The 82,292-nt window shown below is 58.2% G+C and carries 71 protein-coding genes, 2 tRNA genes and 1 other RNA gene; 33 read left to right on the top strand and 41 right to left on the bottom strand.

Annotated elements, in window-relative coordinates; genetic code table 11:
• Positions 1–135: 135 nt before the first annotated feature.
• From msrQ to JSY17_RS22535, 6 genes are all read right to left on the bottom strand, one after another.
• Positions 136–756 (bottom strand): protein-methionine-sulfoxide reductase heme-binding subunit MsrQ, encoded by a 621-nt coding sequence (gene msrQ / locus JSY17_RS22560; protein ID WP_206403092.1) that lies wholly within the window; start codon positions 754–756, stop codon positions 136–138.
• Positions 756–1,769, bottom strand: coding sequence for a protein-methionine-sulfoxide reductase catalytic subunit MsrP (gene msrP, locus JSY17_RS22555; RefSeq protein WP_206403091.1), 1,014 nt, complete (start codon positions 1,767–1,769; stop codon positions 756–758). The genes msrQ and msrP overlap by 1 nt, the downstream gene beginning before the upstream one ends.
• Before the next feature lie 63 nt (positions 1,770–1,832).
• Complete coding sequence (pssA, locus tag JSY17_RS22550; protein ID WP_117166407.1) at positions 1,833–2,690, bottom strand: CDP-diacylglycerol--serine O-phosphatidyltransferase; 858 nt, start codon at positions 2,688–2,690, stop codon at positions 1,833–1,835.
• A gap of 146 nt (positions 2,691–2,836) precedes the next feature.
• The gene (ilvC, locus tag JSY17_RS22545) at positions 2,837–3,853 is read right to left on the bottom strand and encodes a ketol-acid reductoisomerase (protein WP_117166276.1); all 1,017 of its coding nucleotides are present in this window, start codon (positions 3,851–3,853) and stop codon (positions 2,837–2,839) included.
• A gap of 53 nt (positions 3,854–3,906) precedes the next feature.
• The gene (ilvN, locus tag JSY17_RS22540) at positions 3,907–4,398 is read right to left on the bottom strand and encodes an acetolactate synthase small subunit (protein WP_025258538.1); all 492 of its coding nucleotides are present in this window, start codon (positions 4,396–4,398) and stop codon (positions 3,907–3,909) included.
• A 2-nt stretch (positions 4,399–4,400) separates the two neighbouring features.
• On the bottom strand, positions 4,401–6,125 hold the full coding sequence (locus JSY17_RS22535) for an acetolactate synthase 3 large subunit (RefSeq protein WP_117184090.1): 1,725 nt from the start codon (positions 6,123–6,125) through the stop codon (positions 4,401–4,403).
• A gap of 401 nt (positions 6,126–6,526) precedes the next feature.
• On the opposite strand from JSY17_RS22535, the gene JSY17_RS22530 reads away from it, so the two are divergent.
• Entirely contained in the window at positions 6,527–6,946 is a 420-nt protein-coding gene (locus tag JSY17_RS22530) for a DUF4124 domain-containing protein (protein WP_206403090.1), read from the top strand.
• Here the strand turns inward: JSY17_RS22530 and JSY17_RS22525 are convergent.
• The 3 genes from JSY17_RS22525 to mrcB are packed head-to-tail and all read right to left on the bottom strand — an operon-like array spanning position 6,943 to position 10,338.
• Complete coding sequence (locus tag JSY17_RS22525; protein ID WP_117166278.1) at positions 6,943–7,269, bottom strand: YqcC family protein; 327 nt, start codon at positions 7,267–7,269, stop codon at positions 6,943–6,945. The two genes, JSY17_RS22530 and JSY17_RS22525, sit on opposite strands and share 4 nt — an antisense overlap.
• The gene (locus tag JSY17_RS22520; RefSeq protein ID WP_206403089.1) at positions 7,269–7,997 is read right to left on the bottom strand and encodes a tetratricopeptide repeat protein; all 729 of its coding nucleotides are present in this window, start codon (positions 7,995–7,997) and stop codon (positions 7,269–7,271) included. The genes JSY17_RS22525 and JSY17_RS22520 overlap by 1 nt, the downstream gene beginning before the upstream one ends.
• 16 nt (positions 7,998–8,013) lie before the next feature.
• Positions 8,014–10,338, bottom strand: a complete 2,325-nt coding sequence (gene mrcB / locus JSY17_RS22515) for a penicillin-binding protein 1B (protein WP_117184024.1) — start codon at positions 10,336–10,338, stop codon at positions 8,014–8,016.
• Positions 10,339–10,468: 130 nt separating this feature from the next.
• Between mrcB and JSY17_RS22510 the strand changes: the two genes are divergently transcribed.
• Entirely contained in the window at positions 10,469–12,004 is a 1,536-nt protein-coding gene (locus JSY17_RS22510) for a bifunctional aminoglycoside phosphotransferase/ATP-binding protein (RefSeq protein WP_201016079.1), read from the top strand.
• A 95-nt stretch (positions 12,005–12,099) separates the two neighbouring features.
• The gene (locus JSY17_RS22505) at positions 12,100–12,444 is read left to right on the top strand and encodes a pentapeptide repeat-containing protein (RefSeq protein ID WP_117166282.1); all 345 of its coding nucleotides are present in this window, start codon (positions 12,100–12,102) and stop codon (positions 12,442–12,444) included.
• Positions 12,445–12,793: 349 nt separating this feature from the next.
• On the opposite strand, the gene deoC is transcribed toward JSY17_RS22505, so the two are convergent.
• Together deoC and JSY17_RS22495 are read right to left on the bottom strand one after the other, a co-directional pair.
• Positions 12,794–13,573 carry a deoxyribose-phosphate aldolase gene (gene deoC / locus JSY17_RS22500; RefSeq protein ID WP_117184026.1) on the bottom strand — a complete coding sequence of 260 codons (780 nt, stop codon included), beginning with the start codon at positions 13,571–13,573 and terminating at the stop codon, positions 12,794–12,796.
• Between the two features lie 119 nt (positions 13,574–13,692).
• Positions 13,693–14,334, bottom strand: a complete 642-nt coding sequence (locus tag JSY17_RS22495; RefSeq protein ID WP_206403088.1) for a ChaN family lipoprotein — start codon at positions 14,332–14,334, stop codon at positions 13,693–13,695.
• A 389-nt stretch (positions 14,335–14,723) separates the two neighbouring features.
• On the opposite strand from JSY17_RS22495, the gene JSY17_RS22490 reads away from it, so the two are divergent.
• Positions 14,724–15,065: a Rieske (2Fe-2S) protein gene (locus JSY17_RS22490; protein ID WP_200979305.1), complete on the top strand. Its 342-nt coding sequence runs from the start codon at positions 14,724–14,726 to the stop codon at positions 15,063–15,065.
• Here the strand turns inward: JSY17_RS22490 and sfsA are convergent.
• Entirely contained in the window at positions 15,058–15,771 is a 714-nt protein-coding gene (gene sfsA / locus JSY17_RS22485; RefSeq protein ID WP_206403087.1) for a DNA/RNA nuclease SfsA, read from the bottom strand. The genes JSY17_RS22490 and sfsA overlap by 8 nt on opposite strands.
• Positions 15,771–16,943 (bottom strand): pyridoxal phosphate-dependent aminotransferase, encoded by a 1,173-nt coding sequence (locus JSY17_RS22480; protein WP_201016075.1) that lies wholly within the window; start codon positions 16,941–16,943, stop codon positions 15,771–15,773. Before JSY17_RS22480 ends, sfsA begins: the two co-directional genes overlap by 1 nt.
• A gap of 340 nt (positions 16,944–17,283) precedes the next feature.
• On the opposite strand from JSY17_RS22480, the gene dksA reads away from it, so the two are divergent.
• The 17 genes from dksA (at position 17,284) to JSY17_RS22395 (ending at position 38,898) form a co-directional block, all read left to right on the top strand.
• The gene (dksA, locus tag JSY17_RS22475; RefSeq protein ID WP_117166288.1) at positions 17,284–17,724 is read left to right on the top strand and encodes an RNA polymerase-binding protein DksA; all 441 of its coding nucleotides are present in this window, start codon (positions 17,284–17,286) and stop codon (positions 17,722–17,724) included.
• Positions 17,725–17,886: 162 nt separating this feature from the next.
• Positions 17,887–18,774, top strand: a complete 888-nt coding sequence (gene gluQRS, locus JSY17_RS22470) for a tRNA glutamyl-Q(34) synthetase GluQRS (RefSeq protein WP_206403086.1) — start codon at positions 17,887–17,889, stop codon at positions 18,772–18,774.
• Between the two features lie 102 nt (positions 18,775–18,876).
• Positions 18,877–19,053: a hypothetical protein gene (locus JSY17_RS22465; protein WP_002552060.1), complete on the top strand. Its 177-nt coding sequence runs from the start codon at positions 18,877–18,879 to the stop codon at positions 19,051–19,053.
• On the top strand, positions 19,037–21,991 hold the full coding sequence (locus tag JSY17_RS22460; protein ID WP_117184031.1) for a sensor histidine kinase: 2,955 nt from the start codon (positions 19,037–19,039) through the stop codon (positions 21,989–21,991). The genes JSY17_RS22465 and JSY17_RS22460 overlap by 17 nt, the downstream gene beginning before the upstream one ends.
• A gap of 22 nt (positions 21,992–22,013) precedes the next feature.
• The gene (locus JSY17_RS22455) at positions 22,014–23,441 is read left to right on the top strand and encodes a sigma-54-dependent transcriptional regulator (RefSeq protein ID WP_206403085.1); all 1,428 of its coding nucleotides are present in this window, start codon (positions 22,014–22,016) and stop codon (positions 23,439–23,441) included.
• Between the two features lie 690 nt (positions 23,442–24,131).
• Complete coding sequence (locus tag JSY17_RS22450) at positions 24,132–25,532, top strand: polynucleotide adenylyltransferase PcnB (protein ID WP_206403084.1); 1,401 nt, start codon at positions 24,132–24,134, stop codon at positions 25,530–25,532.
• Positions 25,525–26,028 (top strand): 2-amino-4-hydroxy-6-hydroxymethyldihydropteridine diphosphokinase, encoded by a 504-nt coding sequence (gene folK / locus JSY17_RS22445; protein ID WP_318293783.1) that lies wholly within the window; start codon positions 25,525–25,527, stop codon positions 26,026–26,028. Before JSY17_RS22450 ends, folK begins: the two co-directional genes overlap by 8 nt.
• A gap of 223 nt (positions 26,029–26,251) precedes the next feature.
• Positions 26,252–27,052 (top strand): 3-methyl-2-oxobutanoate hydroxymethyltransferase, encoded by an 801-nt coding sequence (gene panB / locus JSY17_RS22440; RefSeq protein ID WP_117166293.1) that lies wholly within the window; start codon positions 26,252–26,254, stop codon positions 27,050–27,052.
• Entirely contained in the window at positions 27,049–27,897 is an 849-nt protein-coding gene (gene panC, locus JSY17_RS22435; protein ID WP_206403082.1) for a pantoate--beta-alanine ligase, read from the top strand. Before panB ends, panC begins: the two co-directional genes overlap by 4 nt.
• 7 nt (positions 27,898–27,904) lie before the next feature.
• Positions 27,905–28,285 carry an aspartate 1-decarboxylase gene (gene panD, locus JSY17_RS22430; RefSeq protein WP_117185909.1) on the top strand — a complete coding sequence of 127 codons (381 nt, stop codon included), beginning with the start codon at positions 27,905–27,907 and terminating at the stop codon, positions 28,283–28,285.
• 177 nt (positions 28,286–28,462) lie between these two features.
• Positions 28,463–30,127, top strand: coding sequence for a glucose-6-phosphate isomerase (gene pgi, locus JSY17_RS22425; protein WP_117166295.1), 1,665 nt, complete (start codon positions 28,463–28,465; stop codon positions 30,125–30,127).
• 110 nt (positions 30,128–30,237) lie between these two features.
• Entirely contained in the window at positions 30,238–32,175 is a 1,938-nt protein-coding gene (gene acs / locus JSY17_RS22420; RefSeq protein ID WP_206403081.1) for an acetate--CoA ligase, read from the top strand.
• Between the two features lie 49 nt (positions 32,176–32,224).
• Positions 32,225–33,094 (top strand): oxygenase MpaB family protein, encoded by an 870-nt coding sequence (locus JSY17_RS22415; protein WP_206403079.1) that lies wholly within the window; start codon positions 32,225–32,227, stop codon positions 33,092–33,094.
• A gap of 113 nt (positions 33,095–33,207) precedes the next feature.
• Positions 33,208–34,386: an acetyl-CoA C-acetyltransferase gene (locus JSY17_RS22410; RefSeq protein WP_117185912.1), complete on the top strand. Its 1,179-nt coding sequence runs from the start codon at positions 33,208–33,210 to the stop codon at positions 34,384–34,386.
• A 103-nt stretch (positions 34,387–34,489) separates the two neighbouring features.
• On the top strand, positions 34,490–35,506 hold the full coding sequence (locus JSY17_RS22405; RefSeq protein WP_206403078.1) for a class I SAM-dependent rRNA methyltransferase: 1,017 nt from the start codon (positions 34,490–34,492) through the stop codon (positions 35,504–35,506).
• Positions 35,507–35,617: 111 nt separating this feature from the next.
• Positions 35,618–38,569, top strand: coding sequence for a DUF748 domain-containing protein (locus tag JSY17_RS22400; protein ID WP_206403077.1), 2,952 nt, complete (start codon positions 35,618–35,620; stop codon positions 38,567–38,569).
• A gap of 20 nt (positions 38,570–38,589) precedes the next feature.
• Entirely contained in the window at positions 38,590–38,898 is a 309-nt protein-coding gene (locus JSY17_RS22395; protein WP_404823138.1) for a DUF2845 domain-containing protein, read from the top strand.
• A gap of 145 nt (positions 38,899–39,043) precedes the next feature.
• Here JSY17_RS22395 and JSY17_RS22390 read toward each other — a convergent pair whose 3' ends face one another.
• The 16 genes from JSY17_RS22390 to rlmE all read right to left on the bottom strand — a co-directional run bounded on the left by JSY17_RS22390 (position 39,044) and on the right by rlmE (position 55,065).
• Positions 39,044–39,394, bottom strand: a complete 351-nt coding sequence (locus JSY17_RS22390) for a BON domain-containing protein (protein ID WP_117166302.1) — start codon at positions 39,392–39,394, stop codon at positions 39,044–39,046.
• 295 nt (positions 39,395–39,689) lie between these two features.
• Positions 39,690–41,795, bottom strand: coding sequence for a polyribonucleotide nucleotidyltransferase (gene pnp / locus JSY17_RS22385; RefSeq protein ID WP_117184041.1), 2,106 nt, complete (start codon positions 41,793–41,795; stop codon positions 39,690–39,692).
• A gap of 173 nt (positions 41,796–41,968) precedes the next feature.
• Entirely contained in the window at positions 41,969–42,238 is a 270-nt protein-coding gene (gene rpsO / locus JSY17_RS22380) for a 30S ribosomal protein S15 (RefSeq protein WP_024684882.1), read from the bottom strand.
• 152 nt (positions 42,239–42,390) lie between these two features.
• Complete coding sequence (gene truB / locus JSY17_RS22375; protein WP_117166304.1) at positions 42,391–43,308, bottom strand: tRNA pseudouridine(55) synthase TruB; 918 nt, start codon at positions 43,306–43,308, stop codon at positions 42,391–42,393.
• A 3-nt stretch (positions 43,309–43,311) separates the two neighbouring features.
• Positions 43,312–43,728 (bottom strand): 30S ribosome-binding factor RbfA, encoded by a 417-nt coding sequence (gene rbfA, locus JSY17_RS22370; RefSeq protein ID WP_117184042.1) that lies wholly within the window; start codon positions 43,726–43,728, stop codon positions 43,312–43,314.
• 158 nt (positions 43,729–43,886) lie between these two features.
• Positions 43,887–46,430 (bottom strand): translation initiation factor IF-2, encoded by a 2,544-nt coding sequence (gene infB / locus JSY17_RS22365; protein ID WP_117184043.1) that lies wholly within the window; start codon positions 46,428–46,430, stop codon positions 43,887–43,889.
• Positions 46,431–46,456: 26 nt separating this feature from the next.
• The gene (gene nusA, locus JSY17_RS22360) at positions 46,457–47,938 is read right to left on the bottom strand and encodes a transcription termination factor NusA (RefSeq protein WP_117166307.1); all 1,482 of its coding nucleotides are present in this window, start codon (positions 47,936–47,938) and stop codon (positions 46,457–46,459) included.
• A 59-nt stretch (positions 47,939–47,997) separates the two neighbouring features.
• The gene (gene rimP, locus JSY17_RS22355) at positions 47,998–48,456 is read right to left on the bottom strand and encodes a ribosome maturation factor RimP (RefSeq protein WP_183134070.1); all 459 of its coding nucleotides are present in this window, start codon (positions 48,454–48,456) and stop codon (positions 47,998–48,000) included.
• A gap of 129 nt (positions 48,457–48,585) precedes the next feature.
• A tRNA-Met gene (locus JSY17_RS22350) sits at positions 48,586–48,662 on the bottom strand.
• A gap of 96 nt (positions 48,663–48,758) precedes the next feature.
• A tRNA-Leu gene (locus JSY17_RS22345) sits at positions 48,759–48,844 on the bottom strand.
• Positions 48,845–48,891: 47 nt separating this feature from the next.
• A complete protein-coding gene (gene secG, locus JSY17_RS22340) occupies positions 48,892–49,272 on the bottom strand; it encodes a preprotein translocase subunit SecG (protein ID WP_117166309.1) in 381 nt (126 codons plus the stop codon).
• Between the two features lie 4 nt (positions 49,273–49,276).
• Positions 49,277–50,032 carry a triose-phosphate isomerase gene (gene tpiA, locus JSY17_RS22335; protein ID WP_117166310.1) on the bottom strand — a complete coding sequence of 252 codons (756 nt, stop codon included), beginning with the start codon at positions 50,030–50,032 and terminating at the stop codon, positions 49,277–49,279.
• Positions 50,033–50,098: 66 nt separating this feature from the next.
• Positions 50,099–51,439, bottom strand: a complete 1,341-nt coding sequence (glmM, locus tag JSY17_RS22330) for a phosphoglucosamine mutase (RefSeq protein ID WP_117166311.1) — start codon at positions 51,437–51,439, stop codon at positions 50,099–50,101.
• Between the two features lie 20 nt (positions 51,440–51,459).
• Complete coding sequence (folP, locus tag JSY17_RS22325) at positions 51,460–52,311, bottom strand: dihydropteroate synthase (RefSeq protein WP_206403076.1); 852 nt, start codon at positions 52,309–52,311, stop codon at positions 51,460–51,462.
• Positions 52,312–52,319: 8 nt separating this feature from the next.
• Positions 52,320–54,221 (bottom strand): ATP-dependent zinc metalloprotease FtsH, encoded by a 1,902-nt coding sequence (ftsH, locus tag JSY17_RS22320; RefSeq protein ID WP_117166313.1) that lies wholly within the window; start codon positions 54,219–54,221, stop codon positions 52,320–52,322.
• Between the two features lie 193 nt (positions 54,222–54,414).
• Positions 54,415–55,065: a 23S rRNA (uridine(2552)-2'-O)-methyltransferase RlmE gene (rlmE, locus tag JSY17_RS22315; protein WP_117184045.1), complete on the bottom strand. Its 651-nt coding sequence runs from the start codon at positions 55,063–55,065 to the stop codon at positions 54,415–54,417.
• A 107-nt stretch (positions 55,066–55,172) separates the two neighbouring features.
• On the opposite strand from rlmE, the gene JSY17_RS22310 reads away from it, so the two are divergent.
• A complete protein-coding gene (locus JSY17_RS22310) occupies positions 55,173–55,481 on the top strand; it encodes a YhbY family RNA-binding protein (protein ID WP_025258493.1) in 309 nt (102 codons plus the stop codon).
• Positions 55,482–55,502: 21 nt separating this feature from the next.
• Here the strand turns inward: JSY17_RS22310 and JSY17_RS22305 are convergent, their stop codons facing one another.
• The 8 genes from JSY17_RS22305 to grpE all read right to left on the bottom strand — a co-directional run bounded on the left by JSY17_RS22305 (position 55,503) and on the right by grpE (position 65,974).
• Complete coding sequence (locus JSY17_RS22305; protein WP_232849599.1) at positions 55,503–55,919, bottom strand: MFS transporter; 417 nt, start codon at positions 55,917–55,919, stop codon at positions 55,503–55,505.
• Positions 55,920–55,923: 4 nt separating this feature from the next.
• The gene (gene greA, locus JSY17_RS22300) at positions 55,924–56,400 is read right to left on the bottom strand and encodes a transcription elongation factor GreA (RefSeq protein WP_117166315.1); all 477 of its coding nucleotides are present in this window, start codon (positions 56,398–56,400) and stop codon (positions 55,924–55,926) included.
• On the bottom strand, positions 56,397–59,618 hold the full coding sequence (gene carB / locus JSY17_RS22295) for a carbamoyl-phosphate synthase large subunit (RefSeq protein WP_206403075.1): 3,222 nt from the start codon (positions 59,616–59,618) through the stop codon (positions 56,397–56,399). The genes greA and carB overlap by 4 nt, the downstream gene beginning before the upstream one ends.
• A 136-nt stretch (positions 59,619–59,754) precedes the next feature.
• On the bottom strand, positions 59,755–60,891 hold the full coding sequence (carA, locus tag JSY17_RS22290) for a glutamine-hydrolyzing carbamoyl-phosphate synthase small subunit (RefSeq protein ID WP_117166317.1): 1,137 nt from the start codon (positions 60,889–60,891) through the stop codon (positions 59,755–59,757).
• A gap of 213 nt (positions 60,892–61,104) precedes the next feature.
• The gene (dapB, locus tag JSY17_RS22285) at positions 61,105–61,908 is read right to left on the bottom strand and encodes a 4-hydroxy-tetrahydrodipicolinate reductase (RefSeq protein WP_117166318.1); all 804 of its coding nucleotides are present in this window, start codon (positions 61,906–61,908) and stop codon (positions 61,105–61,107) included.
• 24 nt (positions 61,909–61,932) lie between these two features.
• The gene (gene dnaJ, locus JSY17_RS22280; RefSeq protein WP_117166319.1) at positions 61,933–63,066 is read right to left on the bottom strand and encodes a molecular chaperone DnaJ; all 1,134 of its coding nucleotides are present in this window, start codon (positions 63,064–63,066) and stop codon (positions 61,933–61,935) included.
• 324 nt (positions 63,067–63,390) lie between these two features.
• The gene (dnaK, locus tag JSY17_RS22275) at positions 63,391–65,307 is read right to left on the bottom strand and encodes a molecular chaperone DnaK (protein WP_117185917.1); all 1,917 of its coding nucleotides are present in this window, start codon (positions 65,305–65,307) and stop codon (positions 63,391–63,393) included.
• Positions 65,308–65,410: 103 nt separating this feature from the next.
• Positions 65,411–65,974 (bottom strand): nucleotide exchange factor GrpE, encoded by a 564-nt coding sequence (gene grpE / locus JSY17_RS22270; RefSeq protein WP_117166321.1) that lies wholly within the window; start codon positions 65,972–65,974, stop codon positions 65,411–65,413.
• 271 nt (positions 65,975–66,245) lie between these two features.
• Between grpE and recN the strand changes: the two genes are divergently transcribed.
• Positions 66,246–67,919: a DNA repair protein RecN gene (gene recN / locus JSY17_RS22265; protein ID WP_117166322.1), complete on the top strand. Its 1,674-nt coding sequence runs from the start codon at positions 66,246–66,248 to the stop codon at positions 67,917–67,919.
• Positions 67,920–67,970: 51 nt separating this feature from the next.
• On the opposite strand, the gene fur is transcribed toward recN, so the two are convergent.
• On the bottom strand, positions 67,971–68,378 hold the full coding sequence (fur, locus tag JSY17_RS22260; protein WP_025258484.1) for a ferric iron uptake transcriptional regulator: 408 nt from the start codon (positions 68,376–68,378) through the stop codon (positions 67,971–67,973).
• A 98-nt stretch (positions 68,379–68,476) separates the two neighbouring features.
• On the opposite strand from fur, the gene JSY17_RS22255 reads away from it, so the two are divergent.
• A complete protein-coding gene (locus JSY17_RS22255; RefSeq protein WP_117166323.1) occupies positions 68,477–68,998 on the top strand; it encodes an outer membrane protein assembly factor BamE in 522 nt (173 codons plus the stop codon).
• A gap of 66 nt (positions 68,999–69,064) precedes the next feature.
• On the opposite strand, the gene JSY17_RS22250 is transcribed toward JSY17_RS22255, so the two are convergent.
• Both JSY17_RS22250 and JSY17_RS22245 read right to left on the bottom strand, forming a co-directional pair.
• Positions 69,065–69,379 carry an RnfH family protein gene (locus JSY17_RS22250; protein ID WP_117184048.1) on the bottom strand — a complete coding sequence of 105 codons (315 nt, stop codon included), beginning with the start codon at positions 69,377–69,379 and terminating at the stop codon, positions 69,065–69,067.
• Complete coding sequence (locus tag JSY17_RS22245; RefSeq protein WP_117166325.1) at positions 69,372–69,806, bottom strand: type II toxin-antitoxin system RatA family toxin; 435 nt, start codon at positions 69,804–69,806, stop codon at positions 69,372–69,374. The genes JSY17_RS22250 and JSY17_RS22245 overlap by 8 nt, the downstream gene beginning before the upstream one ends.
• Positions 69,807–70,033: 227 nt before the next feature.
• Here JSY17_RS22245 and smpB point away from each other — a divergent pair, with 227 nt between their 5' ends.
• Positions 70,034–70,516, top strand: coding sequence for an SsrA-binding protein SmpB (smpB, locus tag JSY17_RS22240; RefSeq protein WP_025258480.1), 483 nt, complete (start codon positions 70,034–70,036; stop codon positions 70,514–70,516).
• Positions 70,517–70,619: 103 nt separating this feature from the next.
• Here the strand turns inward: smpB and JSY17_RS22235 are convergent, their stop codons facing one another.
• Positions 70,620–71,387: a GntR family transcriptional regulator gene (locus JSY17_RS22235; protein WP_117184050.1), complete on the bottom strand. Its 768-nt coding sequence runs from the start codon at positions 71,385–71,387 to the stop codon at positions 70,620–70,622.
• A gap of 356 nt (positions 71,388–71,743) precedes the next feature.
• Here JSY17_RS22235 and JSY17_RS22230 point away from each other — a divergent pair, with 356 nt between their 5' ends.
• The 8 genes from JSY17_RS22230 (at position 71,744) to JSY17_RS22195 (ending at position 82,219) form a co-directional block, all read left to right on the top strand.
• Positions 71,744–73,435: a lactate permease LctP family transporter gene (locus tag JSY17_RS22230; RefSeq protein ID WP_117184051.1), complete on the top strand. Its 1,692-nt coding sequence runs from the start codon at positions 71,744–71,746 to the stop codon at positions 73,433–73,435.
• Positions 73,436–73,530: 95 nt separating this feature from the next.
• A complete protein-coding gene (locus JSY17_RS22225) occupies positions 73,531–74,355 on the top strand; it encodes a (Fe-S)-binding protein (protein WP_117184052.1) in 825 nt (274 codons plus the stop codon).
• Positions 74,352–75,809 carry a LutB/LldF family L-lactate oxidation iron-sulfur protein gene (locus JSY17_RS22220; RefSeq protein WP_206403070.1) on the top strand — a complete coding sequence of 486 codons (1,458 nt, stop codon included), beginning with the start codon at positions 74,352–74,354 and terminating at the stop codon, positions 75,807–75,809. The genes JSY17_RS22225 and JSY17_RS22220 overlap by 4 nt, the downstream gene beginning before the upstream one ends.
• Positions 75,809–76,480 carry a LutC/YkgG family protein gene (locus tag JSY17_RS22215; protein ID WP_206403069.1) on the top strand — a complete coding sequence of 224 codons (672 nt, stop codon included), beginning with the start codon at positions 75,809–75,811 and terminating at the stop codon, positions 76,478–76,480. The genes JSY17_RS22220 and JSY17_RS22215 overlap by 1 nt, the downstream gene beginning before the upstream one ends.
• Positions 76,477–79,287, top strand: a complete 2,811-nt coding sequence (locus tag JSY17_RS22210) for an FAD-binding and (Fe-S)-binding domain-containing protein (protein WP_206403067.1) — start codon at positions 76,477–76,479, stop codon at positions 79,285–79,287. The genes JSY17_RS22215 and JSY17_RS22210 overlap by 4 nt, the downstream gene beginning before the upstream one ends.
• Before the next feature lie 123 nt (positions 79,288–79,410).
• Positions 79,411–79,698: a hypothetical protein gene (locus JSY17_RS22205; RefSeq protein WP_117184056.1), complete on the top strand. Its 288-nt coding sequence runs from the start codon at positions 79,411–79,413 to the stop codon at positions 79,696–79,698.
• A 115-nt stretch (positions 79,699–79,813) separates the two neighbouring features.
• Positions 79,814–80,205, top strand: a transfer-messenger RNA (tmRNA) gene (gene ssrA, locus JSY17_RS22200).
• A 1,003-nt stretch (positions 80,206–81,208) separates the two neighbouring features.
• A complete protein-coding gene (locus tag JSY17_RS22195) occupies positions 81,209–82,219 on the top strand; it encodes a DUF5677 domain-containing protein (RefSeq protein WP_206403380.1) in 1,011 nt (336 codons plus the stop codon).
• Positions 82,220–82,292 lie beyond the last annotated feature (73 nt).

Below are 82,292 nucleotides of genomic sequence, written 5' to 3'. Positions count from 1 at the left end.
CCGAAGCCCTTCCAGACTGACCGAGCGAACCGTTAAACACTTGCAAACTATTGATTTACAAGGCTTTTTCAGTTCCGTCTGCGCCGGAAGTGGGGCGAATTATAGAGAGATTAAATCGCCCGTCAACCGTTAATTTCAGCTTTTTACAGAACCACTGGCCTTGCGAGCGTTAAATCGGGGGATTCGCCTCGCAATCATTGGGATTCGCAGGATAAGCAGCACCGAACCGATTGCCGCATATAAAGCCCACTCCTTCAGATCAGCCCTGACAATCCAGAGCATATGCAGCAGGCCCAACCCGAGAATCACATAAACCAGCCGATGCAGCTTCTTCCAGCGCGCGCCCAATCGGCGCTGACTGTATCGATTGGAGGTCACCGCCAGAGCCAGCAACCCAAGAAACCCGAGACTACCGACAATGATGTAGGGCCGCTTGACCAGCTCGACACCCAACTGCCCCCAATCCAGCCCAAGGATAAACAGCGCATACATCGTCATATGCAGGCTCACATAGGCAAAACACCACAACCCCAGTTGCCTGCGAACGGCGATCCACCCAGCCCAACCTGTCATTCGCTGCAAAGGCGTCATCGCCAGGGTAATCAACAGCAGGATCAGCGCACCCAACCCCAACCGATCAACCAGTACCTTCCCCGGGTCCGGCCCCAGGGCAAATATCCAGGCTTGATAGAGCCAGAGGACAGGCGCAACGCAAGCAGCCAGAAAAACGCCAATACGCCACCACGGATACCGCATCAGTAATCTTTCCTCAAATCCATACCCGCATATAAAGAGGCAACCTCCTCCCCATACCCATTGAACATTTGGGTTTCGCGAACATTGGGGCTGAACAGCCCGCTCGGTAAACGCCGTTCTCGCGCCTGGCTCCAGCGCGGGTGATCGACCGCAGGGTTTACGTTGGCATAGAAGCCATACTCATTGGCGGCGATGCTTTGCCAGGTGGTTTTCGGCTGCTCGGCGACCAGACTGATACGCACGATGGATTTCACGCTCTTGAAACCATACTTCCAGGGCACGACCAGTCGCAGCGGCGCGCCGTTCTGATTAGGCAGCTCTCGCCCGTACATGCCGACCGCCAGAATGGCCAGTGGATTCATGGCCTCATCCAGTCGCAGCCCTTCCACATATGGCCAGTCGATCAAGGCAAAATCGGAGCGCTGCCCCGGCATGGACTGAGGGTCCTGCAGTGTTTCAAAACGGATGTATCTGGCCTTTGAAGTCGGCTCCACCTGCTTGAGCAATGCCGCAACAGGGAAGCCAATCCAGGGAATCACCATCGACCAGGCCTCTACGCAGCGAAGTCGGTAGATCCGCTCTTCCAACTGGTAGGGCTTCATGAAGTCTTCCAGAGCATAGCGACCCGGCTTGGCCACCTCGCCATCAATGACCACACTCCATGGCTCGGTCTTCAATGAACCGGCATTGCGAGCCGGATCGCCTTTATCGGTCCCGAATTCATAGAAGTTGTTGTAGTGGGTCGCATCCTTGAAGGGGGTTATCGCCTCATCCTTGACGTTGACGGCCTGCCATTGGGTACCCGGCAACTTTTCGGCAAACCAGGTCGGCGCCTTCCCCGCCTCGACATCGGCATATCGCGATGCATCCTGCGCACTCACCAGACGCGGCATGGCCGTAACCGCCAGACCGGCAAGGGAACCGGCCAACAGCGTGCGACGTGACAGATAGATTTTTTCAGGCGTGACGTCCGACTCTTTTGAGTCGGACGTCGAAGGTAGCTTGATCAGCATGATGACTCCGTAAACCCGGTGAGCTTATGCACCTACAGTCTACGAAGTATGAGGCATATCCGATCAGTCGGCGGACTTGTGGCGACGAAGATGCAACAGATATTGAACCGGTCCCGATAGCGCATAACCGAGGAAAATCAGCAGCAAAATGCGCGGCGGATCGCTGAAGACCACAGCGAATACCAATACAACCACCAGAATCGCAACAAACGGGACGCGGCCCCTCAGGTCCAGCTCCTTGAAGCTGTTGTACTTGATATTACTGACCATCAACATGCCGGCCGCTGCGACCAGCAAGGCCACCAGAAAAGACAGTTTCGACCCCTGGATACCGAAGTCACTGAAAGCCCAGACCGTACCGGCAACCACACCCGCCGCAGCCGGGCTGGCAAGACCGATGAAGTAGCGTTTGTCGGCCTTGCCCACCTGGGTATTGAAACGGGCGAGTCGCAATGCCGCGCCGGCGACATAGATGAAGGCGACCATCCAGCCGACCTTGCCCATATCGCCCAACGCCCAGCCGAATGCCAGCAGTGCTGGCGCGACACCAAAGGCGACCATGTCGGACAACGAGTCATACTCGGCCCCAAAGGCACTTTGAGTATTGGTCATGCGCGCTACACGACCATCCAGGCCATCGAGCACCATGGCAACGAAGATGGCGATGGCCGCGAAGGCGAAATACTTGCTCGCAGCAACCGAATCACCTGCGCTCAAGGCACTCTGGGCGCTCATGGAGCTGATGATGGAGTAGAAACCTGCAAACAGGTTCGCAGTGGTGAACAGGTTAGGCAGGAGATAAATCCCGCGGTGACGGACCTTGCGCCCTTCGGCGTCATGGCCTTCTTCAACATGCTCATCGATAGGTAGCAGACTTTCGGCGTCAGAGGCCTTGTTCGGCTCTTCAGGACGTTCGCTCATGGACATTACCTTGCAGCGGTTTTGAAAAGGTTCGACAGGTGTCTGCGACGAGGATTCGTCGACAAACGATGCAGCTTTATACCAGACACTGGTCCCATAACGAAAAAACGCGGCCAATTGGCCGCGTCCTTTCTGAACGGAAGAACTCAGTTCTTGTTCTTGTCGACGATCTTGTTCGCCGCGATCCAAGGCATCATGGAGCGCAGTTGTTCGCCGATGATTTCGATACCGTGCGCAGCGTTGTTACGACGCTTGGCGGTCATCGATGGGTAGCCGGTAGCACCTTCGCTGATGAACATCTTCGCGTACTCGCCATCCTGGATGCGCTTCAGAGCGTTGCGCATGGCCTGACGGGATTCGGCGTTGATGACTTCAGGACCGGTCACGTACTCGCCGTATTCGGCGTTGTTGGAGATCGAGTAGTTCATGTTGGCGATACCGCCTTCGTACATGAGGTCAACGATCAGTTTCAGTTCGTGCAGGCACTCGAAGTAAGCCATTTCCGGAGCGTAACCGGCTTCAACCAGAGTTTCGAAGCCAGCCTTGACCAGCTCGACGGTACCACCGCACAGAACGGCTTGTTCGCCGAACAGGTCGGTTTCGGTCTCGTCCTTGAACGTGGTTTCGATGATACCGGTGCGGCCACCGCCAACGCCCGAAGCGTAGGACAGAGCAACGTTCTTGGCGTTGCCCGAAGCATCCTGATAAACAGCGATCAGGTCAGGGATACCGCCGCCTTTGACGAATTCGGTACGAACGGTGTGGCCTGGAGCCTTTGGCGCGATCATGATCACGTCCAGGTCAGCGCGTGGCACAACCTGATTGTAGTGAATCGCGAAGCCGTGGGAGAAAGCCAGGGTTGCGCCCTTCTTCAGGTTCGGCTCGATTTCATTCTTGTACAGTTGGGCCTGGAATTCGTCCGGGGTCAGGATCATGACCAGGTCGGCAGCAGCAACGGCAGAAGCAACGTCAGTCACTTTCAGGCCATGAGCTTCAGCTTTGGCGACAGTAGCCGAACCTTTACGCAGGCCAACAGTGACATCAACGCCGGAGTCTTTCAGGTTGCACGCCTGAGCGTGGCCCTGGGAGCCGTAACCGATGATGGCGACTTTCTTGCCCTGGATGATCGAAAGGTCACAGTCTTTGTCGTAGAAAACTTTCATGGAAATCCCCTGTTATCTATCTAGGCCTTCAGGCCATTTGCTAATTGAGTTAATTAAATGCTCAGCACTTTGTCGCCACGGGCAATACCCGTTACGCCACTGCGTACTGTTTCCAGGATAGCGGCAGTGCCGATGGCCTGAATGAAACTGTCCAGTTTGTCGCTTGTGCCACTCAACTGCACGGTATAAACGCTGGCAGTTACGTCAACGATCTGCCCACGGAAGATATCCGTGGTGCGTTTGATCTCGGCACGCTGCGCGCCGGTGGCCTTGACCTTGACCAGCATCAGTTCACGCTCGATGTGAGCGCTCTCGGACAGATCGACCAGCTTGACCACTTCGACCAGCTTGTTGAGGTTCTTGGTGATCTGCTCGATCACTTCATCGTGCCCCACAGTGGTCAGCGTCAGACGCGACAGGGTCGGGTCTTCGGTTGGTGCCACGGTCAGGCTTTCGATGTTGTAGTTACGCTGCGAGAAAAGCCCGACGACACGAGACAACGCACCCGGTTCGTTTTCCAGCAAAAGGGAAATGATGTGCCGCATGATTATGTACGCTCCGTCTTGCTCAACCACATATCGCGCATGGAGCCGTCCTTGATCTGCATCGGATAGACGTGCTCGGTGACATCGACCTGGATATCGAGGAACACCAGACGATCCTTCATGGCAAATGCCTCTTCCATTTTCGGCTTCAAATCTTTCAGGTCAGTGACCCGAATGCCGACATGGCCATAGGCTTCGACCAGCTTCACGAAGTCAGGCAGCGACTCCATGTAGGAGTGGGAATGGCGAGCACCGTAGCTCATGTCCTGCCACTGGCGGACCATGCCAAGCACACCGTTGTTGAGCAGAATGATCTTCACAGGAAGGCCGTACTGCAGGCAGGTCGACAGCTCCTGGATGTTCATCTGGATACTGCCTTCGCCGGTCACACAGGCCACATCGGCATCCGGGAAGCTCAGCTTGACGCCCATGGCTGCCGGGAAACCGAAGCCCATGGTGCCCAGGCCGCCGGAGTTGATCCAGCGATTGGGCTTGTTGAAGCGGTAGTACTGAGCCGCGAACATCTGGTGCTGACCCACGTCGGAGGAAACGTAGGCTTCGCCCTTGGTGACTTCGCACAGGGTTTCGATGACCGTCTGCGGCTTGATGACACTGCCATCGCCACGGTTGTACGGGAACAGGTCGCCACCGGCACGCCATTCGTCGATCTGTTTCCACCAGGCTGCAACGGACTCCTTGTTCGGAGTCTCGCCGATGTCCTTGAGGGTCGCGACCATTTCGGTCAGTACGCTCTCCACCGGCCCAACGATAGGCACGTCGGCCTTGATGGTCTTGGAGATCGAAGCCGGGTCGATATCGATGTGAATGATCTTGGCGTTCGGGCTGAACTTGCTCGCGCCGTTGATCACGCGGTCATCGAAGCGTGCGCCCACAGCCAGGATCACATCGGTGTGGTGCATGGCCAGGTTGGCGGTGTAGCTGCCATGCATGCCGAGCATGCCGACGAACTGGCGGTCGGTGCCAGGATAGCTGCCAAGCCCCATCAGGGTGTTGGTGACCGGTGCATTGAGCATCCTGGCCAGCTCGGTCAGTTGCTCGGAACCGTTGCCCATGACCACGCCGCCACCGGCATAGATGATCGGACGCTTGGCAGCCAGGAGCATTTCGACAGCCTTGCGGATCTGGCCCGAGTGACCGCGAACGGCCGGACTGTAGGAACGCAGCTTGGCTTTTTTCGGGAAAACGTATTCGTATTTCTCGGCCGGGTTGGTCATGTCTTTCGGAATATCGACGACTACAGGACCCGGACGACCGGACTGCGCCAGATAGAAGGCCTTCTTCAGGACTTCCGGAATTTCCGAAGGATGCTTGATCATGAAGCTGTGTTTCACGATCGGACGGGAGATACCGATCATGTCGGTCTCCTGGAACGCATCGGTCCCCACCAGAGTGCTGGCAACCTGACCGGACAACACCACCATTGGAATGGAGTCCATGTAGGCAGTGGCGATACCGGTGATGGCGTTGGTTGCACCCGGACCGGATGTCACCAGCACCACGCCGGCCTTGCCGGTGGCACGAGCATAACCGTCAGCCATATGGGTGGCAGCCTGTTCATGACGAACAAGAATATGGTTTACGGCAGGTTCTTTGAACAGTGCGTCGTAGACATGCAGAAGGGCGCCACCCGGGTACCCGTAAATGTACTTAACGCCTTCGTCACGCAGGAAGCGGACGACCATTTCAGCGCCAGATAAAAGCTCCACGTTGTTCACCTCTAAAACGCCAGAATACCGTTCACTGCGGAACGGGTCTTATTAGGTTTTACTGCCAAGCAGAGCATGAGCGACGGTGGTCGCCGACTACGTCAGCACTGACTGAGCAAGTATTGGGATGTCCCTGAGTGTTGCGGAACATTCCCACCCAGCGCGAGGTAACGCGTTGCGGGTGTTACAGGTCGGCGCGGGTGTGCGCCTCATGATCTACCGAGACGGCCTGCTTCTGGCAGTCCTTCTACAGCGAACTTTGAATTGTTGTGATTCGCCCCCCTCAAGTCAAGCAATCCGTGAGCTTTCTTCCGGGCAGCGCCTTATAAGGGGGACAGACCCGGACTCGAAGCCGCTGTATATGGTAGCTTTGCGACGCACAGAATTTTCAAGGAAGTACCATGCGCTGGATGATCCTCGCGGCTGCACTCTCGATGGCGGTAAGTACAACCAGCCAGGCCGCCCAAATCTACAAATGGGTCGATGCCCAGGGGGTCACGCATTTCGATGCACAACCACCGGCAGGCCAGCAGGTAGAAGAAATCAATGTGCAAAAGCCGCCACCCGCCCCTACCGCCTCAACGGCCAGCGAGCCAGATCCTCAGCAGCAGGAGATCGATGCCAGGGTCAGAAAGCAGGTAAGGGCTCAGGAAGCCAAAATGGCCGACAACTGCGAAGTGCTGCGCACCAACCTCGCGCAACTGCAGAACAATCCGCGCGTGCGCGAGCAGACCGAAGGGGGGACAAAGCGCCTTACGGATGATGAACGCAAGGCGCGTGTTGCCGAAACGCAGAGAACTATCGCCGAGTACTGCCGTTAAGACTGGCTGATCAGCTGATCGAACTGGGCCAGAAGCTCCTGCAGCCTGCGGGCTTCACCTTGGCGGCTGGCGTAGACCATCTCGGCCATTTCCAGAATCCCCGACGAGTTGGGCAATGGAAGATCCCGCTCCAGGATGATTTTCATCCGTGGCAGGAAAATCCATTGCAGCCACTGCTCGAACTCCAGGGTATCGACGCTGAACGGCTCGGTGCTGGAAAGCGCCTCCTCGCTGGGCGACGTCTCGCTCCACCAACCCAGCACCCTCAACTCACGTTCGATAAGCAGCAGTTGCTCGGCCACTTCAGGCAGACGCCGATCCATCAGAGATTGACCCGCGCTTTCTGGCGAGCCAGCGCAGCGCCAGCCGCGTCACCCTGTTTTTCACGAGACTGGGCAATCAACTCCCAGAGACTCGCCTGCAGGCTTGCACGACCGTTGGCATAGGTCAGGGCACGACGGGCCAGTTGTTCTGCCTGGGCTGGATCGCCCTGGGCCAGACGCACCTGAGCCAGACGATAGAGCACTTGCGGCTCGCGCGGTGCCACACGCTGGGCACGCTCAAGGCTGGACGAAGCACCATTGAGGTCGCCGCTGCCTTGCTGCTGCTGAGCAGTGGTCAACAGAGCCAGTACCGGGCCATCCAGTTGCTCGTCAGCCGACAGGCCGGATGAACCGGACGGAATACCGGTTGGTGCCGGGTTGGACGGCATGCTGTAGTTGCTCACCGGAGCCGGGTCGACTGGCTGCTGAGCCACCGGAGGGGTATCGATGGTGAACGATGACTGGGAAGAAGGCGCAGAGAAAGTCTGGCCAGCACCGGCACCACCGCCAGGAACCATCACGACCACGCCGGAATCCTGCGGCACGGCCTGCGCCTGAGGAGCCTGGACGGTATTGGCTCGATAAGCTGTATTGCGCGAAGCCGAAACACGCTCGCTGTTAGACACTTTGGAGCCCGAATCCACGACCGGAATCGAGCCACGCTGCACGCTGGCACAACCATTGAGCAACGCCAGAGCCGTTACAGCCGGAATCCACCATTTATTCACGTCACACCCTCATTGCTTAATTCAACCAACCCTTGACCCAGTCCAGCACTTCGGCGGCGGGTGCCGGGCTACCGCTACAGGTAGCTCCGGGCTGAGGTTCACTGCCGCGAATATACGGCATCTGTACGGCATTCGGGCAATTGGCATCCGACCCCTGACCGGTCTGGGCATTGACCCAGGACTGGACCACGTTATCCGGCATTGCCATATCCAGCGGCAGCGGGTCGGCCTTGCGCATGAAACTGGTCCAGACCTGCAGGGCACCACTGGCACCGGTGAACGGCGTCTTGCCGTTATCGTCACGCCCCATCCACACCACCGCCAGCAGGTCCTGACTGAAACCTGCGAACCAGCTGTCGCGCGAATCGTTACTGGTGCCGGTCTTGCCTGCCAGATTCAGGGTCGAGGGCAAGACGTTATAGACCGACTTGGCGGTCCCCTCGCGCATCACCCGCTGCATTGCGTTCTGCACCAGATAAATGGCACCGGGATCGAAGCGCTGTTCGATCTGGAACGGATAACGCTTGAGCGGTTCACCCTCGGCCGTCAGCACACTACGGATACCGCGCATCGGCGTATTGAAGCCGCCGCTGGCAATCGTCTGATACATGGTGGCGACTTCCATCGGACTCAAGCCGCCAGCCCCCAGCAGCATGGACGGATACGTCGGCCACTCGCGTGTCACACCCAGCTTGGCGAGGGTCTTGAAGACGTTGGGGACGCCCAGCTCAAGACCCAGCTTGGCCGTGGAAAGGTTGTAGGAGTGCGCCAGCCCCTGGTACAGGAAAATATTCCCGTGGGCTTTGCGATCATAATTCTGAGGCTTCCAGATCTGGCCATCCGCGCCCTTGACCTGAAACGGCTCGTCGGCCACCCAACTGGTCAGGGTGTACTGACTGGGACGCTCAAGCGCGGTGAGATAGATCGCCGGCTTGACCAGAGAACCAATCGGCCGAACGGCATCGATGGCGCGGTTGAAGCCTGCAAACCCGGCCTGACGACTGCCCAGCAAGGCCTGCACTTCACCGGTTTCGGGATTGGTCACGACCATGGCCGCTTCCACTTCGTCCGAACCCTTGCGCCCGGCCAGCCGCTTGAACGTATCGTCCATGGCCGCCTGGGATTTCATCTGCAGGATCGGATCGAAACTGGTGAAAATCCGCAACCCTTCTTCGGTCAGGTCTTCATCGCGATAGTCTTCACGCAACTGTCGCTTGACCAGATCCAGAAACGCCGGGAACGAACTGTCCGCAAGGCTGCCGGTCTTGGTCACGCCCAACGGCATCTTCTTGGCCGCCTCGACCACCTGCGCCGTGGCCACGCCCTGTTGCTCCAGCAGGTCGAGAACCAGGTTGCGGCGCTCCAGCGCACGCTCCGGATTGCGACGCGGATTGTAATAGGAAGGCCCCTTGACCAGACCGACCAGCAACGCCACTTGATGAATCTTCAGTTCGGACAACGGCTGGCTGAAGAAATACTGACTGGCCAGACCGAAACCATGCACCGCACGCTGACCGTCCTGACCGACGAATACCTCATTGAGGTAAGCCTCGAGGATTTCCTGCTTGCTGTAATGCAGCTCCAGCAGCACGGACATCATGGCTTCGGTCAGTTTCCGCGTGAGGCTGCGCTCGTTGGTCAGGTAGAAGTTCTTGACCAGTTGCTGGGTCAGCGTACTGCCGCCCTGACGCATCTGCCCCTGCGAGGTATTGACCCAGATCGCCCGGGCAATGGATTTTGGGGATACCCCCATATGGCTGTAGAAATCACGGTCCTCGACTGCAACCAGGGCATCGAGCAGATAGGGCGGTGCCTGATCGAGCTTGATCAGGATCCGGTCTTCCAGATTCTTGGGATACAGACCGCCGATCATCAGCGGTTCGAGACGGGCCACCGCCAGCTTTGCACCACTGCTGCCGGAAGTCAGGTCCGCCACATAGTCGCCGGAGAAACGCACGCGGACCTGCTGCGCAGGATCGGTGCCTTCGTAGAACTGAAAGCCGCGGGTGTTGAGGTCGACGGTATTGCCATTGACTGCCGCCGCGCCCGGGCCGTTGGCCACGCTTTCGCGACGATAGCCCAGAGCGTCGAGTTCGATGAGAAAGTCATCGCGGCTCAGTTTCTGGCCGACGAATAGCTCCAGAGGCCGTGCATAGACCTTGGCCGGGATGGTCCAGCGCTTGCCGGAAAATTTCTCCTGGACCACCGCGTCCAGGTAAACGGCAACGCAAGCCAGCGCCACAAAACCGACGATACTGAGCTTCAGCACCCAGCCCAACCACTTGGGAAGGCCACGGGGAGCTGGTTTCTTGGAAGTACGAGAAGTGCGAGATCGAGTCATGGCCGCGGATTATACGCACTTTGCCAACGACCGACAGACACCTGCACCAGCGGTTTGCAGCCTCGCGCCGAGCGGCCATAATGGCGGCCATCAGCACTTACATTTCGAATCAACTCTTGAAGGATCGCCCGTGAGCCAGTCATTGATTGCAGCCCTGCAGAATCCCGCTCTCTTTCCCCATCCGGTTGAGAACTTCCGGGTTATAGAGACGCACATTTCATGGGTCCTGCTCACCGGCACCTATGCTTACAAATTCAAGAAACCGGTCAATTTCGGCTTTCTGGACTTCACCACACTTGCCGCTCGCAAACACTTCTGCAATGAAGAGCTGCGCCTCAACCAGCGCCTGACCGAAGGCGTCTATCTTGAAGTCGTCCCGGTCACCGGTTCAGCAGACGCGCCGCAACTGGGCGGCAGCGGTGAAGCCATCGAGTATGCCCTCAAGATGCGCCAGTTCTCGCAGGAAGGTTTGCTCAGTTCCCTGCAAGCCAAAGGCGAACTGACGGTCGAGCATATCGACGAGTTGGCCAGGCAGATTGCCGACGCCCACCTCAGTGTGCCGAAAGTCACCACCGAGAATGACCTGGGCTCTCCTGACAACGTCATGGCACCGGTCCTGCAGAACTTCGAGCAGATTCGTCCGTTCCTCAGCGAAAAAGCCGATCTGTTACAGGTTGATTCCCTGCAAGCCTGGGCCGAGTCCAGCTTCGAGCGCCTCAAGCCCCTGCTTGCCCAGCGCAAGGCAGACGGTTTCATCCGCGAATGCCATGGCGACATCCACCTGGGCAATGCCACGGTCATCGACGGTAAAGTGGTGATTTTCGACTGTATCGAATTCAACGAACCATTCCGCATGACCGACGTCTACGCAGACATCGGCTTCCTGGCCATGGACCTTGAAGACCGCGGCCTGAAATCCCTGTCGCGTCGCCTCATCAGTCAGTACCTGGAACAGACCGGCGACTATGCGGGCCTGGAACTGCTCAATTTCTACAAAGCCTATCGCGCTCTGGTGCGTGCCAAGGTGGCGCTGTTCAGCCAGCCTGCCGACGCCGATGATATCCAGCGTGCCGCCGCGTTGAACAGATATCGCAACTACGCCAACCTGGCCGAAAGCTACAGCGCCATTCCATCCAGTTTCCTGGCCATTACCCATGGCGTCTCTGCAGTGGGCAAAAGCCATGTGGCGATGCGTCTGGTCGAAGCCCTGGGTGCCATACGCCTGCGTTCGGATGTCGAGCGCAAGCGCCTGTTCGCAGAAAGCGCCGAGCTTTATGGTGCCGAAACCAGCAAGGCGACCTATGACCGTCTGCACACTCTGGCAGAAACTATTCTGCGCGCCGGCTTCCCGGCAGTCATCGATGCCACTTATCTCAAGCACGAACAACGTAATGCTGCGGCCAAAGTTGCCGAAACAACGGGTGTGCCTTTTCTGATTCTGGATTGCGAAGCCCCCAAGGCAGTCATTGCCGAATGGCTCAAACAACGCCAGGAACAGGGCAGCGATCCTTCGGACGCAACCCTGGAGGTGATCGAAGCGCAACTGGCCAGTCGCGAGCCACTTGATGCGGACGAAATCCTGCGCAGCAAGCACATTGAAACCAGCAAGAGCAGTGACCTGGAAGAACTGGTCGAAAACCTTCGTCAGCGCTTGCCAGGCCTGTGAAATGAACGTCGAGCCGTTGGGCGGCTAGCGCTTCACGGCTCGACAATGATGGCGATATAATGGCGTCATAATTCCAACGAACCACAGAGGCACCCATGAGCCAGCCCAAGCAGCTCGATTCGCCGCTTTACATGCTGTTGCGTAGAGATGATGTCGAAGGCTTCAATCAGGAAAAACCCAAGACAGGCACGATCGATATGGTCGGCGGGGATTTCCGGGGCCTGGACTTGCGTGCCCTTGATACGCGAGGCATCGATTTTACCGACGCCTATTTCCGCTCTGCCGACCTTCGTGGCCTGGATTTGCGACATACGCCGATGGAAGGCGCAAGCATCGCCCACGCACAGATATCGGGAGCGTTCTTCCCGCCGGAACTGTCGGCGGACGAGATCCGCATGTCGGTGACCTTCGGAACCCGCATGCGCTACCACACGCGCTAGGGAACACCTCTTCAAGCCTGCGTGCGCAATGCATGCGGGCTTTGTGTTGCGTTGACTTTCTGTAATGCCCTCCATTTCTCTTTCTGTACAGAACGAGAGCCCGGTCGTCAGCAAACTGCCCTCCCTCCATCACCACACTGACTGGCAATACGTGGCACAGACAGAGCGAATCCGTTCATGAAAAAAGAACTGTTGACTTAGAAATGAGAATCGTTATGATTATCACAACCGGTCGCGAGACTGGCCGATAACCTGAAAGACCTTGGTTCGGATTTTCAGGATTATCTCCTCATCAGGCTAATCACGGTTTTTGACCCGGCTTTTTGCCGGGTCTTTTTTTGCCTGTCTTTCAGCTTTTCCCGAGACCGGACTCCAGCACGCCCAGGCGCACCAGCAAGTCGTCCAAGAGCGTCGAAGACCCAAAACGTACCCTGTCGACATTGATCCAGTGCGGCCCGAAACGGGAACGCGCCATGTCCATGAAGCCTCGGGCATCAGTGAAGGTACGAACGCCTCCGGCGACCTTGAAACCCACCTGCCCGCCCACCTCGGCAATGGACTCAAGCACGATGCGCACCGCTTGCGGCGTGGTGCCGGCAAGCCCCCTGCCGGTGCTGGTCTTGAGAAAGTCGGCACCGCACAAAATGGCACTGCGACAAGCCTGGAGGATGATCTGCGGGTCGCGCAGATCACCGGTTTCGAGAGTGACAGTCAAGGCCACGCGACTGCCGCACGCCGCCTTGCAGGCCGTGATCATATCCATACCGGTCTGCTGGTCCCCGGATAGAAGGGTGCGAAACGGATAGACCACATCGATCTCGTCAGCACCCGACATCACGGCTGCACGCACTTCGGCTACCACAGGCTCGATACCCGGGCCGCCATAGGGGAAATTCGCCAGCGCCACCACCCGGACATCAGGAGCCTGCAGACGATCAAGGGTCGTACGCGCCAGACACACGAAACGTGGCGACACACACACTGCCGCTATCGCCCCCAAAGGCGTAACCGCACGTTGACACAGGGCGACAATCCGCTGCTCGGTGTCATCGCTGCTGAAGGCGAACAGATCAAGCAGGCTCAACGCCTGGAGAGCCAGTCGTTCATCATCTGCTGTCATTTCTTGCATGGCATCCCGCTCCGAAAAACATGAGCCGGACAATATAGGAGCACTCCCTGCAAGACATGATCACAGCCAAGTCAGAGAAAAGGACTACGCAAAGAAGAGAAAAAACCTAAGCAGTGGCGTCAGGCTCCAGGTGGGGGCTGGCGAAATTGAGCGCCGTGATCCTTTTCCGGAGTGGCTGCCGTATACCAGACGTAATCGACGCTCTGCGGCTCGACCTCTTCGCCGGCCCGGACCAGAAGCAGCACCACGACCGGATCGGTAACGCCAAGGTCGGTCAGATGCAAAGGCACTCCCACATCCTTGCGCACATGCCAGGCACAGGCAAACAACACACTCGGCACAGGAGCAGCCAAGAGGCTTTGCGCCATTCGCCGGGAAATCGGCATGACTTCATCGGCATACAGATTGGCGGACAACACCGGATAAGGCTGGGCCAGCACGTAGCGCATCAGTGGACCATACAACGACCAGTCCCAGGATTTTTGCCAGTTCAACGCTGCTGGCAGATCGGTCGGGTATTTCCCATCGGCCAGATCAGACTGAACCGCGTCTACCCTGTCCTGCTGGTCGGGATTCAGCATCTCCAATAACAGGCTGCCTTGCGGGCGCCGGGCAGCCAGTACCTGCAAGAGCCATAACTCTAATGCGTGATGATCGGGATTGTCGTGTTGCTCGCCAACCAGAACACGTGGAGCAACTGCCAGACGCTCGGCCAGTTGTTGCGCGCTCAGCGCCTGGCCATTCTTGTTGTCACGAATCATGCCTGAGTCCAAATGCCCATGCCCAACCGGGCTTTGCCTTGAGAATCAATTTGGCAAATGAGGCCGTATTTGGCAAGCATTGAGCCATACCAGACTCACTACCCGAAAATACCCTTTCATGTGCTTGCCTTCTCGGCGAGCCATGATCAATCGGGATCTTCTGGCGGTTATCCAGAAGGTCGATGCCGGGCAGAACGCCTCAACGCGACGAGCGATCCTCGCGAGGCATTCGCAAAAAAAGGAGAAATGATCCGCAAACGTGCAAAATCGGCAGATCAGGATTGCATCAAGAAGCAATGCATCATTTCTCTCTTGCAGTCATCAACTCGATAATCGGAGCTATTTGACAAAGTGTTTTCATTTAAAGCTCAAGCGGGCAGGTATGCTTCATGAAACACCTATGCACCACAGCCGACCTCCCCGAAGCCGAGAGCCGCGGGTTTGAACGTGAGGGGCTCAAGCTGCTGGCAGTGCGTCGTCAGGGTCAGGTGTTCGTCTACCGCAATCGCTGCCCCCATCGCGGCATTGCACTGGAGTGGGAGCCGGACCGGTTTCTGGATGACAGCGCCAGCCTGATCCAGTGCGCCAGCCATGGCGCACTGTTTCTGGTCGAGAATGGCGAATGTGTTGCGGGACCTTGCGAAGGCCAGTCGCTGACGGCCATCCCCTGCCGGGAAGACGCTGAAGGCATCTGGGTCCAGTTGCCTGACGAGAACGAGTCGTTCAGATAAGACCCTGAACCTGCAGACGTCTGTCGATACGAATCTCTTCAGGCGTCAGTTGCACGCCATAGGCCAGCACCTCGACACCCGCCGTCACCGCCTCACGCAAAGCCGCAGCATAGGCAGGGTCGATTTCCTCTGCCGGCCGCACTGCATCAATCCCGGTGATATTCACGCAATACAGCAGGACGGCACGCACGCCCTCGCGAGCCAGTGCTGCCAGTTCTCGCAAATGGCGGGCACCGCGCAGGGTGACGGCATCGGGAAAGGCCGCAACGTTCGACTCATCGAACCCCAGGGTGACGCTTTTGACCTCCACGTAGACATAGCCTTCGGGGTACTCAAGGCGAAAATCCACCCGGCTCTTTTCCTGTCCGTAAGCCACTTCGCGCTTGAGCGCCGTAAAACCGTTGAGTTCGCTGATAACACCGGCACGCAGTGCTTCCTCGACCAAAGTATTGGCACGTCCGGTATTGATGCAGGCAAAGCGTCCCTGAGGCGTTTCGCTGATTTCCCAGGTCCCCGGTAATTTGCGCTTGGGATCATTGGAGCGGCTGAACCAGACTCGTCCTCCCGGCAGCATGCAATTGAGCATCGAACCGGTATTGGGACAGTGGATGGTCAGCCGCTCGCCGCTATCGGTTTCAATGTCGGCCAGGAAGCGTTTGTAGCGAAGCAGCAGACGACCTTGCTCGAGTTCAGGAGAAAAACGCATCAGCCTTTCCAGCTCCGCAAGCCACGGGCAATTCGCTCGACCGCTTCTTCGAGCCTTGGCAGGCTTTGAGTGTAAGCAAAGCGCACATGATGCCCCGCCTGATAGCGCCCGAAATCCAGACCCGGCGTAAACGCAATGTGCTCGGTTTCCAGGAAGTGACGACAGAACTCAAAGGCATCGCCGCCAAAGGCGCTGATATCGGCATACAGATAGAAAGCCCCTTCAGGCTCCACCGCAATACCAAAACCCAGCTCGCGCAGGGCTGGCAAAAGGAAGTCGCGGCGGCGTCCGAACTCGGCGCGACGCTGCTCGAAAATCTCGATGGTTTGCGGCTCGAAGCAGGCCAGCGCGGCATATTGAGCCATGCTCGGAGCGCTGATATAGAGGTTCTGCGCCAGCTTCTCCAGATCGGCAACCGCCTCGGGAGGTGCCACCAGCCAGCCCAGACGCCAGCCCGTCATTCCGAAATACTTTGAAAAACTATTAAGGACAAACGCATCGTTATCGACCTCCAGCACGCTGCTCGCGTCGACGCCATACGTCAGACCATGATAGATCTCGTCCACCACCAGATGGCCGTTACGCGCCTTGAGCGTGCTGGACAACGCCGCCAGCTCATCCACATGCAGAAGCGTGCCTGTGGGGTTGGCGGGAGAAGCGACCAGGGCACCGACGCTGTCCTGATTCCAGTGCTGTGCCACCGACTCGGGTGTCAGTTGATAACGCTCCTGCGGCCCGACCGGCACCAGTTGTGCAGCGCCTTCGACCAGGCGCAGAAAGTGCCGGTTGCACGGGTAACCCGGATCGGCCAGCAGCCAGTGCTTGCCGGGGTCCACCAGAAGACTGCTGGCCAGCAGCAGCGCACCGGAGCCGCCGGGCGTGACGAGAATTCGTTCCGGGTCGATATCCAGCCGATAACGCTGCGCATAGAAACCGGCAATGGCCTGACGCAACTCCGGCAGGCCACGGGCTGCGGTGTAACGGGTCTTGCCGGCTGCCAGTGCCGCCTGACCGGCGGCAACGATGGGCGCTGCCGTGGTGAAATCGGGCTCGCCGATTTCCAGATGAATGACATCGTGACCCGCCGCCTGCAACTCATTGGCCCGCGCCAACAGCGCCATGACATGAAAAGGTTCGATGGCGCGACTACGCTCACTGTAAGGCTGGGCCATTTTTCTTCCTTAAATGAAACACGGATCAGAAACATAACGGTCATGAACAATCGGCTGGATTCTAACCAACCGTTTGCAATGCACTACTTTAAATCATCAAACGTCAGGACTTGTTGAAAGAAAACAAAAAGACGGGGACAGCCGCTACACGCCTTGATGACAGCGAGTTTCCGTTACAGGCGTCCCGTTCGGTGAACAAGCGAGACGATGCTCGACAACCGGGAGTAGCGCACCACGATTTGATCTGGTAAGTTCGCCCGCTTGCAGTTGCAGGGCCGACAGGGGTCGGTGATGGAACAATCCTGCGCAATAGATTAGAAGAGTGAGAGGCGGTCCCTACATGCCCACCCCAGAAAAGCAACAGAATCATCTAATCAGTGGCTTTGAACCCTACGTGGAAAAAGCGGGTGAAGAGTACATGGGCGAGCCGATGCGCGCGCATTTCACCAAGATCCTGAACAAGTGGAAACAGGATCTGATGCAAGAGGTCGACCGCACGGTAGACCACATGAAGGACGAAGCTGCAAACTTTCCCGATCCAGCAGACCGGGCCAGCCAGGAAGAGGAATTCAGCCTGGAACTGCGTGCACGTGACCGTGAGCGCAAGCTGATCAAGAAGATCGACAAGACGCTGCAACTGATCCTGGACGAAGAATACGGCTGGTGTGAGTCCTGCGGTGTGGAAATCGGCCTTCGTCGCCTTGAAGCACGCCCGACTGCCGACCTTTGCATCGACTGCAAGACGCTGGCAGAAATCAAGGAAAAACAGGTCGGCAAGTGACCTGCAGACCGCCTTGAACAAAAAGACGCTTCGGCGTCTTTTTTGGTTTCAAGGCATTGAGGTTTTTCGCGAATGAACTGGCTCCTGCAGAGCACTGGGCAGGAGCCAATTCATTCGCGAGAAACAGTCAGACGAAAAAGCTCTTCTGGTTTGGATACAGCCATGAAAAACCCGGCCTATATCGGACGCTTTGCGCCAACCCCCAGCGGTTACCTGCACTTCGGCTCACTGGTCGCAGCGCTCGCCTCCTATCTCGACGCCCGCGCCGCAGGTGGCAAATGGCTGATGCGCATGGAAGATCTGGACCCGCCTCGGGAGGTTGCCGGGGCGCAGGCCGCGATTCTGGAAACCCTTGAGCGCTATGGTTTCGAATGGGACGGCGAAGTCGTGCGTCAAAGCCTGCGCCACGATGCCTATGCCGAAGTCCTGAATCGCTGGTTCAGTCATGGCCTGGCCTATGCCTGCACCTGCTCGCGCAAACAACTGGAAGGCTTTCAAGGTATCTATCCCGGATTCTGCCGCAATGCAGGTCATGCCACCGAAGACGCCGCGATCCGTATCCGCGTGCCGGAACTGGAATACCGCTTCATCGACCGGGTACAGGGAGCCTTTCAACAACACCTGGGGCGCGAGTCCGGGGATTTTGTCATTCAGCGGCGCGATGGGCTGTATGCCTATCAACTGGCGGTCGTGATCGACGATGCCTGGCAGGGCGTTACCGATATCGTGCGCGGTGCAGACCTGCTGGACTCGACACCTCGTCAGCTCTATCTCCAGGAACTGCTCGGGCTTCCTCAACCGCGCTATCTGCATGTACCGCTGATTACCCAGCCGGACGGCCACAAGCTCGGCAAATCCTATCGCTCGCCACCGTTGCCTGCCGATCAGGCGACGCCCTTGCTACTCAGGGCTCTGCGAGCCCTCGGCCAGCCCACGACACCCGAACTGTCGTACGCCAACGCACGGGAAGTGCTCGATTGGGGCATCGCGCACTGGGATGCAGCGGCCATACCACGCACGAGCACAATTGAAGAAGCCCGAATAGACTGAGCTAGAGCGGTCGCGTAAAACTCGTACATAAGTACACTTGCAGGTTGTACGGCATCCGTTACCATGCCGCACCTCATCACCCTCAGGAACGAAGGAGACCGTATGTATATTTACCGCCTGGTCTTGCTTCTGGTGGTAGGCATCTACCTCTTCTCCCCGGCCATCATGGACTGGTGGATCGATGCAACAGGTGCCTGGTATCGCCCTTATATGCTGTGGCTGATCCTGATCGTGGTGACCTTCATTCTTCAGAGCCAGCGAGATGCCGATGAGCTTTAGCCTGACGCAGATGCTGCTGGTCAGCGCCGGGTATCTGCTGTTCCTGTTCGGCGTTGCGTGGATCAGTGAACGTGGAGTCATTCCACGCTGGATCATTCGTCACCCACTGACCTATACCCTGTCGCTGGGCGTGTATGCCAGTGCCTGGGCCTTCTATGGCTCGGTCGGCCTGGCCTATCAGTATGGTTATGGCTTCCTGTCCAGTTATCTCGGGGTTTCCGGGGCTTTTCTGCTGGCGCCGGTACTGCTTTATCCCATTCTCAAGATCACCCGCACCTACCAGCTTTCATCCCTGGCCGACCTGTTTGCCTTCCGTTTCAGAAGTACCTGGGCGGGCGCGCTGACCACGGTTTTCATGCTCATTGGCGTGCTGCCGCTCTTGGCGTTGCAGATTCAGGCCGTGGCCGACTCCATCAGCATCCTGACCCGCGAACCGGTACAGGACCGGGTCGCCGTAGCCTTCTGCGCGCTGATCACACTCTTCACCATCTTCTTTGGCTCACGGCATATCGCGACCCGGGAAAAGCATGAAGGTCTGGTATTCGCCGTCGCGTTCGAATCGCTGATCAAACTGATCGCCCTGGGCGGCATCGGCCTGTATGCCCTGTATGGCGTATTCGACGGTCCACAGCATCTGGAACTCTGGCTGCTGCAGAACCAGACCGCTCTGGCCTCGCTGCATACGCCCTTGCAGGAAGGCCCATGGCGCACCTTGCTGCTGGTGTTTTTCGCCTCGGCCATCGTGATGCCGCACATGTATCACATGACCTTTACCGAAAACCTCAATCCGCGTGCGCTGGTCAGCGCCAGTTGGGGCCTGCCGCTGTTCCTGCTGCTGATCAGCCTCGCAGTGCCTCTTATTCTGTGGGCGGGCCTCAAGCTGGGCGCCACCACCAGCCCTGAATATTTCACCCTGGGGATCGGCATCGCCGCCAACAGCAAACCGCTGGCGCTGATGGCTTATGTGGGCGGGCTCGCAGCTTCCAGCGGGCTGATCATCGTCACCACTCTGGCGCTGTCGGGCATGGCCCTCAACCATCTGGTGCTGCCGCTCTATCAGCCACCGGCAGAGGGCAATATCTATCGCTGGCTGAAATGGACACGTCGCGGCCTGATCGTGGCAATCATCACAGCGGGCTACTGCTTCTACCTGATGCTCGGCGCACAGCAGGATCTGGCCAACCTGGGCATCGTTGCCTTCGTCGCAACCCTGCAATTCCTGCCCGGCGTACTGTCGGTGCTGTATTGGCCGACCGCCAACCGACGCGGCTTCATTGCCGGCCTGCTGGCCGGGACCGTGGTCTGGATCGTGGGCATGCTGTTACCGCTGATCGGCAACCTGCAGGGTTTCTATATTCCGCTGCTGAACATGATCTACGTGCTGGACGACACCAGTTGGCACATGGCGGCTATCGCGTCGCTGGCCGCCAACGTGCTGTTGTTCACCCTGATCTCGCTGTTCACCAATGCAAGCCCGGAGGAGGTCAGTGCCGCCGAGGCCTGTGCCGTCGACAATGTGCGTCGCCCGCAGCGCCGCGAACTCTATGCAGTGTCGCCCCAGGAATTTGCCACGCAACTGGCCAAGCCGCTGGGTGCCAAGGCTGCGCAGAAGGAAGTCGAACAGGCGCTGCGCGATCTGTATCTGCCGTTCGACGAGCGCCGCCCTTATGCCCTGCGCCGCCTGCGTGACCGGATCGAAGCCAACCTGTCCGGCCTGATGGGCCCCAGCGTCGCCCAGGACATGGTGGAAACCTTCCTGCCCTACAAGTCCGGCAGCGAGAAATACGTCACCGAAGACATTCACTTCATCGAGAGCCGTCTCGAAGACTATCACTCGCGCCTGACCGGCCTTGCCGCCGAACTCGACGCCTTGCGCCGTTACCACCGCCAGACTCTTCAGGAGCTGCCCATGGGGGTATGCTCGCTGGCCAAGGATCAGGAAATCCTGATGTGGAACCGGGCCATGGAAGAACTGACCGGTATCGTCGCCCAGCGGGTAGTCGGCTCGCGCCTGGAAACCATCAGCGAACCCTGGAAAGGCCTGCTGACGGGTTTCATCAATGTGCCGGACGAGCACTTGCACAAACAGAAGCTCGCCCTGGACGGACAGACCCGTTGGCTCAACCTGCACAAGGCCGCCATCGATGAACCGCTGGCCCCCGGCAGCAGCGGTCTGGTGGTGCTGGTCGAAGACCTGACCGAAACCCAGATGCTGGAAGACAAGCTGGTCCATTCGGAACGGCTGGCCAGTATCGGTCGTCTGGCGGCCGGTGTGGCTCATGAAATCGGCAACCCCATCACCGGTATCGCCTGCCTTGCACAGAACCTGCGCGAAGAGCGCGAGGAAGATGGCGAGATCAGGGAGATCAGCAGCCAGATCCTCGAACAGACCAAACGCGTCTCGCGCATCGTGCAATCCTTGATGAGCTTCGCCCACGCCGGCGCTCACCAGCATAACGACGAAGCCGTCTGTCTGGCCGAAGTCGCTCAGGATGCCATTGGTCTGCTGGCGCTCAACCGTCGCAACTTCGAAGTGCATTTCTATAATCTGTGCAATCCGCAGCACAAGGTCGATGGCGATCCTCAGCGGCTGGCGCAGGTCTTGATCAATCTGCTCTCCAACGCCCGTGATGCCTCGCCGTCCGGCAGCGCGGTGAGGGTCAAGAGCGAAGCATCCGAACATACTGTGGATCTGATCGTCGAAGACGAAGGCAGTGGAATTTCGAAGGCAATCATGGACCGATTGTTTGAACCATTCTTCACGACCAAGGAGCCGGGAGAAGGAACCGGGCTAGGTCTCGCGCTGGTCTATTCCATCGTTGAAGAGCATTATGGACAAATCACCATCGACAGCCCGGCTGACCCCGAGCAGCAGCGAGGAACCCGTATCAGGATAACCTTGCCGCGCCATGTCGAAGCGACGTCCGCCGTGAACTGAGACCGTCGAGAGAACTGAATCGATGCCGCATATTTTGATCGTCGAAGACGAAACCATTATCCGCTCTGCCCTGCGCCGACTGCTTGAGCGTAACCAGTACGAAGTCAGCGAGGCAGGTTCGGTACCCGAGGCTCAGGAGCGTTTCAACATCCCCTCGTTCGACCTGATCGTCAGCGACCTGCGACTGCCTGGCGCTCCTGGCACCGAACTGATCAAGCTCGGCGAAGGCAAGCCCGTACTGATCATGACCAGCTATGCCAGCCTGCGCTCGGCCGTCGACTCCATGAAAATGGGCGCGGTGGATTACATCGCCAAGCCCTTTGACCACGACGAGATGTTACAGGCCGTTGCGCGCATCCTGCGTGATCGCCAGACCAGTACAAGCCAGCAGGCCGAACGCAGCGCCCCCGCCAAAGCCAACACCGCCGACAAGGGCGCTGCGCAGAACGGCGAGATCGGCATCATCGGCTCCTGTCCGCCGATGCTCGATCTGTACAGCAAGATCCGCAAGGTCGCGCCCACAGACTCCAACGTTCTGGTCCAGGGCGAGTCCGGGACCGGCAAGGAACTGGTCGCCCGTGCCCTGCACAATCTTTCGCGTCGCGCCAAGGCACCGATGATTTCCGTGAACTGCGCAGCGATTCCCGAATCCCTGATCGAATCCGAGCTCTTCGGCCATGAAAAAGGTGCCTTTACCGGCGCCAGCGCAGGTCGCGCAGGGCTGGTGGAAGCAGCCGATGGCGGCACCCTGTTTCTCGACGAGATCGGCGAACTGCCTCTGGAAGCACAGGCCCGGCTCCTGCGAGTCCTGCAGGAAGGCGAGATTCGTCGTGTCGGCTCCGTGCAGTCACAGAAAGTCGATGTACGCCTGATCGCCGCGACCCACCGGGATCTCAAGACCCTGGCCAAGAACGGAGAGTTTCGCGAAGACCTTTATTACCGCCTGCACGTGATCGCCCTGAAACTGCCGGCATTGCGCGAGCGCGGTAACGATGTACTCGAAATCGCTCGCGCCTTTCTGACGCGCCAAAGCGCCAGGGCCGGCCGCAACGACCTGAAGTTTGCTCCAGACGCCGAACAGGCCATCCGTCACTACAGCTGGCCGGGTAACGTGCGGGAACTGGAAAACGCCGTGGAACGCTCGGTGATTCTGTGCGAAAGCCCGGAAATCTCTGCCGACCTGCTGGGTATCGACATCGAACTGGACGGGCTGAATGACGACGAGTACATGGGCCTGGCTCCCCTGCCCGTTTCGACGAACTCGACCAACAGCGAACCCAGCGAAGACCTGTCTCTGGAAGACTACTTCCAGCATTTCGTCCTGGAGCATCAGGATCACATGACCGAGACCGAACTGGCGCGCAAGCTGGGCGTCAGCCGCAAGTGCCTGTGGGAACGCCGCCAGCGCCTGGGCATTCCACGCCGCAAAGGGGTCGCCAACGAAACCTGAGAAGGCTCTGCGTCGGGGTGCGCAGGTCAGTTAACAAAACTGTTACCTTCGAACATCAGCCGTAACAAAAGCCGGGTCTTACGGTAACGAAGCCCGGCTTTTTTGTGCCCGACCAAAAAGCCGGATGCCCGAAAAGCCCCGGTTTTACTGGGTTCTGAAAAGTTGGCACACCTTCTGCTATATGCTTAGTACAAGAAGAACAACAAGCAGTACGACACCCATAATAAAAATAAGACGAATCGACTCACGCATAACAAGAACAAGACGGCGGAGGCGCAGCTAACTGATTCTTTTGGAGAGGAGTTGTATTTGGGGCTTGCCCCGCAACCAGGCCGAGAATAATAAAAACTACCCTTAGGTAGCGCCTGAACTGGTTGGATCGAATGATCATTGCAACGCAGCGACCAAAGCAATCCGTTTGCTCTTGACTCCCGATTGGGAGATTTCACAGGCGAAACCCTGTGAATGGGCACTCAACAAAAACAAGAAGCCCGACAAGACAATAAAAATAAAGAGCACGCACTTTGGGGGAGCTTCGGCTCCCCCAGTAGCTTCCAGAGCTTTTACACCCCTTCCTTTCATGCCCGATGCGCAGCGTCCTACACCATCCCCCGACTAAATGCTAGAATCCCCGCCCATCGTGCGGCCATTCTTCATTTTGGCCGAATATTCCTTCAAACAGTGCATCCCATGCTGAAGAAGCTGTTCCAGTCATTCCGTTCCCCACTGCGTAAACCGCAGCAACACACGCGCACCACGCCTGAAGTGCTCAACAGCAGCCAGCATTCGCTGCAGCGCAGCCAGTTCAGCCGTCATGCGGTCAATATCGTCGAGCGCCTGCAAAATGCTGGCTACCAGGCCTATCTGGTCGGCGGTTGTGTACGCGACCTGCTGCTCAATATCGAGCCCAAGGATTTCGACGTAGCAACCAGCGCCACACCTGAACAGGTGCGTGCCGAATTCCGTAACGCCCGGATCATTGGCCGCCGCTTCAAGCTGGTTCATATCCACTTTGGCCGGGAAATCATCGAGGTCGCGACCTTCCGCGCCAATCATCCTCAGGACGAGGAAGAAGAGGACAGCAACCAGTCCTCGCGCAATGAAAACGGCCGCATTCTGCGTGACAACGTCTATGGCACGCTGGAAGAAGATGCCCAGCGCCGGGACTTCACCATCAACGCGCTGTATTACGATCCGGTCAGCGAGCGGATTCTCGATTACGCCAATGGCGTACATGACATTCGCAACCGCCTGATCCGTCTGATTGGCGACCCCGAGCAGCGCTACAAGGAAGACCCGGTGCGCATGCTGCGTGCCGTGCGTTTCGCAGCCAAGCTGGATTTCGGTATCGAGAAGCACAGTACCCTGCCGATTCGCCCGCTGGCTCCGATGCTGCGCGATATTCCGTCGGCCCGCCTGTTTGAAGAAACACTCAAGCTGTTCCTGTCAGGCCACGCCGAACTCACCTTCGAAATGCTGGTGGATCTGGAACTGTTCGAACCACTGTTCCCGGCCAGCTCCAAGGCTCTGGAATACAACCCGACCTATACCCACACCCTGATCAGCCAGGCCTTGATCAATACCGACCTGCGTATCAAGCAGAACAAGCCGGTAACACCGGCGTTCCTGTTCGCGGCCCTGCTCTGGCCAGCCTTGCCTGCCAAGGTACTGCGTCTGCAGGAGCGCGGCATGCCGCCGATTGCGGCCATGCAGGAAGCCGCTCACGAACTGATCATCGAACAATGCCAGCGCATCGCGATCCCCAAGCGTTTCACCATGCCGATCCGCGAGATCTGGGACATGCAGGAGCGTCTGCCGCGCCGTTCCGGCAAGCGCGCCGACCTGCTGCTCGACAACCCGCGCTTCCGTGCCGGTTACGACTTCCTGCTGCTGCGTGAAACCGCTGGCGAGCAGACCGACGGTCTGGGCGAGTGGTGGACCGATTACCAGGACAGTAACGACAGCCAGCGCCGCGACATGATTCGCGATTTGAGCAACAAGCCCGAAGCCACGGGTACTGGCCCTCGCAAGCGTCGTCGCAGCAGCGGCGCCAAGCGCAAGCGAGATGCCGAGGCGGCTGGCGGTGAGTGAGGTGTCGGGCCGCGAACGCGTCTACATAGGCCTGGGCAGCAACCTTGCCGACCCGGCAGAGCAGTTGCGTCATGCTCTGGATGCGTTGGCGCAACTGCCGCAGAGCCAGCTGTCAGGTGTTTCATCCTTTTATGTCAGCGACTCCCTGCTGCCCGGCCAGCCCCGCTATACCAATGCTGTTGCAGCGCTGGACACTGCGCTGGCTCCGCTGGAACTGCTCGATGCCTTGCAAGGCATCGAACAGGATCAGGGCCGCGAGCGTCATGAACGCTGGGGCCCGCGCACTCTGGACCTGGATATTCTGTTGTTCGGCGAGCGCCTGATCGACGAGCCACGCCTGAAAGTGCCGCACTACCATATGCAGGCGCGCCCTTTCGTCCTCTACCCTCTGGCAGAGCTCGCTCCTCGCCTGGATCTGGCAGACGGGCGCACGCTGGAGCAGTTACTGGCCGCTTGCCCATTCGAAGGTCTGGAGCGTTTGTCCGCTCAGGCGTAACCCTGACGTGTCACCCGTTACTACGCATCTGTAACCGATGATGAAAACGGGTAACACCTGCAATTGACTTCATGCCCCCTCCTCACGAAGATAGGCCTCCCGCCGCCAACCCGTTGGTGAATGGGCGCGAAACAGGCCTTTGCGAAACACCGCGATACGACGGTGTGCCTGCTTTTCCAAGATGAATCGCCGCAGTGTGCACAGCGCCTGATGGAGACTTTAGATGCCTGATATAACTGTTACGTCGCTGCTGGCCCTCAAGCACAAAGGTGAGAAGATCACCATGCTGACCTGCTACGACGCGACTTTCGCTCATACCGCCAGTCAGGCGGGTGTCGAAGTGTTGCTGGTCGGTGACTCGCTGGGCATGGTTCTTCAAGGCCATGACAGCACCTTGCCAGTGACGACCGCCGAGATGGCCTATCACGTTGCCTGCGTCAAACGCGGCAATCAGGGCGCGCTGATTCTGGCCGACCTGCCTTTCATGGCCAACGCCACTCTCGAACAGACCTTCACCAACAGCACCACGCTGATGCAGGCGGGTGCGCACATGGTCAAGGTCGAAGGTGCCGCCTGGCTGGCCGAGTCGATACGACTGCTCGCCGACCGCGGCATTCCAGTCTGCGCCCATATGGGCCTGACGCCACAATCGGTGAACGTGCTGGGTGGCTACAAGGTTCAGGGCCGTCTGGAAGCACAGGCCCGCCAGATGCGTGCCGACGCCATTACTCTGGAACAGGCCGGCGCCGCCATGATCCTGCTGGAATGTGTCCCGAGCGAGCTGGCCGAGGAAATCACCCAGGCGGTGAAAGTCCCGGTCATCGGTATCGGTGCCGGCAGCGCCACCGACGGTCAGGTGCTGGTGCTGCATGACATGCTCGGCCTCTCCATCAGCGGGCGCGTACCCAAGTTCGTCAAGAACTTCATGGTCGGCCAGCCTGATATTCAGTCGGCCATCCAGGCCTACGTCAGCGCAGTCAAAAACGTCAGCTTCCCGGCAACTGAACACGGATTCTCGGCATGAACACAGTAAAAACCGTACTGGACCTGCGCGCCGCCGTCGCTCGCGCCCGTAGCGAAGGTAAACGGATTGCCCTGACGCCCACGATGGGCAACCTGCACAGCGGCCATGCCGCACTGGTTACCCGGGCGAGCCAGCGGGCGGACTTCGTGGTCGCCACCATTTTCGTCAACCCGCTGCAGTTCGGCCCCAACGAAGACCTGGCGAGCTACCCGCGTACCCTGGATGCCGACAAGGAAAAACTGCTCGAAGCCGGTTGCAACCTGCTATTCACGCCCAGCGTGGAAGAAATGTACCCACACGGCATGGCCGACCAGACACTGGTCAGCGTTCCACACCTGTCCGAAGGGCTGTGCGGTGCCAGCCGTCCCGGCCATTTCGATGGCGTTGCCACCGTGGTCAGCAAGCTGTTCAACATGGTGCAGCCCGATCTGGCCGTGTTTGGCGAAAAAGACTTTCAGCAACTGGCAGTGATCCGGGCACTGGTCCGGGATCTGAACATGCCGATCCAGATCATTGGCGAACCGACCGTTCGCGCCGCCGATGGCCTGGCCCTGTCGTCGCGCAATGGCTACCTGAGCACAGAAGAGCGCGCCAAGGCACCTGTTCTGTATCGTGTGCTCAGTACCGTGGCCGATGGCATTCGCTGCAACGAAGCGATCAACAGCCTGATCGACATCGGCAAGAGAACCCTGGAAGCCGAAGGATTCCGTATCGACTATCTGGAAGTGCGCGAAGCCACCAGCCTGCGACCTGCGACCGAAGAAGACCGTGATCTGGTCATTCTGGTTGCCGCCTTTCTGGGCAAGACCCGCCTGATCGACAATCTGCACCTGACCAAGGAATAACAACAAGATGCACACCGTGATGCTCAAAGCCAAACTGCACCGTGCAGAAGTCACTCACGCCGTGCTCGACTACGAAGGCTCATGCGCCATCGATGGCGAGTGGCTGGACCTGTCCGGCATCCGCGAGTACGAGCAGATCCAGATCTACAACATCGATAACGGCGAGCGCTTCACCACCTACGCCATCCGGGGTGAAGAAGGCTCGCGCATGATTTCGGTCAACGGCGCTGCGGCTCACAAAGCGAAAGTCGGCGACCGTGTGATCATCTGCGCCTATGCTCAGTACTCCGACGCCGAGCTGGTCGATTTCAAGCCACGCATGCTTTATATGGCATCGGGCAATGAACTTAGCCATACCAGTAATGCCATACCGGTACAGGTTGCCTAGGTAATCCCATACAGGGCACAGCACTCAGCCTGTGTGAAATAGTACCGGCCTCATGTAAGACAGAGCGCAGACAAACAGGCATGCGGGGGGTAGTCTCCGTTGAGTTGCCGAGCATTCAAGTTTGCGATCTGGCTTTTCAACCTCCAAGGCAGTTCAAGTTAAAGGAAACCCGCAGCGATGGCGTACTACCGCAATCCTTCTGATGTGACCGCCCTGCCCGCCTGGCAGGCGCTGAGTCAACACCGCCAAGCCATGCAGGATTTCAGCATGCGCGATGCGTTCAATGCAGACCCGCAACGCTTCAGCCAATTCACCCTCAGCAGTTGCGGCCTGTTTCTCGACTACTCGAAGAACCTGATTACCGGCGAAACCCAGGACCTGCTGGTCAACCTGGCCAATGAAGTCGGTCTCAAGGAAGCGATCAAGGCACAATACGACGGCGAACTGGTCAACTCTTCCGAAGGCCGTCCGGCACTGCACACCGCACTGCGCCGCCCGGTTGGCGACAAGCTGCTGGTCAACGGCGTCAACGTGATGCCAGAAGTTCACAAGGTTCTTAACCAGATCACCGAGCTGGTCGGTCGTATTCACGACGGTCTGTGGCGCGGCTACACCGAGAAGCCCATCACCGACGTGGTGAACATCGGCATCGGTGGTTCGTTCCTGGGCCCGGAGCTGGTTTCCGAAGCGCTGCTGTCGTACACCCACAAAGGCGTGCGCTGCCATTACCTGGCGAATATCGACGGCAGTGAATTCCATGAACTGTCGATGAAGATCCGCGCCGAAACCACGCTGTTCATCGTTTCGTCGAAATCCTTCAACACCCTGGAAACCCTGAAGAACGCCCAGGCTGCACGCTCGTGGTATCTGGCTCAGGGTGGCTCCGAGGCAGAGCTGTATCGCCACTTCATTGCCGTGTCGAGCAACAATGCTGCTGCCGTGGCTTTCGGTATTCGCGAAGAGAACATCTTCCCGATGTGGGACTGGGTCGGCGGGCGTTACTCGCTGTGGTCGGCCATCGGCCTGCCTATCGCACTGGCCATCGGCATGTCCAACTTCAAGGAACTGCTGTCCGGTGCCTACACCATGGACCAGCACTTCCAGAGCGCTCCCTTCGAGAAGAACATGCCGGTGCTGCTGGGCCTGCTGGGCGTGTGGTATGGCAACTTCTGGGGCTCTCAGAGCCACGCGATCCTGCCTTACGACCACTACCTGCGTAACATCACCAAGCACTTGCAGCAACTGGACATGGAATCCAACGGCAAGAGCGTACGCCAGGACGGCACACCGGTTTCCACCGATACCGGCCCGGTCATCTGGGGCGGCGTAGGCTGCAACGGTCAGCATGCCTATCACCAGTTGCTGCATCAGGGCACCCAACTGATCCCGGCTGACTTCATTGTGCCGATCGTCAGCTTCAACCCGGTTGCCGACCATCATCAGTGGCTGTATGCCAACTGCCTGTCGCAGAGCCAGGCGCTGATGCTGGGCAAGACTCGCGCCGAAGCCGAAGCCGAGCTGCGTGAAAAAGGCATGCCGGAAGAACAGGTGCAGCAGATTGCACCGCACAAGGTCATTCCGGGCAACCGTCCGAGCAACACTCTGGTGGTGGAACGCATCAGCCCGCGCCGTCTGGGAGCACTGGTGGCGATGTACGAACACAAGGTTTTCGTACAGAGCGTGATCTGGGGCATCAACGCCTTCGATCAATGGGGTGTCGAGCTGGGCAAGGAGCTGGGCAAAGGTGTTTACCAGCGCCTGACAGGCGGTATCGAAGAGCCTGCCGAAGATGCTTCGACCCAAGGTCTGATCAACTACTTCCGCGGACGTCATCGCGGCTGATTGAAAGCCCCTCTTCGCGAATGAATTCGCTCCTACGGTGTAGGCGAATTCATTCGCGATCCCCCACCGGCTTCTATCCTTGTATCCACACAAGCACAAGGAAGCCGATCATGTTCGATATCCGCGCATTCCCCAAAGCCTATGCCACAAGCCTGGCCGCTCAACTGAGCCCGGCCGACTATAAGCGTCTTTATCGCCAGTCTGTGGATAACCCCGAGCAATTCTGGGCCGAACAGGCCACCGCCTTTCTCGACTGGTCAGCGCCCTGGGACGAGGTCCATAGTTCGGACTTCAGCACCGGACAGGCAAGCTGGTTCAAGGGTGGCAAACTCAATGTCAGTTACAACTGTATCGACCGCCATCTGCAAGAGCATGGCGACCGGATCGCGTTGATCTGGGAAGGCGACAACCCGACCGAATCGGCCGAAATAACCTACAGAAAGCTGCATCACAACGTTTCCCGGCTGGCCAACGTCCTGAAGATTCGCGGCGTTCGCAAAGGCGACCGGGTGTGTATCTACATGCCGATGATTCCCGAGGCCGCCTACGCCATGCTCGCCTGTAGTCGCATAGGTGCCGTGCATTCGGTGGTGTTTGGCGGCTTTTCTCCGGATGCCCTGCGCGACCGGATTCTGGACTCGGACTGCCACACGGTCATCACCGCCGATGAAGGCATCCGGGGCGGCAAATACATCCCGCTGAAACACAACGTCGACAAGGCCCTGCAAAGCTGCCCGAACGTGAGCACGGTGCTGGTAGTGGAGCGAACCCAGGGAGAAATCGACTGGGTCAAGGGCCGTGACCTCTGGTATCACGAAGCGCTTCATGGCATCAGCGATGACTGCCCGCCAGAGCCCATGGACGCCGAAGACCCGTTGTTCATTCTCTATACCTCCGGCAGCACCGGCAAACCCAAGGGCGTGCTGCATACCACCGGCGGCTATCTGCTGCAGGCAGCCATGACCTACAAGCATGTGTTCGATTATCGCGAGGGCGAGATTTTCTGGTGTACGGCGGACGTCGGCTGGGTCACCGGCCACAGCTATATCGTCTATGGCCCGCTTGCCAATGGCGCAACGACGCTGATGTTCGAGGGCGTGCCCAACTACCCGGATGCCTCACGCTTCTGGAAGGTGATCGACAAGCATCAGGTCAATATCTTCTACACCGCCCCCACCGCCCTGCGAGCCCTGATGCGTGAAGGCCCCGCGCCCCTGCAAGACACATCCCGGGAAAGCCTGCGGCTGCTGGGCAGTGTCGGTGAACCGATCAACCCTCAGGCCTGGGAATGGTATTTCCATCAGGTGGGCAAAGAGCGCTGCCCTATTGTCGACACCTGGTGGCAGACCGAAACCGGCGGCATCATGCTCACGCCGCTGATCGGTGCCAGCCAGTTCAAACCCGGCTGCGCGACACAACCGATGTTTGGCGTACAGCCCGTCCTGCTCGATGAACAAGGCCAGGAAATCCAGGGCCCCGGCAGCGGCCTGCTGGCAATCAAAGCCAGTTGGCCGGGACAGATCCGCAGTGTCTACGGCAACCCGCAGCGCATGATCGATACCTATTTCAAGCCCTGCGCCGGGTATTACTTCACCGGCGATGGAGCACGTCGCGACGAAGAAGGCGATTACTGGATCACCGGTCGCGTGGACGATGTGCTCAATGTGTCGGGCCACCGGATCGGTACGGCCGAAGTAGAAAGCGCTCTGGTGCTGCATGACAAGATCGCCGAAGCCGCAGTGGTAGGTTATCCCCACGATGTGAAAGGCATGGGCATCTATGCCTTTGTCACCCTCATCAACGGCATCGAACCCACCGATGACCTGAAAAGCGAGTTGCTGGCCCATGTCAGCAAGGAGATCGGCAAATTCGCACGGCCCGACCTGATCCAGTGGGCACCCGCCCTGCCCAAGACCCGATCGGGCAAGATCATGCGCCGTATCCTGCGCAAGATCGCCTGCAACGAACTCGATAACCTGGGCGATACCTCGACCCTGGCCGATCCGGGAGTTGTGGATAACCTGATCGACAAACGCTTGAATCGGTAAGGCAGGCGAGGCATGGTCTGTACCTTGCCGCAGCTGTCCCCGAGAGCACATGGAATTCATTCGTCGTCGTATCGAAACCCAGGTCATGAGCCTGACCGGACTGTCATTGGGCCAACTGGATCTGGAGAATCCCAAGGGCGACCCCGGCCTGTTCGGGCCACAGGCCATTTGCTGGCGCGTACATGGCGATTTCACCAGCATGCTGATCGGCGGCATCAGCGCCTTGATGCTTCAGGCGCTGCATCCACTGGCATTGGCCGGGGTCTGGGATCACTCCAGTTTCCGCGAGGACATGCTGGGCCGCTTGCGACGCACCGGTCAGTTCCTTTCCGGCACCACGTTCGGCGCAACCCGCGATGCGAACTGGCTGATCGAGAAGGTCCGCACCATTCATCTGCAGGTCACTGGCACTGCGCCAGACGGCCGGCCTTATGCCGCCAGCGATCCTGAGCTGCTGACCTGGGTGCATGTGGCGGAAGTCAGCAGCTTTCTTGCAGCGCATCTGCGCTATCTCGATCCCGACCTGTCACTGGCCGAGCAGGACGCCTACTACGCGGAAACCGCTCTCATTGCCGAACGCCTGGGTGCCCGTGATGTGCCACGCTCACGCCAGCAGATTGCCGATTACCTGGAGGGTATCCGCGGGCAACTGCTATGCGACGACCGCAGCCGCGAAGTGATGCGCCTGCTGCTCAACGAGCCCGCCCCCAACAGGCTGGTCAAACCTTTTGGCGCGCTGATGATGCAGGCCGGGATTGATCTGCTGCCACCCTGGGCCTGCGAAATGCTCGATGTCGAACAAGGTCTGTTGCGGCGCAGGATGATTCGCGCGGGGGTCCATTGCTGCGCCCCGATACTGCGCTGGGCCGTGCGCAACGGCTCCATTCATCGGGCACAGCGAAGAATGGCTCCAGGATAGGATGACCGCCGGGTTCCCGGTTGGAATCCGGCTTTGCATATGTGCCAACATGAGTCCATTGATCACGCCGAGCCTTCACCCGGCTCAGCCCAATAACAATGAGGATCAGCACCATGCAAGACGTCGTTATCGTTGCCGCCACCCGGACTGCCGTAGGCAGCTTCCAGGGCTCACTGGCCACAGTGCCCGCCGTGGAGCTGGGCGCAGCCGTTATCCGCCAACTGCTCAGCCAGACCGGTGTGGACGGCGGGCAGATCGATGAAGTCATCATGGGCCAGGTACTGACCGCAGGTGCTGGGCAAAACCCGGCGCGTCAGGCCGCAATCAAGGCCGGGCTGCCGTTTGCGGTCCCCGCCATGACCCTGAACAAGGTCTGCGGCTCGGGCCTCAAGGCGCTGCATCTGGCCACCCAGGCGATTCGCTGCGGCGATGCCGAGATCATCATTGCCGGTGGCCAGGAGAACATGAGCCTGGCCAACTATGTGATGCCCGGCGCACGCACCGGTCTGCGCATGGGCCACGCCTCTCTGGTGGATACCATGATCAGCGACGGCCTGTGGGACGCCTTCAACGACTATCACATGGGCATTACCGCAGAAAACCTCGTCGACAAGTACGACATCAGCCGTCAGGCACAGGACGAATTCGCTGCCACCTCCCAGCAGCGCGCCATTGCGGCCATCGAGGCCGGGCGTTTCGTGGATGAAATCACCCCGATCCTGATCCCTCAGCGCAAAGGCGACCCGCTGCGCTTCGATACCGATGAACAGCCACGTGCAGGGACGACTGCCGAATCCCTGGGCAAGCTCAAGGCCGCCTTCAAGAAAGACGGCACGGTCACTGCTGGCAATGCATCATCCATCAACGATGGCGCAGCGGCCGTCATGCTGATGAGCGCCGCCAAGGCCGAGCAACTGGGCTTGCCGGTACTGGCGCGTATCGCTGGCTATGCCAATGCGGGCGTAGACCCGGCCATCATGGGCATCGGCCCGGTCAGCGCGACACGTCGTTGCCTCGACAAGGCCGGCTGGTCACTGGAAGAACTGGACCTGATCGAAGCCAACGAGGCGTTTGCCGCTCAGTCGCTGTCGGTCGCCAAGGAGTTGGGCCTGAATCTGGAAAAGGTCAACGTCAACGGCGGTGCCATCGCGTTGGGTCATCCCATCGGCGCATCCGGCTGCCGCGTGCTGGTGACCCTGCTGCATGAAATGATCAAGCGCGACGCCAGAAAAGGCCTGGCCACCCTCTGCATCGGAGGCGGCCAGGGTGTAGCGCTGGCGCTGGCCCGCTGACCCACCGAGTCTGGCTGATCGTTCTCGCAGGAACGATCAGCCATCTATGCGGGTCTTGTAACTGATAAACTTCCGCGCCTAATTCCAGCCCAAGGCGCTCAGCATGTCTTCCCTGAACCAGGCGCTCAGCGTCGCCCTCGATAACCGTCAAAACCTGCTTGCCGAACTGCATCGGCAAGGCACGGACTGCTATCGGCTGTTTCACGGCAGCCAGGAGGGCGCCAGCGGCCTGACCATCGACCGCTATGGCCCGCAACTGCTGGTGCAGAGCTTTCATGACACGCTGGATCGGGACTCGCTGTTGGGGCTGCATGCGCTGGTCAATGCGCGGCTGGGCCTGGAAACCCTGCTGGTCTACAACGACCGCTCCCAGGGCAACTCCCGTATCGACCGCCAGGACCCGGTCTACAAGGCTCAAGAAGCTGCATTGCAAGACCTGATCGGGCATGAGTGGGGCCTGAACTACCGGGTGCGTGGCCGTCATACCGGGCAGGATCCGTTGCTGTTTCTCGACCTGCGCAACACTCGCGGCTGGGTCAAGGCCCACAGCAAGGGCAAGAGCGTGCTCAACCTGTTTTCCTACACCTGCGGCGTCGGCCTGAGCGCTGCTGCCGGTGGCGCCAGTGAAGTCTGCAACCTGGACTTCGCCGAGAGCAACCTGGCCGTAGGACGCGAGAACGGCGCACTCAACCCGCAACTGCCACCGATGCAGTTCATCCAGTCGGACTACTTCCCGGCAATCCGGCAACTGGCAGGCCTGCCCGTCAGCTCGCGACGCGGGCAGAAGCTCCCGGCCTACATCAAACTGCAGCAACGCCAATACGATTTGGTGCTGCTCGACCCGCCTGCCTGGGCCAAGAGCGCTTTCGGCACGGTGGATCTGCTGCGTGATTACCAAAGCCTGCTCAAACCGGCACTCTTGAGCACTGCCGAAGATGGCGTACTGATCTGCTGCAATAACCTGGCAAAAGTCGGCATGGACGACTGGCGTGAGCAGGTTCTGCGTTGCGCCAGCAAGGCTGGCCGACCGGTACGTGATTGCCAGGTCATGAAGCCTGCCGAAGACTTTCCTTCAAAGGACGATCGGCCTCCACTCAAGACGCTGATTCTGCAGTTCTGATATCGGCCCGTATTTAAAGGAAATTTCCTACAGCATTGGGCGGCTTGGCCTTTTGAACCCAATGGGCATGCCATACTCCAAGGAGCTCCGAAAGAGAGAGACAAAGCCCCGATGTCCAAAGGATTGAAGCGTACTCTTGGCACTTTGCTGGCTGTATTCGTGCTCTACAGCCTGCTGGGCTTTTTCATTCTGCCCGGTATTGCCCTGCGTATCGCCAACCAGCAGTTGAGCAACTACTCCACCGTACCGGCAAGGCTCGAACGCCTTGAGCTCAATCCCTACAGTCTGGAGCTGACACTCTGGGGCCTGAACATCGGCGTCCCCGGTAAAGAGCAGATTGCCTTCGAGAAGCTGTATGCCAACCTGCAGATCGACAGCCTCTGGAGCGGTGCCCTGCATCTGCAGAAGGTGGAACTGAGCAATCCCAGAACCGAGGTGCTGTTCGACAAGACAGGCACACTGAATCTGGCGCAATTGTTCAAGCTGCCAGCCAGTGAGCCGAGCACCAATGAACCTGCCGGCAAACCCTTTCCGCTGCGTATCGATGACCTCAAACTGGCTGACGGCTATGTCCACTTTCAGGACATGCGCCCCGGCGAGCCCATCGAATTCCTTTACGACAAACTGAACCTGGAGCTGAAGAACCTCAGCACGCTCCCGGAAGACAACGCCGACATGACCATGGTCGCCATCGGCCCCGACGGCGGTCAGATCGACTGGGTGGGACGCATCAGTCTGGTACCGATCACGTCCGAAGGCACCCTCAAGGTCACCGACAGCAAGATGAAGCTCTGGTGGCCTTATGTACGCGATGCCCTGCCACTGGCCCTGAAAGACGGCATCCTGAACTTCAGCACCCGTTACACCCTCGATCTGAGCAAGGAAACCGAACTCAAGCTCAGCAATGCTGCGGCCAGCATTTCACCGTTCGCGCTCGATGCGCCTGATGGACGCCCCTTGGTGCGCCTGCAACGCCTGGAGGTCAGCGAAACGTCGGTGGATCTGGCCAGACAGCTTGTCAGCGTCGGCAAGATCCGCAGCAACAAGCTGGAAACCTGGGCTGCCCGGGAGGCCGATGGCCAGCTGGACTGGCAGAAACTCTTTGCCAGCCAGCCGACAAGACCGGCACCGAAAAAACCGGAAATCGATGCCAAGGCCGCCGAGCCGGCTTCCGATGCCAGTGCCCAGACTGCCGCTCGCCCGGCGTCCCCAGCCAAACCCTGGCAAGTCCTGCTACAGGATGTGCAACTGCGCGACTATAAGGTCCACTTGGCTGATCGAGTGCCCAAAGAAGCCGTCACTCTGGATGTCGGCCCCCTGAATCTGGACCTGCAGAACTTCGACAGCCTGAACAAATCGCCCTTCACCCTCAAGCTCGACACCGGGCTGGGCAAACAGGGCAAGCTGACAGCCGCGGGTGACGTCAATCTCAGCCCGGTCAGTGCGCGTTTGAATGTCACGACACGGGATATCGACCTGCGTATCGCCCAGGCCTATATCAGCCCGTTCATTCGCCTGGAAATGCGCAGCGGGATGCTCGACAGCGACCTGGCCGTGGACCTGAAAAACACCGCACCTCTGGCTCTGGCCGTCACGGGCAAGGCTCAGGTCAACCAGTTGCATACCCTCGACACTCTCAAGCAACGCGACTTCATGAAGTGGCAGCGGCTGGAGGTTGAAGGCCTGAATTATCAGCATGGCGACAACCTGTCGATTACCCAGGTCAATCTGGAGCAGCCTTATGCCCGCTTCATGATCAATGACGACCGCACCACCAATATCGATGACCTGCTGATTCCGCAGCCTGCCGACAAACAGGCCGCATCGACCGCACCCAAGACCGCTGGCAATGAAAAACCGCTGGGCATTCATATCGGAGAAATCAACATCAAGGACGGCTCGGCCAACTTCGCCGACCTGACCCTGACGCCCAATTTCATTACCGCCGTGCAGCAGCTCAACGGTCGTATCGGCACCATCGACAACCGCCAGCCTGTACCGGCACCGGTAAATGTCGAGGGCAAGGTGGACCGTTATGCGCCGGTTACCATCAAGGGCAGCCTCAACCCGTTCAACCCGATGGCCAGCCTCGATATCGCCACCAGCTTCAGACGTGTCGAGCTGACCACGCTGACGCCCTACTCCGGCAAGTTCGCCGGGTTCCGGATTCGCAAAGGCCGACTCAATCTCGATCTGCATTACCTGATCACCCAGGGCAAGCTGAAGGCCCAGAACAAGGTACTCGTCGAGCAGTTGCAACTAGGTGAGAAAGTCGACAGTCCCGACGCTGTGGACTTGCCGATTCGTCTGGCAGTCGCTTTGCTCAAGGACACTCAGGGCAGAATTGCCATTGAACTGCCGGTCGAAGGGGATCTGAACAACCCGCAATTCAGCGTCATGCCGATTGTCTGGCAGACCTTGCGCAACCTCGTCCTGCGCGCAGCACAGGCACCTTTCAAGATGCTCGGCGGTCTGGTCAGCGGTGGCGGTTCGGAAGATCTGGGCAATGTCAGTTTCGCGCCCGGCTCCAGCGAGCTGAGCAATGAAGCCCGCAAGGCTCTCGATACGCTGGCCGCCGGCCTCAAGGAGCGTCCGGCCTTACGCCTGGAAATCGAAGGCACCAGCGCAGCCAGCAGCGATGGTCCACTGCTCGCCCAGCAGCGACTGGAACGCGAATACCAGTCCACCTACTACAAGATCATGCAGCGCCGTGGCGACAAGGTTCCGGCCAGAGCCGCTCTGCTGCAGGTCCCCGAGGACGAGAAAGGCCCGATGCTCGAAGGCATCTACCGCGCCCGTCTCAAGCAGCAGCCACCGGCTGAATGGACCGACCTTGGCAAGGAAGAGCGCCTGAACAGGATGCGTGCCGCCGTGCTCAAGTTCTGGAGCAGCAACGAAGTCCTGTTGCGTGAGCTGGGTCAGGATCGGGCTGGCAGTATCAAGGACTATCTGGTACAGAAAGGGCAACTGGAAGACGAACGTATCTACTTCGTCGATGCGCACCTGGGTCAGGCACAAGCGGATGGCCGGGTGATCAGCCCACTTCATCTGGATAGCGAGTAAACGACTTGAATAGAACCCCGATCAGGCTTGCCGGTTTCATCGTGCTCACGCTCTCTGGAGCGCTGGCGGCGACAGCACAGGCGTCGACCTTGCGTTGCGGCAGCCAGTTGATCAGTACGGGGGACAGGATTTTCGAGGTTCAGCAGAAATGCGGAGAGCCTGTGAGCCAGGAGGTCTTGGGCAGCAAGGAAACCTACAGCAGCAACTATCGCAGGTCAGAGGAAGTGCGGATCGAAGAGTGGGTTTACGGGCCGTATAACGGCATGTACCAATACCTGCGCTTCGAGGGCGGTCGTCTGGTCAGGATCGACAGCAAGCGCGGCCAATGAACAAGCCTCGCCTGAAATAGAACAGGCCCCAGTGCGAACACCGGGGCCTGTAATGGCCACATCCTTGTGGCCTCTCGCATGAACTTCCTGTCTGCCGACAACCTGCAAGGCTGTCGACCAGACGTCAGATGCTCAATACAAAGGATTACTCGGCTTTCAGGCCATCAGCCGAAACAGCCTGGACGCCTTTGATTTTCTTGGCGATAGCCACAGCAGTGGTCTTCTGGGCTTCGGTCACGGCAACAGTGGAGGACAGGGAAACCACGCCTTTGTTGGTTTCAACCTTGATGTCCGAGCCAGGAATGCCTTTTTCAGTCAGCAGATCGGCTTTAACCTTGGTGGTGATCCAGGTATCGCCAGTCTCTTCCTTGACTTTAGCCACTTCGCCGGCAGCCAGCATCATTGGAGCCTGGGTGTTGGTCTGAGCGAATGCAGCGTTAGCCATGGTCAGTGTCAGGGCAGTTGCGGTGGCAGCAGCGATAGCGAACTTCTTCATACGATAACTCCTGTTTTTCTCAGAAACTGCACCAACCATCGTTGGTTGCAGGGTTACTGGTTATATCGCAAGGGGTGTGCCAATCTGCCACAAACCATAAAACCCTTTAAATTCAATAGCTTATTATTTTTCCTATTTTGCACGATCGTGCAGATTGCCCGTTCGCCCAAAAACTTCACTTGCAAGATGCATGTTCTCTTCGGGCGTTTTGAGAGACTTTGCATAAGCCGTTATTTACGCTCATAAAAAAAGGATCCCGAAGGATCCTTTCTTTTTGGCAAAGCCTGACGAGCTATCAGACGCCCGATGCTTTTGCAGCGGCTACGTCCTTGATCGACAGCTTGATGCGACCACGGTTGTCGACGTCCAGTACCAGAACTTCGACTTCCTGGCCTTCTTTCAGGATGTCGGTCACTTTCTCTACGCGAGCATCGCTCAGCATGGAGATGTGCACCAGACCGTCCTTGCCAGGCAGGATGTTGACGAATGCGCCGAAGTCGACGATACGCTCAACCTTGCCGACGTAGATCTTGCCGATTTCCGCTTCTGCGGTGATACCCAGAACGCGCTGACGTGCTGCTTCAGCCGCGTCCTTGGTTTCGCCGAAGATCTTGATCGAGCCGTCGTCTTCGATGTCGATCGAAGCCTTGGTCTCTTCACAGATTGCACGGATGGTCGCGCCGCCTTTACCGATGACGTCACGGATCTTGTCGGTGTCGATCTTCATCGCGATCATGGTCGGAGCGTTGGCCGACAGCTCGGTACGCGACTGGCCAATGATCTGGTTCATCTGACCGAGGATGTTCAGGCGAGCTTCCAGGGCCTGGCCCAGGGCGATCTCCATGATTTCTTCGGTGATGCCTTTGATCTTGATGTCCATCTGCAGCGCGGTAACACCTTTGGAGGTACCGGCTACCTTGAAGTCCATGTCGCCCAGGTGGTCTTCGTCACCCAGGATGTCGGTCAGAACCGCGAATTTCTCGCCTTCCTTGACCAGACCCATGGCGATACCGGCAACCGGCGCCTTCATCGGTACACCGGCGTCCATCAGAGCCAGGGAAGCACCGCAGACCGAAGCCATGGAGCTGGAACCGTTGGATTCGGTGATTTCCGATACCACGCGGATGGTGTAAGGGAACACGTCGGTTTCAGGCAGCATGGCCTGAACGCTGCGACGAGCCAGACGGCCGTGACCGATCTCACGACGACCGGCGCCACCCATGCGGCCACACTCGCCTACCGAGAACGGTGGGAAGTTGTAGTGCAGCATGAACGGGTCTTTCTTCTCGCCTTCGAGGGTGTCCAGCAGTTGTGCGTCACGGGCAGTACCCAGAGTCGCGACAACCAGAGCCTGGGTTTCGCCACGGGTGAACAGTGCCGAACCGTGAGTCTTTGGCAGAACGCCAACTTCGATGTTCAGAGGACGAACGGTGCGGGTGTCACGGCCATCGATACGTGGCTTGCCGTTGACGATGTTCTCACGCACGGTGCGGTATTCGATTTCACCGAAAGCCGCTTTGACTTCGCTGGCAGACGGGCTGCCTTCTTCAACAGCCAGTTTGGCAACGACCTGATCACGCAGCTCGCCCAGACGCGCATAGCGGTCGGCCTTGACGGTGATGGTGTAAGCCTGGGAGATCGCGTCGCCGAACTCGGAACGGATCGCGCCCAGCAGCGCAGTGGCTTCCGGCTTTGGCTGCCAGTCCCAGACAGGCTTGGCGGCTTCTGCGGCCAGTTCCTTGACCGCGTTGATCACGGCCTGGAATTCGTCGTGGGCGAACAGGACAGCGCCCAGCATCTGGTCTTCGGTCAGTTCCTTGGCTTCGGATTCAACCATCAGAACGGCTTCGGAAGTACCGGCTACGACCATGTCCAGGCTCGAAGCCTGCAGTTGCTCGTAAGTCGGGTTCAGCAGGTAGCCGGTGCTTTCATGGAAAGCAACGCGGGCAGCGCCGACAGGGCCGTCGAACGGAATGCCGGAGATGGCCAGGGCAGCCGAAGTACCGATCATGGCAGCGATGTCCGGATCGGTTTTCTTGCTGGTGGAAACCACGGTGCAGACAACCTGCACTTCGTTCATGAAGCCTTCTGGAAACAACGGACGGATCGGACGGTCGATCAGACGCGAAGTCAGGGTTTCTTTCTCGGAAGGACGGCCTTCACGCTTGAAGAAACCACCAGGGATCTTGCCGGCAGCGTAGGTTTTTTCCTGGTAGTGCACAGACAGAGGGAAAAAGCCCTTGCTGGCATCGGCCTGTTTGGCACCGACCACTGTCACCAATACGCTGACGTCGTCGTCAACGGTGACCAGTACTGCGCCGGAAGCCTGACGGGCGATGCGGCCAGTCTCCAGGGTTACGGTCGATTGACCGAACTGAAATTTCTTGATTACCGGGTTCACGGTTTCCTACCTTTTCTGTGGCTCTTGGGGAACTGGTTTCTTGCGAATTCTTGGGCAGCGAGGGGAATCGGACCCTTCGACAGTCCAGATAAAACTAGAGGCTGGAAGCCTGCCAGGAGCCATCGGTATACCGATGAATCGTGACAGACAACCAACCTCTCGCAACGTCGTTATTAGCGACGCAGACCCAGACGACCGATCAGGGTGCTGTAACGGCTAACGTCCTTACCTTTCAGGTAATCCAGCAGCTTGCGACGCTGGTTTACCATACGGATCAGGCCACGACGCGAGTGGTGGTCCTTACCGTTGGCCTTGAAGTGGCCTTGCAGTTTGTTGATGTTGGCGGTCAGCAGTGCAACTTGCACTTCTGGCGAACCAGTGTCACCAACAGCTTGCTGGTAGTCGGTTACGATCTGAGCTTTTTCTTCAACGCTGAGTGCCATGTGGGCAATCCTTCATTTCAGGGAAACCGCTTCCGAAGAAGAGTTTCCAACAGGCCAGGGACAGATCCCTGTATTAAAAAATGAGATGTGACCGTGCCTGTTGACAGCCACCCTCGTTCCAGACCACCTGCATGCAGACAGCCTGGTTCCGGTCATTCTGACCGAATCAGACGACGCGGCGCTATACGCCCGTCTTCGCTTACTTCACCGATCCCGATGAAGCGACCTTCGTGATCCTGCACCCGGACCATGCCGAACTTCGGCGCATCCGGTGCTCTTACCGGCTGACCATGCAGCCAGTAGAAAGAACTGTGTTCCGAAAACTGCAGCAATGGCCAATGTAGCAGACCGCTGTCAGATGGCATCAGGAAACGGTCGACCGCTTCGTTGCCACCTTCGGCGTGTACCTGCTCAAGCTCTTCCAGCGTGACCGTCTGGCTCAGGCTGAAAGGCCCGGCCTGGGTACGACGCAGCTCTGCGACATAGGCTCCACAGCCCAGTTTTTCACCAATATCCTCGACCAGGGTCCGAATATAGGTGCCTTTGCTGCAATCGACCGAAAGACGCGCAGTCTCGGACTCGCAAGCCAGCAATTCCAGGCGCGCAATAGTAACAGAACGAGGCTCACGCTCCACTACTTCACCTGCACGGGCCAGCTTGTAAAGAGGCTGTCCATCACGCTTGAGGGCCGAGTACATCGGAGGTATCTGGCTGATTTCACCGCGAAAAGCCGGCAGAACCGCTTCGATATCTTCACGACCAACGGTCACCGGGCGAGTCTGCAACACTTCGCCTTCGGAGTCTGCAGTGGTGGTGGTCTTGCCCAGTTGCATCAGTGTCTCGTAGGACTTGTCCGAATCGAGCAGGTACTGAGAGAACTTGGTGGCCTCACCGAAACACAGCGGCAACACACCTGTAGCCAGTGGATCGAGACTACCGGTATGCCCGGCCTTTTCGGCGTTGAGCAACCAGCGCACCTTTTGCAGGGCCGCATTGGACGTGAAACCCAGAGGCTTGTCGAGCAGGATGATTCCGCTGACGTTGCGGCGTATACGCTTGACCTGAGCCACGCCTTACTCCTCGGTACTGTCCGGTTTCGTGCCTTGTGGCGCGGAACCTTCCTGATGTTGTCCGTCTTCGGCCACTGCACGCTCGATCAATGCCGAGAGATGTGCGCCACGAGCCACGCTTTCGTCGTAATGGAAATGCAACTGCGGCACGCTGCGCAGTTTCATTTCGCGGGCCAGCTGCATGCGCAGGAAGCCGGCGGCGGAGTTGAGCACCTTGATGCTCTGCGCGATGTCCTCGGCGCTGTCCTGCCCCATTACGGTCATGAAGATCTTGGCATGCCCCACATCACGGCTGACATCGACCGCAGTGATGGTGACCAGACCCACACGTGGGTCCTTGATTTCGCGGCGGATCAACTGCGCCAGTTCGCGCTGCATCTGATCGCCGATTCGTTGGGTACGGCTATATTCTTTTGCCATGGCTTGTTACCTGTTACTGACTCGGGAGCAAACCCTGACAGTCTGAAAGCGGCAAACGCCCGGCCTGACAATTGCCAGACCGGGCGTTGCGTTGAGAGCCCATGACAGCTCCGTGCATTTGCATGCATGACTCTGCCATGGCTCCTGTAGCTCGCGATTTAGAGGCTGCGAGCAACCTGGACCTTCTCGAAGACTTCGATCTTGTCACCGACCTTGACGTCGTTGTAGCTCTTGACGCCGATACCGCATTCCATGCCGGCACGAACTTCGGAAGCATCGTCCTTGAAGCGGCGCAGGGATTCCAGCTCGCCTTCAAAGATAACGATGTCGTCACGCAGAACGCGGATCGGACGGTTACGGTGAACGACACCTTCAACGACCATACAGCCTGCGATCGCGCCGAATTTCGGCGAGCGGAACACGTCACGCACTTCGGCGATACCGAGGATGTTCTCGCGAACATCGCTGCCCAGCATACCGGTCAGCGCTTTCTTGACGTCTTCGATGATGTCGTAGATCACGTTGTAGTAACGCATATCCAGACCTTCCTGCTCGACGATCTTGCGCGCGCCAGCGTCGGCACGCACGTTGAAACCGAACAGTACAGCGTTGGAGGCCAGTGCCAGGTTGGCGTCGCTCTCGGTGATACCACCGACACCGCCACCGACGACACGCACTTGCACTTCATCGTTACCCAGGCCGCCCAGGGCGCCCTGCAGTGCTTCCAGCGAACCACGGACGTCGGATTTGAGGACGATGTTAAGCGTCTTCTTCTCTTCCTGGCCCATGCTTTCGAAGATGTTTTCCAGCTTGCCGGCATGTGCGCGAGCCAGTTTGACTTCACGGAACTTGCCTTGACGGAACAGAGCGACTTCACGGGCTTTCTTCTCGTCAGCCAGTACGCTCATCTCGTCGCCAGCATCCGGCGTGCCATCCAGACCGAGGATCTCGACCGGAATCGACGGGCCAGCCTCTTTTACAGGCTTGCCGTTTTCGTCGAGCATGGCGCGGATACGACCGAAGTTCGAACCGACCAGAACCATGTCGCCCTGACGCAGCGTACCGTCCTGAACCAGAACCGTGGCAACCGGGCCGCGGCCCTTGTCCAGACGGGACTCGACGACAACACCACGACCAGGAGCCGATGGAGTGGCCTTGAGTTCCAGAACCTCGGCCTGCAGCAGGACTGCTTCGAGCAGTTCGTCGACACCGGTACCCATTTTTGCGGAAACCGGAACGAAAGGCGTATCACCGCCCCACTCTTCGGAAGTCACGCCATGGACCGACAGTTCGCTACGGATGCGATCGAGGTCTGCGCCCGGCTTGTCGATCTTGTTCACTGCAACGACCAGCGGTACGCCAGCTGCCATGGCATGCTGAACGGCTTCGATGGTCTGCGGCATCACGCCGTCGTCCGCTGCAACAACCAGGATGACGATATCGGTTGCCTTGGCACCACGGGCACGCATTGCGGTAAACGCGGCGTGACCCGGGGTGTCGAGGAAGGTGACCATGCCGCGTTCGGTTTCGACGTGGTAGGCACCGATGTGCTGGGTGATACCACCGGCTTCGCCAGCAGCAACCTTGGCACGACGGATATAGTCGAGCAGGGAAGTCTTACCGTGGTCAACGTGGCCCATTACGGTCACGACCGGAGCACGAGCGAAGGTTTCACCCACGAACTTCAGGGATTCCGCCAGGGAGTCTTCCAGGGCGTTGTCGCTGATCAGCGTGACCTTGTGGCCCAGCTCTTCGGCGATCAACTGGGCAGTTTCCTGATCCAGTACCTGGTTGATGGTCACCGGAGTACCCAGCTTGAACATGAACTTGATGACTTCGGCTGCCTTGACGGACATCTGTGCCGCCAGTTCGCCGACAGTGATGGTCTCGCCGATGGCAACGTCACGAATAACCGGACCGGTAGGGTTCTGGAAACCGTGGGCATTGCGTTTCTTCAGCTTGGACTTGCCGCGACCACCACGACGGAAACCATCGCTTTCTTCGTCGGTAGTACGAGGAGCAACGCGAACAGCAGGCGCCTTCTCTTTTACCGAAGCGCGGTGCGGAGCGTTCTTGCGCTCGCCGTCGCCACCACGCGAGTTGCGGTCATCGCCACGGGTCTTGTCCGGACGACGCTGATCGTCACGCTTGCGAACTTCGACAACAGGCGCAGCAGGTGCGGGTGTTGGCGCAGGTGCCGCCGGAGCGGCAGGCGCTTCACGCACAGGCTCGGCAGCCGCCACAGGGGCTGGCGCAGGAGCAGCAGGTGCCTCGACCGGCTCGGCAACAGGCTGACGACGCGCTTCTTCTTCGGCGCGACGCTTGGCTTCTTCTTCAGCCTTTTGACGGGCGGCATTTTCTACCGCACGGCGTTCGTCCAGCTCACGCTTGCGCTCGGCCTCGATTTCTTCCGGGCTGCGTTGCACGAAAACTTTCTTCTTGCGCACTTCAACGCTGATACTTTTGCTGCCGGCAACGCGCAGGGTGCTGGTGGTCTTGCGCTGCAAGGTAATCTTGCGCGGCTCTTCCACTTTAGCCTTGTGGCTGCTTTTCAAGTGAGTCAGCAACGATTGCTTTTCACTGTCGGACACATGTTCCTCGGCGGCGGTGTGCGGCAGACCTGCCTCACGCATCTGCTGCAGCAGGCGCTCTACCGGTGTTTTGACCTCATCGGCCAGTTGTTTCACCGTGACTTGCGTCATGCACTTCTCTCCTCAGGCCGCGCCTGTTACTCGAACCAATGGGCTCGGGCGGCCATGATCAACTTGCCGGCACGATCATCGTCAATGCCGTCGATGTCGAGCAGGTCATCTATAGACTGCTCGGCCAGGTCTTCGCGGGTAATTACGCCGCGCACCGCCAGTTCCATCGCCAAATCCTTGTCCATACCCTCAAGCGAGAGCAGGTCTTCGGCCGGATGGGCGTCTGCCAGCTTTTCCTCAGTAGCGATGGCTTTAGTCAACAAGCGATCCTTGGCACGAGCGCGAAGCTCGTTGACGGTTTCTTCGTCAAAGCCGTCGATGTTGAGCATTTCTTCCAGCGGTACGTAGGCAATCTCTTCCAGGCTGGTGAAGCCTTCATCGACCAGCACCTGCGCCAGATCTTCGTCGACTTCCAGCTCGTCGATGAAGTTGCGCAGAATGTCGCCAGTCTCTGCCTGCTGCTTGGCCTGGATGTCCGACTCGGTCATCACGTTCAGGGTCCAGCCAGTCAACTGACTTGCCAGACGCACGTTCTGACCGCCACGACCAATGGCCTGAGCCAGATTGTCCGCACCAACAGCGATATCCATTGCATGGGCATCTTCATCGACGATGATTGCAGCCACTTCAGCAGGGGACATTGCGTTGATCACGAACTGTGCCGGGTTATCGTCCCAGAGCACGATATCCACACGCTCGCCACCCAGCTCGCCGGATACGGCCTGAACACGCGAACCGCGCATGCCGATGCAGGCGCCTTGCGGATCGATTCGTTTGTCCTTGGAGCGAACAGCGATCTTGGCACGCGAACCCGGGTCACGGGAGGCAGCCATCACCTCGATCAGACCTTCGGCAATTTCCGGTACTTCGATACGGAAAAGCTCGATCAGCATCTCTGGCGCAGTACGCGACAGAATCAGCTGCGGGCCACGGTTTTCAGTGCGGATTTCTTTCAGCAGAGCCCGCAGACGCACACCTACCCGGAAAGTCTCACGGGAGATGATGTCTTCACGAGCCAGCAGTGCTTCGGCATTGTTACCCAGGTCAACGATGACATTGTCACGCGTAACCTTTTTGACAGTACCGGAAATGATTTCACCCAGACGCTCGCGATAGGCATCGACCACCTGAGCGCGCTCGGCTTCACGAACCTTCTGCACAATGACTTGCTTGGCGGTCTGCGCAGCAATACGACCGAACTCGATGGACTCGATCTTTTCTTCGATCAGATCGCCAGCGACAGCACCCGGCTTTCTGGCCTGGGCCTGGTCTACAGCCAGCTCATAAGCCGGATCGTCCAGATCTTCGTCCTCGACCACAGTCCAGCGACGGAAAGTCTCGTAGTTTCCGGTGTGGCGGTTGATTTCCACACGCAGTTCAACCTCATCTTCAAAACGCTTCTTGGTAGCAGTGGCAAGAGCCAGCTCCAACGCTTCAAAAATCACTCCTGCCGGAACGCCCTTTTCATTGGACACCGACTCAACAACCAGCAGTACTTCTTTGCTCATCGTACGCCTCGCCTTTCGCAAGCCATTGGATCCGCGGGATCCGCTGTATCTGGCACGTCTCAGTCAAACGTGGGAATAATGTTGGCTTTGTCGATCAAGTCGATCGGCAACAGGTATTCGTGATCGTCTACATGCACCACGACGTCCTGCTCCTCCACCCCGCGGAGAAGGCCTTGAAAGTTGCGTCGACCATCAAATGGCGAGCGCAGCTTTATTTTCACTTGTTCCCCAGCGTGCAAAGCAAACTGTTCAAGAGTGAACAGCGGGCGATCCATGCCAGGAGAAGACACTTCAAGCGTGTATTCAGCACTGATGGGATCTTCAACATCCAGAACACCGCTGACCTGGCGACTGACTATTTCGCAGTCTTCCACCAGAACGCCGCCTTCTTTGTCGATATAAATGCGCAGCAGTGAATGTCGGCCCTGGGAAAGAAACTCAATTCCCCAGCATTGATAGCCAAGAGCCTCGACCACAGGGGCCAACAAGGCCTGCAACTGTTCTAGCTTGCTCGACACCTGAACCCCCTCGTGCATGCTTTAGAAATAAAAAAATGGGCAAAAGCCCATCACGAAAACGCCGCTGAACATCGGCGTCATGTACTGTCCAGCTAACAAAAAGCCCCTGAAACAGGGGCTTCGCGAAACTGGTTGCGGGGGCTGGATTTGAACCAACGACCTTCGGGTTATGAGCCCGACGAGCTACCAGACTGCTCCACCCCGCGACAAAGCTGGGGCGAAAGTATACGACCGTTCCCCTTGGGGGTCAATCGAACATCCACCTGCAAGAAAGCCCGCTAGTGCGGGCTCTCCTGCTTAATTGGTACCGAGAAGGGGACTCGAACCCCTACACCCTATGGGCACAACCACCTCAAGGTTGCGTGTCTACCAATTCCACCACCTCGGCATTACAACTCTTTTTGGCGATCTCAACAAACATCGCCGAATTCTTTTTTACTTCTGCTCTGGCGCTTGAGGTACGTCAGCTGGAACAGCAGCTGGCTTTTGCGCTTCGAGCACCGGAACATCATCTGCTGCCGGTTTCTGTTTCGATTCCAAAACCGTTGGATCTGGCAAACCTGCTTGATTCAGCCCTTGAGCTTTCTCTTTAGCAAAGTAACCTAACCCCAAGCTGGTTATGAAAAAAGCTGCGGCGAGTATAGCAGTAAACTTACTAAGAAAGGTAGAGGTTCCTTGCCCTCCGAACACAGTATTTGATGCACCTGCTCCGAAAGACGCACCGGCGTCCGCACCCTTACCCTGCTGCAGCAATACCAGGACAACAACGCCCAGAGCGCCCAGCAGATGAAAAACGACTACGACTGTTTCCAGCATTTTTTCAGTTTCCCGCGGCGCGACAGATCGCACCGAACTCATCTGCATTCAGGGAAGCTCCACCAATGAGCCCCCCATCGATATCCGGCATGCTGAACAACTCGACCGCATTGGCCGCCTTCACGCTGCCGCCATAAAGAAGACGCACGCCTTGTGCGACTTCGGAATTCTCTTTCGCCAGTTGCGCGCGAATAGCTGCGTGCACTTCCTGCGCCTGCTGAGGCGAGGCTGTCAGCCCGGTGCCTATGGCCCAGACCGGCTCGTAAGCGATTACTGCATCAACAAATGCACCGATGCCGAATTCGGCGATGATGCTATCAAGCTGCTGCCCGACAACTTCCAGCGTCTGACCCGCTTCGCGCTGCTCAAGGGTTTCCCCTATGCACAACACCGGTATCAGACCGCTCGCCTGAATCGCCGCAAACTTGCGGTTGAGGACATCATCCTGCTCACCAATTAATTGGCGGCGCTCGGAGTGCCCAACCAGTACAAACCTGCAACCTGCATCAGCCAGCTGACTCGACGCTATCTCGCCTGTCAGTGCACCTTGTGCCGCCTGAATCGCAGCATCCTGGGCACCAACGGCGATTGACTGACCTTTCAGCCCTTCGATCGCCTGGGCGATGTAGAGACTTGGAGGCATAACCGCGACATCAACATCGCTTGGCAGAACCTGCCCGGCAAGCCCGTCGATCAGCTCAGCGACGCTGGCGCGGGTACCGTGCATCTTCCAGTTACCAGCTACCATAGGGCGACGCATGCTACACCTCGTCGGTCAAAGTGGGCGCAGATGTTACCCAACACTTTCAACACTGGCAAGCCAAAATCAGGCGCAAACTTCAGCAACCAGTTTTGCCAGCTCATCGGCGTAGTTTCTGACCTGGGTTTCATCCTCACCCTCGACCATGACCCGCACCAATGGCTCGGTGCCAGACTTGCGCAGCAGGACACGACCACGCCCCGCCATTTCCTCGGTAACACGGGCACAGGCCTCCTGCACCGACGGGTGAGTGACCGGATCCACGCCACCGCCAAAACGGACATTGACCAGTACCTGAGGGCACTTGCGCAGCTTCTGGCGGATCTCGCACAGACTGACGCCACGACGACGCAAGGCAAGCAGCACCTGCAGGGCCGCGATGATTGCATCACCCGTGGTGGTGTGCTGGAAGCAGACGATATGACCGGAGTTTTCACCGCCGATCTGCCAGTCACGCTCCAGAAGCTCGGCGATCACATAACGGTCACCGACATTGGCACGCACGAACGGAATATTCAGCTCGGCCAGCGCCAACTCCAGACCCAGGTTGCTCATCAGAGTACCGACCACACCGCCCTGCAGACGACCGCGCTCCTGCAGATCGCTGGCAATGATGTACAGAAGCTCGTCGCCATCGACGACCGCCCCCGTATGATCGACCATCAGGACCCTGTCGCCATCGCCATCAAAGGCAATACCCAGATCCGCCTTTTCGGCCACGACAGCAGCCTGCAGCGCTTCCGTATGAGTGGAGCCGCAATCCTTGTTGATATTGAGGCCGTCAGGCTGTGCCGACAGCACGACAACCTGGGCACCCAATTCACGGAAAACGCTCGGAGCCACTTTATAGGTAGCACCGTGGGCGCAGTCGATCACCACTTTCAGACCGGCGAAGCTGGTACTGGTCGGCACGCTGCTTTTACAGAATTCGATGTAACGACCGGCGGCATCGTTGATACGGGAAACCTTGCCGAGCTTTTCGGATTCGGCGACGGTCATCGGCGTATCCAGCAGCTCTTCGATCATCTGCTCGATCTCGTCGGGCAGCTTGGTGCCCTTGCCCGAGAAGAATTTGATGCCGTTGTCGTAATGTGGATTGTGGGAAGCACTGATCACGATACCCGCTTCGGCATGAAAGGTACGGGTCAGGTACGCGATAGCCGGCGTCGGCATCGGGCCAAGCAGCATGACATCGGCACCGGCAGCCGAAATACCGGCCTCCAGCGCAGATTCGAACATATAGCCGGAAATACGGGTGTCCTTGCCGACAAGGATCCTGCAGGCGCCCATACGACGGAAGGCCATGCCGGCAGCCCAGCCAAGCTTGAGCATGAACTCAGGCGTGATTGGAAACTGCCCTACCCGGCCACGAATGCCGTCAGTTCCGAAATACTTTCTTGTAGTCATAAATGCTGCTCCACAGTTTCTTACTCAGCCGATTCGACAGCTGCAATCATGCGCACCACATCAGCCGTTTCGGCGACATCGTGCACACGTAGAATTCGAGCCCCTTTGGCCATCGCCAGAGCAGCCAACGCCAGGCCTCCGTACAGACGTTCCCCGACGGGACGCCCCAGCACGGCACCGATCATGCTTTTGCGCGATACCCCGACCAGCAACGGACGCCCAAGCGAATGCAGGACCTCCATATGCTTGAACAGGCTCAGGTTGTGATCCAGCGTCTTGGCAAAACCGAAACCCGGATCGAGGATGATCCGCTCACGAACGATACCCGCCGCCGCACACTGATTCATTCGCTCAAGCAGAAAGGCACTGACCTCAGCCACCAGATCGGTGTAACGCGGGTCATCCTGCATATTGCCCGGCTCGCCAAGCATGTGCATCAGGCACACCGGCAAACCTGTCCGGGCGGCAGCCTCAAGGGCACCGGGACGCCCCAGCGAGCGCACATCATTGATAAGCCCCGCGCCGAGACGAGCCGTTTCGAGCATGACCTCAGGCGTAGAAGTATCAACCGAGACAATGACGTCGAGTTCGCGGCAGATAGCTTCTACCACCGGAGCGACCCGTTCAAGCTCTTGCTCAGGAGAAACAGGAGGCGCACCAGGGCGAGTTGACTCGCCACCGACATCGATCAGGGTTGCACCAGCCAGCACCATGGCCTCGGCATGACGCAAGGCAGCATCGAGCTGACTGTAGCGACCGCCATCCGAGAATGAGTCTGGAGTTGCGTTGAGAATGCCCATCACGTGCGTATGGGCCAAATCAAGAACCCGGTTGCCGCAAGGCAACCGGGTCGGGTACAGCGTAGAAGTCATGTCAGACCTTAATGTTCAGCAGCAGGACCGCCGATTGGAGCTTCCGGGCGGGCATCCGGCACAGGCGTGCCTTTGGTACCCGAACCACCTTCCCAGTCTCGCGGCTCACGCGGAGGTCGGCCCGCCATGATGTCATCGATCTGATCCGAGTCGATGGTCTCATATTTCATGAGCGCCTCGGCCATCGCATCCAGCTTGTCACGGTTGTCGGTGAGAAGCTGCTTGGCGGTGTTATAGCTGTGATCGATGATGCTGCGCACTTCCAGATCGATCAGCTTGGCGGTGTCGCCAGAGAAGTTCGAGTTCTGGCTGCCGCCACGACCCAGGAAGCCTGAATCCTCATCTTCGGAATACATCAACGGACCGAGTTTTTCCGACAACCCCCACTTGGTCACCATGTTCCGGGCAATCTGACTTGCCCGCATGATGTCGTTGGAAGCACCGGTGGTAACACCATCGAAGCCCAGCGTCATTTCCTCGGCGATACGACCGCCGTACAGGGAGCAGATCTGGCTGACCAGAGCACGCTTGGACAGGCTGTAGCGATCTTCTTCCGGCAGGAACATGGTCACACCCAGCGCACGACCGCGCGGGATGATCGACACCTTGTAGACCGGATCATGCTCAGGCACCAGACGACCGACGATAGCGTGACCGGCTTCGTGGTAGGCCGTGTTCTGCTTTTCCTTCTCGGACATGACCATGCTCTTGCGCTCTGCGCCCATCATGATCTTGTCCTTGGCCAGCTCGAATTCCTTCATCTCGACGATGCGCTTGCTGGCACGGGCCGCGAACAGGGAAGCCTCGTTGACCAGGTTGGCCAGGTCGGCACCCGAGAAACCCGGAGTACCGCGAGCGATGACCGCAGCATTCACGTCTTCGCCCATCGGGACTTTGCGCATATGAACCTTGAGAATCTGCTCACGACCACGAATGTCCGGCAGACCTACGACCACCTGACGGTCGAAACGGCCTGGACGCAGCAGAGCCGGGTCCAGTACGTCAGGACGGTTGGTAGCGGCGATGACAATGATGCCATCGTTCATTTCAAAGCCGTCCATCTCTACCAGCAACTGGTTGAGGGTTTGCTCGCGCTCGTCATGACCGCCACCCATGCCAGCGCCACGATGGCGACCCACGGCATCGATTTCGTCGATGAAGATGATGCACGGAGCGTGTTTCTTGGCCTGTTCGAACATGTCACGGACACGGCTTGCACCGACACCCACGAACATTTCGACGAAGTCGGAACCGGAAATGGTGAAGAACGGCACTTTTGCTTCGCCGGCAATTGCCTTGGCAAGCAGTGTCTTACCGGTACCCGGAGGACCGACCATCAGCACGCCGCGCGGAATGCGACCACCCAGACGCTGGAACTTGCCCGGATCACGAAGAAACTCGACGAGCTCGCCTACTTCTTCCTTGGCCTCATCACACCCGGCCACATCGGCCAGGGTCGTTTTCACCTGATCTTCGGAAAGCAGACGCGCCTTGCTCTTGCCAAAGCTCATCGGGCCGCCCTTGCCGCCCGCGCCACCTTGCATCTGGCGCATGAAGAACATGAACACCGCAATGATGACCAGAATCGGGAAGCTGGCGACCAGCAACTGGGTCCAGATGCTCTGCTGCTCAGGCTGCTTGCCTTCGACAACCACATTGTTATCGACCAGATCGCCGATCAGACCGTTGTCTGCAATGGCAGGACGAATGGTCTTGAAGGTGTCGCCATCAGTGCGCTTGCCTGTGATGACGGCGCCGTCCACGGAAACCTTCTCGACCTTGCCATCCTTGACCTGCTGGATGAACTCGGAGTAGTTGAGGGTCTGCGGCTCGTTCGGGCTGGAGAAGTTGTTCATCACCGTCACCAGGACTGCCGCGATGATCAACCACAGGATCAAATTCTTTGCCATATCGTTCAATTAGCTACCCTCTGAAGCAAGCTCCACGCAGGAAGCGTGCCTCGCATGATATTCACCGGCCTAACTTACTACAGAACCTACAGATGTGGCAGGCACCGTCTGTAACCCTTTGTGAAACTTTCACTACATGATGGTCGTACATGCGCCATCAGCATAGCCATTTGAAAAAAGCTATCGGCTGCCTTCAAAGGCGCTCATCGCTGGCAGCACCTTCTATTGCGCGAAACCCGCGAGCCAGCAGATATTGCTCGCGGGACCTGTCACGCGACGACAATGGCTTGCGCATCTGCACCTTGTCGAAGAGCTTGCGAATTTCCTTGTGATACACATCGAAGCCTTCACCCTGGAAGACCTTGATCAGAAAATCGCCACCCGGACGCAAGACACGGCCTGCCAGATCCAGAGCCAACTCACAGAGAAACATTGCACGCGGCATGTCCACTGCGCTCAATCCACTCATATTGGGGGCCATATCGGAAATCACAAGGTCTACCTGCGTATTACCGACAGCTTCCAGGATCTGAGCGAGAACGGCGTCCTCGGTGAAGTCACCCTGAATGAAGGTCACATCGGGAATGCTGTCCATCTCCAGGATATCGGACGCAATCAGCCGACCCTGACCACCAATCAGACGACTGGTCACTTGCGACCACCCGCCCGGTGCTGCACCCAGGTCGATAACCGTCATGCCTGGACGGATGATTTTGTCTTTCTCCTGGATCTCCAGAAGCTTGTAGCTGGCACGAGAACGGTAACCGTCCTTCTGCGCCATTTTGACGTATTTGTCATCAAAGTGTTCTTTGAGCCAGTTATGGCTTGACTTGGAACGGGCCACGGGGCACCTCGAAAATAAAACGAGTCGTGATTAAGTGGGCGGTCCCGGATTCGCTCGGGTAAACTGGCCGCCGCTTTTTTTACAAGATCAGACGCAGGGGTCAGATTATGCCGCTCACTCAAGAGCAGAAGAAACAATACAAATCCATTGGCCACCATCTGAAACCAGTATTGATAGTGGCTGACAATGGTTTGACTGAAGGTGTGCTCGCCGAACTCGAGCGTGCACTGAGCGATCACGAGCTGATCAAGATCAAACTCAACATCCTCGATCGCGAAAGCCGCCTTCAGACCATTGCAGAACTCTGCAAGGCCGGTTCAGCGGACCTCGTACAGGTCATCGGCAAAATGGCGCTGATCTATCGCAAGAACCCAAAGGTAAACAAGCAACTGTCCAACGTCCACCGCGCAAGCTGATTTTCAAAAGCCAGGGCGCCTTCAGCGCGCCCTGCTGCTCCTTCCCGGCACCGGCTGCAAGACCAGTAACAAGCCGCTCAACGCCAGCACCAGATAACTCAGCAATTGCCAGTGCAGAGCACCGGCAAACCAGTGTCGCAGCACGTAATAGACGGCTGACGACAGCAAGGCAATTGAAAGCAATTGCCCGCGAAAATCCCGCCAGACACTTGCCAGCCGCTCGAAACGGACCAGCAACGCCAGTTGCAGCACCACACAGGCTGCCGCAAAAGCGACCAGCAAAGCACTCGCACGACTGGCGAACTGATCGATGAACAGCGGCGCAAGGCCTGTCTGATCGAGCACCGCCAATGTCGCCAGATGCAAGAGGACCAGCCCGCCCACCCATAAGGTCTGGACAAGCTGCCAGACAATTGCGCCCGCTGGAAACGGGCGCAACCCATCAAACGTGACGGACTTCAATGATCTCGTACTCGATGAGACCGCTTGGCGTTTTCACCGCCACCACATCACCCTCTTCCTTGGCAATCAAGGCACGAGCGATAGGCGAACCGACGGAGATCTTGCCCAGTTTGATGTCGGCCTCGTCTTCTCCAACGATCTGATAGGTCACGGACTCATCGGTTTCAACGTTGGCGATCTGGACAGTCGTACCGAAAATCACCTTCCCCGTATGGGGAATGGTGGTGACGTCGATGATGACCGCATTCTGCATGCGGCCTTCGATATCACGGATACGTGCCTCGACCATACCCTGCTGCTCGCGGGCAGCATGGTATTCGGCGTTTTCCTTGAGGTCGCCCAGCTCACGCGCAGTACCGATGTCCTGGCTGAGTTTTGGACGAACAACCTTGGTCAGATGCGTCAATTCTTCTTCCAGGGCGCGAGCGCCCTGGACAGTCATTGGGTATTTGATCATGCCTTCAATCCTGCATGTAGATCCTGCAAGCGGCGCACGGTCTTTTCAGGGCCGAACTTGAGCGCTTCGCAGATGGCTTCGCCAGCAGCAATAGTAGTGGTGCAGTAAATCTTGTGCTGCAAGGCGTTACGACGAATGGAGTAAGAGTCGGCGATGGACTGACGACCTTCGGTGGTGTTGATGATCAGCGTGACTTCGTCATTCTTGATCATATCGACCACATGCGGACGGCCTTCGGTCACCTTGTTGACGCGACGGACCTTCAAACCGGCAGCTTCGATCAGCTTCGCCGTACCGGCAGTCGCCACGATCTCGAAACCGAGGTTGATCAGGTCACGAGCGACGCCAGCCACCAGAGGCTTATCGTCATTGCGCACGCTGATGAACGCAGTGCCGCCTGTCGGCAGAATCTCGCTGGCACCAACCTGAGCCTTGGCAAAAGCTTCACCGAAGGTGTCGCCCACACCCATCACTTCACCGGTCGACTTCATCTCCGGGCCGAGGATCGGGTCAACGCCAGGGAACTTGGCGAACGGGAAGACCGCTTCTTTAACGCTGTAGAAGTTCGGAATGATTTCCTTGGTGAAACCCAGCTCTTTCAGAGTCTTACCCGCCATGACGCGAGCAGCAATCATCGCCAGGGAAACACCGATGCACTTGGACACGAAAGGTACGGTACGGGATGCACGCGGGTTCACTTCGATGACGTAGATGTCTTCGCCTTGCAGCGCCAACTGAACGTTCATCAGACCGACAACGCCCAGCTCCAGGGCCATTTTCTTGACCTGTTCGCGCATCTCGTCCTGGATATGGGCCGGCAGCGAGTAAGGCGGCAGCGAACATGCGGAGTCACCGGAGTGAACACCCGCCTGCTCGATATGCTGCATGATCGCGCCGATCACGACATCGGTACCGTCGCAGACAGCATCGACGTCCACTTCGATTGCACAGTTCAGGAAGTGGTCCAGCAACACCGGGCTGTCGTTGGAAACCTGAACGGCTTCGCGCAGGTAGCGCTTGAGTTCTTCTTCCTGGTAGACGATTTCCATCGCCCGGCCGCCGAGTACGTAGGAAGGACGCACAACCAGTGGATAACCGATTTTTGCGGCTGCACGAATGGCTTCGTCTTCGCTGCGAACGGTGGCGTTTGGCGGCTGACGCAGGTTCAGGCGCTCAACCATCTGCTGGAAGCGCTCACGGTCTTCTGCACGGTCGATGGCGTCAGGGCTGGTGCCGATGATTGGCACACCAGCAGCTTCCAGGGCACGAGCCAGTTTCAGAGGAGTCTGGCCGCCGTATTGGACGATCACGCCTTTAGGCTTCTCGACGCGCACGATTTCCAGAACGTCTTCCAGAGTAACCGGCTCGAAGTACAGACGGTCGGAAGTATCGTAGTCGGTAGAGACGGTTTCCGGGTTGCAGTTGACCATGATGGTCTCGTAACCGTCTTCGCGCAGCGCCAGGGCCGCGTGTACACAGCAGTAGTCGAACTCGATGCCCTGACCGATACGGTTGGGACCGCCGCCCAGGATCATGATCTTGTCACGAGTCGACGGGCTGGCTTCACACTCTTCTTCGTACGTCGAGTACAGGTAAGCGGTGTCGGTCGCGAACTCGGCAGCGCAGGTATCGACGCGCTTGTAGACCGGGAACACTTCCAGCTTCTGACGGTGAGTACGCAGGTTCTTCTCGGTAACACCCAGCAGCTTGGCCAGGCGCGCATCGGAGAAGCCCTTGCGCTTGAGGCGGAACATCAGGTCACGATCGATGGCCGAAAGACCCAGGGTCTTGACCTTCTCTTCTTCCTTGATCAGATCTTCGATCTGCACCAGGAACCAAGGGTCGATCATGTTCATTTCGAAGATTTCTTCGACAGTCAGACCGGCACGGAACGCATCGGCAACGTACCAGATGCGCTCGGCACCCGGAACGGTCAGTTCGCGCTTGAGGGTGCTCATGCTTTCCGGGTGGCTCAGGTCCAGCTTCGGATCGAGGCCGCAGACACCGACTTCCAGACCGCGCAGGGCTTTCTGCAGGGATTCCTGGAAGGTACGGCCGATGGCCATGACTTCACCGACCGACTTCATCTGAGTGGTCAGGCGGGCGTCGGCCTTGGAGAACTTCTCGAAGGCAAAGCGTGGCAGCTTGGTGACGACGTAGTCGATGGACGGTTCGAAGGACGCCGGGGTCTTGCCGTCGGTGATGTCGTTCTGCAGTTCGTCGAGGGTGTAGCCGACTGCCAGCTTGGCAGCGACCTTGGCAATCGGGAAACCGGTGGCCTTGGAAGCCAGCGCAGAGGAACGGGAAACGCGCGGGTTCATCTCGATCACGACCATGCGGCCAGTGTTCGGGCAGATACCGAACTGCACGTTGGAACCGCCGGTTTCAACGCCGATCTCGCGCAGAACAGCCAGAGAGGCGTTACGCAGGATCTGGTATTCCTTGTCGGTCAGGGTCTGTGCCGGGGCAACAGTGATCGAGTCACCGGTGTGTACGCCCATCGGGTCGAAGTTTTCGATGGAGCAGACGATGATGCAGTTGTCCTTCTTGTCGCGGACAACTTCCATTTCATACTCTTTCCAGCCGATCAGCGACTCGTCGATCAGCAGTTCCTTGGTCGGCGACAGGTCCAGACCACGGGCGCAGATTTCTTCGAACTCTTCACGGTTGTACGCGATACCGCCACCCGTACCACCCATGGTGAACGATGGGCGGATGATGCAAGGGAAGCCCAGCTTTTCGAGAACTGCGTTGGCTTCTTCCATGGAATGGGCAATGCCGGAGCGCGGGCATTCCAGACCGATGGATTTCATGGCCTTATCGAAGCGCGAACGGTCTTCGGCCTTGTCGATGGTGTCGGCATTGGCGCCGATCATTTCAACACCGAACTTCTCCAGAACGCCTTCGCGCTCCAGATCCAGTGCGCAGTTGAGTGCAGTCTGGCCGCCCATGGTTGGCAGCACGGCATCCGGACGCTCTTTTTCGATGATCTTGGCAACGGTCTGCCACTTGATCGGCTCGATGTAGGTCGCGTCGGCCATGGCCGGGTCGGTCATGATGGTCGCCGGGTTGGAGTTCACCAGGATGACGCGGTAACCCTCTTCGCGCAGAGCCTTGCAGGCCTGGGCGCCGGAGTAGTCGAATTCACAGGCCTGGCCGATCACGATGGGGCCGGCGCCGAGAATCAGGATGCTTTTAATATCTGTACGTTTTGGCATGGGTTGTCACTCAAATCCGTAGGTCAGTCGGCAAGCCGTCTTGAACATTTCTTTGCGGTACCAGGGGTGGCGACAACCGGACTCATCGTCCGGGGCCACCCTGGGCACGTGCTTATTACATTCTCAAGGCAACCGCTCAGCGACGCTTGGCCATGGCTTCGATAAAGCGATCAAACAGTGGGGCAACGTCATTCGGGCCCGGGCTTGCTTCAGGGTGACCCTGGAAGCTGAACGCGCTCTTGTCGGTACGCTCGATACCCTGCAGGGTACCGTCGAACAGCGACTTGTGGATGGCGCGCACGTTACCCGGGAGGGTCGACTCGTCAACCGCAAAACCGTGGTTCTGGCTGGTGATCATGACGACGCCGGTGTCCAGATCCTGGACCGGGTGGTTGGCACCGTGATGGCCGTGACCCATTTTTACCGTCTTGGCACCGGAAGCCAGAGCCAGCAACTGGTGACCCAGGCAGATACCGAAAACCGGAATCTCGGTTTCCAGGACTTCCTTGATGGCCTTGATGGCGTAGTCGCATGGCTCGGGGTCGCCAGGGCCGTTGGACAGGAAGACACCGTCCGGGCTGTAGGCCAGTACATCGCTGGCCGGCGTTTGCGCCGGAACCACGGTCACGCGGCAACCGCGCTCGACCAGCATGCGCAGGATGTTGACCTTGACGCCGTAGTCGTAGGCCACGACGTGGTATGGCAACTCGGCGGCAGGGATTTCAGGATGGCTGTCGGTCTTCAGGCTCCAGACACTGGAACGCCACTCGTAGCTGTCCTTGGTGCTGACCACCTTGGCCAGATCCATGCCCTTGAGGCCCGGGAAGCCGCGAGCGGCTGCGATTGCGGCCTCTTCGGAAATGTTGTCACCGGCAACGATGCAGCCGTTCTGTGCGCCTTTCTCACGCAGGATGCGGGTCAGGCGACGGGTATCGATGCCTGCGATGGCCACAACGTTGTTGGCCTTGAGGTACTCGTCCAGTGGCTGCTTGTTGCGCCAGTTGCTGGAAACCAGTGGCAGGTCACGGATCACCAGGCCTGCGGACCATACGCGATTCGATTCGGCGTCTTCAGGCGTGGTGCCTGTGTTGCCGATGTGCGGGTAAGTCAGAGTAACGATTTGCTGGGCATAGGAAGGATCGGTAAGGATTTCCTGATAGCCGGTCATTGCGGTGTTGAACACCACCTCACCAACGGTTTGCCCGTCGGCTCCAATGGCTTGGCCACGAAAAATGCTGCCATCAGCAAGGGCGAGTATGGCTGGCTTAGTCAAGAAGACCTCCCGTAAATAAAGCCTGAAAGGGCGATCGCAGGTTGCAAAAAAGCGGAATGACGTAGATACGTCACCCCGCTTTCTTATAGATTCATCTGCGCGCTTTTAGTGGACACACTAAAGCTGTAGCTTACAGAAAAACCCTTTTTGGGTCTACCACCAATGAGCCCGAAAACCCACGGAATGCGACAAGGCTGAATCCGGCACTTGCAATCAGCGCAGCTCCAGCACGTCCTGCATGTCATAAAGACCAGGAGCCTTGCCATCGAGCCACATCGCAGCCCGAACGGCCCCCTTGGCAAATGTCATGCGGCTGGAAGCCTTGTGGGTGATCTCGACACGCTCGCCATCGGCAGCGAACAGAACGGTATGGTCACCCACGACATCGCCAGCCCTGATGGTCGCAAAACCGATCGACTGACGATCGCGGGCACCGGTCTGACCTTCACGGCCATAGACGGCAACCTTCTGCAGATCACGCCCCAGCGCCTCGGCAACCACTTCACCCATGCGCAACGCCGTACCCGAAGGCGCGTCGACCTTGTGACGGTGGTGAGCTTCGGTGATTTCGATATCGACGTCGTCACCCAGCACGCGAGCAGCCGTATCCAGCAGCTTCAGGCAGAGGTTCACACCGACACTGAAGTTGGCAGCAAAAACGATGGGAATCTCTTTCGCCGCCTCAGCCAGTTGCAGTTTCTCTTCAGCACTGAAACCCGTGGTGCCGATGATCATGGCCTTGCCCGCCTTGCGGCAGAAAGCCAGATTCTTGAGCGTGACCGTAGGGTGCGTGAAGTCGATCAACACATCGAACTCGTCGGCAACCCGGGCAACATCACCCGACAACGGCACGCCGATACGACCCAACGCCGCCAGTTCTCCGGCATCGGCACCGACCAGCGTGCTGTCCGGACGATCGATGGCAGCCGTCAGCCCGGCACCCGGCGCCGACAGAACCGCCTCGATCAAAGTCTTACCCATGCGCCCGGCGGCGCCTACCACAGCAATACGTCGCATAACCTTCTCCTGCCCAGTCAGCCCTTACAAGTCACCGAAGAAACGCTTCACACCCTCGAACCAGCCACTGGCTTTCGGGGAGTGGGAGTCGTCGCCTTCAAGGGAGGTACGGAACTCTTCGAGCAGCTCACGCTGACGCTTGCCGAGATTGACCGGCGTTTCAACCGCTACCCGGCACATCAGGTCGCCAGCACCGCCGCCACGCACCGGAGCCACACCCTTGCCACGCAAGCGGAACTGCTTGCCGGTCTGGGTACCTTCAGGAATCTTCAACTTGACCCGACCATCCAGCGTCGGCACTTCAAGCTCACCACCCAGCGCCGCGTCAGTGAAACTGATCGGCACTTCGCAATACAGATGCTTGCCGTCGCGCTGGAAAATGGCGTGCTCACGCACATTGATCACAACGTACAGGTCGCCGGTCGGCCCGCCCTGGGAGCCCACTTCACCTTCACCGGACAGACGGATACGGTCACCGGTATCGACACCCGGCGGAACCTTGACCGACAGGGTCTTGGATTCTTCGACACGGCCTTCGCCATGGCAGGAATCGCACGGATCGGAAATGATCTTGCCGTGACCATGGCAACGAGGGCAGGTCTGCTGCACGGAGAAGAACCCCTGCTGCATGCGCACCTGGCCAATACCGCCACATGTCGGGCAAGTAACTGGCGAAGAACCCTTCTTCGCGCCGCTGCCATCGCAAGGCTTGCAATTGACCAGCGTCGGAACACGGATATTGACGGTAGTACCGCGAACCGCCTCTTCGAGATCCAGCTCAAGCGTGTAGCGCAGATCGCTGCCGCGCTGTGCGCCGCCACGACCGCCACCCCCACGGCCACCGCCGAAGAAGTCACTGAACACGTCACCGAAGATATCGGAGAAGTTCGCACCGCCAGCACCGCCACCGAAACCGCCGCCACCCATGCTCGGATCTATGCCGGCATGACCGTACTGATCGTATGCCGCACGCTTGCTGGCATCGGACAGAACTTCATAGGCCTCGTTGGCCTCTTTGAACGCCTCTTCCGCAGCCTTGTCATCAGGGTTGCGGTCAGGGTGATGCTTCATCGCAAGGCGGCGGTAAGCCTTTTTCAGCTCAGCCTCGCTGGCGCCCCGCTCCACCCCCAACACTTCGTAATAATCACGCTTTGCCATAATTCTTCCGCACTCTTGAGGACGTCCGGCAAAACCCTCCTGAGCCTTGCCAAACTCGTTGAGCCCCATACAGGCCCGGACCCAACTCACGTCAATTCAACGATCCTGGTCTTGTTTAGACAGCCAGTTGCCTGACCGAGAAAGCGGCAGAACGAGCCGCCACGCAGGAGCATGACAGCCTTGCCACAGGGCGCACGGACCAAAATCCGCACGCCGGAATTTTGCCTGTTCCAGACACGCCAACGCGGGAGCAAGCTCCCGCGCGGCGACATCCTACCAGCCACCGCTCGGAACGGGTCAACTGGCTTTCAAGCAAGCCTGCGCTTACTTGTGGTCTTTCACTTCTTCAAACTCGGCATCGACGACGTCGTCGGCCTTGGCTTTTTCTTCAGCTGGCTTGGCGGCCGCTTCCGGGTTTTCGGCCTGCTCAGCGTACATTTTCTGAGCGATTGGCGCGGAAACCTTGGACAGCTCTTCGATCTTGGCTTCGATAGCAGCCTTGTCGTCGCCCTTGACGGCAGCTTCCAGAGCAACCACAGCAGCCTCGACAGCGGTCTTCTCTTCTGCGGTCACCTTGTCGCCAGCATCGCTGACCATCTTGCGAGTCGAGTGAACCAGTGCATCGCCCTGGTTACGGGCAGATGCCAGCTCTTCGAACTTGCGGTCTTCTTCGCTGTTGGCTTCAGCGTCGCGGATCATCTGCTGGATTTCTTCATCCGACAGACCCGAGTTGGCCTTGATCACGATGGACTGCTGCTTGCCGGTCGCCTTGTCTTTCGCGCCTACGTGCAGGATGCCGTTGGCGTCGATGTCGAAGGTTACTTCGATCTGTGGAACGCCACGTGGAGCTGGTGGAATCTCGGCCAGATCGAACTTGCCCAGAGACTTGTTCTGACCGGCTTGCTTACGCTCACCTTGCAGCACGTGAATGGTTACAGCGCTCTGGTTGTCATCGGCAGTCGAGAAAACCTGCGATTTCTTGGTAGGAATCGTGGTGTTTTTCTCGATCAGCGCAGTCATCACGCCGCCCATGGTTTCGATACCCAGAGTCAGCGGGCTCACGTCCAGCAGCAGAACGTCCTTGACGTCACCAGCCAGTACCGCGCCCTGGATGGCAGCACCCATTGCAACAGCTTCGTCAGGGTTGACGTCTTTACGAGCTTCCTTGCCGAAGAACTCGGTAACCAGCTTCTGAACCAGCGGCATACGAGTCTGACCACCGACCAGGATCACGTCGTTGATCGAACCGATGTCGATACCGGCATCTTTCAGAGCGATACGGCAAGGCTCGATGGTGCGCTGAACCAGATCTTCAACCAGCGATTCCAGCTTGGAACGCGAGATCTTCACGTTCAAGTGCTTAGGACCGGTAGCGTCTGCAGTGATGTACGGCAGGTTGACGTCGGTCTGCATGCTCGAAGACAGCTCGATCTTGGCCTTTTCAGCAGCTTCTTTCAGACGCTGCATCGCCAGCGGGTCACCCTTGAGGTTCATGCCGCTTTCTTTCTTGAATTCGTCGACGAGGTAGTCGATCAGACGAATGTCGAAGTCCTCACCACCCAGGAAGGTGTCGCCGTTGGTTGCCAGCACTTCGAACTGGTGCTCGCCGTCAACTTCAGCGATTTCGATGACCGACACGTCGAAAGTACCGCCACCCAGGTCATAAACGATGACAGTGTGGTCGCCCTTCGCCTTGTCCATGCCGTAAGCCAGAGCGGCTGCGGTTGGTTCGTTGATGATGCGCTTCACGTCCAGACCCGCGATGCGACCGGCATCCTTGGTAGCCTGACGCTGGCTGTCGTTGAAGTAGGCCGGAACGGTGATGACCGCTTCGGTGACGGACTCACCGAGGTAGTCTTCGGCGGTCTTCTTCATTTTCTTCAGGATTTCGGCAGAAATCTGAGGAGGAGCCATCTTCTGGCCATTTACTTCAACCCAGGCGTCGCCGTTGTCAGCCTTGGAAATCTTGTACGGAACCATCTGGATGTCTTTCTGGACGACATCTTCTTCAAAACGACGACCGATCAGACGCTTTACTGCGTACAGAGTGTTGTGCGGGTTGGTCACCGCCTGACGCTTGGCCGACTGACCGACGAGGATTTCGCCGTCGTTGGCGTAGGCAATGATCGAAGGGGTGGTACGAGCGCCTTCAGCGTTCTCGATAACCTTGACGTTGCCGTTTTCCAGAATAGAGACGCAGGAGTTGGTGGTCCCCAGGTCAATACCGATAATCTTGCCCATCTTTGACTCTCCCGAAACTTTTGATTTGGTTGCCGCAACTGCGTTTACAGATTGCGGTAGCTCTTAAACGCTTGGCCTTTAAATGGGGGCCGGACAGCCGATTTCAAGCCTGCTCATCAATTGATGGCGAAACAGGCGACGGTGCCTTGCTGACCACGACCATGGCCGGACGCAACAGACGACCGTTGAGCTGATAGCCCTTCTGGAACACTTTCAGAACGCTGTTTGGCTCGACATCCGCGCTTTCCTGCATGGCCATTGCCTGATGATGTTCGGCATTGAATGGCTGGCCGTGCGGGTCGATTGCCTCCAGCTGATAACGCTTGAGGGTGTCGTTGAACATCTTGAGCGTCAGCTCGATACCTTCACGCATCGGACGAATGCTTTCGTCGTCCGGGCTGGACAGGTCCAGGCCACGCTCCAGGCTGTCGACGATAGGCAGCAGATCGCCTGCGAATTTCTCCAGAGCGAATTTGTGAGCCTTTTCCACATCCTGTTCTGCACGACGACGTACGTTCTGCAGATCCGCAGCTACACGCAGGGACTGATCCTGTGCCGCTGCCAGTTGTTCTTCGAGCACCTGCACACGAGTTGCAAGATCGTCACCCGAAGCTGTCTCGCCAGCCTGGTCCTGGTTCTGCGCATCCAGATTCTGTTCGTCAGCCATAGTGTTCTCCTCTCAAAAACGTCCGCGAACCCATCTCGCGCTTCTGCCCCCCTATATGGGAACGGATTTTCAGGCTTCAAGGGCTGGGCATGACGGATATGCGCATTGGCTGAAAATTTCCCGGATCGCCCATGGGCCGAGGGAACCGGTTTTCATCGCTCCCCGGACTAAAAAAGCGTGCAACCCGATCAAAACGAGCTAAACCCAAGCATTGTCAGAAGCAAATGAAACACTGTATAAATAACCAGACAAATCGCTTGGGAGCCACTCCATGCTGGTGCACCTTTCCGTACATAACTACGCCATCGTCGAACACCTTGATCTGGAACTGGATCGAGGCATGAGCGTAATCACTGGCGAAACCGGTGCCGGCAAGTCGATCATGCTCGACGCCCTGGGCCTGACGCTCGGCGATCGCGCCGATAGTGGCGTCGTTCGTCCAGGTGCCGACAAGGCCGACATTCTGGCCACCTTCGATCTGGCCGATATTCCCGAAGCGCAAGGCTGGCTCAAGGAGCGTGACCTGGATAACGACGGTCCGTGCATTCTGCGGCGGGTCATTACGGCCGAAGGGCGCTCACGCTCCTATATCAATGGCACGCCCTGCCCCCAAGGCGACCTCAAGTCTCTGGGCGAACTGCTGATCGACATCCACAGCCAGCATGAACACCAGTCGCTGCTGAAAACCGATACCCACAGACGCCTGCTGGACGAATACGCCGGTGCCACCGAACTGGCACGCCAGGTGCAACTGGCGGCCCAGCGCTGGCGCCAGACCCGCCAGGAGCTGGAGCAACTCTCCAACTCCGGCGATGAACAGCGCGCACGGCATCAGTTGCTCAGCTATCAACTGGAAGAACTGGAAGGCCTGAGCCTGGGCGAAAACGAGCTGGAACAGCTCGAACAGGAACACAAGAACCTGACCAACGCCGAAAGCCTGCTGAGCATCTGCCGTCAGGTCGTGGAGCAATGCAGCGAGAGCGATTCGGGCAATGTGCTGAATGCCCTGACCGCCAGCCTGAATCGCCTGGGCAGCGTCAACAACTCGCCGACAGCCCTGAGCGAAGCCACCGACCTGCTGTCCAGCGCGCAGATACAGATAGAAGAAGCCGTCGGCGAACTCAACCGTTTCCTGGACCATTTCGACGCCGACCCGGCGCGCCTGCAACAACTCGAAGAGCGTCTGGACAGCATCTATACACTGGCGCGCAAGCACCGTATCCAGCCGACCGAACTGGGCTCGCTGCAGCAAAAGTTGCTGGACGAAATCGAAACCCTCAATGCCAACGACGAGTCCATCGAACGACTTGAGCGCGAGCTGGCCTCCTTCGCCCGCCATTATCAGGAAAAGGCCCGCGAGCTGAGCGACATGCGCATGCGCGCCTCAGGCGAACTGGCCCATGCCGTCGAAGAGGAAATCCACCGTCTGGGCATGCCCGGCGGACGATTCGCCATCGAGCTGAAGCCCAATACCGGCAACGACCTGCTACCCCACGGCCTGGAACAGGTCGAGCTGCTGGTCAGCGCCAACCCCGGGCAACCGCTCAAGGCTCTGGCCAAGGTCGCTTCGGGGGGCGAACTGTCACGCATCAGTCTGGCGATCCAGGTAATTACTGCCCAGACCTCACGAGTACCAACCCTGGTGTTCGACGAAGTGGACGTGGGCATCGGCGGGCCGACCGCCGAGATTGTCGGGCAGTTGCTGCGCCGCCTGGGCGAACGCGGACAAGTGATGACCGTCACCCACCTGCCGCAGGTAGCAGCGCAAGGCCATCAGCATTTGTTCGTGCACAAGGTCAGAGGCAGCGACGCCACCCGCACCGCTGTGGCGAAACTCAACAAGACCGAACGTATAGAAGAAGTGGCGCGCATGCTCGGTGGCATCGATCTGACCAAAGAGTCTCTGGCTCACGCGAAGAAAATGGTCATCACCGCCAACAACTGACCCTTCAGAAAGCACAAAGGCGCCCCTGAGGTCGCCTTTGTCGTCGCTGGCTTACGCCTTTTTGTTCCGAACGTAGAGTACAAGGTTGTGATCGACCAGATCGTAACCGTGCCTCTCGACGATAGCCTTTTGCAGTTTCTCGATCTCTTCGTCGAAGAACTCGATCACTTCGCCGGATTCCACATTGACCATATGGTCATGGTGGCCGCCATCAGCCAGCTCGAACACAGCATGACCGCCATCGAAATTGTGGCGAACCACCAATCCGGCAGCTTCAAACTGAGTCAGAACACGGTAGACCGTGGCCAGACCGACATCCTCGCTAGCCTCCATCAGCGCCTTGTAGACATCTTCGGCACTCATGTGGCGCTGCTCGGCAGAATCGAGCATTTGAAGGATTTTGACCCGCGGCAAGGTCACCTTAAGTCCTGCTTTACGTAGTTCGCTATTTTCAACCATGGTCAGCTTTCTCGCAGACGCTGCTTCGCAGCTTCTCTTAATGCAGGTATGATCCGGGTTTACGTTGTCCCAGCCAAGATAGTGGAAGTCGCCCACCGATGCAAAACACCAAGCTCTTGCTAACCAGTTTCACCCTTGTGGGACTGCTCGCACTCGCCGGTTGTTCATTCCCCGGGGTTTACAAAATCGACATCCAACAGGGAAATGTCGTCACGCAGGACATGATAGACCAGTTACGTCCCGGAATGACCCGGCGGCAAGTACGGTTTATCATGGGTAACCCTCTGCTGACCGACACATTTCATACTGATCGCTGGGACTACCTGTACAGCCTGCAGCCTGGTGGCGGTGAACGCCAGCAGGAACGCATCAGCCTGATCTTCAACGGTAACGATCAACTGGTCAGCCTGTCCGGCGACTTCATGCCCGGCGTAAGCCGCGATGAAGCCATCCTCGGCAACCGCAGCAACCAGACGGTTCCAGCTGAAAACCAGCCACAACAAGCGCCCGAAGCACCAGCCAAACCAGGCTCGCTGCTGGATCAGATCCAGAAGGACGTGGACAGTGTCGAAACTGTTCCGGTGCCTGTGCAGGAACCACTGGAAACAACTCCGCATTAATCGGAAACGTTTTCCACAAAAAAGCCCGGCATGCCGGGCTTTTTGCTATCTGTCGTTCTGAAAGGATCAGGACATGGCGTCTCTGTTCAAACGCGCCCTGGCGGCACGCAAGCGTCGCACTTCCATAGGGTCAGCCAACAGCGGACGATAAATCTCGATACGATCCCCTGCCTGCAACACGCGCACTGAAGGATCTTTCACTGCCTTGCCGAAAATCCCCACCGGACATTGGGCCAGATCCAGTTCAGGAAACCGCTCCTGCATGCCCGAAGCGACAAGCGCCTGCTGCACCGATGAACCTGCCGGAACGGCAACGCTGAGCAACACCTGACGATCGACGGCGGCATGCACCACCTCGATCTGGATCAATTCGTCAGACATGCAGCTCTTTGGCTCGCTGACAAAAGGCATCCACCAGCGTATTGGCGGCCTGATTGAACAGCGGCCCCAGCGTGGCGCGCACAATGGAGCCGGCATAGTCGAAGGTGAGGTCCAGGCTGATCTTGCAGGCCTTCTCACCCAGCGGCTTGAATGTCCAGACACCATGCAACTGATTGAAAGGCCCCTCGACCAGATCCATCACGATGGATTCTCCGGGTACCAGTACATTGCGCGTTACAAACTTCTGACTCAGGCCACCCTTGGCGACCTCCAGGCTTGCGCGCATGTGCGTCTCGCTTTCCTCAAGCACCACCGCCGAGGCGCACCAGGGCAGGAATTCGGAATAGCGGGCCACATCATTGACCAGGTCGAACAAGAACCCGGCCGGATACGGCAAAAGAGCCGAGCGCTGAATATGGGTAGTCATGTGAGCGTCAATTCCAAAGCTGAGCGGCAAACACCACAAGAATGCCTAACGGTGCCACGTAGCGCAGCAAAAAAGAATTCAAGGCTCATCAAATCCCCTGCCTCGCCTGCAGCATCACAACAGGATGGCCTTGAAAAGAGTACACATTGTCCGGGATTCATCCTTCGTGCTCAAGCGCACGCTTTCCCGTAGCCGACATTGAAGCAACTCCCTATAATGCGGCCCCTATGGCTAAGCTCAAGAAACATCCCACAGGGACCATCGCGCAAAATAAAAAGGCGCGTCACGATTACTTCATCGAACACAAGTTCGAGGCCGGTCTGGTCCTGGCTGGCTGGGAAGTAAAAAGCCTGCGTGCCAACAAGGTACAGCTGGTTGACAGTTATGTGCTGCTCAAGGATGGCGAGGCCTGGCTGATGGGCAGCCATATCACGCCACTCAAGACCGCCAGCACACACGTCATCGCTGACCCGACACGCACCCGTAAACTGTTGCTGAACCAGCGCGAGCTCGAAAAGCTCACAAGCTCGGTGCAGCAGAAAGGTTATGCCTGCGTAGCCCTTTCCCTTTACTGGAAGCAGCACTTGATCAAGTGCGAGATTGCTCTGGGCAAGGGTAAAAAGGAATACGACAAGCGCCATACCGAGCGAGAACGCGATTCGGATCGCGAACTGCAACGGGCCGTGCGCAGCAAGGGCAAGGACGACTGATCCCGGTCTGCGGGAGTGGATTTGTCCGCGACTCCTTTTCGCGAATGAATTGGCTCCTGCACGCTCGCCGCGGGAGCGGATTCATCCGCGAAACTGCCCTTGATCACATCTTGTTGCGGCGCTCCGCACGCGCTGTGCGCTGAACCTGTTGCCGCACTTCTTCCAGCACTTCCTGCACATAGGTCAGGTGGCGGCTGGACACTTCACGCGCATCCTCGGCGCGACCTTCGATAATCGCCAGATACAACTCACGATGCTGCTGGATCAGCATGTCGCGGGTCTCGGCGCGCTGCTGATACATCCCGCCGATATTGATCACGACATTACGCTTGAGCAGATCGAACAACCCCCGAATCGTATGCAGCAGCACCGTGTTGTGGCTGGCCTCGGCAATTGCCAGGTGGAAACTGGCATCGGCAGCGCCCTCTTCGGCCCGACTCACCTCATCGGTGCAGGTGTAGCAAGCCTGCAAGGCATCGAAGGCTTCACGCAGGCGCTCGCGGTCCACCTCGGTGGCGCGCAAGGCTGCGTAGTAAGCGCAGGAAGCTTCAAGGGTGTGACGAAACTCCAGCAGGTCGCGCTGGGCATCGGGACTGCTTTCCAATAGATGAAGCAGCGGGTCACTGAAAGTGGAACCCAGGTTTTCGACGACATAGTTACCGCCGCCCTGACGACTGACCAGCAGCCCCTTGGCGGTCAGCTTCTGGATGGCCTCACGCAAGGAAGGACGGGAAACACCAAACTGCTCGGCAAGTGCCCGCTCGGCAGGCAGGCGTCCGCCCGACTTGAGCGTGCCCTCAAGAATCATTCGTTCCAGTTGCTCGACAATATCATCAGACAAACGGCGCTGACGCACCTGATCAAAGCCCATAACCCCTCACTCCATACCCGACTCGTTAGCGGGACCGCGTATTCTCGCCGATCGCCGCCCTTCAGGCACCTGCCAGATGCAGCAGGCTAACCGCATTTTCCTGCGCACCCGACCAAAGTCTTGACGAGACAAATTGACACAACAATAGCAAGGCTTCTAACCTAGCGATCAGACATTGTAAATTGGTATTACCAATTATCCATGCCAGCGTCCGATGGCTGACCTCCATCACGCTGCAAGACCTTCCGATCAGGAAGACTTGAGCTGGTGAACTGTGCGATTCGTCCATCCACATCGGCCATGCACGCACGACACAGAACACCGGGCCTTACCAAAAACAATTAGGGGCCACCTACATGCAGACCTGGCAACAACTCTATACACCTCTGGGCAGTCTGGGCCTTTCCGCCGCCGCTGCGCTTATCCCCATCGTGTTCTTCTTTCTGGCACTGGCCGTTTTCAGGCTCAAAGGCCATATAGCGGGCAGCATTACCCTGGCGCTGTCGGTACTGGTGGCGATCTTCGCGTTCCAGATGCCTACCGACATGGCCCTGGCTGCCGCAGGCTACGGGTTCGCCTATGGCTTGTGGCCTATCGCCTGGATCATCGTCGCGGCGGTCTTTCTCTACAAACTGACCGTCAAGAGCGGCCAGTTCGAGATCATCCGCAGCTCGGTCATGTCGATTACCGATGACCAGCGTCTGCAGGTGTTGCTGATCGGCTTCTGCTTCGGTGCTTTCCTGGAAGGCGCTGCCGGTTTCGGCGCGCCGGTGGCGATTACCGCTGCTCTGCTGGTCGGGCTGGGACTCAATCCGCTGTACGCCGCCGGCCTGTGCCTGATCGCCAACACCGCTCCCGTGGCCTTTGGTGCGCTGGGCATTCCGATCATTGTCGCCGGGCAGGTTTCGGGGATCGATGCGTTCAAGATCGGTGCCATGGCAGGCCGTCAGTTGCCGCTGCTGTCGATATTCGTACCCTTCTGGCTGATGTTCATGATGGACGGTGTCCGGGGCGTCAAGGAGACTTGGCCTGCCGCACTGATTGCCGGCCTGAGCTTTGCGATCACCCAGTACCTCACCTCCAACTTCATCGGCCCCGAGCTGCCGGACATTACCTCGGCACTGGTCAGCATCGTGTCGCTGACACTGTTCCTGAAAGTCTGGCAGCCGCAACGCGCTACGGACTCGCTGGTCGTCAGTGGCGGTGCGGCAGCCATCGCAGGCGGCCCGGGCGGTTTCGGGCAGCAACGCACCAGCGTCAAATCGCCTTACACCTTGGGCCAGATCATCAAGGCCTGGTCGCCCTTCCTGATTCTGACCGCCATGGTCACGGTCTGGACCCTCAAGCCGTTCAAGGCCATGTTCGCGGCAGGCGGTGCCCTGCAAGCCTGGACCATCAACATCGCCGTGCCGTATCTGGACCAGTTGGTGATCAAGGGTACGCCCATCGTAGCCAAGGCCACCGCCATGCCAGCGGTCTACAAGTTCGACCTGATCGCCGCATCGGGCACCGCGATTCTGTTCTCGGCCATTCTGGCCATGATCGTCTTGCGCATCAGCCCGAAGATTGGTCTGACCACCTTCAAGGAGACGCTGATCGAGCTGCGCTGGGCCATCGTCTCCATCGGCATGGTGCTGGCCTTCGCCTTTGTCATGAACTACTCAGGCATGTCTTCGACCCTGGCGCTGGTACTGGCCGGAACGGGCGCAGCGTTTCCGTTCTTCTCGCCGTTTCTCGGCTGGCTCGGTGTATTCCTGACGGGTTCCGATACTTCGGCCAATGCGCTGTTCGGCTCACTGCAAGCCACCACGGCACACCAGATAGGTGTCAGTGATGTGTTGATGGTCGCCGCCAACTCCAGCGGCGGCGTGACCGGCAAGATGATTTCGCCGCAATCCATCGCCGTAGCCTGCGCCGCAACCGGGCTGGTGGGCAAGGAATCGGACCTGTTCCGCTTCACCCTCAAGCACAGCCTGTTTTTTGCCACCATCGTGGGCTGCATCACCTATGCCCAGGCCTACTGGTTCACCGGCATGGTGGTTCACTGATCAACAAGACACGAAGCCCTGACGCCGGCCTGAACCACCGGCGTCAGCCATTCATGCCCTGAACGGATAACCGGGCCCACCCGGAGAAACACCTGATGAGCGAGCTTTTCTACAATGCATCACCCAATGCCACCCGTGTCGCGCCAGCGCGTCATGGGCCACGGCAATACCCCACCGAAAAACCGCAGCGGGTCTATCTGTTCGGCACCTGCGTGGTCGACCTGTTTTTTCCCGAAGCCGGGATGGACGCCATCCACCTGCTGGAACGGGAAGGTATCGCGGTCGACTATCCGCAAGAACAAAGCTGCTGCGGACAACCGGCCTACACCAGCGGCTATACCGAGCAGGCCCGGGAAGTGGCCCGCGCGCAACTGGCGCTGTTCGCGGGTGACCATCCGGTGATCGTGCCTTCCGGCTCCTGCGCCGGCATGTTTCGCGAGCACTACCCCGAACTGTTCAAGGACGAGCCCGACACCCTCGAACAGGTCCGCGCCCTGGCCGCACGCACCTATGAACTGACTGAATTTCTGCTGTTCGTCTGCAAGGCCCGGCTGCACGATCAAGGCCAGCCGATCAAGGTCGCCCTGCACACCTCCTGTTCCGCGCGCCGCGAAATGAACACCCATCTGCATGCCCGTGAACTTTTGTCCCAACTGGCCAATGTGCAGCGTGTCGAACACGATCATGAAAGCGAGTGTTGCGGCTTCGGCGGGACCTTCAGCGTGCGCATGCCGGATATTTCCGGAGCCATGGTCGCCGACAAGACACGCGCTTTGAAGGAGTCCGGCGCAGATCAGATTCTCACTGCCGATTGCGGCTGCCTGATGAATATCAACGGCGCTCTGGAGAAACAACGCGAATCCCTGCGCGGCCTGCATCTGGCGAGCTTCCTGTGGCAACGCACCGGAGAACAGCGATGAACACGCAAACGCGCATTCCGACCGTGGAAGTGGAAACGGACTTCCGCTCTCGTGCCCATGAGGCCCTCGGCGATAAGCAACTACGCGGCAACTTCCGGCGTGCCATGGACTCGCTGATGACCAAGCGCGCCGCTGCTTTCAGCGACCCCGAAGAACGCGAAGACCTGCGTGCACTGGGCAATGCCATTCGCGCCCGAGCCCTGTCCAAACTGCCGGACCTGCTGGAGCAACTGGAACGCAACCTGATCCGCAACGGCGTGAACGTGCACTGGGCCGAAACCGTCGAGCAGGCCAATGACATCGTGCTGTCCATCGTCAACGCCCACGAAGCCAGGCAAGTGATCAAAGGCAAGTCGATGGTCAGCGAAGAGATGGAAATGAACGACTTCCTGGGCGAGCGCGGCGTCGAGTGCCTGGAAGCGGACATGGGCGAATACATCGTGCAGATGGACCACGAAAAGCCTTCGCACATCATCATGCCGGCCATCCACAAGAATGCCGGTCAGGTGGGCAAACTGTTCCATGAAAAACTGGGCGTGGAGTACACCACTGACGTCGACCAGTTGATCCAGATCGGCCGCCGCGTGCTGCGCCAGAAGTTCTTCGAAGCGGATATCGGTGTCTCCGGCGTCAACTTCGCGATTGCCGAAACCGGCACCCTGTTGCTGGTGGAAAACGAAGGCAACGGGCGCATGGTCACCAGTGTGCCACCTGTGCATATCGCCGTGACCGGCATCGAGAAAGTCGTCGAGAACCTGCGCGACACCATCCCCTTGCTGTCGCTGCTGACCCGCTCGGCGCTGGGCATTCCGATCACCACCTACGTCAACATGATCTCGGGGCCGCGCAAACCCCATGAGCTGGACGGGCCGCAGGAAGTGCATCTGGTGCTGCTGGACAACGGTCGCACCCAGGCCTTTGCCGACAGCGAACTGCGCCAGACCCTGAACTGCATTCGCTGCGGCGCGTGCATGAATCATTGCCCGGTCTATACCCGCGTCGGCGGTCATACCTACGGCGAGGTCTACCCCGGCCCCATCGGCAAGATCATTACCCCGCACATGGCGGGCCTGAGCAAAGTGCCAGACCACCCCAGCGCCTCATCGCTCTGTGGTGCCTGCGGCGAAGTGTGCCCGGTCAAGATCCCGATTCCGGCCTTACTGCGCCGCCTGCGCGAAGAAAACGTCAAGGCCCCGGATGCGCCCGACCGGGTGATGCGCGATCAGGGCCGCAAGTATTCACGCAAGGAGCGCCTGATCTGGAACGCCTGGACGAAACTCAATACCTCGCCCGCCCTCTATAAAGCATTCGCGCTAATGGCCACTCGCCTGCGCGGCCTGATGCCCGGCAATGTCGGTCCCTGGACACAGAACCACAGCGCGCCGAAACCCGCTGCCCGCTCGCTGCATGAAATGGCCCGCGAGCATCTGAACAAGCAGTCTGGAGAATCCTGATGAATGCCAAGCAAAACATCCTCGCCAAACTGCGCCAGAGCCTTGCGGGAACGACACCGATTGCCGACAACTTCAATGAAGCTCTGGTGACAGAACCCTGGACCTATGCCCCTGAAGAGCGGGTCGCCCAACTGCGCAAACTGATGGAAGCCGTGCATACGGAAATCCACCTGTGCACGGAAGCAAACTGGCCGACCATACTGGGCGAACTGGTGCATGACCGGCAGTTGCCCAGCCTGCTGATCGCGCCCGGCACCGAGCATGGCCAGCGTGTCGCCGGGCACTGGGCAACCCAGCCGACACTGCCGCCACTCAAGACCTACGACCGGCCCATCGAACAATGGAAAAAAGAGCTGTTCGATGACACCCCGGCCAGCTTCACCACCACCGTCGGCGCGATTGCCGCGACCGGCAGCCTGATCATCTGGCCGACTCGGGAAGAGCCACGCCTGATGAGCCTGGTGCCACCGGTGCATTTCGCCCTGCTCAAGGCCAGCACGATCTACAACAACCTGTGCGAAGCCCAGACGCAACAGAACTGGGCGGGCGGCATGCCGACCAATGCCCTGCTGGTTTCCGGCCCGTCCAAAACCGCCGATATCGAACAGGTGCTGGCCTACGGCGCCCATGGCCCCAAAGACCTTGTGGTCCTGATCGTGGAAGACGCATGAGCCTGCCAGAGAATTTCATTAGCGAAGCCCGGCGCCTGATCCCGGAAAACCGGCGTTTCGACGATCCGCTCTCGACACTGGCCTTCGGCACTGACGCCAGTTTCTATCGCCTGATCCCGAAACTGGTGATCCGCGTCGAATCCGAAGACGAAATAGTGGCCCTGCTCAAACTGGCCCAGACCGAAAAGGTCCCGGTGACCTTTCGTGCAGCAGGCACCAGCCTTTCCGGCCAGGCCATCAGCAATTCGGTGTTGCTGGTGCTGGGCGATAACTGGAATGGCCGGGAAGTCCGGGAACACGGAGCGCAGATTCGCCTGCAACCCGGCGTGATCGGCGCACAGGCCAATGCCTGGCTGGCACCGTTCGGCCGCAAGATCGGCCCAGACCCGGCCTCGATCAACGCCTGCAAGATCGGCGGCATCGTCGCCAACAACGCCAGCGGCATGTGCTGCGGCACTGCGCAGAACACCTATCACACCCTGGCCGGGATTCGACTGGTACTGGCCGATGGCACACGCCTGGACACCGAAGCCCCGGCAAGCGTAGAAGCCTTTCGCCACAGCCACGCCGACCTGCTGGAACAACTCGCCCATCTGGGCCGCACCACCCGCGCCAATACCGAACTGGCCGCCAGAATTCGCCACAAATACCGCCTGAAAAACACCACCGGCCTGTCACTCAACGCCCTGGTGGATTTCGACGAGCCACTGGATATCCTCAGCCATCTGCTGGTGGGTTCCGAAGGCACGCTGGGCTTTATCAGCGCCGTGACCTACAACACCGTACCCGACCATCCGCACAAGGCTTCGGCGCTGATTGTCTTCCCGGATGTGGAAACCTGCTGCAACGCCGTCACCGTGCTCAAAAGCCAGCCGGTCGCCGCTGTCGAGCTGCTGGACCGGCGCAGCATGCGTTCGGTGCAGGACAAACCCGGCATGCCGGCCTTTGTCCGCGAACTCTCGACCAGCGCCTGCGCCCTGCTGATCGAAGCCCGGGCAGCATCCAGCGCCTTGCTGCATGAGCAACTGGCACAGATCATGGCGTCACTGGCGTCCTTCCCGGTCGAGAAGCAGGTCGACTTCACCGAAGACCCACTGGAAAACGCCCGTCTCTGGGCCATTCGCAAAGACACCTTCCCGGCTGTCGGTGCCGTGCGCCAGACTGGCACCACGGTCATCATCGAAGACGTCACCTTCCCGGTCGAACAACTGGCCATGGGCGTGCGCCGCTTGATCGAACTGTTCGACAAACATCGGTACGACGAAGCCATCCTGTTCGGCCATGCACTGGAGGGCAATCTGCATTTCGTCTTCACCCAGGGCTTCAACAACCCGGCAGAGGTCGCCCGTTATCAGGCGTTCATGGACGATGTGGCGGAACTGGTGGCCGTGGAGTTCGGCGGCTCGCTGAAGGCCGAACACGGCACCGGGCGCAACATGGCACCTTTCGTCGAGAAGGAATGGGGCAGCGACGCCTATCAATTGATGTGGCAACTCAAACGCCTGCTCGACCCCAACGGCATTCTCAACCCGGATGTGGTGCTCAGCCACGATCCGCAGATCCATTTGAAGCACCTGAAACCGCTGCCTGCCGCCGACGAAATCGTCGACAAATGCATCGAGTGCGGTTTCTGTGAGCCGGTCTGTCCTTCCAGAGGACTGACCTTGAGCCCGCGACAACGCATCGTCATCTGGCGCGACATTCAGGCGAAAAAACGCACCGGTGCCGACACCCGAAAACTGGAACAGGATTACCACTACCAAGGCATCGACACCTGTGCCGCCACCGGCCTGTGCGCCCAGCACTGCCCGGTGGGCATCAACACCGGCGAGCTGGTCAGGAAGCTGCGCCATCAGCAAGCCAGCCATGACAAGGCTGCCACCTGGCTGGCGCGCCACTTCAAGACTGCCTTGCAGGGCGCACGCTTCACCCTGCATGCCGCCAATGGCGCACGGATGCTGCTCGGCGCGCCGCGACTGACGCAACTGTCGGCCAGCCTGAACAGGCTTTCCGCCGGACGAGTCCCGCAATGGACAGCGGCCATGCCGCAGCCGGAACAGGCAATTCGCGTCAGCCCGACAGTGGAGGATCAACGTCCGAGAGTGGTCTATCTGGCCGCCTGCGTATCCCGCGTGATGGGGCCGGCCGCCGCTGATCGCGAACAGAGCTCATTGCTGGACAAGACCCGCAGCCTGCTGGAAAAGGCCGGCTACCAGGTGGTATTCCCCGACAACCCGGACAACCTGTGCTGCGGCCAACCTTTTGCCTCCAAGGGTTACAACCAACAGGCCGAGAACAAGCGTCAGGAACTGCTGGCGGCCCTGATCACCGCCAGCCGCGGCGGGCTCGACCCGATCTACTGCGACACCAGCCCCTGCACCTTGCGACTGGTCCAGGACCTCAAAGACACCCGTCTGGACCTCTACGACCCGGTGCGCTTCATCCGCACTCACCTGCTGGACAAGCTGACCTTTACCCCACAACAGGAACCCGTCGCCGTTCACGTCACCTGCAGCACCCAGCACCTGGGCGAAAGCCAGGCGCTGATCGAACTGGCGCGCCTGTGCAGCGTCAACGTGGTTATCCCGGAAGGCATTCACTGCTGCGGCTTTGCTGGCGACAAAGGCTTCACCACCCCCGAACTGAACGCCCATGCCCTGCGCTCGCTCAAGGACGCGGTGCAGCACTGCCATGAAGGCATCTCCACCAGCCGCACCTGTGAAATCGGCCTGTCGCAGCATGGCGGTATCGACTACCACGGGCTGGTGTATCTGGTTGACCGGGTAACCCGGGCGAAAAGTGTGTAATGGGCCATGAAAATAAATAGAACCCCTGCGTTTCGTCACAGTCCATCCTTTTGAGCCCTACTTGAACGGGTTTACCCAATCCCTGGGCAACCGCCCAAGCGACCGGCAATCAAGGAGAGAAATATGAAGCGTACCGCCCTGACTGGACTACTCCTCAGCTCTGTCATGCTGGCTTCCCCGGTGTTCGCCGCCGACGACCTGTGCGGCAGCAACTTGCAGACCATCAAGGATGCCCAGGTTTCCACCAACGCCAACCTGAGCCCCGACCTGAAACAGTCCCTGGCCAAGACCGAAACCGACGCACGCGCCGCCCAGGCCAAGGGCGACAACAAGACCTGCGTCGAACTGACCACCCAAGCCATCACCGAACTGAAAAACATCGGCTCGGGCAGCGAAGGCGGCAGCAAGTAAGAACCACGCACCGGGGCCAGCCAGCGAGCAGGCCCCGGTCGGCAAAGCAAGACGCGGGTCGACGCGCCGTCTCAATTGGCGTAGACTCCCGCCCAATGACAGCGAAAGCCGTCACGGGGCCGATTAGGATTCGACGCCGGTGATGAAACTTTAGGTGCATGCCGACTTGGTAACAGAAGTCGTAAATCCACTGTTGCAACTTTCTATAGTTGCCAATGACGAAAACTACGAGGGCTACGCTCTCGCTGCGTAAGCGGCGCGACTAGCTCTTCTGGTAGCTTCGGCTCCAGCAATCATCAGGGGATGCCTGTAAACCCGAAATGATTGTCATATAGAACAGGATCGTCGCTTAGGACGTTGTGGCCGACGCGACTAAATCTTACGCAACTCGCCCAAAGCACCCTGCCCGTCGGGTCGCTGAGGGTTAACTTAATAGACACGGCTAAGCATGTAGTACCGACAGCGGAGTACTGGCGGACGGGGGTTCAAATCCCCCCGGCTCCACCAAATCTGACAAATGAAGACGCCTTAGGGCGTCTTTTTTTGTGGGCGGTGTTTAGTGGGTACTTGGAGTTCAAGGCTTTCGGGGGCTTTGAGCTCCAACCACTCGAGTACTCCAAGAATCCGGTACTATTTTGAAATAGCAGGCGTCCCAGAAGGACCAGATGGGGTACTCAGAGGCATCCGCAGCGTAATGAAACATTGCCAATTAAAAGTTGAAACTGTGCTGCAGCTTATTCGTCATACATACCCGGCCAGCAGTCGCAATTTGCTGGCCTGAAACAAAGCTAAGAAAGCCCCCCTCAGCCAGCCGTAGCATGAGCAAGGACTGAAGGGCTTCCATGAACTGCGAGCGGCCTGCATCTGGCGAGCGTTACGACAGCTCGTGGACAACACCGCACCAATCACACTGGCCATTGCTATCGTATTGACCGTAGCCTTGGCGCCAACCATCAGACTTGAGTTCAGACATAACCAGAACGATGCGGGTTTGACACACATTCGAGGTCAAGCTAGATCTTCAAAATGATTGAATAGCGTACTGCCAACTCAAATGCCACGCAACAACTCCACCTATGCCCCGCACAAGCAACCATTCAAAAGCGGTGGGAATGAAATAATATCGATCTAGTAGTCAAAATTTTTTCTTATTTTCACTCAGCACCTGAAAGACTATATAGACGCTAGCCGGCATTACTACCGATTTATCACCCCTGCTATCTGTGGACGATTAGGAAATCACCGAAAAATTCTGATCGGTGGCTCGAGTAGTCTCGCAGACCTCTAGGTTCTCCTGCGCCCCATCGAAAAAAAAAAAAAAAAAAAAAAAAAAAAAAAAATGAAAAAAAGAAAAAACAATAATTTGAAAAAAAAGAATGGAAAATAAGTAAACCCCCAAGAGTTGCTTTATTACAAGCGTTAACGCCAACACTGAGCAAAGCCCCCCTTATCTATACTTATCGTGCAAGACGGAAAAGTATAAAAATCTCTGATTAAATGGAAAGCGCAAGTGAATAAACCGTATAGATTACAGGAACAACTGGATAAAGCACTAACAGAAGCCACGGCACCTGATAATATTTTACATATAGCTTTGAAAAAATCAATTAAGCGTCTAAATTTAAACTGCGATGACTCTGACCTGAAAGCTTTAGCCAATGCGCTTAGAAATGCCAAGGATGACGAAATTACGATAAAATTAGATACTCCATGCTCTCTCGGCAACACAAGAGAAGAAATACAGGCAGTTATCAACCGGATTGCACTCGACCTGAAAGAAACAATTAATGAGATTTCCTCTCACATAACTGAAACTGTAGAGCAGACTATCTATATCACATTGGAGAAAATGGCTGACTTAATCGAGGAAGAATTACTAAAGCAGGCCATCCATCACACAAAACACCTAAAAGAAATACAAGAGTTACGTGCTAGCACGGTCGAAAATCTTTGGGGCAAAGCCGCAGACCAACTAAACATTCTAGGACATTTATTAATAGAATGGAATGGAGCTGCTTCTGAGCTTAAGAATGGAGCATACGCTAACTCACATACTGCGCTTGCACTGAGCAGGATAATTTTAAGAGCATATAATGTAGTTGGTGAAATCCTAGTTCTCGCAAGAGCTGGATATGCCGACGGTGCATTAGCTAGATGGCGGTCACTTCACGAGATTTGTGTTATTGCGATGTTTTTAAGCAAGCAATCAGATAAATGTGCCAAAATGTACTTAGCACACAGCATAATTGATGAATTACGACTAGCCGAGCCTAGTTACAAAAACATTACAACGGGAGCCAAGAACGCATCCAATGAAAAGTATTTAAACTCTCTAAAAAAACAAAAAATACAACTGATAGAATCATTTGGCCCAGCTTTCGCCAAAGACCTAGGATGGGCCGCGGTGGAGTTAGGCCGTACAAAAATCACCTTTCGGGAATTAGAAAGCATTGTTGAAATGGGAATTTTGAGACGAGGCTATCAGCATGCCAATAACGCCATTCATGGAGGAGCACTGTAAGCGTCCGGCGAACTCACCTTGCGTAAGTCAGGCCGGCATCCACTGATGCGGCAGTAACTGCCCGATCTCACTG

The organism is Pseudomonas capsici, assembly GCF_017165765.1.
Taxonomy (GTDB): Bacteria; Pseudomonadota; Gammaproteobacteria; order Pseudomonadales; family Pseudomonadaceae; genus Aquipseudomonas; species Aquipseudomonas capsici.
This window is presented reverse-complemented; position numbering and strand designations above follow the sequence as displayed.

What these genes read in the sequence shown, in the direction of transcription:
- dapB (WP_117166318.1), bottom strand. Translation starts at nt 61,908, where the DNA reads ATGCGACGTATTGCTGTGGTAGGCGCCGCCGGGCGCATGGGTAAGACT.
- greA (WP_117166315.1), bottom strand. Translation starts at nt 56,400, where the DNA reads ATGATCAAATACCCAATGACTGTCCAGGGCGCTCGCGCCCTGGAAGAA.
- msrP (WP_206403091.1), bottom strand. Translation starts at nt 1,769, where the DNA reads ATGCTGATCAAGCTACCTTCGACGTCCGACTCAAAAGAGTCGGACGTC.
- JSY17_RS22255 (WP_117166323.1), top strand. Translation starts at nt 68,477, where the DNA reads ATGCAAAACACCAAGCTCTTGCTAACCAGTTTCACCCTTGTGGGACTG.
- JSY17_RS22390 (WP_117166302.1), bottom strand. Translation starts at nt 39,394, where the DNA reads ATGAAGAAGTTCGCTATCGCTGCTGCCACCGCAACTGCCCTGACACTG.
- ftsH (WP_117166313.1), bottom strand. Translation starts at nt 54,221, where the DNA reads ATGGCAAAGAATTTGATCCTGTGGTTGATCATCGCGGCAGTCCTGGTG.
- dksA (WP_117166288.1), top strand. Translation starts at nt 17,284, where the DNA reads ATGCCCACCCCAGAAAAGCAACAGAATCATCTAATCAGTGGCTTTGAA.
- JSY17_RS22250 (WP_117184048.1), bottom strand. Translation starts at nt 69,379, where the DNA reads ATGTCTGACGAATTGATCCAGATCGAGGTGGTGCATGCCGCCGTCGAT.
- JSY17_RS22225 (WP_117184052.1), top strand. Translation starts at nt 73,531, where the DNA reads ATGAGCGAGCTTTTCTACAATGCATCACCCAATGCCACCCGTGTCGCG.
- mrcB (WP_117184024.1), bottom strand. Translation starts at nt 10,338, where the DNA reads ATGACTCGATCTCGCACTTCTCGTACTTCCAAGAAACCAGCTCCCCGT.
- acs (WP_206403081.1), top strand. Translation starts at nt 30,238, where the DNA reads ATGTTCGATATCCGCGCATTCCCCAAAGCCTATGCCACAAGCCTGGCC.
- fur (WP_025258484.1), bottom strand. Translation starts at nt 68,378, where the DNA reads ATGGTTGAAAATAGCGAACTACGTAAAGCAGGACTTAAGGTGACCTTG.
- rbfA (WP_117184042.1), bottom strand. Translation starts at nt 43,728, where the DNA reads ATGGCAAAAGAATATAGCCGTACCCAACGAATCGGCGATCAGATGCAG.
- JSY17_RS22480 (WP_201016075.1), bottom strand. Translation starts at nt 16,943, where the DNA reads ATGGCCCAGCCTTACAGTGAGCGTAGTCGCGCCATCGAACCTTTTCAT.
- JSY17_RS22455 (WP_206403085.1), top strand. Translation starts at nt 22,014, where the DNA reads ATGCCGCATATTTTGATCGTCGAAGACGAAACCATTATCCGCTCTGCC.
- JSY17_RS22495 (WP_206403088.1), bottom strand. Translation starts at nt 14,334, where the DNA reads ATGATTCGTGACAACAAGAATGGCCAGGCGCTGAGCGCGCAACAACTG.
- smpB (WP_025258480.1), top strand. Translation starts at nt 70,034, where the DNA reads ATGGCTAAGCTCAAGAAACATCCCACAGGGACCATCGCGCAAAATAAA.
- JSY17_RS22415 (WP_206403079.1), top strand. Translation starts at nt 32,225, where the DNA reads ATGGAATTCATTCGTCGTCGTATCGAAACCCAGGTCATGAGCCTGACC.
- msrQ (WP_206403092.1), bottom strand. Translation starts at nt 756, where the DNA reads ATGCGGTATCCGTGGTGGCGTATTGGCGTTTTTCTGGCTGCTTGCGTT.
- panD (WP_117185909.1), top strand. Translation starts at nt 27,905, where the DNA reads ATGCACACCGTGATGCTCAAAGCCAAACTGCACCGTGCAGAAGTCACT.
- JSY17_RS22405 (WP_206403078.1), top strand. Translation starts at nt 34,490, where the DNA reads ATGTCTTCCCTGAACCAGGCGCTCAGCGTCGCCCTCGATAACCGTCAA.
- tpiA (WP_117166310.1), bottom strand. Translation starts at nt 50,032, where the DNA reads ATGCGTCGCCCTATGGTAGCTGGTAACTGGAAGATGCACGGTACCCGC.
- sfsA (WP_206403087.1), bottom strand. Translation starts at nt 15,771, where the DNA reads ATGCGTTTTTCTCCTGAACTCGAGCAAGGTCGTCTGCTGCTTCGCTAC.
- JSY17_RS22245 (WP_117166325.1), bottom strand. Translation starts at nt 69,806, where the DNA reads ATGACTACCCATATTCAGCGCTCGGCTCTTTTGCCGTATCCGGCCGGG.
- pssA (WP_117166407.1), bottom strand. Translation starts at nt 2,690, where the DNA reads ATGAGCGAACGTCCTGAAGAGCCGAACAAGGCCTCTGACGCCGAAAGT.
- JSY17_RS22220 (WP_206403070.1), top strand. Translation starts at nt 74,352, where the DNA reads ATGAACACGCAAACGCGCATTCCGACCGTGGAAGTGGAAACGGACTTC.
- folP (WP_206403076.1), bottom strand. Translation starts at nt 52,311, where the DNA reads ATGACTTCTACGCTGTACCCGACCCGGTTGCCTTGCGGCAACCGGGTT.
- panC (WP_206403082.1), top strand. Translation starts at nt 27,049, where the DNA reads ATGAACACAGTAAAAACCGTACTGGACCTGCGCGCCGCCGTCGCTCGC.
- pgi (WP_117166295.1), top strand. Translation starts at nt 28,463, where the DNA reads ATGGCGTACTACCGCAATCCTTCTGATGTGACCGCCCTGCCCGCCTGG.
- panB (WP_117166293.1), top strand. Translation starts at nt 26,252, where the DNA reads ATGCCTGATATAACTGTTACGTCGCTGCTGGCCCTCAAGCACAAAGGT.
- glmM (WP_117166311.1), bottom strand. Translation starts at nt 51,439, where the DNA reads ATGACTACAAGAAAGTATTTCGGAACTGACGGCATTCGTGGCCGGGTA.
- JSY17_RS22465 (WP_002552060.1), top strand. Translation starts at nt 18,877, where the DNA reads ATGTATATTTACCGCCTGGTCTTGCTTCTGGTGGTAGGCATCTACCTC.
- JSY17_RS22205 (WP_117184056.1), top strand. Translation starts at nt 79,411, where the DNA reads ATGAAGCGTACCGCCCTGACTGGACTACTCCTCAGCTCTGTCATGCTG.
- JSY17_RS22235 (WP_117184050.1), bottom strand. Translation starts at nt 71,387, where the DNA reads ATGGGCTTTGATCAGGTGCGTCAGCGCCGTTTGTCTGATGATATTGTC.
- JSY17_RS22230 (WP_117184051.1), top strand. Translation starts at nt 71,744, where the DNA reads ATGCAGACCTGGCAACAACTCTATACACCTCTGGGCAGTCTGGGCCTT.
- JSY17_RS22400 (WP_206403077.1), top strand. Translation starts at nt 35,618, where the DNA reads ATGTCCAAAGGATTGAAGCGTACTCTTGGCACTTTGCTGGCTGTATTC.
- ilvN (WP_025258538.1), bottom strand. Translation starts at nt 4,398, where the DNA reads ATGCGGCACATCATTTCCCTTTTGCTGGAAAACGAACCGGGTGCGTTG.
- JSY17_RS22525 (WP_117166278.1), bottom strand. Translation starts at nt 7,269, where the DNA reads ATGGATCGGCGTCTGCCTGAAGTGGCCGAGCAACTGCTGCTTATCGAA.
- JSY17_RS22310 (WP_025258493.1), top strand. Translation starts at nt 55,173, where the DNA reads ATGCCGCTCACTCAAGAGCAGAAGAAACAATACAAATCCATTGGCCAC.
- gluQRS (WP_206403086.1), top strand. Translation starts at nt 17,887, where the DNA reads ATGAAAAACCCGGCCTATATCGGACGCTTTGCGCCAACCCCCAGCGGT.
- JSY17_RS22505 (WP_117166282.1), top strand. Translation starts at nt 12,100, where the DNA reads ATGAGCCAGCCCAAGCAGCTCGATTCGCCGCTTTACATGCTGTTGCGT.
- JSY17_RS22215 (WP_206403069.1), top strand. Translation starts at nt 75,809, where the DNA reads ATGAATGCCAAGCAAAACATCCTCGCCAAACTGCGCCAGAGCCTTGCG.
- recN (WP_117166322.1), top strand. Translation starts at nt 66,246, where the DNA reads ATGCTGGTGCACCTTTCCGTACATAACTACGCCATCGTCGAACACCTT.
- rpsO (WP_024684882.1), bottom strand. Translation starts at nt 42,238, where the DNA reads ATGGCACTCAGCGTTGAAGAAAAAGCTCAGATCGTAACCGACTACCAG.
- ilvC (WP_117166276.1), bottom strand. Translation starts at nt 3,853, where the DNA reads ATGAAAGTTTTCTACGACAAAGACTGTGACCTTTCGATCATCCAGGGC.
- dnaK (WP_117185917.1), bottom strand. Translation starts at nt 65,307, where the DNA reads ATGGGCAAGATTATCGGTATTGACCTGGGGACCACCAACTCCTGCGTC.
- deoC (WP_117184026.1), bottom strand. Translation starts at nt 13,573, where the DNA reads ATGCAAGAAATGACAGCAGATGATGAACGACTGGCTCTCCAGGCGTTG.
- secG (WP_117166309.1), bottom strand. Translation starts at nt 49,272, where the DNA reads ATGCTGGAAACAGTCGTAGTCGTTTTTCATCTGCTGGGCGCTCTGGGC.
- JSY17_RS22450 (WP_206403084.1), top strand. Translation starts at nt 24,132, where the DNA reads ATGCTGAAGAAGCTGTTCCAGTCATTCCGTTCCCCACTGCGTAAACCG.
- nusA (WP_117166307.1), bottom strand. Translation starts at nt 47,938, where the DNA reads ATGAGCAAAGAAGTACTGCTGGTTGTTGAGTCGGTGTCCAATGAAAAG.
- infB (WP_117184043.1), bottom strand. Translation starts at nt 46,430, where the DNA reads ATGACGCAAGTCACGGTGAAACAACTGGCCGATGAGGTCAAAACACCG.
- JSY17_RS22460 (WP_117184031.1), top strand. Translation starts at nt 19,037, where the DNA reads ATGCCGATGAGCTTTAGCCTGACGCAGATGCTGCTGGTCAGCGCCGGG.
- JSY17_RS22210 (WP_206403067.1), top strand. Translation starts at nt 76,477, where the DNA reads ATGAGCCTGCCAGAGAATTTCATTAGCGAAGCCCGGCGCCTGATCCCG.
- dnaJ (WP_117166319.1), bottom strand. Translation starts at nt 63,066, where the DNA reads ATGGCAAAGCGTGATTATTACGAAGTGTTGGGGGTGGAGCGGGGCGCC.
- JSY17_RS22410 (WP_117185912.1), top strand. Translation starts at nt 33,208, where the DNA reads ATGCAAGACGTCGTTATCGTTGCCGCCACCCGGACTGCCGTAGGCAGC.
- carB (WP_206403075.1), bottom strand. Translation starts at nt 59,618, where the DNA reads ATGCCAAAACGTACAGATATTAAAAGCATCCTGATTCTCGGCGCCGGC.
- JSY17_RS22490 (WP_200979305.1), top strand. Translation starts at nt 14,724, where the DNA reads ATGAAACACCTATGCACCACAGCCGACCTCCCCGAAGCCGAGAGCCGC.
- JSY17_RS22530 (WP_206403090.1), top strand. Translation starts at nt 6,527, where the DNA reads ATGCGCTGGATGATCCTCGCGGCTGCACTCTCGATGGCGGTAAGTACA.
- grpE (WP_117166321.1), bottom strand. Translation starts at nt 65,974, where the DNA reads ATGGCTGACGAACAGAATCTGGATGCGCAGAACCAGGACCAGGCTGGC.